The sequence below is a fragment of the Rhizomicrobium sp. genome (assembly GCA_037200385.1).
GTDB lineage: Bacteria > Pseudomonadota > Alphaproteobacteria > Micropepsales > Micropepsaceae > Rhizomicrobium.
Genome location: JBBCGL010000001.1, coordinates 3,445,650 through 3,555,118, shown reverse-complemented (window position 1 = coordinate 3,555,118; position 109,469 = coordinate 3,445,650). Strand labels below are relative to the sequence as shown.

Genomic DNA, 109,469 nt, shown 5'->3' with positions numbered 1-109,469 from the left:
GACGGGGCTGAAGATCGTGATCTCCTGCCTGGTCGACAACGGCACGGGCGGCGGCAAGGTCACCTGGAGCGACGCGCAGAACGCCACGGCGCGCACCGTCGGTTCGAATGTCAGCGTGCCGACCGGGGTGATCACCAGCGGCGGCAGCGTGGTCCTGGTGGAGGTGACCTATCCGTACAATTCGCCGGTCACCGACTACCTGACCGGCACGACCAACATGACGTCGAATTTCTACGCGCGGCCGCGGCGGAGCACGACGATCACCCGCAGCGCAACCTGATCAGGATTTCTTTTCCCGCACGCGCATCAGGCCTTCCTGCACCACGCTGGCGACGAGCTTGCCGTCGCGCGTGAACAGCGAGCCGCGGTTGAAGCCGCGCGCGCCGGCGGCGCTGGGCGAATCCTGCGCATAGAGCAGCCAATCGTCCATCCGGAACGGATGGTGGAACCACATGGCGTGATCGAGGCTCGCCATCTGCATCGGCGAATGCCACGAACGACCATGCGGCAGAAGCGCGGTGTCGAGCAGCGACATGTCGGAGGCATAAGCCAGGACCGATTGCTGGACGATCACGTCGTCGGGCACCGGGCCGGTGGCGCGGATCCAGACATTGTCGAGAGGCGGGCGCGGCGCGCGGTTCATCCAGTCATCGAGCACGACGGGGCGCATCTCTATGGGGCGCGGCCGGCTCATCCAGGCCTTCTGCTCCTCCGGCATCTTGTCCATCCACCGCTTGCGCGCTTCGTGCTCGTCGAGGAGTTCGTCGGGGCCGGGGACCTTCGGCATGTCGAGCTGGTGTTCGAGCCCCTTCTCGGGCACCTGGAACGACGCGGACATGTTGAAGATCTGCTTGCCGTGCTGGATGGCGACGACGCGGCGCGAGGTGAAGCTTGCCCCGTCGCGGGCGCGATCGACTTCATAGAGGATCGGGACCTTGGGATCGCCGGCGCGCAGGAAGTAGGCGTGGAAGGAATGGCAGACCCGGCCTTCCACGGTGCGGCTGGCCGCGACCAGGGCCTGGCCCAGCACCTGGCCGCCGAAGACGCGCTGCATCCGGTCCTCCGGGCTTTGGCCGCGGAAGATGTTCTCCTCGATCTTTTCGAGGTCGAGCAGGTCGAGGACGTCCTCGATGGGTGTCTTGCCGGATGCTGTCTTGGTCATGCGCCGTCCTTAAGCGGGCTCCTTCGCGGGTGCAAGATCGCCGGCAGGAGGAGCGGACGCGGGAAATTCTTTGCCAGCATCCGTCATTCCGTCATAAAACTTTGCCATTCCCTACATGCACGGCGAAAAAGAAGGTTTTTCAAAGGACTGTCATGGCCAATCAGCTCCTCGACAAGGCGGCGCATCAAAAGCCTGCCAACACGAAGCGGGGCGCGTTGGAGCGCCTTTTTACCCTTATGTTCCAAGGGTTTGTCTATAACCAGATCTGGGAAGACCCGGTCGTGGATCTGGCCGCGCTGGCCTTGGCGCCGCAGCACCGGCTGATCACCATCGCGTCGGGCGGCTGCAACGTCCTCAACTATCTCGCGGCCGATCCGGCGAAAATCGTGGCGGTGGATCTCAATCCCAACCACATCGCCCTGACCAAGCTGAAGCTGTCGGCGCTCGAGCATCTGCCGAACTATGAGACCTTCTTCCGCTTCTTCGGCCACGCCAACGACAAGGCGAATCGCGGCGCCTATGACAGGTACCTGCGCAAGCATCTCGACGAGGAGACGCGCGAGTACTGGGAAGAGCGACGGCCGCTGCGCGGCAAGCGCATCAACATGTTCGGCAAGAACCTCTATCGCTACGGTCTTCTCGGCCGCTTCATCGGCATCCTGCATACCGTCGCCAAGCTGCACGGCAAGAAGCTCGAGCCGATCCTTTCGGCCCGCACCCCGGAAGAGCAGCGCCGCCTGTTCGAGCGCGACATCGCACCGCTGTTCGAGTTCAAGTCGATCAAACTGCTCTCGAAGAGCCCGGTCTCGCTCTATGCGCTCGGCATCCCGCCGGCGCAGTACGACGAACTGGTCGCCGCCGGCGACCCGGTCGCGGTGCTGCGCGAGCGCGTCGAGCGGCTGGCCTGCGACTTCCCGATCAACGAGAACTATTTCGCCTGGCAGGCCTTCGGGCGCGGCTACGACGTCGAGCACAAGGAAGCCGTGCCGGACTATCTGCGGCAGGACGTCTACGACGTCATCCGCAAGCGGACCGGCAAGGTCGAGGTGCATCACGCCTCGCTGACCGATTTCCTCGAAGCCCAGGCGCCGCAATCGCTGCATCGCTATGTGCTGCTCGACGCACAGGACTGGATGAACAACGACCAGATCACGGCGTTGTGGCGCGAGATCGACCGTACGGCCGACGCCCGCGACGCACGGGTGATCTTCCGGACCGCAGGCCCCGACTCGCCGCTGCCGCGCAAGCTGCCGCCCGAAGTGCTGGCGCCCTGGACCTATCTCGAGCAGGAAAGCCGTGCCTGGCACGGCAAGGACCGCTCCTCGATCTATGGCGGTTTCCACGTCTATGCCCGCCGTCCGCTGTCGTGAGCGCCGCCGATCACGCCGCGTTGATGGACAAGGTCTATCGGCGGCAGCGCTATATCTATGATTTGACACGGAAATATTATCTTTTTGGCCGCGACAGGCTAATCCGGGATTTGCGCCTGAAGCCGGGTGCGCGGGTGATCGAGATCGGCTGCGGCACCTCACGCAACCTGGTCAAGATCGGACAGGCCTATCCCGATGCCAGGCTGTTCGGCCTCGATGCCTCCCAGGAAATGCTGATCAGCTCGCATGCCTCGGTCGCGCGGGCCGGGATGGCGGATCGCGTCAAGCTGGTGCAGGCCTATGCCGAGGATCTCAGCCCGTCCCTGTTCGGCGAGAGCGACCCGTTCGATGCCGCCGTGTTCTCCTATTCGCTGTCGATGATCCCGGACTGGAAGAAGGCCTTGCATGCGGCACAGGGCGCGCTGGCGCCCGGGGGAACGGTCCATGTCGTAGATTTCGGCGACCTGAAGGGCCTGGGCCCCGTCGCCGAACATGTGCTGCGGGCATGGCTGTCGCTCTTCCACGTCGCGCCGCGCGAGGAATTGCTGCGCACGATCGAGGCGGGTGACGGGCATAAACATTGGGGCGCGCTGACGCTTTTGCCCGCGCGCTATGCGTTTGTCTGGACTGCGCGGCGCGAGGCGGCGTTCTGGAGCGGGGCCTTCCTCTGACAAAGCCCTGGCGGCGAAGCGCGTCGTCGTGAATCGGGCCGAGGAGCATCGATCAACTGCGCCCGAAGGGTCAAGGGCAGGCGGACGACCGGCGCGGTGAGACAAAGCCGCGCAACGGCGCCCGGCCGCCGGGTAGAAGCGCCTGCAATGGGATTAATTGTGCGCGCCGTTCATGCCGCGCGTCGCGCTTATGTCGCACAATGCTTTGAAATGCCGTCCAAAAACCGCCGGGCTGTTGCAGTGCAGTCACAGGGCATGTGTAAATCGGCGTGGCGGTAGCCAAAAGCTATGAATCCCAAAACGGGCAGGGGAGACATCTGCATTCGGCGCCGTTATAAGACCACTGTCGTCCGAACGTTTAGGTGGGGGGGTCCCTGCCCGTCGGTATTTGAAGCGAGGATAGAAATGAAACTTCGTTCGATCGCCTTGACGGGCGTCGCACTGGCGGCGCTCAGCGCCTCCCCTGCACTGGCCAATGATACCCAGGGCTGGTATCTCGGCCTCGGTGTCGGTTACGACCATATGGAGCCGATCTCCGCTGTCACCGCGCCGCCGGGCTCCGTTCATGCCGATCTCGGCCAGGCCGATACGGCTTTGGTGACCGGCTCGTTCGGTTACAAGTGGGCCAGCAATCTGCGCCTGGAATTCGAAGTCGGTTACGACTCGCACGACCAGCATAAGGACAATCCTCCCTTCGTTGGTACGCTCAGCGGCCAGAACGCGCTCAAATCCGCGCTGGTCAACTTCATCTATGACTGGAATCTCGGCGATCGCTGGAGCCTGTCGTTCGGCGGCGGCATCGGCGCCGGCGCGCTCGACCTGTCGGTCAAGGACTCGCTCTTCGGGCCCCTCAAGGTCCTCCGCGGCCAGCACACCGAGTTCATGTGGCAGGGCATCCTCGGCCTGAACTATGAGATCGACCCGACGGTCGAGCTGTTCGCCGACTACCGCTATCGTTCGGCGGAAGTCGACCACAACTACGTGTCGGACTTCGCGGCGATCGAGCCGATCCACATCTCGCAGGCGCAAGAGCATGTCGCGATGATCGGCATCCGCTGGTACATGGAGGAAGCTGCTCCGCCGCCGCCTCCCCCGCCGCCGCCGCCCCCGCCGCCTCCCCCGCCGCCGCCGCCCCCGCCGGTGAAGACGTTCATCGTCTTCTTCGACTTCGACAAGTCGAACCTGACCGACAAGGCGCAGGAAGTGGTTGCCGAAGCGGTTCGCACCGCCAAGGCGAACGGCTTCGTGAAGGTGCTGGTCACCGGCCATACCGACACGGTCGGCTCGGACAGCTACAACCAGGCGCTGTCGATCCGTCGCGCCCAGTCGGTCAAGGACGAGATGGTCCGCGAAGGTCTGGACGGCGGTGGCATCGACATCGTCGGCAAGTCGTTCCACGACCCGCTGGTCCCGACCGGTCCGGGCGTCCGCGAGCCGCAGAACCGCCGCGCGGTCATCGACCTCGGCGGCTAAGCAGCACCTCGCTTCAAGCATACGGAAAGGGCGGGCCTCACGGTCCGCCCTTTTTGTTTGGAGCCGGCTTTGTCTCGAATGGATTCACGAAACCCGTCATCGCCCGGCTTGTCCGGGCGATCGGTTGCGCCAAGACAAACTGGGGTCGCCCGCATGAGGCGGGCGACACGGGTTGGGGGCGAGGTTTCTCAAACCGAAACCGCTCTCGGGTCTGTCCTCAATTGGAGCCTTGCTCCCCTACCGTCATGGGCGCCCTTGAGGCGTCCATCCATCGCGCCCGCGTCTGCCGGCGCACAAGAGTCTTTTCGGCACGTAGACCCGCGCCGGATGGATGGGCGGTTAAACCCGCCCATGACGACCTTTCTTGCAATGCAATTGTCCAGACCCTAGGGCCGGCGCAGATCGGCGTCGTGTGGCGTTCCGTCAATCCGACGGAGGCGCGAACCGCATTGGAGCCGTCCGGATACAAACCGCCATGCCTGCCGGAGCGCGGCGTGCGCAGCGCTCCGGCAGGGTGGTGGCCGCCTTCAAGGCTGGTATTTCAGCGTGATCACGCCGATGCCGGCGGCGATGTTGAGGCCGGTGTTGCCCTGGACGCTGACCGGCTGCAGCGCGATCGACTTGTCGAGGCCGCCGATCAGGACATTGGCCCCGAGGCCCACGACCACCGTCGCGCCCGCCGTGGCGCCGGCGTAGTCCCCTTCCAGCGAGCCGGCCCGGACGTCGGAGGTCGGCGCGACCACGCCCCATACCAGCACGGCCGAATCGGCGTATCCGATATCGACTCCGTACTTGGAGAAGGTGCCCGTGTAGTGCTCGCCGCTGCCGCTATTGGGCGCATAGGTGCATTTGAGCTCCTTGGAGGAGCCGAAGATCAATCCGAACCCGCTGGAGACATTGCAGGTCAGGCTGCCGACCTTGATGCCGGCGGGAGCCGGCGGCGCGACCGCGGCGACGACCTCCGGCGGATCGTCGGGCTGCGGCGGCCGCGGCTTCGGCATGACCACGGGCGCGGCCTGCACGCCCTTGAAGTTGACGTCGACCTTGACCGAGCAGCTGTTCACCGGAGTCTCGGACTCCGCCACCGGCACGCCGGAGACGAAATCCTTCAGGCTCGGCTTCTCCGTACCATTGGCCGCGGCCAGGACGAGATCGGCCGACTGGCAGAAGGCCCGCGCGTCCTTGACCCGGCGGAGCTCGGCCTTGGACGCCATGTCGGTCTTGAACAGATTGTACGCCGCATCGCCCTTGGTGCCGCCATAGACGCGCTTGAACATCGTGAGCAGGGCCCTGTCGCTGCCGCGCAGTTCCGCGGCAAAGGCGGTGCGATAGGCATTGAAGCCGTTGCGGGTCGCGTCGCCGCAGGTCAGCGCCGCATCGACCAGCTGCTGATCGATCACGGTGGTCTGGATGGCCGCAACCTCGGCGGGCTGGGCGCATTTCAGCACCGGACGGCGGGCGGCCTCAGCCTGCCCGGCCAGAAGGACGGCGATGGCGGATACGCAAACGCCCGCCTTCCATGCGTTTCCCATGTTTTTCGTGCTCATTGTCTGGCTGCGGCGGGCACCATAGCATCGGGTTTTCGGCACCGCTAATGCGTCTTGCACGCCATAGTTAAGGTTCCGATGGCCAAGCCGCGACGCGGAAACGCATTGCGATCTCTATGCGCGAGCCGAGAAGCCTGTCGACCTGGAATACCGCTTCCATCTCCGGCGCTTCAGCCGCATGAAGACGGTGGAGCGCATCATCGGCAACAAGATGGACACGGGCGGCAGGTCGGACATGAGCGACCCGAAGAAGGCACCGGATCTGAGCTTCTGTTCCGAGCTATAGGCGGTCCGCAGCGAGATATGAGGCGGTTAACCATGCTGCGTCGGAGGATTGTCACAATTCGGTACAGGTCCTAGGGTTTCGCCGGGGCTTACATAACGGTGGGAGAAACCTCATGAAGACCAAAACATTTGCTGCCATTGCCTTCGCGACAGCCTTGAGCGCGTGCACCACGCATCATCCGCCGCCGCCGCCACCCCCTCCTCCGCCTCCACCGCCGGTCGTGCATTATCAGTCGGTCACGGTGTTCTTCGATTATCAGAAGGCCAATCTCACCAGCGCGGCCGCCGACCAGGTGGCGAACTTCGTCTCGCAAGGTCATCACGTGCCGCATCATGCGGTGGTGACGGGCTATTGCGACACCGCCGAGCATCACTGCAAGGAGCTGTCGCTGCGGCGCGCCGAGGCGGTGAAGGATGAGCTCGTCCGCCGCGGCCTGGATCCGGCCACCGTCGAGACAGCGGGTTCGGACGATCTTCTGGTGAAGACGCCGGACCATGTCCGCGAACCGCAGAACCGTCGCGCCGTCATCGATCCGCGCTAAGGAAGGACATGGGGGCCCTTTCGCATCTTCGGGTCCTCGACCTTTCACGCGTATTGGCGGCACCTTGGGCGACCCAGATCCTCGGGGATCTGGGCGCCGAGGTCATCAAGATCGAGAAGCCGGGCGAAGGCGACGAGACCCGGCGTTTCGGACCGCCCTTCCTGACCAATCCCGACGGATCGCGGGGCGACGCGACCTATTTCCTGACCGCCAACCGCAACAAGAAGTCGGTCACGGTCGACATCGCCAAGCCGGACGGCCAGGCCCTGATCCGGCGGCTGGCGCGGCGGGCCCATATCGTCGTCGAGAACTTCAAGACCGGCGCGCTGGCGCGGTATGGGCTCGACTACGAGAGCCTGAAGGCCGAGAATCCCGCGCTGATCTATTGCTCGCTGACCGGCTTCGGGCATGACGGGCCCTACAAGGACAAGGCCGGCTACGACTATGTCATCCAGGGCATGGGCGGGCTGATGAGCATCACCGGGCAGAAGGACGGCGAGCCCGGCGCCGAGCCGATGAAGGTCGGCGTCGCGGTCAGCGACCTGGTCACCGGGCTCTATTCCGCCATCGCGATCCTGGCGGCGGTGATCCACCAGGCGCGGACCGGCGAAGGCCAGTCGATCGACATGGCGCTGTTCGATTCCCAGGCGGCGGCGCTCGCCAACCAGGCGACCAATTATCTCTCCGGCGGCATGGTTCCCGAGCGCCTCGGCAATGCCCATCCCAATATCGTGCCGTACCAAGTGTTCGCGACGGCCAACGGGCACCTGATCCTCGCAACCTCGAACGACCAGCAGTTCCGCCGCTTCGCCGCCGCGGCGGGAATCGGCGACGTCGCGCGCGACCCGCGCTATGCGGCCAATGCCGAACGCGTCGCGAACCGGGAGGCGTTGATCGATCTGCTGAAGCCCGTCTTCGCGACGCGCACCACCGCGCAATGGATCGCGGACCTCGAAACGGCGAACGTGCCTTGCGGCCCGATCCATCGCGTCGACCAGGTGTTCGCCGATCCGCAAGCCGTTGCGCGGCAATTGATCGTCACCATGCGCCACGCCACCGGTCCGATGCCGCTTGTCGCCAGCCCGCTGCGACTGTCGGCCACTCCGCCCGAATATCGCAATGCGCCGCCGCTCCTGGGCGAGCACACGGACGAGATCTTGAGCGGCGTGCTGGGCCTGTCGCCAGCCGATATCGAAAAATTGCGCGGCGAGCATATCATTTGAGCCGCCACCCACTTGACAAATCGCAACCAAGCATTCGACCCGCGCGTTAATGGTCGACACGACGAAGCGCTACAGGGCGACGTGCGATGCGGTTTGTTTCGATCCTATTGCCGGGCCTGATCGCAGCCTGCACGGCGGCGGGGCCGGCAGCGGCGATGCATCTGATCATGCCGGACGACAGGCCGCAGCGTTACGACGGCTATGAATCCCCAATGATCGCGCAGCCCTGGGTCAACCGGCAGAACAACCTCGCACCGACCGAGCGGCCGATCGGCGAAATCATCGCCACCCGGCTGGGCCTGGTGAACGGCAGCGCCGAGCTGTTCCGCTTCCGCGTGGAAGGCGCGCCCTCCAACAAGACCATGCTGGACGGCATGGTCGATGGCGGCGGCATAAAGCTCAAGCTGAGCTGGTAGCTTTCCTCGCCCGGCCGATTGGCGTATGGGGACGCCGGTTTTGCGGCGGAAATCCCTGATGTCTTACAAAGTGGCTGTGGTCGGTGCGACGGGCAATGTCGGTCGCGAGATGCTCAATGTCCTCGACGAGCGCGTCTTTCCGGCGAGCGACGTCGTGGCGCTGGCCTCGACCAGCTCGGTCGGCACCGAAGTGTCGTTCGGCGACCGGACGCTGAAGGTCAAGGCGCTCGACTATTACGACTTCAAGGGCACCGACATCGTCCTGATGAGCGCGGGCAGCGCGGTCTCGAAGACCTGGGCGCCGAAGATCGCGGCCCAGGGCGCCATCGTGATCGACAATTCGAGCGCCTGGCGGATGGACCGCGACGTGCCGCTGGTGGTGCCCGAGGTGAACGCCGACGCGCTGAGCGGGATCAAGAAGGGCATCGTCGCCAACCCGAACTGTTCGACCATCCAGCTCGTGGTCGTGCTCAAGCCCCTGCACGACGCGGCGAAGATCAAGCGCGTCGTTGTCTCGACCTATCAATCCGTCTCCGGCGCCGGCAAGGACGCGATGGACGAGCTGTTCCGCCAGACCCGTGCGGTGTTCGTCGCCGATCCGGTCGAGGTCGAGCACTTCACCAAGCAGATCGCCTATAACGTCATCCCGCATATCGACGACTTCCTGGATTCCGGCCTGACCAAGGAAGAGTGGAAGATGATGGTCGAGACCCAGAAGATCCTCGATCCCGACATCCAGCTCACCGCGACCTGCGTCCGCGTGCCGGTGTTCATCGGCCATTCCGAAGCCGTCACCATCGAGTTCGAGACGGCGATCACCGCCGACAAGGCGCGCCAGATCCTGCGTGCCGCGCCGGGCATCCTGGTCGTCGACAAGCGCGAGGACGGCGGCTATGTCACGCCGATCGAGACCGCCGGCGAGGACGCGACCTATGTCAGCCGCATCCGCAAGGACCCGACCGTCGAGCACGGCCTGTCGCTGTGGATCGTGGCGGACAACCTGCGCAAGGGCGCGGCGCTCAACGCGGTGCAGATCGCCGAGAGCCTGATCAACCGCAAGCTGCTGAGGGCCGCGTGATGCCGAAGGGGTACTGGATCGCCCGCGTCGATGTGACGGATCCGGACGCCTACAAGAAATATGTCGACGGCACCGCAGAGGCCTTCGCAAAATACGGTGCGAAATTCCTCGCCCGCGGCGGGCGCGTCCAGGTGCTGGAGGGCAAGGCGCGGGCCCGCAACGTGGTGACGGAATTCGAGAGCCTCGAGCAGGCCGTGGCCTGCTACAACTCGGTGGAATACCAGCGCGCCAAGGCTTTCCGCGATGGCGCCGCCGAGGCCGAGATCATCGTCGTGGAAGGCGTCGCGTGACGCCGGCCGATTTCGCCGCGCTGGTCGCGCGCTTCGCCGCGGCCGCGACGGCCGGCGACGGCAAGGCGCTAGCGGCCTGCTTCACCCCCGACGGCGTCTATTACGACTATATCTACGGCCCGCATGCCGGGCGCGACAGCATCGCCGACATGCTGGAGACCCTCTTCCACCGCGACGCCGCCGAATATGACTGGACGTTCTACGAACCGGTGGTGAGCGGCGAACTCGGCTATGCCCATTCGCTCTCGACCTTCATCTCCAAAGTGCCGGACTATCTGGGGCGCGAGGTGGCGATCGACGGGATCAGCCGCTTCGTCCTGAAGGATGGGCTGATCGCGGAATATCATGAGAGCGTGAACGGCGGCGTGGCGCACGCCCAGCTCGGGATCGCGCCCGAGCGCATGGCCAAGGTGATGGCGCGCTGGGCCAAGCGATTCCGCGACCGCCCGGACGTGCAATCTTACGTCGCAGCGGTTCGGGCCCGCCACGCCAAGGGCTGACTTTGGCGCCGGGCGCTCCGGCGCTACTGTCCGCCCAGCCAACAACCAAGGGAATGCCATGACGACGATACGGCCGCGCCGCTCGGTGCTGTACATGCCGGGCTCGAACGCCCGCGCTTTGGAGAAGGCGCGCAGCCTGCCCGCCGATGCCCTGATCCTCGACCTCGAAGACGCGGTCGCGCCGGACGCCAAGGACGTCGCGCGGCAGCAGGTCTGCGCCGCGGTCAAGGCGGGCGGCTTCGGCAAGCGCGAGATCGTCATCCGGGTGAACGGCCTGGGCACGCCTTGGGGCGAGGCGGACCTCGCCGCGGCCGCGGCGGCGAAGCCCGACGCCATCCTGGTGCCCAAGGTATCGAGCGCCGCCGACCTGCATGCCATCGACGGCAAGCTGATGGCGGCGGACAAGGCGATCGCGGTCTGGGCGATGATCGAGACGCCGGTGGCGATCCTGAACGTCGCCGCCATCGCGGCGGGCGGCGGGCGGCTCGCCTGCTTCGTGATGGGGACCAACGACCTGATCAAGGAAATCCGCGGCATCCATACGCCGGACCGGCTGAACCTCAGTGCCGCGCTCGGCCTGTCGGTGCTCGCGGCGCGGGCCAACGGGCTGGCCGTGATCGACGGCGTCTACAACGACATCCAGAACGCCGACGGCTTCAAAGCCGCCTGCGAACAGGCGCGCGCCTTCGGCTTCGACGGCAAGACGCTGATCCATCCGACCCAGGTCGAGCCGTGCAACGCGGTGTTCGCCCCTGCGGCCGAAGAGGTCGAAGCGGCACGCAAGATCATCGCGGCGTTCGATCTGCCGGAGAACCGCGGCAAGGGCGCGATCAAGCTTGACGGCCGGATGGTCGAGCTGCTGCATGCCGAGATCGCGCGCGGCACGGTCGCGATGGCGGACGCGATCGCGGCGCTGGAAAGTGCGTGACGTGAAAACCAATCCGGGAAACTATTTCGAAGACTTCCAGGTCGGGCAGAAGATCGCGCATGCCACGCCGCGGACCTTGAGCCGTGGCGATGCGGCGCTGTACCAGGCGCTCTACGGCTCGCGCTTCGCGCTGCAATCATCCGACAGCTTCGCGCAGTTCTGCGGCCTGCCGCGCAGCCCGCTGGACGACCTTCTGGTGTTCCACACCGTGTTCGGCAAGACGGTGCCGGACATCTCCCTGAATGCCGTCGCCAATCTCGGTTACGCCGAGGGGCGCTTCCTGCGGCCGGTCTATCCCGGCGAGACGCTGACGGCGCATTCCGAGGTCATCGGCCTCAAGGAGAATTCCAATCGCCACACCGGCGTCGTCTATGTCCGGACCCATGGGATGAACGAGAAGGACGAGCAGGTCCTCAGCTATGTCCGCTGGGTGATGGTGCGCAAGCGCGATCCGGACGCGGCGGTGGCGCCGGCCGTGGTGCCCAAGCTGGCCGGTGCGGTCGCGGTGGCCGATCTGCATGTGCCGGCGGCGCTGAAATTCGACACCCTGTTCGAGACCACGCAATCGGGTTCCCGGCATCTGTGGGACGATTATGCGGTCGGCGAGAAGATCGACCATGCCGACGGCATCACGGTCGAGGAAGCCGAGCACATGATGGCGACGCGGCTCTACCAGAACACCGCGCGGGTGCACTTCAACCAGTTCGCCGAGGCGCAGGGCCGCTTCGGCCGGCGCCTGATCTATGGCGGGCACGTCATCAGCCTGGCGCGGGCGATCTCGTTCAACGGCCTGGGCAACGCCTTCACCATCGCCGGGATCAATGGCGGGCGGCATGTCAATCCGCTGTTCGCCGGCGGCACCGTGTTCGCGTGGAGCGAGGTGCTGGACAAGCAGCCGCTCGGCCATCGCAAGGATGCGGGCGTGCTGCGCCTGCGGCTGGTGGCGACCAAGGACCTGCCTTGCGCCGGCTTTCCCGACAAGGACGCGGCCGGCGCCTATCCCGAGAACGTCATCCTCGATTTCGACTACTGGGCCGTGTTGCCGCGCGGATGAGCTTGCTCGAGCGTTACCGCGCCGCCGTGTCGAAGGGCGAATTGAAGGCCGATGCGGCACAGGAACGCGCCGCGGCGAAACTGTCCGTGCTGGCCAAGGCGCTGAAATCCTACCGGCCGGGACGGCGGCTGTTCTTCGGGACGCGGACGCCGCCCCGCGGCGCCTATCTGTGGGGCGATGTCGGGCGCGGCAAGTCGATGCTGATGGACCTGTTCTTCGAGCACGCCGCCGTGGCGCGCAAGGTCCGGGTGCACTTCAACGAGTTCATGGTCGACACCCATGCGCAGATCCATGCCGAGCGGCAGCGCGCCGGCGCCGCCGACCCGATCCCGCCGGTGGCGCGGGCGATCGCGGCGCGCGCGACGCTGCTGTGCTTCGACGAGTTCCAGGTCACCGACGTCGCCGATGCGATGATCCTGGGCCGGCTGTTCGAGCAGCTGTTCGCGCTGGGCGTGGTGATCGTCGCGACCTCCAACACGCCGCCCGAGCGCTTGTATGAGGGCGGCCTCAACCGCCAGCTCTTCCTGCCCTTCATCGCCGCGTTCCAGGCGCGGCTGGACGTCGTCGCGCTGGATGGCGACGTCGATTACCGGCTGCACCGGATCTCGGGCTTGCCGGTCTATCTGCAGCCGCTGGGACCGGCGGCCGACGCCGCGATGGACACGGCCTGGCGCAAGCTGACCGGCCAGGCCGGCGGCGCGCCGATGAATCTGACAGTCCTCGGCCGCAGCGTGCGGGTGCCGCGGGCGGCGCGCGGCGTGGCGCGCTTCGCATTCGGCGATCTGTGCGCCCAGCCGCTGGCGGCGGCGGACTATCTGGCGGTGGCGCACACCTTCCACACAGTGCTGATCGACCACATCCCGCGCCTGACCGCCGATCAGCGCAACGAGGCGCGGCGGTTCGTGCTGCTGGTCGACACGCTGTACGACCAGAGCGTCAAGCTGATCTGTTCGGCCGCGGCGGCGCCCGAGGAGCTCTATGCGGCCGGCGATGGCGCCGAGGCCTTCCGCCGCACCGTGTCGCGCCTGCATGAGATGCAGAGCGACGACTATCTGCGGCGCGGCCACGGCGTCCGCGAGATGGTATAAGCGGCGACGATGCTGAGACAACTCCTCACAACGGCCCTCGCGATCTTCGCCGTGCTGCTGGTTTATGGCTTCCGGCACCGCATCCTGGCGCGGCTGCGGCGCTTCGATGCCGCCAATGCGCAGCGCATCGCCGACGAGCAGCGCGACCGCAGCGACCCGGTCGCCCATTTCCGCCACACGCTGCGCGTCGCCGAAGAACAGGTCGAGGCGGTCGGCGAGATCGTCGAGACCGATGAGCGGCTGGGGACGCCCGTGACGCGCTTCCTGTTCGAAGGCGAGCGTTTCGCAAGTCGCGACGCGGCGGAGCGCGCCCGTGCCGAGAAGATCCGCGCCATCGCGCGCGGCTATTACGCCGACCTGCCCGTGGCGCTGGCGGAGCGGCGCAAGGACAAGCTGAACTGAAGCGGCACAGCCGGTCTAGAGTCTGTTGCAATCAGAAGGAGTCAGCCAAAAACCTGTCATGGCCCGCGAATGCGGGCCACCCGGGTGACGTCTGCTCCTGCCGTTGAAGTAGGAGTGGCTGTTTACCGTTGATGTCGTGCAGAGCCAAACTGGGTGGCCCGCATTCGCGGGCCATGACACCGGATTGGGTTGCATCAACTTGAAAACAACGGACTTTACGCCGCCTCGCCCTTCAGCAATCGCGGCAGCTTGCCGACATCGCCGCCGGCGTGGCGCATGAAGAAGCGGCGGGCCGGGCCGATCGCATCGACGAGCCCCATGCCCAAGTCGCGCAAGGCGCGGACCGGCGCCAGATCGTTCGAGAACAGGCGATTCAGGCCGTCGGTGGCGACCGAAAGCGCGAAGGCGTCGAAGCGGCGCCAGCGCTCGTATTTCTGCAGCACGTCGAGCGCGCCGATGTCGCGGCCCAGCCGGGCTGCGTCGAGCACGATCTCGGCCAATGCGGCGGCATCCTTCAGGCCGAGATTGAGACCCTGTCCCGCGATCGGATGGATGCCATGCGCCGCATCGCCGGCCAGCGCGAAACGCGGCTTCACGAAGCCGCGGGCCAGATGGAATCGAAGCGGATAGGACCAGCGCGGTCCGGCGGCCTTGGTCGCGCCCAGGTGATCGCCGAAGCGCCGCGCGATCTCGGCGTCGAAGCCTTCCGCATCGAGCGCCATCATCTGCGGCGCAAGCGATTCCCGTTCCGTCCACACCAGCGAAGACCGGTTGCCGGTCATCGGCAGGATCGCGAACGGGCCCGACGGCAGGAAATGCTCGTAAGCGACGCCGTCATGCGGCTTCTCATGCGCGACGGTCGCGACGATGCCCGACTGCGCATAGGACCAGGCGATCACCGGCAGTCCCATCAGCTCGCGCATGGGCGAATCGCGGCCGTCGGCGGCGACGGCCAGCGCCGCCTCGATGCTTTCGCCATTGGCGAGCGTGGCACGGATGGCGTGGGCATCCGGCTGCAGATCGGTGAGCGCGGCCGGCGCGACAAGGCGCAGATTGGGCAAGGTCGCAGCGACGGCATAGAGGCCGGCGCGGGTGTGGCGGTTCTCCACGATATGGCCGAGCGAGGCAGTGCCGATCTCGGCGGCATCGAAATGCAGCGAGAAGGGCGAGGCTTCGCCATTCAGCCGGGCGTCGGTGACAAGGATGTCGTTGATCGGCTGGGCGTCGGGCGCCAGATGCTCCCAGATGCCCAGCGCCGCGAACATGCGGACCGTGGCATAGCTGAGGGCGCTGACGCGGCCGTCGAACTTTGCCTCCAGCGCCGCGGCCTGGGGCACGGGGTCGGCCACCACCACATCGAGGCCGCCCTTGGCGAGGGCGATGGCGAGCGGGAGCCCGACCATGCCGCCGCCGCCGATGATCACATCACAGCGTTTCATGGCCCGAGCCTAGGACGGGCGCGGCGGAAAAGCGCCGCGGAAATTGTCCTGCCCAATTGAACCCGAGATTCCGGTCCCCCTCCCTTAAGTTTCAAAATTTGAATTCAATTCCGGAAATTCCGCTGCATGTCTTTGGGAATACACCGATTTCGCGCCATTTCGGCTGGCCGCAAACCATGCGCTGCCGCCTTCCCGCAGAATCCGGCCGTACAGGAATTTGGTCCTTCCTTCGGCGGACTTCAAGATGTGCACATAATTTAATCGACGGAATTTCATATGCCTGAGAAATAGGCGTTTGGAATGATTTCTATCGCGCCGACTCCGGCAGCGGACAGAAAATTCCCTTTTGAATCAACGAACGGTCATATCCCTGCATCGCGGCACGGTTCTTGATGAAGTGTTAACGGCCTAGGGGCGCCAAGGGGGCGTCGAAAGGCGGTTTAACCATGGAAGGACGGCAGATGAAGCTCATCACGGCGATCATCAAACCCTTCAAGCTCGACGAGGTCCGGGAGTCCCTGTCCGCGCTGGGCGTACAGGGCATGACGGTCACGGAGGTCAAGGGGTACGGACGGCAGAAGGGCCACACGGAAATCTACCGCGGGGCGGAATACGCGGTGAGCTTCCTGCCGAAGCTGAAAATCGAAGTCGCCGTCAAAAGCGAGATGGCGGAGGCGGTGATCGAGGCGATCACCTCCAAGGCCAAGACCGGCCAGATCGGCGACGGAAAGATCTTCGTCACGCCGCTCGAGCAGGTCGTGCGCATCCGCACCGGCGAAACGGACGGCGACGCGCTGTAAGGGGCGCAGCCATACGGCCACGCGCGGCGCGGCCATCAACGAGTTTGGGATCCATCAAGGGGAGCTTGAAATGAGTTTTGCGAAGTTGAAGCGAATGGGGCTTGGCGTCGGTGCCGGGCTTGGCGCGTTGGCGCTGACGGTGGCACCGGCCTTGGCCGCGCCGCCGAAGATCGATTCGGGCGATACCGCCTGGATGCTGACGTCGTCGGCACTGGTGCTGATGATGACGATACCGGGCCTGGCGCTGTTCTATGGCGGCATGGTGCGCAAGAAGAACGTACTGGCGACGCTGGCGCAAAGCTTCGGCGCGACCTGCATCATCACCGTGCTGTGGATGGTGATCGGCTATTCCATCGCCTTCACGCCCAATCCCGATCCGACGCTGAACAAGTATATCGGCAGCTTCACCTATGCCTTCCTGCATCCGATGACGCTGAATGCGGTGAACCCGCTCGCGGGCACGATCCCCGAGTCGGTCTACATGTTCTTCCAGATGACCTTCGCGATCATCACGCCGGCCCTGATCGCCGGCGCGCTGGCGGACCGCATGAAGTTCTCGGCTTTCATGTGGTTCATGTCGCTGTGGCTGCTGCTGGTCTATTGCCCGATCGCCCATTGGGTGTGGGGCGGCGGCTGGCTGGGCAGCGCCGGTGCGCTCGACTATGCGGGCGGCACCGTCGTTCACCTGAACGCCGGCACCGCGGCGCTCGTCACCTGCCTCGTCCTGGGCAAGCGCATCGGCCTGGGCAGCGAGAACATGGCGCCGCACAATCTCGTGCTCAGCGTCATCGGCGCCTCGCTGCTGTGGGTCGGCTGGTTCGGCTTCAACGCCGGTTCGGCGGTCACGGCCAACGTCAATGCCGGCATGGCGGCGGCGGCGACGCAGATCGCCACCGCGGCGGCCTCGCTGGCCTGGATGTTCGCCGAATGGATCATCGCGCGTAAGCCTTCGGTACTCGGCATGATCTCCGGCGCGGTTGCCGGTCTCGTGGCGATCACCCCGGCTTCGGGCTTCGTCGATCCGGTGGGCGCGCTCATCATCGGCCTCGCGGCCGGCGTGGTCTGCTACATCTCGGCCGTCTGGGTGAAGAAGCTGTTCGGCTATGACGACAGCCTCGACGCCTGGGGCGTGCACGGCGTGGGCGGCGCGCTCGGCGCCATGCTCACCGGAGTGTTCGCCTCCAACGCGATCAACCCGGCCGGCAAGGGCTGGCTGATCGACGGCAATATCGGCCAGCTCTGGCTGCAGTTCGAGGACGTCGCCGCGACGTTCCTCTACTGCGCGATCGTGACCTTCATCATCCTGAAGGTGATCGACATGATCGTGGGCCTGCGCGTCTCCGCCGAGGTCGAGGTCGAAGGTCTCGACATCAACCTCCATGGAGAAACCGTGCACGGCTGATCCCCCGTGTGACGTCTTCCTCCTCAACTGGGGCGCCGGGAAACCGGCGCCCTTTTTGTTTGGGGGCGGCGCTGTTCGGGTGGGCGAGCCCGCAGCACCCCCACCCGACACGCTTCGCGTGTCGACCTCCCCCTTTGGGGGAGGTGGATCGACCCCCTTCGTAACAACAGGGAGGAAAACGACGGCGCGCGATGCTAACAATGCGCCATGCTCTTTCCCGGCCGCCTCTCCGAACTTCCGCCCTCCGCCTTCGTCAAGCTCGCGGCGCTGCTCGATCCGCATCCGCCGGGGCTGGACCCGATCAGCCTGGCGATCGGCGATCCCCATGGCACAGTGCCGCCCTTCGTCGCCGAGGAGCTGACGCGGCATGCGGCGCAGTTCGGCTCCTATCCGCCGATCAACGGCTCGAAGGACTGGCGCATGGCGGCAGGCGCCTGGCTGACGCGGCGCTTCAGGCTGGCGGAGGGCTCGATCGATCCGGAGGCGAACCTGCTGCCGCTCAACGGCACGCGCGAGGGGCTGTTCCTCGCCCTGTTCACGGTGATGCCGGAGAAGAAGGCGGGGCAGCGGCCGGCGGTGCTGATCCCCAACCCGTTCTATCAATGCTATGCCGCGGCGGCGCTGAGCGCGGGCGGCGAGCCGGTGTTCGTGCCGGCGACGGCCGCGACCGGCTTCCTGCCCGACTACGCGGCGCTGCCCAAGGCGCTGCTGGAGCGCACCGCGGCGGTCTATATCTGCTCGCCGTCCAATCCGGAGGGCGCCTGCGCTTCCGAACAGTATTGGCGAACGCTGTTCGCGCTCGCGGACCAGTATGATTTCGCGGTGTTTGCCGACGAGTGCTATGCCGACATCTATCTCCAGCATGAGCCCAAGAGCGCGCTGCCGATGCGCGGCGCGCCTTATGAAAGGCTGCTGACCTTCCATTCGCTGTCGAAGCGTTCGGGCCTGCCGGGCCTGCGGTCCGGCATCGTCGCGGGCGATACGGCAATGATCGAGCGCTTCCGCCAGTTCCGCAATTATGCCGGGCCGCAGGTCGCGCTGCCGATCCTCGCGGCGTCGGCCGCGGCGTGGCGCGACGAAGGCCATGTGATGGCCAATCGCGCGGGCTATCAGCAGAAATTCCGCGCCGCGCAGCGCATGCTGGGCAATCGCGCGGGCTTCCGCGTGCCGGAGGCGGGCTTCTTCCTCTGGCTCGATGTCGGCAATGGCGAGGAGACCGCGCTGCGGCTATGGCGCGAGGCGGGGGTGCGGACGCTGCCCGGCGCCTATATGGGGCGCGAGACCGTGCCGGGCGAAAGCCACAGCAATCCCGGCTTTTCCTATATCCGGGTGGCGCTCGTTAACGACCTGTCAACCATTATGGCTGCACTCGAAAGGATGGCGCAGACGACGCTCCGCTCCGATTGAATTGGAGCGTGGTCTGACTCATTAATGGTCGCGCGATCCGGCCGCACCGCCGGAGCGCTGACCTGTTGGAGCGGGCATGGGCCAGGCGACGCGTCGGATCATGGCAGGCGGCGTATATCAGCCGCGCTCGAAAGGCGCGGCGATGGCGGACGCACTGGCCGATGCGCGGCGCTCGGTGGCGCGGCTGCTCTCCATCCTCATCATGCGCGGCGCGGGCGCGCTGCTGTTCCTCGGCGCGGCCGCCGCGCTGATCGCGCTGCTGAGCCACGACGCCAGCGATCCGAGTTGGAACAACGCGACCGGCAACAGCGCGGCCAACCTGCTGGGCGGGCCGGGCGCGATGGCGGCGGACATGCTGCTGCAGGCCTTCGGCATCGCCGCCGTCGCGGCGCTCGGCCCGCCGCTGGTGTGGGGCGCGCGCGCCCTGATGGGACTGCATCTGAGCCACACGATGTGGCGCGCCTTCGCCTGGCCGCTGGGCACGCTGCTGCTGGCGGCAGGGCTGGGCGTGGTTCCCGCCCTGCTGACGCTGCCGGCGGGCAATGGCGGCGTGATCGGGCTTGCGGCCGCCTCGCTTTCGGTCAAGACCGCCGCAGCGTTTCACCAAGGCTGGATCGCGGCCGCGATGCCGGTGCTGTTGCTGCTGGCGGGCCTGCCGCTCTCCTTCCTCGCGACCGGCTTGCGGCTGCAGCCGATCCTGCGCAGCGTGGCGAACGTGCCGGCCGCGTTTGTGTGGATCGGTGCGCATCTCAAGATGCCGAACCTCCGCAAGGCACACGACTATGACGAAGAGGAATCGGAGCCCGAGCTCGACGAGGCGCAGGAGGAAGACGCCTATGCGCTGGACGTCGCGCCCGAGCCGATCGCGGCGACAAGGCTGGCGGAGCGGCGCGAGAACCGCGTGCGGCGCGAAGAGGCCAAGAAGACCGCGACCACCAACATCAAGCGCGCCAAGCAGCCGGCACTGGACCTGGTCTCGGGCGAATACCAGCTGCCGGCCCTGAGCCTGTTGGCGGAGCCCGTCGTGGTGCATGACGCGACCGCGCTGTCCGACGAGGCGCTGGAAGAGAATGCCCGCATGCTGGAGGCGGTGCTGACCGATTTCGGGGTCAAGGGCCGTATCATGGCGGTGCGGCCGGGCCCGGTCGTGACGCTCTACGAGTTCGAGCCGGCGGCGGGCGTGAAGTCGTCGCGCGTCATCAGCCTGGCCGACGACGTGGCGCGCTCGATGAGCGCGGTGGCGGCGCGCATCGCGGTGATCCCCGGCCGCAACGTGATCGGCATCGAGCTGCCGAACCAGACGCGCGAGACCGTCTATCTGCGCGAGCAGCTGGCGAGCGCGGAATACGACAAGGCGCGGGCGCCGCTGACGCTGGCGCTGGGCAAGACCATCGGCGGCGAGCCGGTGATGGCCGACCTCGCCAAGATGCCCCATCTGCTGGTCGCGGGCACCACCGGCTCGGGCAAGTCGGTCGGCCTCAACACCATGATCCTGTCGCTGCTCTACCGGATGACGCCGCAGCAATGCCGCCTGATCATGATCGATCCCAAGATGCTGGAACTGTCCGTGTACGACGGAATCCCGCACCTGCTCTCGCCGGTCGTGACGGACCCGAAGAAGGCGGTCGTGGCGCTCAAATGGGCGGTGCGCGAGATGGAAGACCGCTACCGCAAGATGTCCAAGCTGGGCGTGCGCGGCGTCGAGGCGTTCAACGACCGCGTGCGCAAGGCCAAGGAGAAGGGCGAGAGCCTGAAACGCACGGTGCAGACCGGCTTCGACCGCGAGACCGGCAAGCCGGTCTATGAGGACGAGACGCTCGAGCTCGAACCGATGCCGTTCATCGTGGTGGTGGTCGACGAGGTCGCCGACCTGATGATGATCAGCGGCAAGGAGATCGAGGGCGCGGTGCAGCGCCTGGCGCAGATGGCGCGCGCCGCGGGCATCCACCTGATCGCGGCGACGCAGCGCCCTTCGGTCGACGTGATCACCGGCACGATCAAGGCGAACTTCCCGACCCGCATCTCGTTCCAGGTGACCAGCAAGATCGACAGCCGCACCATCCTGGGCGAGCAGGGCGCCGAGCAGCTGCTGGGCCAGGGCGACATGCTCTACATGATGGCGGGCGGCCGCATCAAACGCATCCACGGCCCGTTCGTGACCGACCACGAGGTCGAGGACGTCGTGCGCTTCCTCAAGACCCAGGGCACGCCGGAGTATCTCGACGCGGTGACGGAAGAGCCGGACGAAGACGGCGAGGATCCTTACGCCCTTGCCGGCGGCGCGGGCGGCGGCAATGCGGAGAGCGGCGACGATCTCTACGACAAGGCGCTCGCCATCGTGGCGCGCGAGCGCAAGGCGACGACCAGCTATCTGCAGCGCCGGCTGCAGATCGGCTACAACAAGGCGGCCAGCCTGATCGAGCGCATGGAGCATGACGGCGTGGTCTCGCGGCCCAACCACAAGGGCCTGCGCGAAGTGCTGCTGCCCGATCACGACGAGAGCTGAACGGCGGCCAGAGTCCGTCGTTTTCAAGTTGATGCAACCCAATCCGGTGTCATGGCCCGCACGTCATCCCGAGCGACGCCGCAGGCGGCGTCGAAGGGCGCGGGCCATGACAAGTTTTTGGATGACTCCTTCCGATCACAATAGACTCTAGCCCCACAGGGTCTCGATCCTGCGCGCCACTACGACGAGATCGACGTCCGTCGTCGTATCGATTTCCAGCACCGCACCGATGCCGATGGGCCTGGCGAAGCGGCGGGCGATTTCCTCCACGGACAGCTCCGGCAGCGCGGCGTGGGCGTCATGGCGCACGGGCGATCGGGCGCGCTCGGCATAGCGGCGCGCGACCTCTTCCGGCGGGCAGCGGCAATAGACTTCGACGATCCGGGCATCGAGCGACAGCAGCTGCCGGCGCTCATAGGCGCTTTCCGGATCGAAATTGGCTTCCAGCACCGCGTGCGGCTGGCGCCGCGCCAGCGACCACAGTACTTCCCAGGACGCGGCACCGATCCGGTGCGAGAATTCGAGATCGCCCTTCACGCCGCCCAGCGCATCGAAAATAGGCTCCTTGATGTCGTCCTTCGCGATCAGGCCGAAGCCCAGTGCCGCCGCCAGCGGCCGCGCCAGCGAGGTCTTGCCGGAGGCCGGCGGACCGGAAACGAGGACGATGCGGGCGCTCATGCGGGCGATGATAGAGGCGTCCGCGCCGCGATCTACCGTCCGCGGGCCGAACACCGAAAAATATCGGTTGCGGCTGCCGACGGATTGTTCTTTCCGCGCCATTGCAGGCTAGAGTTCCGCGTCGTTTGCGGAGTGACCCATGTCGTACATCGAGCAATCCCTGGGCCAGGGCGAGAGACTGGTGGCGCGGGCGCATTTCCACTGGTGGTACAGCTTCAAGGCGATCCTCGCGCTGATCTTCCTGTCGGTGTTCCTGGGCCTGGGAATCTACATCTTCGTGGCGATGATGGTGCGCAAATGGACCACCGAGATCGGCGTCACCACGCATCGCTTCGTGGAGAAGAAGGGGCTGTTCACGCTCAAGACCTTCGAGGTCGCGCTGCCCAATATCGAGGGCGTGCGGGTGACGCAGAATTTCTGGGGCCAGATCCTCGGCTATGGCAGCCTGCGGATCGAGGGCACGGGTGTCGACCATGTCGACCTGCCCGACATCGCCGATCCGCTCGCCTTCCGCGCCGCGATCGAGACCGCGAAATCAGGCCTGGGGCGCTGAGCGCGGCCGCAGCGCCAGGTGCAGCAGGAGCCCGGCACCGGCGCTCCCCGCCATGACCGCCGCCAGCGGCACCGGCGACGCCGCGTTGAACGCGCCCATGACGAGCGACGTCGCAAACCCCGCAGCGAATTGCAGCGAGCCCAGCAGCGCGCTCGCCATCCCCGCATTGGCGCCATAGGGCCGCATCGCGGCGCCGGTCGACATCGGGCCGATGGCGCCGTTCATCGACATGAACAGGAAGAGCGCCGCGCCGATCCCATAGACCCCGCCGAGGCCGCTGAGCGCGACGGCGACGAGCACGCCGCCCGCCAGCAGATGCAGGCCCTGGGCGCGCAGCAGCACAAGCTCCGGCAGCCTTCCGCGCACCAGGCGGGCCGCGATCTGCGCCGTGCCGATGAGGCCGATCGCATTCGTCGCGAAGAAGAAGCCGAAATGCTGGGGCGGAATGCGGTAGATGTCGATGAAGACATGCGCCGCGCCGGTGAGATAGGCATAGAGCGACGCGTTGCTCACCGCGCCCGACAGCGCATAGGCGATGAATTCGCGGTCGCGCGCGATGCGGGCGTAGTCGGCGAGCAGGATCGCCGGATGCAGCGGCCGGTGCGCCCCGCCATGGGTCTCGGGCAGGCGGATCGCGATGGCGATGGCGACCACGCTGCCGACCGCGAACTGGAACCAGAAGATCGCGCGCCAGCTCGCCCACACCAGGAAGTAGCCGCCGAGGAACGGCGCGACGAGCGGCGCGACCGACAAGACCAGCATCATGTAGGCGAAGACGCGCGGCGTCTCTTCCGGCCCGAAGATGTCGCGCACGCAGGCGCGCGCGATCACGCCGCCGGCGCAGGCGCCGACCGCCTGGAAGACGCGCGCGAACATCAGCATGTCGACGCTGGTGGAGAGCGCGCAGAACAGGCACATGGCCGCATAGAGCGCCAGCCCGGCATAGAGCGGCGGCTTGCGGCCGAAACGGTCGGCCAGCGGCCCGAACAGGGCCTGCCCGCCGGCGAAGCCGAGGAAGAACGAGGTCAGCGTGTGCTCGGCCGCGCCGATCGGCACGCCGAACTCGCGCGCGATGGTGGGCAGCGCCGGCAGATACATGTCGATGGAGAGCGCGCCGAAGGCGGTCAGCGCGCCGAGCAGGACGATCAGCTCGACGCGGCGCACGCCGGTGAGGGAGGGCTTTGGGGAGGTCATGGCCCACCCTATCGCGCGCCGCCGGCTTTGCGCTAAATACGCGGCGGACAAATTCGCGTGGGGATATCGATGCGCTTTGGACTCTTCGCCGCAGCCCTGATGCTTGTCGCCGCAACCCCGGCGCTTGCCGCCGATGCCAATAACGGCAAGGCGATCTTCAGCCGCTGCGCCGCCTGTCATGTCGTGGCCAAGGGCGGCGGCAACGGGCTGGGGCCGAACCTGTTCGGCGTGGCGGGCCGCAAGGCCGCATCGCTGGCCGACTATTCCTATTCGAGTGCGCTCAAGGGCTCGGGCATCAAATGGACCAACGACAAGCTCAAGGCCTGGATCGGCGGTCCGTCGCGGCTGGTGCCGGGGACCAAGATGGCGTTCGGCGGGATCTCCAATCCGGCGCAGGCGGACGACGTGGTCGCCTATCTCGATACGCTGAAGTGAGGTGCCGCGCGTTGGCGCAGCCGGTCGTTCCCGTTTAGGCGGGACTGCCAGACGCTATCTCGGTTTGCGCAGCGTGTCCGCCAGGCGTTCCACATCGCCTTTCAGTGCGATCGCGCCCCAGGCGGCAAGCTCGTCGGCGAAGGGGGCATAGACATCCGCCAGCAGGTAGATCGCCTTGCGGGCATCGAAGGCGATCGCGATCTCCGCGAAGGTGTTGGGGCCGATGTAGTTCTTCCGCCCGCGCTTCGGCCGGTTGGCGACCAGGATGGCAACGACGTCGTCGCGGCGGATGCGGCGGAAATAGGCGCGCGACACGCGGCGCTTGAACCGCCTGCGCGCCTCGAGCGTGGCCATGCCGCGGTTGCGCTCATCGGCCGGCGCGACTGCCTTGATGCCGTGCGCGCGCAGCGCCGCACGGAGCCCGCGCATCGCGGTCTGGTGTGCCATGCTTCCGCAAATGACGACGGTGCGCGGCGCCGGCCGCCCGGGTGGAAACGTCATGACGCGATGTGAGCCGAGGACAGGCCCGCAGGAAACGCCGGCGCTTTGCCTGCCATTGCGGCGGAATGACGCGGGAATGGGCATTTGCTGCGATGCAACCAAAAAAGAGCAGGGATTCATTGGGGTTGTTTCGCCAAGGAAACCGGAACGACGCTTCGTTGACACGGGGCAGGACGCAGTCCTAGTTTTTGCGCCGCACAAGAGGGGGCGGTCAAAAAGAAACGCGGCGCGCGCATCGCCTGCCGGCGCTAAACCAACCGCCATCGTTCAGGGAATTTCGAGCTCATGAAGGTACTGGTGCCCGTCAAGCGGGTGATCGATTACAACGTCAAGGTCCGCGTGAAAGCCGATCAAACCGGCGTGGACCTGGCCAACGTCAAGATGTCCATGAACCCGTTCGACGAGATCAGCGTCGAAGAGGCCGTGCGCTTGAAGGAAAAGGGCAAGGCCACCGAGGTCATCGCCGTCTCCATCGGGCCGCAGCAGGCCTCCGAGACCATCCGCACCGCGCTGGCCATGGGCGCCGACCGCGGCATCCTGGTGAAGACCGATGCCGAGGTCGAGCCGCTGGCGGTCGCCAAGATCCTCAAGGCGATCTGCGAGGCCGAGCAGCCCAAGCTGGTGATCACCGGCAAGCAGGCGATCGACGACGACAGCAACCAGACCGGCCAGATGCTGGCGGCGCTGCTGGGCTGGGCCCAGGGCACCTTCGCGCACAAGCTGGAGCTCGGCGACGCCGACGCCAAGATCGAGCGCGAGATCGACGGCGGCCTCCAGACCGTGGACGTGAAGCTGCCGGCGGTGATGACCGTCGACCTGCGCCTCAACGAGCCGCGCTATGCCTCGCTGCCCAACATCATGAAGGCGAAGAAGAAGCCGATCGACGAGAAGTCGCCGGCCGATTACGGCGTCGACGTCACGCCCAAGCTGAAGACGCTGAAAGTGACCGAGCCGCCCAAGCGCCAGGCCGGCATCAAGGTGAAGACGGTTGCCGAGCTGCTCGACAAGCTCAAGAACGAAGCGGGAGTGATCTGATCATGGCAACTCTCGTCATCGCCGAACACGACAACAAGACCCTGAAGGAAGCCACCGCCAAGACGGTGAGCGCCGCGACCCAGATCGGCGGCCCGGTGCATGTGCTGGTGGCCGGCGCCGATGCCGGCGCGGCGGCGGACGCCGCCGCCAAGATCGCCGGCGTCGAGAAGGTGCTGCTGGCCGACGATCCGCTCTACGGCAAGATGGTCGCCGAGACGATGGAGACGCTGATCCTCTCCCTCGCCGACCAATATGACGCGATCCTCGCGCCCGCGACGACCAACGGCAAGAACTACATGCCGCGCGTCGCCGCCAAGCTCGACGTCGCGCAGATCAGCGAGATCATCAAGGTCGTGAGCGCCGACACGTTCGAGCGGCCGATCTATGCCGGCAACGCCATCGCCACCGTGCAGGCGGGCGCCGGCAAGAAGGTGATCACCGTGCGCACCACGACCTTCAAGGCGGCGGGCGAAGGCGGCACGGCCACGATCGAGAAGATCGCCGCCGCGGCCGATCCGGGACTGTCCAAGTTCGCCGGCGAGGAATTGTCCAAATCCGAGCGGCCCGAGCTGACCGCCGCCAAGATCGTGATCTCGGGCGGCCGCGGCATGCAGTCGGGCGAGAACTTCCACATGCTCGACAAGATCGCCGACAAGCTGCACGCCGCCGTGGGCGCGAGCCGCGCCGCGGTCGATGCCGGCTTCGTGCCCAACGACTACCAGGTCGGCCAGACCGGCAAGGTGGTGGCGCCCGATCTCTACATCGCGGTCGGCATCTCCGGCGCGATCCAGCATCTGGCGGGCATGAAGGATTCCAAGGTCATCGCCGCGATCAACAAGGACGAAGAGGCGCCGATCTTCCAGGTGGCCGATTACGGACTTGTGGCGGACCTGTTCAAGGCCGTTCCGGAAATGGAAGAAGAGCTCACCAAACTCGGCTACTAGCCGAGGAGGACCAGTCACATGGCTATCGAACGCATCGGCGTAATCGGCGCGGGGCAGATGGGCAACGGCATCGCGCATGTGCTTGCCCTTGCGGGCTATGACGTGGTGCTCGACGACGTCAACAAGGAGCAGCTCTCCAAGGCGATCGAGCGCATCGGCAAGAACATGCGGCGCCAGGCGGCGCGCGGCCTGATCCAGGACGACCAGATCGAGCCGGCATTGGCCCGCATCCGCACCACGACGGCGCTGGACGAGCTCAAGGACCGCGACCTGGTGATCGAGGCGGCGACCGAGGACGAGGCGGTCAAGAAGAAGATCTTCCAGGAGCTCACGCCGCGGCTGAGCGACAAGACGCTGCTGGCGACCAACACTTCCTCGATCTCGGTGACGCGGCTTGCGACGGCGACCGACCGGCCGGAGCGCTTCATCGGCATCCATTTCATGAATCCGGTGCCGGTGATGCAGCTCGTGGAGGTAATCCGCGGCATCGCGACGGACGACGCGACATTCCAGGCGGCGCTGGAGATCGTCAGACGCACCGGCAAGACCGCGGCCTATGCCGAAGACTTCCCGGCCTTCATCGTCAACCGCATCCTGCAGCCGATGATCAACGAGGCGGTCTACACGCTCTATGAGGGCGTTGGGAACGTCGAGGCGATCGACACCTCGATGCGGCTGGGCGCCAACCATCCGATGGGACCGCTGCAGCTCGCCGATTTCATCGGGCTCGATACCTGCCTGTCGATCATGCAGGTGCTGTATGAGGGCCTGGCGGATTCGAAATACCGCCCCTGCCCGCTGCTGGTGAAGTACGTCGAGGCCGGCTGGCTGGGCCAGAAGACCGGCCGCGGCTTCTACGACTATCGCGGCGACCACCCGGTTCCGACGCGGTAAGAGCGCGCACTACCAGCACCACTTGTCATCCCCGGCTGAGCGATGCGCGAGCATCGCGAAGGGAAGGGGACCCAGGTGGGAAACACCGTCACGGTATCTCCGACCTGGGTCCCCTTCCCCTCACGCTCGCTATCGCTCGCGTTCGGCCGGGGATGACAGGGGTGCGTGCGGCCATCATCGCACCAGCGCCGCCATGAACTCCGCCGGCGGGGCGCCTTCGGGCCAGCTTGGGACTCCGGCGGGGATGTCGATGCCCTTGAGTTTCCGCTTGGTCCAGATATGCGCGACGATCTCCAGCGCATCGCTGCGGTCCAGCGTGCCGGCGCGGATCACCGCCATGCCGGGACGTCCGGTGTTGGTGTTGTAGATCCGGGTGAGACAGGTGGCGCAGCCATACTGGTACGAGGTGCGCCGGCCGTCATCCGACAGGCGCGTATAGAGCAGCGGCGTGCCCTTCACCGTCAGCGCATCCTGCGGCACGATGCACTGGACGCTGAAGGCGCTGCCCGACCAGGTCTGGCAATAGAGGCAGTGGCAGGCATAGACGTTCGGCAGCGCGTCCAGCGCAAGCCGGTAGCGGATCGCGCCGCAGCGGCAGCCGCCTTCGATGGGATCGCTCATGTCAGTCCTCGCGGTCGAGAAAGCGCTTTAGCACATTGCGCGTGATGCGCGTCACGAACGGATCGCGTGCCGCCAGCCCATAGGCCCATTCGGTGGTGCCGGCATTGAAGACCTCGCCCTTGCCGCGGCGGAACGCGGCCATCACGGCATGGCCGCGGCTCACCCGCGCGATCGTCGCGGGGCTGTCGTCGCCATAGGCGGCGCGGGCGACGACCGCCATCTGCTCGGGCGGGATCAGCGGGCGATAGGGATTGTCCGGCGGCTCGGCGAAGGCCGCGGGCACCAGGGCGATGATCTCCAGATCCGCCGGCACGCCGACGCCGCCGTCGGGCGCGGGCAGGCCGTCGGCGCCGAAACGGAGGGGGCAGCCGTCATTCTCATAGCCGACCAGCGGCACGGCGCCGCCGATCACGTCGCCGTAATAGAGATCGGTCCCCGCCAGCGCCCAATGCCTGTCGCGATAGATCGTGTAGCCGCCGGCGCCGCGCGCGGCGCACAGGCCGAGCCGGTGATAGCCGCCATAGAGGAAGCTGAGGCCGGTGATCGCGGCTTCGGGGCGCGCGAACATCGGATGCGACCACAGATGGGTCTTGTCGGCGTCGGCGACGGCCTCGTCCTCGCCCTTCCATTTGCGGCAGACCAGCGTCTTGCCGCCGTCCTCCCAGCGCACCTTCCAGAAGGCCGTGTTGCCGGAGAAGATCGCGAGACGGCCGCCGCGGTCGACGAAGGCCTCGAGCGCATCGCGCTCCGGGCCGGACCAGTACTCGCTATGGCCGACCAGCAGCACGACGCCGTAGCCGTCCAGCGCTGCCGGATCGCGGTCGAGGTCGTAATCGGTGAGATAGTCGAACGTCAGGCCCTCGTCGCCTTCGGCCCAGCGCACGAAGGCATGCTCCCATTTGTGGAGATAGCCGGCAGAGCCGTCATAGGGCGACTGGCCATGGGCGCGCGACCACCCGGGATCGGCGCCGGCCCAGCTCCGCTCCGCGAAATCGCGCGGCCGCAGATTGACGAGACGCGGCATGTCGGGCGGCGGAGCGAGCAGGAGCGGCGGGAAAGGCCGCTGCGTCGACAGCACGCCGATGGCGCCGGCCATCGCTTCGGCCAGCGGCTTCTCGCGCCGCATCAGCGATTCGACATCGCAATAGGCGCTGGCGCCGCCCCAGTAATTGTAGGCGTGCAGCGTGTTGGTGGCGAGGACCAACACCATGCGGGCGCGTGTCGCGCCGGCGGTGACGCAGACGAAGTGATGCGCTTCGGCGCCCGTCGTGTCGGTCAGCACGATGTCGTAATAGCCGCTGCGCCAATCGGCGCCGGCCGTGAGGGTGTCGGCGACCGGCCAGGCGCAACCCTTGGCGTCGGCATCGGGCGGCGCGGGATGGGCGCCGGGGTCGAGGGTCGTGGTGTGCACAATCTCGCGCACCGCACCGACGCGCGCGATCTCGAGCGTACACGGGCCGGCATCGCTGCTGGCGTGAAGGGCAAAGGTCTCGCCCGGCTTGACGCTGAGGCGGTCGGTATAGAGCGCGGTCATGCGGGGAAGCTTAGAGATGCTCCCTCTCCTCGTCATCGCCCGCTTCATGCGGGCGACCCAGTTTCTTTGCGTGGAGGGAAAATTGGGTTGCGAATTTTTCCGGGCGTCATGACCCTGGACAGCGGCGGGTTTCCTGTCACGGTTGTGCAAGACGAACGGGCCTGGCGGACATGAAAAAATACCGTATCGGCGTCATCGGGCTGGGTCAGCGCATCGCGCATGTGCTGGGAGCGATGGCGGAGGTGGGCTGGAGGCTCGACATCGCGGGCCATGTCGATCCGCGGCCGGTGGGGCTTCCCATCCTGGCGGAGCGGGACATCCCGCCCGGGAAATCCTATGCCAGCGCCGCGGCGCTGCTGAAGGACGGGCCGTTCGACCTCGTCATGATCGGCTCGCCCAACCACCTGCATTACGAGCATCTTCTGGCCGCGTTCGAGGCCGGCTATCCGATCTTCGCCGAGAAGCCGATCGTGCGCACGGCGGCGGAGACCTTCGCGCTGGCGCGGCACCTGGCGGACGTGAAGACGCCGCCGCTGTTCATCGGGCTCGTCATGCGCTCCATGCCGATCGTGCGCGAGACGATAAGGCGGGTCGATGCCGGCGAGCTCGGGATGCTGGTCTCGATGGACGCGACCGAACACCTGCCGCCGGAGCATGGCGGCTATCTCGCGCGCAACTGGCGGCGCAAGCAGGAATGGGGCGGTTCGTTCTATCTCGACAAGGTATGCCACGATTTCGATATCTTCGGGCGGCTGGCGCGGGCGCGGCCGGGCCGTGTCGCGAGCTTCGGCGGCAGGCGGATCTTCGACTCCAGCCGGGAGAACGTCGAGCGGACCTATTCCGACGGCTCGCCCGCCTACGCGATGCGCGACGCGGGCTGGGCGGGGGCGAACGACGCGTTCCATTCCGACATGGACGTGACCGATCACCAGACCGCGCTGGTGGAATATGACAGCGGCTTCCAGCTCTCCTTCCATTCCAACAGCCATGTGAGCCTGGGCGAGCGGCGCTGGTACATCGCGGGCACCGAAGGCACGCTGCTGGCCGACCTGGTGCGCAACAAGCTGATGGTGCGGCGCGCGATGAGCAAGGCCAAGCCGGAACGCATCGACTATGCCGAGCGCACCGACGACAACCACAACGGCGCCGACCAGGCGATGGCGCGCGATCTCCTGGCGACGCTGGAGACCGGCGCGGCGTTCCCGGTGACGCCGTATGAGTCGATGGAGGCGGGGCTCACCGTCATGGCGATCGACAAGGCGCTGGCCGAGCGGCAGGTGATCGATTGCGAGCCGATGTGGACGGCGTATGACGCGGCGCGGGGTGGGACGTAACGCGCACACCCACTGTCATCCCCGGCTGAGCGATGCGTCAGCATCGCGAAGGGAAGGGGACCCAGGTGGCTAGATTGGCTCTCGTGCCCACGGTTTTGTGTCGGCGCGCATCTTTCAGCGCTTCCCAGACGTAGACGCCTGGGTCCCCTTCCCTTCGCATCGCTTCGCGATGCTCAGCCGGGGATGACAAGCGGAGTGCTTTAAGGTTTTGCGGCCAAGCCCTTGAACCAGGCAATCGCCTCCGGCGAATCCCACGCCGCCGGCCCCAGGGCGCGGCCGATCTCGCGTCCCTTGGGGTCGATCAGGATGGTCAGCGGCAGGCCATAGGTCGCGAAGGCCCGCAGCAGCGCGCTGTTCGAATCCACATAGGTGTCGAGCGCCCTGGCGTCGTGGTCGTCGAGGAAGCTGCGCGCATCGGCCGCCGTGCCGCGGCCGACATCGACCGCGATCACCGCGAGGCGCGGGCCCGCGGCGGCGACCTTGAGCTTGGCGAGCGCCGGAAGCTCCCGCACGCAAGGTGCGCACCAGGGCGCCCAGAGATTGAGCAGGACATAACGGCCCTTGAACGCGGCCAGCGACAATCTGGCGCCCGACGCGTCGCCGATGGCGACCTGGGGCACCGGCACAGGCGCCTTGGCTGCGGCGAAAGGGGCCAGCGTGGCGGGCGGGGCGGCACCGTCCGCGTGGACAGGCTTGGCCGACATCCCATATAGAACCCCTGCGATCGCCAAGGCCGCCACGGCGAGGCCGGCTGCGATATAGTGCCAACGGGAAAGCGTCACGGGCGTCTCATGGTTGCGAACAAGATGTGGGGCGGCCGGTTCGAGGGCGGTCCCGCTTCCATCATGGAGGTCATAACGCCCTCCATCGATTTCGACAAACGGCTGGCGCAGCAGGACATCGCCGGAAGCCGGGCGCATGCCCGGATGCTGGCGCTGCAACAGATCATTTCCCAGTTCGACTGCGAGGCGATCCTCAAAGGGCTCGACACCATCGAGGCGGAGATCGCGGACGGGACCTTCGCCTATAGCCGGCAGCTCGAGGACATCCACCTCAACATCGAGTCGCGGCTCAAGGAGCTGATCGGCGATGCGGCCGGCCGGCTGCACACGGCACGCTCGCGCAACGACCAGGTGGTCACCGATTTCCGCCTCTGGATACGCGACGCCTGCGCCCGCGCCGATGCGGCGCTCGCAGGGCTGCAGCGTGCGCTGCTGGTCCAGGCCGAAGCCAACCACGCCACCATCATGCCGGGCTACACGCATATGCAGCCGGCCCAGCCGGTGACGTTCGGGCATCACTGCATGGCCTATGTCGAGATGTTCGGGCGCGACCGCGGCCGCTTCGCCGATTGCAGCAAGCGCCTGAACGAATGCCCGCTGGGCGCCGCGGCGCTGGCGGGGACACCCTATCCCATCGACCGCGATGTGACGGCCAAGGCGTTGGGCTTCGCGCGGCCGATGCGCAATTCGCTCGACGCGGTGTCGGCGCGCGACTTCGCGCTGGAATATCTCGGCGCCGCCACCATCGCGGCGACGCATCTGTCGCGGCTGGCGGGCGAGATCGTGCAGTGGTCGACGCCGGCCTTCGGCTTCGTCCGGCTGTCGGACGCGTTCACCACCGGCTCCTCCATCATGCCGCAGAAGCGCAATCCCGACGCGGCCGAGCTGGTGCGCGGCAAGACCGGACGTGTGCTGGGCGATTTCGTGGCGCTGGCCACTGTGGTGAAGGGGCTCGCCCTCGCCTATGGCACCGACCTGCAGGAAGACAAGGAACGGGTGTTCGACGCCGCCGACACGATCGAGGTCTGCATCGCGGCGATGGCGGCGATGATCGCCGACCTGAGCGTGAAGCCCGAGGCGATGCGCGCGGCGGCGGAGGCCGGCTATCCGACGGCGACCGATCTCGCCGACTGGATCGTGCGCGAGCTCAAGAAGCCGTTCCGCGACGCGCATCACATCGCGGGCTCCATCGTGCGGCGGGCCGAGGCGCTCGGCCTGTCGCTCGAGAAATTGCCGCTGGCGGAGATGCAGGCGGTCGAGCCGGGGATCACCGACGCGGTGTTCGCCGTGCTGTCGCTCGAAGCCTCGGTCAAGGCGCGGATGAGCTATGGCGGCACGGCGCCGGACCGGGTGCGCGAGCAACTGCGCGTCTGGAAGGAGAAGCTGAGATGACCTTCACAGCAGGCGTCGGGAAGAAGGCGCTTCTTGCAGCGCTGGCATTTTCGCTCGCCCTCGGCGTCGCGGGTTGCGGCGTGAAGAACGACCTCGTCATGCCGGACGGCAAGCCGACCCCGAAGGGCGAGAAGGACCCGTCCAAGCCGCCGACGCCGCAACAGCAGGGTCTATGAATTATTTCGGCTATCGCGACGGCGTGCTGCATGCCGAAGACGTCGACCTGAACGCGCTGGCGGCCGAGGTGGGCACGCCGTTCTATTGCTATTCGAGCGCGACGCTGGAGCGGCATTACCGGGTCTTCGCGCAGGCGCTCCCGAAGGACGCGCTGGTCGCGTTCTCGGTCAAGGCGCTGGGCAATGTCGCGGTGCTGAAGACGCTGGCGGCGCTCGGCGCCGGCGCCGACGTCGTGTCGGGTGGCGAACTCAAGAAGGCGTTGCGCGCGGGCATTCCGGGCGAACGCATCGTGTTCTCCGGCGTCGGCAAGACACGGGCCGAGATGAAGCTCGCCCTGGAGGCCGGCATCCACCAGTTCAACGTCGAGAGCGAACCGGAGCTCAAGGCGCTGAGCGAGGTCGCTGGCGCGCTGGGCCTCACCGCGCCGATCGCCATCCGGGTCAATCCGGATGTCGACGCCCGGACGCATGCCAAGATCACGACCGGCACCTCGGAGACCAAGTTCGGCATCCCATGGTCGCAGGCGCGCGCGGCCTATGCGCTGGCGGCGACGCTGAAAGGCATCCGGGTCGTCGGGATCGACGTGCATATCGGCAGCCAGATCGTCGCGCTGGAGCCGTTCGAGCTCGCCTTCAAGAAGGTCGTCGAGCTGGCGCAGGTGCTGCGCGCCGATGGCCACGACATTGCGCGCCTCGACCTCGGCGGCGGGCTGGGCGTGCCTTATGTCACCGACAACGCGCCGCCGCCCGATCCGTCGGCCTATGGCGCGCTGGCGACCCGGATCACCAAGGCTCTCGACTGCCGGCTGATCCTCGAGCCGGGGCGGCTGATCGCGGCCAATGCCGGCATCCTGGTGAGCCGGGTGCTCTACGTCAAAAAAGGCGAGGCCAAGACCTTCGCCATCGTCGATGCGGGGATGAACGACCTGATCCGGCCGGCGCTCTACGAGTCCCATCACGAGATCGTGCGCGTCAACGAAGCGGGACCGGACACGCCACGGCAGCGCTACGACGTCGTCGGCCCGGTGTGCGAAACCTCGGACATCTTTGCCGCCGAGCGCGAGCTGCCGGAACTCGGCGAGGACGATTTGATCGCGATCCTGACGGCCGGCGCCTATGGCGCGGTGATGTCTTCGGCTTACAATGCGCGTCCGCCCGCGCCCGAAGTGCTCGTGAAGGGCTCCCGCTGGAGCGTGGTGCGGCCAAGACTGGACGATGACGCGTTATTCGGATCCGAACGAATTCCGGACTGGCTCTAGAGCCGACAAGGCGACGGAGAACGCGGTCTCGTGGTCGCGTGCCGCGCTGGCGTGGGAACGCGTCTGGCCGGCATTGTGGCCGGCGAGCGGCATCGCGGGACTGTTCGCGGCGGCGGCGCTGTTCGACCTGTTCGCGCCCCTGCCCTGGAGCCTGCACGCGCTGATCCTGAGCGCGGCGCTGACCGGCATCGGCCTGTCGCTCTATTTCGGATTCCGCGCCGTGCGCCTGCCCGGCTGGAGCGACGGGGCGCGGCGGCTCGAGATCACCAGCGGCCTCAGCCACCGGCCGATCTCCGAGGCGGGCGACCGGATGGCGGTCGGGACAGGCGACGCCTGGGCCGAGGAATTGTGGGCACTGCACCTGCGCCGGCTGCTGGCCGGGGTGAAAAACCTCAAAGTCGGCTGGCCGCATCCCGGACTGGCGCGCCGCGATCCGCGCGCGCTGCGGTTCGTCGTGGTGCTGCTGTTCCTCGGTGGATTGGCGCTGGCGGGCGGCGATGCGGGGCGGCGGCTGTGGGCCGGGCTCAACGACGACAGCGCGGCGGGCCGCGCGACACTGGACGCCTGGATCGATCCGCCGGCTTATACGGGAATGCCGCCGGTCTATCTGACGCCGGGCATGACGCTGGCGGTGCCGGCCGGGTCGGTGCTGAATTTGCGCGCCCATGGTGCGGGACACGCGCCGGGCCTGTCGCTCGACTCCGCGTCGGACGGCGGTGACGGATTCACCGGCGGGCGCGGCGAGTATGCCGCGAATTATCGCATCATTGCCGATGCGCGGGTGCGGGTGCGCAGCGCGGGGCGCGCCATCGGCGACTGGCGCATCACGGCGATCCCGGACCATCCGCCGTCCATCGCCTTCGCCGGCGCGCCGGGCAAGACCGAGCATGCGGCGCTCAAGCTGTCCTACAAGGCCATCGACGATTACGGCGTGACGGCGGTTCGCGCGATCATCACGCCGCACCAGCGCCACGGCGCGGCGCTGGTCGTCGACCTGTCGCTGGCGACGGCGGCGAAAATCGTGAACGAGACGTCGTACCAGGACCTGACGGCGCATCCCTATGCCGGGCTCGACGTCGACATCGCGCTGCAGGCGGTGGACGGCGCGGGCCAGGTCGCGACGACGATGCCGGTGACCTATCGCCTGCCGGCGCGGGTGTTCACCAATTCCCTGTCACGGGCGCTGATCGAGCAGCGGCAGGCGCTGGCGACCAGCACGACGCCGGGCGAGCGGATGCACATCGTGCGGGTGCTCGACGCGCTGACCCTCGCGCCGCAGGTGTTCTATCAGAACCAGTCGGGACCTTATCTCGCGATCCGCGCGGCGCGCTGGGCGCTGGCCGATGCGGCGCATGTCGAGGACATCGAGCATGTCGAACAGCTCCTGTGGGAGACCGCGGTGGGGCTGGAGCGCGGCGGCCTGCTGTCGGCAGCCGAGGAATTGCGGCGGCTGCAGGCGATGCTGGCGCAGGCGCTCGCCCAGGGCGCGCCGCAGGAGGTGATCGACGAATTGCTGCAGCGCTACCAGGACGCGATGCAGCGCTACATGCAGGCGTTGGCCGCCAATCCGCAGGAGAACAATGGCGCGCCGCCGCCCGGCACCAAGATGCTGAGCGAGCAGGACCTGCAGACCCTGCTCAAGACCATCCAGCAGCTGGCGCAGGGCGGTGCACGCGGCCAGGCACAGCAGATGCTGGCGCTGCTGCAGAATCTTCTGGAGAACCTGCGGCTGAGCAATGGCGCGGGCGGCAGCGCGGACAGCAACCCGCAAAACAAGGCGCTGAGCGACGCGATCAAGGGCCTGGGCGAATTGATGGGGCGGCAGCGCGGCCTGCTCGACAAGACCTTCAAGGGCCGCCAGGGCGAGCCCGTCGATCCCAAGGCGCTGCAGCAGGAACAGGGCGACATCCAGAAGCAGCTCGGGCAGGTCCTCAAGGGCATGGGCGACCAGAAGATCCCGGCGCCCGGCGATCTGGGCCGCGCCGGCACTTCAATGGGCCAATCGGGACGGGAGCTCGGCTCCAGCGACTATAACGGCTCGAGCATCGACCAGAAGAATGCGCTGGACGCGATGCGCGGCGCGGCGAACGACCTCGCCAACAAGCTGATGAAGCAATCGGGCCAGGACCAGGACAACGGTCAGAACGAAGATCCGCTGGGGCGGCGGCAGAGCGGCCACGGCGCGGGCACGGGCGTGAAAGTGCCCGATGCCTCGCAGCTGCAGCGGGCGCGCGACATCCTGATGGAGCTGCGCCGCCGCGCCGCCGAACGCGGCCGGCCGCAACAGGAGCTGGATTACATCGACCGGCTGCTGAAGGAGTTTTGAGGGTTTTCCTCCCCCGTGGTTACGGGGGAGGAAAGGAGAGGCGCGGGGCGCCGCCTTATCTAGAACAAGGTGCGATCCGTCTTGCGCGAAATGTCATCCCGGCCGACCCCGGCCTTGAGCCGGGGGGAGAGCCGGAATCCATCGAGACGCTTGCGCAATGGGTCCGTCCATACGCTGTCGCTATGGACCAGCGCGATGCTGACGCATCGCTTGGCCGGGATGACAGTCGTGATTCAAACGGATCACGACAGACTCTATTCGCCCGCCTGCGCGAAGCGGATCTCGAGATCGTGGGTGCCGGCGGGCGGGCTCGAGAGGCGGGTGCGGAACTTGGCGACCTGGCCGGGCTTCAGGGTCGAGACGCCGGGCACGAAGGTCCAGTGATAGAGCTCGTGCCGGTCGGCATCGAACAGCGCGACCCGCACCAGCGGCACGGTCAACTCGTGATTGGAGCGGTTGACGATCTTGCCGGTGACGGCGAGGACCTGCTGGCCATCCTCGGTCTCGATGGCGCGGCCGACATCGGTGAAGTCGATGCCGCGGGCATTCACCGGCAGGCCGGCTGCGGCATAGAAGGACGAGGTCTGCGGCAGCCAGGTCGCGATGCTGTCGCGGAAGCTGACCGCGGCCCAGCCGATCACCACGACGAGCCCGACCAGCAGCACCCAGCCGCCGGCCAGCGCGACGCCGCTGAGCCAGCGGCGGGGCGCGCGAGGCGCCGGTCCGTCCTCCACCGCGATGGCTGGAGCCGAAACGCTGGGCGCGGGCGCAAAGGCGGCGACGCGCGGCTGGGCCGCGATGCTGACGGGCTCGGGCGCGGGCGGCGGCGGGGCCGCCGGCTCCTGTACGAAGATCTCGGCTTCCGGATCGGGTTCGGGTTCCGGACCGATCTGATGCCACACCGTGCCGCATCTGGCGCAGCGTACGCTGCGGCCGGCAGCCGGAAACTTGGACGCGTCCGCGTTGTAGCGCGTCTCGCATTGTGGGCAGGTCAGGATCATCCGGGGAGTGTCTCCGCTTAAGGCAAAAATACCTTTAAGGACACGGCCCTCGCAAGGCGCGCGGGCGTCCTCGATTTGTCACGCAATCGGCGCCCCAGCCGGATTCCACTCGGGATGATCGCACTCTATGGTCCAATCCCATGGTTCGCTTCGAAAATGTCGGCATGCGCTACGGCGCCGGGCCGGAAGTGCTGCGCGACGTCACCTTCCTGCTGGAAGCCGGCTCGTTCACCTTCCTGACCGGGTTGTCCGGCGCGGGCAAGACGACGCTGCTCAAGCTCATCTATCTGGCCGAGCCGCCTTCGCGCGGGCTGATCACCCTGTTCGGCAACGACATGGCGACCGCGCGGCGGCGCGACTTTCCCGCCATGCGGCGGCGGATCGGCGTGGTGTTCCAGGACTTCCGCCTGCTGTCGCACCTCTCCGCCTTCGACAACGTCGCCCTGCCGCTGCGCCTGGCGGGCCGGCACGACTATGAGCATGACGTCGAGGAGCTCCTCTCCTGGGTCGGGCTGGGCGACCGGATGCAGGCCAAGCCCGCGACGCTGTCGGGCGGCGAGCAGCAGCGCATCGCGATCGCGCGTGCCGTGGTGGCGCGGCCGGACCTGCTGATCGCCGACGAGCCGACCGGCAATGTCGATCCCGAGATCGGAGCGCGGCTGATCCGCCTGTTCGGCGAGCTCAACCGGCTGGGCACGACGGTGCTGATCGCGACCCATGACCGGGCCCTGATCGAGAGCACCAAGGCGCATGAGATGCGGCTGGTGGATGGACGGCTGGTGCAGCTGCGCGGGGTGCGGACATGACGCGGTCGGGCCGCCTGTTGCCGCGCGAGAAGGGCGCAGCGCCGCTGGACGTGGTGATCGGCGTGATGGCCTTCCTCGCCGCCCTGGCGCTCGGCGCCTCGCTGGTCGCGGAGCGCGCTTCGGCGGGCTGGCGCGAAGGCTTGTCGGACCGGCTGACGGTGCAGATCCTGGTGCCGGCGCAGGGCGATGCGAACGCCACCATGGGGCGCGAGGCCGATGCCGCCCTCGCCGTGCTGCGCGCCGCGCCCGGCATCGCGCATGCCGCGCCGCTGTCGGAGGACGAGATGCAGAGCCTGGTCGAGCCCTGGCTCGGCAAGGGCGCGCTGGTCGCCGAACTGCCGCTGCCCCGGCTGATCGACGCGACCATCGTGCCGGGCGCGCGGGTCGACCTCGCAGCGCTGGGCGCGCAGCTGAGGGCGGTGGCGCCGGACGCGCAGCTCGACGATCACGGGCACTGGATCGCGCGGCTCAAGAGCCTCGCCGACACCATCGTGTTCAGCGCCTATGGCATCCTGTTTCTGATCGCGATCGCCACCGCCTCCATCGTCGCCTTCGCGACGCGCGCTGGGCTGGAGGCGCAGCACGACATGGTCGCGCTGCTGCACCAGATGGGCGCGCATGCCTGGTTCATTTCCCGCGCCTTCGAACGGCATTACGCGCTGGCCGCATTCGGCGCCAGTGCGGTGGGGGCGCTGGCCGCGGCCGCGCTGTTCCTCGCCGCGGGCGGATTGGAGTTCGCGGGACTGGAGGCGGTGCCGTTCCTGCCGCCGATCGCATTAAAACTTACCGAAGCCGCCTGGCTCGCCGCGGTGCCGGCGATCGCGACGCTGATCGCCTGGGCGACGGCGCGGCTCTCGGTTCTGGCGGCGGTGCGGGAGATATATTGAGACGACCGCCCGCTTTTTGCCCGGATTCCCGGCTAACGCTATCCTGAGCCCGAGGAGCTGGAATCGCGCGCATGCGGAAAGTGTTGCTGATCGTCGTGGCGCTCGTCGTGCTCTATGTCGCGGGCTTCGCGCTGTTCGTCGGGACCTTGCCGACGCGGCCGACGCAGGCCCTGAAGGCCGACGCCATCGTGGCGTTGACCGGCGGCGATGCGCGGCTGGATGCGGCGGTGGCGCTGCTCGAGGGCGGGACGGGCAAGCGCCTGCTGATCTCGGGCGTCAACAAGGCCTCGACCAAGGACGAACTCAAGCGGCGCTCCGACGGCGGCCGGCGCTTCGCGTGCTGCGCCGATATCGGCTATGCCGCGGAAGACACCTATGGCAATGCCGAGGAGGCCGCGGCATGGATCGCGGCGCACCATTACAAGAGCCTGATCCTGGTGACCGCGAGCTATCACATGCCACGCAGCCTGCGCCTGTTCCGCTCGCTGATGCCGGGCGTGCGGCTGATCGCCTATCCGGTCGAGCCGGCAGGCGTGGACATGGCGCAGTGGTACCGGCCCGGCACGCTGCATCTGCTGCACAACGAGTACCTGAAATATGTCGCGAGCTTCGTGATGACCGCCGTTGACCACAAGAGCGACGGCGGCAAGTCTGCCGCGACGTCCTAGTGTCTGGACTTAATTGGCGTCCGCCTCATAACGGCTTGTCATGGCCCGCGAATGCGGACCACCCGGTTGGGCTCTGCGGGACGCAATTTGTTTATGAGGTCTGCGTGAACGTCGCCGGATTTCGCAGGGTTTCACCTGGGTGGCCCGCATTCGCGGGCCATGACACGCATTTTTTGTCGTCTACGAACCCGAGGCGCGATTCTCCCGCATGACGATCCTTCGCTCCGCGATCTTCATCGTCTGGTTCTCCCTCGTGACGGCGGTGCTGGCGGTGACGTTCCTGCCCGCCCTGCTGCTGCCGCGCGGCGTCACCATGTGGATGGCGCGCCAATGGGTGGGACTGAACTTCTGGGGCCTTCGGGTCTTCGCCGGGCTGAGTTTCGAGGTCCGCGGGCCGCTGCCGCCGCGCGGCGTGCTGATCGCGCTCAAGCATATGAGCATGTGGGAGACCATGGCGATCTACTATGTGCTCCAGGATCCCTCGATCGTGCTCAAGAAGAGCCTGCTGAACGTGCCGTTCTACGGCTGGTATCTGCGCAAGGCGCGGATGATCGCGATCGACCGCGAGGGCGGGGCGCACGCCTTGCGCGCGATGGCCGCCGCGGCGCGGGCGCAGCTCGCGCAGGGCCGCAGCATCGCGATCTTTCCCGAGGGCACGCGGGTCAAGCCCGATGCGCCGCCCGACTACAAGCCCGGCGTGGCGGCGCTCTACATGCAGCTGAACGTGCCTTGCGTGCCGGTGGCGCTGAACTCCGGGCTGTTCTGGACGGGACCGGTCGGCTTTCTCAAGAAACGCGGCAGGATCGTGCTCGAATTCCTCCCGGCGATCCCGCCGGGCCTGCCGCGGCGCGAGTTCATGACGCGGCTGCAGAGCGCGATCGAGGACACGACGGCGAAGCTGGTGGCGGAAGGCCGCGACCTGCTGGAGCGGCGCAACAGCGGTTGAAGGCGACAGCTTTGGTTTCGATCGATCTGTCATGCCCGCGAAGGCGGGCATCCAGACCGCTTTCGCACACTAGGCTGGATGCCCGCCTTCGCGGGCATGACAGCAGTCTCTTCCGGAGAAACCGAACCCTATTCCTCGTCCGCCGCCGGTCCTTCGAGCGACAGCGCACCCTGATCGGCTTCGCGGGTTGCACGGCGCGGGAGCTTGAACGTCGTGCCGCTGGGACGGATCGGCGGACAGCTGAAGGTCGCACCGTCCAGCAGCGCCTCGGCCGTCAGGATCTGGAGACGGCCGTGCTGGCCCCAGGGCGAAACGTAGAAGCCCGCATCGGCCGCTTCGGCGCGCATGGGCCGGGACGGCTCCTCCAGCGTGATGAGCCAGCCCATCGCCGCGTTCTCGCGCTCCACCACGCCGCGCAAGTCGCGGATGTCGCCGGCCTTCACGCCGCCGGACTTGACGGAGATGAAGACACGCTTGTGTTCGCTGCCCGTACCGCCCTCCTGGAAGGAGAGCTGGCCGTCGATCCCGCGATCCGCTCCCTTGCCCTTGGCGGACGCGCGCGCGCCGACGAGGCCGAGCGCCCAATGCTCGAACTGGTGCCGGTCGTCCTCGGCGAGCTGCTTGGCGCCGTCGATCGTGGTCGGCTCGCCGATGACGGCGTAGTCCTTCTTCGCGTGCAGCCCGAAGGCGTGCAGCAGGCGATGCTTGATCAGGCCCACCGCCAGATGGGTGACGTCGATGCCGATCCAGTGCCGGTTCATCTGCTGCGCCACCGCGATGGCGGTGCCGCAGCCGCAGAACGGATCGAGGACCGTGTCGCCCGCATTGCTGCTCGCCTCGACGACGCGGGCCAGCAGGGCTTCGGGCTTTTGCGTCGGATAGCCCATGCGCTGCGTGCGGTCGGCCGGCTGGATGCAGGGGATGCGCCAGACATTGTCGATCGTGCGGTCTTCCTTCAGGCGGTAGATCACATGGCCGTCTTCGTCCCTGGCGTTGACCATGCGGCCGCCCAGCTTCTTGCGCGCGAGCTGGCGGACGGGCTTTTCGCGCTGCTCCTTGAGTTGGCGATAGGTGAAGGGCGCGTGGACGTCCTTGACATAGAACAGCAGCGTGTCGGTGGCGCGCGGGAACAGGCGCTTCCGGCTGTCATGCATCTTGTTGTAGTAGTACCAGACGATCTCGTTGCGGAAATTGCGCGGCCCGAACACCGCGTCCATCAGCAGCCGCAGATGCGCGCTGGCCGTGACGTCGCAATGCAGGTAGATCGAGCCGGTCGGCCGCAGCACCCGCCTGAGCTCGACCAGGCGCGGCGCCATCATCGACAGATAGGCGAGCATCGGCGTGCCGCCGAGCAATTGCCGGAATGCCTCCAGCGCGTTGGCGACGGCGCCGCCGGCGCGCACCACATCATCATAAGCGGCCGCGGCGCGCAGGTCCCACTCCCAGGAATCCTCGAAAGCCTGGATCTGCGCCGCGGCCTTGGTGCCGTCCTGTTCCTCGAACAGGATGTTGTAGTCGCGGCCGCTCTGGAAGGGCGGGTCGAGATAGATCAGGTCGACCGAGTCCGCCGCCACATGGCGCCGCAGGACGTCGAGATTGTCGCCGTAGTAGAGCGTGTTCACATGCAGCCTTGCTGTCCGGCGCGGCGATTCGCGGGCTGCATCATGCCATGGTCCGGATCATGCCGTTTGCGGCCGTGCCCGGGAACATTCGGGGAACAAAACTTGACTTTAACCTCCGCAAGCGTTACCTGATGCACCCGCTTTGTGGGCGCGTCGGACGAGGCCATGAGCGATATTTCCCGCCAGATCTGGGACATGAAATACCGGCTGAAACAGCCGGACGGCACGCCCGTGGACGGCGAGGTGGCCGATACCTGGGCGCGCGTGGCGCTGGCCGCCGCCCAGGCCGAAGCGCCGGAGAAACGCGGCACCGTGGCGCTGGATTTCGCCCAGGCGCTGGCCGGACACCGTTTCCTCCCCGCCGGACGCATCCTGGCCGGCGCGGGCACGGCGCGCAGCGTGACCCTGTTCAACTGCTTCGTGATGGGGACCATCGACGATTCGATGGACGGCATCTTCTCCGCCCTCCGCGAAGCGGCGCTGACGCTGCAGCAGGGCGGCGGCATCGGCTATGATTTCTCGACGCTGCGGCCCAGGGGCGCGGCGGTACATGGCGTGGCGGCCGACGCCTCGGGCCCCGTTTCCTTCATGGATGTGTGGGACGCGATGTGCCGCACCATCATGAGCGCGGGCAGCCGGCGCGGCGCGATGATGGCGACGCTCGCCATCGACCATCCCGACATCGAGACCTTCATCGACGCCAAGCGCGAACGCGGAAGGCTGTCGAACTTCAACCTCTCCGTGCTGGTGAGCGACGCGTTCATGGACGCGGTGAAGGCGGACGGCGACTGGGCGCTGACCTTCGGCGGCGTCGTCCATCGCACGGTGAAGGCGCGCGACCTGTGGGACCGCATCATGCGCGCCACCTACGAGACCGCCGAGCCCGGCGTGATCTTCATCGACCGCATCAACCAGGAGAACAATCTCGGCTATTGCGAGACGATCAGCGCGACGAATCCCTGCGTGACGGCCGAGACCTGGATCGCGACGGCGGGCGGGCCGCGCCAGGTGCACGAATTGATCGGCACGCCGTTCACGGCGCTGGCGGAGGGCCGCGGCTGGCCGAGCGACGGGCGCGGATTCTTTTCCAGCGGCGTGAAGCCGGTCGTCGAACTCAGGACGCGCGCGGGCCACGCCCTGCGGCTGACCGCCGATCACCGCGTGCGCAAGGTGACGCGGCGGACCCACTGGCGCAGCGACTGGACCTGGACGGAAGCGGGCACGCTGCGGCCGGGCGACGAGGTCCTGCTGCACGATCACCGCGCCATCGCCGGCTGGGGCGACGCGGCCGTTGCGCAACGCGACGGCGACGAGGGCTATCTGCTCGGCCTCCTGGTCGGCGACGGAACGTTGAAGGACGACAAGGCGGTGCTGTCGGTCTGGCCACGCGCCCAGGCCGCCAATGGCGAGGCGCCGGCGGACGGTGTGCGCGGCGTGATGGACGCGGCCTTCGATGCCGCGTCGCGCCTGCCACATCGCAGCGACTTTGCCGGCTGGATGGAGGTGCCGGGGCGGGGCGAATTCCGGATGGCGACCGGCGCGCTCGCGGCGCTGGCGCTGGCACATGGCATGACGCCGGGCGACCAGGCGATTTCGCCGGCGATCGAGCGGCGCTCGAGCGCCTTCCAGGCGGCGTTCCTGCGCGGCTTCTTCGATGCCGATGGCAGCGTCCAGGTCGCGCAGGACAAGGGCGTGAGCGTAAGACTCAGCCAGAGCGACCTGCCACGGCTCGAAGCGGTGCAGCGCATACTGCTGCGGCTGGGCATCGCGAGCACGCTCTATCGCGACCGGCGCGCAACGGGAACGCGGCTTCTGCCGGACGGCAAGGGCGGTTCGAAGGCCTATGCCGTCGCGGCGCAGCACGAGTTGGTAGTTTCCGGTGACAATCTGCCGGTGTTCGCCGAGCGCGTCGGGTTTTCCGATACGGACAAGACGTTGCGGCTCACGCTGGCCCTGAAGAATTACCGGCGCTCCCTCAACCGCGAGCAGTTCTGCGCCACGGTCGAATCGGTGCGCCCGGCGGGCGAGGCGGAGGTGTTCGATGCGGCGATCCCCGGCCTCAACGCTTTCGACGCCAACGGATTGTGGGCGCACAATTGCGGCGAGCAGCCGCTGCCGCCTTACGGCGCGTGCCTGCTGGGCTCGATCAATCTCGCCAAGCTGGTGAAGCGGCCGTTCGAGGCGGACGCGCATCTCGACATCGCGGAATTGACGCGGCTGACGCGCAGCGCGGTGCGGCTGCTCGACGACGTCATCGACGTGTCGCGCTTTCCCTTGCCGCAGCAGCAGGCCGAGGCCAAGGCCAAGCGGCGCATCGGGCTGGGCGTCACCGGGCTCGCCGACGCGCTGATCTTCTGCCGCACGCGCTACGGCTCGCCGCAAAGCGTGGCGCTGATCGATGCCTGGCTGTCGGCGCTGAGCGACGCGGCCTATCTCGCCTCGGCGGAACTGGCGGCGGAGAAGGGCCCGTTCCCGCTGTTCGATGCGCATGAATTCCTCTCGCGGCCCTTCACCCTGCGCCTGCCGCAGGAGATCCGGACCGCGATCGCGAAACACGGGATCCGCAACGGCCTCATCACCTCCATCGCGCCGACCGGCACGATCTCGCTGTTCGCCGGCAATGTGTCGAGCGGCGTCGAGCCGGTGTTCGCCTACACCTATACCCGCAAGGTCCTGCAGCCCGACGGGTCGAGCACGACTGAGACAGTCGAGGACTATGCCTATCGCGCCTTCCGCGCGCGGTTCGGCGAAGAGGCGGCGCTGCCGGACTATTTCGTCACGGCCCAGACCCTGGCGCCCGAGGATCATCTCGCGGTGCAGGCGGCGGCGCAGCGCCACATCGACAGCTCGATCTCCAAGACCATCAACGTGCCGGTGGAGATCTCCTTCGCGGCGTTCAAGGACGTCTATCTGCAGGCCTATGAGATGGGCTGCAAGGGCTGCACCACCTACCGGCCGAACGACGTGACGGGATCGGTGCTGCAGGCCGAGACGACGCCGGCGGCCGATGCGCGCGGAGAGCCGGCGCCCGCAGCCCGGCCGCGCGAGGTCTCGCCGGGCGGGGTCGTCTACATGACGCGGCCGCTCGACCGGCCCGACGTGCTGATCGGCCAGACCTACAAGATCAAATGGCTGGACAGCGACCACGCCTTCTACATCACGATCAACGACATCGAGAAGGACGGGCGGCGGCGGCCCTTCGAGGTCTTCATCAACTCCAAGAACATGGAGGCCTATGCCTGGGCGCTGGCGCTGACGCGGATGATCTCCGCGGTGTTCCGGCGCGGCGGCGACGTCTCCTTCGTGGTGGAGGAGCTGAAGGCGATCTTCGATCCGCGCGGCGGGCAGTGGAGCGGGACGCGCTACGTCCCCTCGCTGATGGCGGCGATCGGCGAGGTGATCGAGACGCATATGATCGACACGGGCTTCCTCGCGTCTCGCGACGCGCCGCTGGACGCGCCCGAGCGCCGCGCCGTCGCGGTGGCGGCGGAGGGCGCACCGGCGCGCTTCTGTCCGCGCTGCGGTTCGCCCAGCCTGGTCAAGCTCGAAGGCTGCGAGTCCTGCATCTCCTGCGGCTATTCGCGGTGCGGGTAGACGTTCATGCGATGACGTGGCCGCTTTCGCCATGAGCACGCCCTTCCATATTTCCAACGCGCAAGCCCGCGCCCTGATCCTCGCCAGGCACGGCCTGAGCGGCGAGCGGCAGGCGGGCGGCGCCGCGGCGATCGCGCCGCTGATCCGCAAGCTCGGCTATGTCCAGCTCGACTCGATCAAGATCATCGAGCGGGCGCATCACCACATCCTCCATTCGCGGCATGGCGGCTACCGGCCGCGCCATCTCGAGCGGCTGCAGGCCCGGACGCCGGCGCTGTTCGAGCACTGGACGCATGATTCCTCGCTGATCCCGCTCGAGCATTATCCGCATTGGCGTCACCGCTTCGCGAAGTCCAAGGCGAATGTCGCGGCGTGGCGCGAGCGCTTCGGCGACGACCGGGTGCTGAAGACCGTGCGCGACCATGTCGAAGCGCACGGCCCGTCGCTGGCGCGCGACTTCGCGCATCTGGGCGGACGGACCGGGCCGTGGTGGGGCTGGGGCCCGGCCAAGGCGGCGCTCGAATATCTCTGGCGCATCGGCGAGCTCGCGGTGCTGGAGCGCAACGGCTTCGAGAAGGTCTACGACCTGGCGGAGCGCGCGATCCCCAAATCCCTGCGCGACGGCAGGCCGACGCGGCTGCAGACGCTGGACTGGGCGCACAATGCGGCGCTCGACCGGCTGGGCGCGGGGACGGCGCGGATGATCGCGGATTTCTGGGGCCACGCCTCCATCCCGGAAGCGGCCAAATGGATCGAAGGCGAGCGGCGCGCCGGGCGGCTGATCGACGTGACGCTGGAGGGCGCGCCCGGCAAGCGCGGCTTCCAGGCGGTGGCGCGGCCCGACATCGCGGCGGAGACGGCGCGCCTGCCGGTCCCGACCTCGCGGCTGCGCGTGCTGTCGCCCTTCGATCCGGTGCTGCGCGACCGGGCGCGGGCCGAGCGCATCTTCGGCTTCGACTATACGATCGAGATCTTCGTGCCCGGCCCGAAGCGGACATATGGATATTACGTGTTCCCGCTGCTGGAGGGCGCGCGGTTCGTAGGGCGCATCGACATGAAGGCGGAGCGGGCGGCGGACCGCTTGGCGGTCAAGGCGCTGTGGCTGGAGCCGCGGCTGTCGCTGAGCGCGGCGCGGCGGGCCAAGCTGGAGCGCGCGCTGGAGCGGCAGGCCCGGCTGGGCGGCGTGCGCGACATCCTGTTCCCGCCCGGCGCGGTGAAAAGCGGCTAGGTTCGGCCCCGCTCACCCTTCGACAAGCTCAGGGTGAGGATTCAGCCGAAAAAACCTCATCCTGAGCTTGTCGAAGGATGCGGAGCACCGAGACCAGACCGCAGCATGAAATATTCCAGCCGCTTCTTCCTCTATGCGCCGCTGGCGCTGTTCCTGCTGCTCGCGCTGGGCGTCAGCGTGGTGTGGTGGCGCGAGGCCGATGCACTGTCGGACCGGCTGGACGCGCTCAACGGGCATGCGGCGGTGCCGGGCGCGACACTGGCCTTCCGCTCGAAAAGCATCAGCGGCTTTCCCTTCAATCTCGACGTGGTGTTCGACGGGTTGCGCGTGACGGTGAAGACGCCGCATGGGCCGGCGTCCTGGACGGCCGGGAAGTTCGCGCTGCACGCGCTGACCTATGGCCGCGAGCAGATGATCTTCGAGGCGACGGGCGACCAGGCGCTCACCTGGACGGACCTCGCGGGCAAGCCGCATGCGATGCCGTTCGCGGCGGGCGCCCTGCATGCCAGCGCCATCCTGGGCGCGCAGGGCCTGTCGCGCTTCGATCTCGACGGCATCGGCTTCGTCGCGCCGGCGCTGAGCGCGGCGCGGGTGCAGCTGCATCTGCGGGTGGCGCCGAACGGCGGCACGGTGGACGTCTTCGCGATCGCGGACGGGGTGCATCTGTCGCCGGCCCTGACCGGGCTGTTCGGGCCGGACATCGTGCAGGTCAAGCTGAACGCGGCGGCGACGCCGGCGCGTGCCTTCGACGGGCCGCGGGCGGGGCGCACGGATTGGGTGCGCACGTTCGAGACCTTCCGCGCGGCGAACGGCATGCTGGACGTGCGCGACCTGGAGATCGCCTGGCCGCGGCTGAGCGCGGTGGGCAAGGGCGCGCTGTCGCTGGATGCGGCGCATGCGGTGCAGGGCCTGCTCGATTTCAAGGTGGCGGGAATCCAGACATTGCTCGGCGCCGCGCAGAGACATCGTGTGCAGGGCGGCGCCGACAGCGGGATCGCGGCGGCGCTGCTCGCGCGCGCCGCGAAGGCGGGAAACAACGATGCCGGGCTGCTGGGCGCGGTCGTCGCCTTCCACGGCGGCATGGTGAGCGTCGGAGACACGCCGGCGACGACGGAAGAGCCGCTGTATTAGAGTCCGTTGCTTTCAAGTTGATGCAACCCAACCATGACAAGTTTTTGGTGACTCCATCTGATCAACAGACTCTAGCCATCCTCCCAGCGCGGCGAGGCGGACAGGAATTCAGCGCTTGGTTTTCTTCTTCGCCGCCGCGGGCGCGTTGCGGCCGAAATTCACCGCGGCACTGTCCTGGCCGGCATCGACGATGCCGCGGCGCAGGGCGCGGGTGCGGGTGAAGAGCTTGAACAGCGCGTCGCCGTCGCCCCAGCGGATCTGCCGCTGCAAGGCACTGAGATCCTCGCTGAAACGGCCCAGGACTTCGAGCACCGCCTCCTTGTTGTTGAGGAAGACGTCGCGCCACATCGTGGGATCGGAGGCCGCGATGCGGGTGAAGTCGCGGAAGCCGCCGGCGGAGTATTTGATCACTTCGCCCTGGGTGACCGACCGAAGGTCGTCGGCCGTGCCGACGATGTTGTAGGCGATGAGATGCGGTACATGGCTGGTGACCGCGAGCACGAGGTCGTGATGGCGGACGTCCATCGTCTCGACCTTGCTGCCGAGCCGTTCCCAGAAGCCGCGCAGCGCCTTCACCGCGCGCTTGTCGGCGCCCTTGGGCGGGGTGAGGATGCACCAGCGGCCGTCGAACAGCTCCGCGAAGCCCGCTTCGGGGCCGGAACGCTCGGTGCCGGCGATCGGATGCGCCGGGATGAAATGCACGCCCTTGGGCAGGAACGGGCCGACATCGGCGACCACCGCGCCTTTCACGGACCCGACATCGCTGACGATCGCGCCGGGCTTGAGATGCGGCGCGATGGCCTTGGCGAGCGCGCCGAAGGCGCCCACCGGCGTCGCGAGGATCACCAGGTCCGCATCCCGGACCGCGGCGGCGGCGGACGCGGCATAGCTGTCGGCGAGCTTGAGACGCCGCGCGGTCTTGAGCGCCTCCTTGCGGTCATGCGCCACGACATGGCCAGCGAGGCTCGCGCGGCGCATGGCATGCGCCAGCGACGCGCCGATCAGGCCGACGCCCAGAAGCGCGACACGGGCAAAGGCCGGCTTGCTCATCCGGCCTTCGCGAAATCGGCGAGGGCGGCGACGACGGCGCGGTTGGCCGCCTCCGTCCCGACGGTGAGGCGCAGGCAGTCGGGCAGGCCGTAACTGCCCACGCCGCGCAGGATCAGGCCGCGCTGCGAGAGGAAATGGTCCGCGTCCTTGGCGGTGCGGCCCTTCTCCCTGCCGAAATGGATCAGCACGAAATTGCCGACGCTGTCGTCGACCGGGAAGCCCAGCTTGCGGATCTCTGCGGTGAGCCAGTCGCGCCATTTTTCGTTGTGCGCGAAACTGGCCTCGACATGCGCCCGGTCGGCGAGCGCGGCGGCGGCGGCGCGCTGCGCCGGGACCGAGACGTTGAACGGGCCGCGGATACGGTTGAGCACGTCGGCGATCGCGGCGGGGCAATAGGCCCAGCCGACCCGCAGGCCCGCAAGGCCGTAGATCTTCGAGAAGGTGCGGGTCATCACGACGTTGTCGAAGCTCGAGACCATCTCGAGGCCCGCCTCGTAATCGTTGCGCCGGACATATTCGGCATAGGCTGCGTCGATCACCAGCAGCGTGTCCCTGGGCAGGCCGGCGTGCAGGCGGCGGACCTCGTCATGCGGCAGATAGGAGCCGGTGGGATTGTTCGGATTGGCGAGATAGACGAGCCGCGTCCGCGGCGTCACCGCCGCGAGCATCGCGTCGACATCGGCGCGAAGGTCCTTCTCCGGCACGATGACGGGCGTCGCGCTGTTGGCGAGGGTGGCGATCTTGTAGACGAGGAAGCCATGCTCGGTGAACATCACCTCGTCGCCGGGGTTGAGATAGGCGCCCGCCAGCAGGGTGAGAAGCTCGTCCGAACCGTTGCCGCAGACGATGCGGCTGGCGTCGAGCCCGTATGTCTTGGCGAGCGCGTCGCGCAGGATCTGGGCGCTGCCTTCGGGGTAGACGTCGAGACCGCCTGCCGCGCCCTGGAACGCCTCGATCGCGCGCGGGCTGGCGCCCAGCGCCGATTCGTTGGACGACAGCTTGATCGTCTTGGCGACGCCTTCGACATGACCGCGGCCGCCGACATAGGGCGCGATGTCGAGGATGCCGGGACGGGGCTTGGGACTCATGACACGGATTTTCCAGGGAAGGGATTGGCGTAGCAGCCGACGCAGGCGACCCGCTGGATGGCATCGCCGGCCTGCTCGGTCAGCATGCCGAAGCGCGCGTCGTCCGCGGGCACGAAGCCGGCGATCTCCAGCAGGTGATGCCGCAGCGGGCTTTTCGCCGAATCGCGGCTGACCGCGAGCAGGCGCGAATCCAGCCCGCCCTGCTTCAGGAGGCTTTGCAGCTTGGTGAGGCTGAGCGTGTCGCCGGCCTCCAGCAGGATCAGCGTGGTGTCGTCGCCGCTCGGCTGCGGCTCCAGCGTGCCGATGACATAGGCGGCGGGCTGCTCGGCGCCAGTGAGCGGCAGGGTCGCGACGATGCGCGGGCCGGGCTGGCCGGACGGCGTGAGCTGGGCCCACCAGGCGCGCGTGCTCTCGTCGCTTTCGGGCGGCGGCACGACGCCGAAAGCGGCCGGATCGCCGCCGCATTCCTGCACGATGGCGGTGGCGGACAGATGCCCCTTCATCGCCACCAGCGAGCCGAACAGGTCGCGCGCCAGATCGCGGAACGGGCCGGCGCGATCGGCGGCATAGACATGCACGGTGCGGCCGGCCGGTGCCGCGGCGGCCATCATCTCCCGCCAGATGCGGACCAGCGCGGCCAGCGGCAGGTTGCCCTTATGGCGGGCGGCGAGGCGGCGCAGGCGGATCGCCTGTTCGGCGGGCGAGATGGCGGTCGCGATCTGCGCCCGCTTGATCAGCAATTCGTGCAGCTTGTCGTCCAGCGCATCGAGCCTGGCAGGAAGATCGGCGGGCGGTGTCTTGCGCGGCGGCATATCGGAACTTCTGAAATCTTCTCGAGGAGCAAGGATTAAGTCCCCGGCCCGGCCGAGGGGGCGGTATTGATAAGGGCGGGAGGCGGCAAAATCAAAGCGCCGAGGCCCCCATGTTTGACACTACAGCCTTGTGCCCTTAGCAAAACCGCCCTCAAGTGCTGCAAAAGGCAAGAAAGCCGCGGAATGGCCGGTAATCCCAAATTCCTGCGCCCGGTGACGCAGGCGGACGCCGATATCGGCCATGCGATCACCTTCGACGCGCCGCTGGTGCTGGACTGCGGCAAGACGCTCGCGCCGCTGACCGTGGCTTACATGACCTATGGCGCGCTGAACGCGGCGCGCAGCAATGCCGTGCTGATCTGCCACGCGCTGACCCTGGACCAGTTCGTGGCGTCGCCCAATCCGGTGACCGGCAAGCCGGGCTGGTGGGACGCGATGGTCGGGCCGGGCCGGCCGGTCGACACCGACCGCTTCTTCGTGATCTGCGCCAATGTCGTGGGCGGCTGCATGGGCACGACCGGCCCGGCGGAGACCAACCCGGCGACGGGGCGGCCCTATGGCCTCGACTTCCCGCTGGTCACCATCCGCGACATGGTGCGGGCCCAGGCCATGCTGCTCGATGCGCTGGGCATCGAAAAGGTGCTGAGCGTGATCGGCGGCTCGATGGGCGGGATGCAGGTGCTGCAATGGGCCGCGACCTTTCCGGACCGCATCCTCTCCGCCGTGCCGATGGCGTGCGCGGCGCGGCACTCGGCGCAGAACATCGCGTTCCACGAGGTCGGGCGCCAGGCGATCATGGCCGATCCGGACTGGAAGGGCGGGACCTACCAGCTGCACGGCACCCAGCCCTCGAAGGGCCTCGCCGTGGCGCGCATGGCGGCACATATCACCTATCTCTCCGAGACGGCGCTGCAGCGAAAATTCGGCCGCAACCTGCAGGCGCGCGAGCAGATTTCGTTCGGCTTCGGGCCGGACTTCCAGATCGAATCCTATCTGCATCACCAGGGCATGAGCTTCGTCGACCGCTTCGACGCCAATTCCTATCTCTACATCACGCGCGCGATGGACTATTTCGATCTCGCGGCGGAGCATGACGGCGTGCTGGCCCAGGCGTTCGCCGGCGCCAAGGCGCGCTTCCTGATCGTCGCCTTCACCAGCGACTGGCTGTTCCCGACGGCGGAGAACAAGCACGTCGCGCACGCCCTGAACGCCAGCGCGGCGATCGTGAGCTTCGTCGAGATCGCGACGGATCGCGGGCACGACGCCTTCCTGCTCGACGAGCCGGAGATGTATTCGACGGTGCGCGGCTTCCTCAACTCCGTCGCCGCCGCGGCGGGCGCATGACGGCGCTGCGCCCCGACCTCGCGGCGATCGCGGAGATGATCCCGGACGGCGCGCGGGTGCTGGATGTCGGTTGCGGCGACGGTGCGCTGCTCGAACACCTGGCCGCGACGAAGCGAGTCGACGGACGCGGGATCGAGCTGTCGCAGCAGAACGTGAATGCCTGCGTGGCGCGCGGGCTGCCCGTCATGCAGGGCGACGCCGACACCGACCTGGGCGAATATCCCAGCGCGGCGTTCGACGTCGCGATCCTCAGCCAGACCATCCAGGCGACGCGCAGCCCGCGCGACGTGCTGGGCCATCTGCTGCGCATCGGGCGGCGGACCGTGATCTCGCTGCCGAATTTCGGCCATTGGAAGGTGCGCACCTCGCTGGTGCTGCGCGGGCGCATGCCGCGGACGCAGGCGCTGAACTACCAGTGGTACGACACGCCCAACATCCATCTGTGCACCATCGCGGACTTCGTCGCCCTGGCGCGCGAGACGGAATCGGTGATCGAGCGGGCGCTGGCGCTGGATGGACAAGGCCGCACGCGCGAGATGCGCGCGGAATCCTGGGGCCCGAACATCCTGGCCGACGGCGCGATCTTCCTGCTGCGCGGAAAATAGAGAGGGCGGCGGGCGGACCGAAGCCGCCCGCCGCGAGATCTCTAGTTCGACGCGAGCATCTCGAGCGCCTTGGCGTAGCTCGTCAGGCCGGTCTTGTAGAGGCCATGCGTGCAATAGCCCTGGGCGCCCTGCGCCTGCGCGCGCGCGGCGGACGCATTCGGCGACGACGGATTCGCGTCGAGCGCGGCGTTGACCTTCTTCTGCATGTGCAGGCAGCCGATCACGCTCGCCGGCTCGTCCGACTGTGCGGAAGCGGAGACGCCCAGCATCAACGACAGCGCCGCGACCGAGACGGCAGATTTCACGAAACTCATCACATCCTCCTATTTGCACCGGCGATACCGGCAGGGTGCATTTGGGGGAGAAGCCCGTGGATTGAAAGGGGCGCGCGATCACGGCGGCGTGCGCTTCATAACAATTGCGCGACGGAAGCCGCGCAAGGCCCACCGCGGCAAGGAAGAAGGCTGCATTGCGTTTGCCGCACAGGCGTGCAGCGGCCCTGGGGGAGGCATGAACTGTTGCAGATTTAAACTAGCGGCGATGCTCGGCGTCGCGGCTGGGCGACTTGCTGAGCGTCGCGTCGCGCACCGGCGCCCATTGCGGCTGTGTCTTCGCGACGCGGATGGGTGCCGCGCCGTACAGCGTCTTGCCCGCTTCCACCAGGTGCACGCCGGAGAGCGCCGGGAACAGCCGACCCAGGAGGCGATCCCAGCCGGCGCCGGTGCGGACCAGGCGGCGGCCGCGGAAGGGCGGCACATAGAGCGCGCGGTCCCAGGCCAGCGGCTCGAACAGGGCACTGCGCAACAGACGGTCGAGCTCGCCGCGGCTGAAGGGGCGGCCGGTCGCGAAGGGCGAGCGTTCGAGCTGGGTCCACGGGCTGGTGCGGTTGGGCGCGACGAGCAGCAGGCGGCCCTCCGGCGCCAGGACGCGCCAAAGCTGCCGCAGCAGCGGCCGCGTCGCATCGGCGCCCTCGAGCCCATGGACGACCAGGATGCGGTCGAAGAAGGCATCGGGGAAGGGTAGCGCGGTCTCGTCGCACAACGCGGTGAGCGAACGCCCGGCGGGCCAGGCCACGACGCCCTGCTGCGCCGGCATCAAGGCCACCACGCGCTCCGCCTCGCCCTGGAATTGCCGCAAATACGGAACCGCGAAGCCATAGCCGAGCAGGCAGGCGCCTTTGGTCGAGGGCCACAGCGCGCGCAGCTGGCGTGCGATGATGCGCCGCGTCAAAAGGCCCAGGGGCGCCTCGTAAAAATCCGCGAGATCGGCGGCGTCGAGCTGCATGCTCTTGCGTAGCGCGACGCCGCGTCCGGTTCAACGCGCGGTTGACGGCTGATAGGTTAACCCGATGAGCGCGCTCGACATCGAAATCGTCCCCTGCCTGACGGACAATTACGCCTATCTGGTGCATGACGCCGCGGCGGGACTGACCGCCGTGGTCGATCCCTCCGAGCCCGATCCGGTGAAAACGGCGCTGGCGCGGCGCGGCTGGCGGCTGACGCATATCCTGAACACGCATCATCACTTCGATCACACGGGCGGCAACCTGCCGCTCAAGGAACAATTCGGCGCCAAGGTCGTGGGGCCGGAGAAGGACCGCGAGCGCATCCCCGGCATCGACGAAGGGGTGAGCGCGGCGACGCCGTGGCGCTTCGGGGCGCGGTCCGTGCCGGTGCTGGAGATCCCGGCGCATACGCGGGCGCATATCGCGTTCGTGTTCGACGACGCGGTGTTCACCGGCGACACGCTGTTCGCGATGGGTTGCGGCCGGCTGTTCGAGGGCACGCCCGCGATGATGTGGGCCAGCCTGTCGAAGCTGGCGGCCCTGCCCGACGCGACCCGGGTCTATTGCGGCCACGAATACACCCAGAGCAACGGGCGCTTCGCCCTGACCCTGGAGCCGGGCAATGCGGCGCTGGTGAAGCGGACGCGCGAGGTCGATGCGTTGCGCGCCAAGGGGCAGGCGACGATCCCGTCGAGCATCGGGCTCGAGAAGGCGACCAATCCGTTCCTGCGGCCGGGCTCGGCGGAGATCCGCCGGACGCTCGGGCTGAGCCACGTCGACGACGTCGAGGTGTTCGCCGAGATGCGCAAGCGCAAGGACAATTTCTGATTTTCCCTGCCGCGGCGCGGCAGAGAATTATTTGTCGTCGTCGCTCTTGCGATGGTCCTTGTCGGAATCGCGATCCTCGTCGTCGCTGCCGCTCACCGTATCGGCGGCGCCGCGCACGACGCTGGAGGTGACATGGACCGTGGTGGAGACCACCGTGGTCGCGACGTCGACGCCCGCCCCCGCGACCTCGGCGACGACGCAGCCCGACAGGGCCATGGCCAGCAGACTCACGGCGGCAAGCGGCAGCAGAGCGCGCATCGGATTTTCCCTTCGACGACGGCGTATCCTGGCATGGCGGACGTCAACGAAAAACTAACTTTACGCGCAGCCGTCCGGGAACTTCGGGCCGGGACGGGCATGGAGTGGCGCCGCGCGGCGCGATAGGGTCCACCCAACCGAGGGGGCTCGCATGTCTGTCACGCACAATCTGCCGGTCTATGCTTTTTCGCTCGGCGGGATGACGCCGGAATTCACGATGCTGGCGCTGGCCGCGGCGCTGGGCCTGTTCCAGCTTCTGATCGCGGCGCGCGCCGGCAACGGCCAGCGCGGCCTCAAATGGAACGTCGGCGCCCGCGACGAGGCCGCGCCGCCCGTCGGCAAGGTCGCGGCGCGGCTGGAGCGTGCCGCGCGCAATTTCATGGAAACGTTTCCGTTCTTCGCGGTGGCGGTGATCCTGTGCGCGCTGAACGGCCGGCATAGCTGGGCGACCGTCTGGGGCGCGCAAATCTATGTCGTTGCGCGGCTGATCTATCTGCCGCTCTACGGCTTCGGCGTACCGGCGCTGCGCACGCTGGTCTGGCTGGTGGCGACGCTGGCGATCATCCTGTTGCTGGTCGCGCTGTTCTACCCGGCGCTGTGACCTTGGCGCGGACGCTTTCCTTTTTCGCGACACAGATCCACCAGGCACGGCTTCGGCCGGTGGCGGGGCTGGAGAAGGCGTGCCTTGCCATCGCGCGCGAGGATCGCGCGGGGCGGCGCTGGGCCAAGGAACATGGCTATCGCGGCTACACCTCCTATGCCTCGCTCGACGACCTGCCGCGGCGGGCGCCAGAGTTCGCCGAGCTGCAGGGGCAGATCGACGCGCAGGTGCGGGCTTTCGCGCGCGTCCTGCACTTCGCGCGCAGCGCGCTGACGCTGGACAGCCTGTGGATCAACGTCATGGCGCCGGGCGGCGTGCATGGCGCACACATCCATCCGCATTCGGCGATCAGTGGCACCTATTACGTGGCGCTGCCGGATGGCGCGAGCGCGATCCGCTTCGAGGACCCGCGACTGGGCCTGATGATGGCGGCGCCGCGGAAAAAGGAACGGGCGCGGGACAAGCCGTTCGTCACCATCGCGCCCAAGCCCGGCATGCTGCTCCTGTGGGAGAGCTGGCTGCGCCATGACGTGCCGCAGAATGCCGCGCGCGGTCCGCGGGTGTCGGTGAGCTTCAACTACAGCTGAGCGCCTACAGCGCCGCGAACAGCGCCTGCGCTTCCGCCCAGTCCGCCACGATGCGCTCTGCGCCTGCCTGCGTGAGATGGGCGGCGAGGCGGTCGGTCATGTGGCCGCCGCCGCGGAAGCCCCAGACACGCATGCCGGCGGCGCGGGCGGCGGTGACGCCGTTCACCGTGTCCTCGATGACCAGGCACTGCGCCGGGGCGATGCCGAGCGAATGCGCCGCCAGCAGGAACAGGTCCGGCGCCGGCTTGGAATGGATCACGTGCTCGGCGGAATAGACATGCGGCGCGAAATGCGCCCAATGGCCGACCTTCCGGAGCTTGGTTTCGAGCGCCTGCGCGGCGCTGGAGCTGGCAACCGCCTTGGGCAGGCGCAGGGCCTGGATCGCGGCGCGCGCCCCCGGCACCTCGGCCAATCGTTCCGCGATCGCCTTGCCGTAGCGCGCCTTGATCGGACCGCGGATCTCCGCGACGATCGAGCGGCCGAGCCTTGCGCGGCCGTCGGCCTCGAGCAGCTCGAAAAACGCCGTGTCGCTGCGGCCCATGAAGCGGATGATGAAGTCGTGCGGGTCGTAGGTCAGGCCGATCTCGGCCAGGACCGCGATCTCGACCTCATGGGCGATGATCTCGCTGTCGACCAGCACGCCGTCGCAATCGAAGATCACCGCGCAAATCATGGTGCGTGGTTAGGCGATCGCGCGGCGTGGCGCCACTCACGAAAGCTTGCCGAATCTAACTGGCGAATTCGAAGGCAATGGCGGAGAAGTGCAGCACCGCGGCGACCAGCACGAAGGCATGCCAGATCGCCTTGTGATACGGGATGCGCTCGATCACGTAGAACGCGACGCCGGCGGAGTAGACGAGGCCGCCGCCCACCAGCAGCCAGAAATCGGTGGCGCTCATCGCCGCGTGCAGCGGCTGGATCACGGTGACGATCAGCCAGCCCATGGCGAGATAGAGGCCCAGGCTCAGCCATTCGAAGCGGCGGGGATAGAGCACCTTGAGCGCGACGCCGGCACTGGCGCTGAGCCAGATCGTGGCGAGGATGATGCTGCCATAGGGCGCCCCCAGCCGGTTGACCGCGAAGGGCGTGTAGGTCGCCGCGATCATGATGAAGATGGCGGCATGGTCGAGGCGGCGCAGGATCTGCTTCGAGGGGCCGTGCGGCGCCAGATTGTAGGCGGCGGAGAAGCAGATCATCGCCAGCAGGCCGGCGCAGTAGACCAGCACGCTGATCCCGACCGACATGCCGGTGACGTGCCAGAGCAGCCACAGGCTGGCGTTGATCGCGAACAGGATGCCGAGGATGTGGATGGTCGCGTCGGCCCGGTGCTCGACCTCGGAATAGATGCGCTCGGCTTTCGCGATGATGGTCATGGCTCAATCCCCATATGGCGTGCCAGGGCCCGTCGGTCCATTCCGGCTAACGTCGCATGCCGCGGTTTGGATGCCGTTAACGTCTTGGACGGATGCAGCCGCAGCCACCGCCTTTGCCAGGGGTTGCACCCCGGTGTTAGAGCGGAAGGCCACCATCGGGATGGGATCGGATGCGCCGGATTGCGGGATTGCTGAGCCTGGCCCTGCTGGCTGTGCCGACAGTGGCGGCGGCCGGCACCTATGGCGCACCCCCGCCGGATCTGGCGACGGTGCTGGACCGGCTGGTCGCCGCCTATCCCGCGTTCCTGGTGCGGCATGACGGAACCTGGCTGTGGCTGAAGGATGGGCGGCGGCTGGCGGTCTCCGACGGGCGTGCGGACAAGGACTTCACGGCCCTGCTCGAACAGCCCGACATCGACGACATGTTCTATGCCGCCTATCCGGCGGGCGCCGCCGCGACCGCGCCGCCGGCGGATGTCGATCCAGGCCGGGTGCGCTATGCGCCGCTGTTCGACGCGATGTATGGCGATTGCCGCAAAGGCGAGGTTGCGCCCAGGCTGCGGCCGGTCGCCTGGCTGCCCCGGCACCGGGGCGGGCAGGTCCGGATCACCATGGTGAACGGCGTGGACAAGGCGTTGGAGGCGGTGAGCACGGAACTGGACGCCCTGCCCGAATCCGACATCCGGTACCTGATCCCGGATTCCGGGACCTACAATTGCCGCGCCGTCGCGGGCTCGACCGCCCGCTCGATGCATGGCTGGGGCGCGGCCATCGACATCGACAGCACGATGTCGGACTACTGGCGCTGGTCGCCTGCCGGCTGGCACAACCGCATCCCGCTCGCGATCGTGCGGGTGTTCGAGCGTCACGGCTTCATCTGGGGCGGGCGCTGGTCACACTACGACACGATGCATTTCGAATACCGGCCCGAGCTTTTCCGATAGGATCCCCGCATGGACGAAGATGACCTGCCGCCGAAGCCCTATGACAGCGAAGGCGGATTTTCGGGCGAGCTGGGACGCACCGTGGCAGGCTTCGTCTGGGTCGCGGTATTCGTCGCCATTGTCGGGGTCGGGCTCTACCTTGTGACGCACTGGCACTGAGCCGTCGTATCCGCGAGGTTGCCGCGGCGCAGCATAAGCCGCCCGTGGCGCCGGCCCCGCTTCGCGCCTAGCATCCCCGCCGTCGACGCAGCGGGAGGGCGGGGCATGACTCCGGGGACATTCGGTTCGGTCGAAATGGAGATGTTGTGGCTGAGCATCGTGCTGGGCCTGCTCCAGCTGATCCTCGCCGTGCTGTTCAGCGTGAGCGGGCGCGGCCTGCCCTGGGGCGCGGGGCCGCGCGACGAGCCGACGCCGCCGCTCGGCAGGGTCGGCGGACGGGTCGAGCGGGCATTCCGCAATTTCCTCGAGACCTTCGTGTTCTTCCTGGGCGCGGTGCTGCTCGCCAATGCACTGGGCAAGCACACCGCAACGGGCGCGCTGGGGGCGCAGCTCTATTTCTGGAGCCGGGTCGCCTATGTGCCGGCCTATATCTTTGCCGTGCCGTTCCTGCGGACCCTGCTGTGGACCGCCTCGCTCATCGGGATCGGGATGGTGATGCGCGGCGTCTGGCCGGGGATGTAGCGCCGCACCAAATCGGCTGCCGCGCGTTTTCTGACCGATGACAGTCAGGCACAAGACGGACGAGCCCGACCTGTTCGCTGCGCCGGCGGAGGACGTGCCGAAACAGGCGCTCGGCACACTGCGGCGCGAGGCGAAGGCCTGCACGCGCTGCGACCTCTATCGCCACGCCACCCAGACCGTGTTCGGCGAAGGGCCGGCGGAGGCGCGGATCGTGCTGGTGGGCGAGCAGCCCGGCGACCAGGAAGACCTGGCGGGCAAGCCGTTCGTGGGACCGGCGGGCCAGCTGCTCGACCGCGCGCTGGCGGAGGCGGGGATCGACCGCGACAAGGTCTATGTCACCAATGCGGTGAAGCATTTCAAGTTCGAGCCGCGCGGCAAGCGGCGCATCCACGCCAAGCCCAACGCCGGCGAGATCCAGGCGTGCAAATGGTGGCTGGAGCGCGAGTTCGCGGCGCTGGCGCCGGACTTCGTCGTCGCGCTGGGCGCCACGGCGGCGCAGGCGCTGAGCGGCCACGCGGTGGCGGTGACCAAGATGCGCGGGCGCGAGACGCAGCTGATGGGGTCACGCGGGATGATCACGGTGCATCCGAGCTACCTGCTGCGGATTCCGGACGCGGCGAGCAAGGCGGCTGAGTACGGCAAGTTCGTCGCGGATTTGCGGCTGGCCGCGAAGCTGGCGCAGGCGGGATGAGGACGCCTGGAGCGCGGCAGGCCACCCGCCACGGTGCGGCTACGGCAGGGCCTCGTCGCCGGAGAGAAGGGCCGGCAGGTGCGCGCCCGAGGACGGTCGCCTGCGCGACCGGCTGACAGCCATACTTTGATATGGTAGTCTGTCCGTATGGCCGACGCGAGCTTCGAATGGGATGACGACAAGGATCGCGTCAACCAGGTCAAGCACGGTGTGTCGTTCGAACCGGCGCAGCGCGCCTTTCTCGACTCGCGGCGCGTGATGTGCCCGACCTCGGCCATAGCGGCGAAGAGCAGCGCTATTTCTGCTTTGGAAGCGTGGAAGGCGGCGTGATGACGGTTCGTTTCACCTGGCGCGAGCAACGCATCCGCATCATCGGCGCCGGCTATTGGCGCAAAGGCAGGAAGATCTATGAAGAAGACCGTTAAATACACCAAGGGCGAAATCGGCAAGATCGGCCCGGTGCTGAAGGATTTCCTCCCGCCGCCGGAGAAGCTGGTGCTGCGCGAGGCGAATGTGAAGGTGACGCTGTCGCTCAGCCAGCGCAGCGTGGACTTCTTCAAGCGCGCCGCGAAGAAGGAGCGCGTGCCGTATCAAAGGATGATCCGGGCGCTGGTGGATGCTTATGCGGAGCGGGAAGATGCATAAGGTGCGTGAAGCGAAACTTCACGAGTTGAAGCGGCGGAACGCGGCCTCGACGTCGGCGACGGAGGCGTATTGTCCGGCCTTCGCCTGAGCCAGCCCTTCATGCACTGTCGGCAGATGCGCGGGATCGATCTGCTCCGGCTCGGAGTCCGCCGGAAGCTTCAACATGGCGCGCGTGGTTTCGTGTTGGCTATCGGAGGGGAGCTTGGTCACGGGGGCGAAGGCTTTGTCGAGGAGCTTGGCCATTAGGCAATACTACGGCAATTGGAACTCGCTCAAAAGTCGTCGAGAGCTTGGATTTGTATGTACTGCCAATCGACCTGCGGCACTCTGATAGCCAACCCGAAGTTGAGAAATATTCTAACACATTATTCTAAAAGGTATATTTAATCTTCCTCGCGGAATTAAATCAGAAAATAGCAAAACGTGCTTGCTTATCTAGCAAGCACGTTTAAAGTAATGATGGACAGATCGAGGACGGAATCACAATGCTCGAAACAAAACAAAGCAAAGGCGGCAGGGCTCGCGCAGCTAGCCTTAGCGACGAAAAAAAACGCGAAATTGCCTCGAAGGGTGGCACGGCACGTCAGGCGACAGCGCGTGCTCTCGCCGTTAGCGGCGACCTGCCGAAGGCCACACATCAGGGAAAGATGCTCGTCGGCGACCTGGATCTTGACTGCTACGTTCTGGAAGACGGTCGTCGCGTATTTCACAAGCGCGGTATGGCGAAGGCGCTGGGGATGAAGTCCGCCGGCGGCAACGTATTTTTGCGCGCCGTGCAGCGTAAAGGCCTCGGATCCCAAATTAAGCCCAAGCTGCTCAAAAAAATCGAAGGCCCTATCGTTTTTAAGCCGCTAACGCAGGATCTCGCGCACGGTTACGACGCGGAGGTTCTAGTCGAAATCTGCAACGCAATTATAAGAGCGGACGAAGAAGGCGCTTTGCACTCCACACAGAGCAGCCTGGCAGCTCAAGCGAAGATCTTGTTGTCGGCGTTTGCCAAGGTGGGTGTGACTGCGCTGATCGACGAAGCGACAGGCTTTCAACAGGTCCGTTCGCCAGATGCATTGCGCGTGCTCGTTCAACAATATGTCGAGGAAGAGCGCCGCGAGTGGGAAAAGCAGTTCCCTGACGAATATTATGACGAGTTGAATCGCATCTACGGCAGCAAGAGGCTCACCACCACGGGATCGGGTGCGGTAATTCAGAATCGGCCGCAGCACTTCGCAAAATTCACAAGATCCTATGTTTATCAGCCACTCGCTAATGGTGCGGTATTAGACGAACTCGACCGTTTGAATCCCAAGATCGATAAAAAGGGCAATCGCAAAGCTCGGTTTCATCAACATCTGAAGGAGGGATACGGCATCGAGAAGCTGAAGCGCCAAGTAGGCGAGATCCTCACACTTATTAAGGTGTCTGATAGCGTGTTGCAGTTCAAGAAGCTCTTCGTGCGTCGCTTCGGTCAGAGCGAACGCCAACTGAGCTTTCTGGACGAGTAGGGTCTCGAGAATCGAAACGAACGACTGCTACCGATTAACCGGCGCGAAACACACAGGAAGCTCGCGATAGCTACTTATAACTGTTCTCATCGCAGCGCCTGGATCCCCGCATTCGCGGGGATGACAGGGAGTGGCTGAGAGAATATTCCCCCGAAAGTCGCTTCGTGATTCCGACTTTCCGAATTGGCGAAGTCAGAACGCCGAGAGCGGAGCGCGCAACCGCCCCCTCCACCGCCTTCGGCGGTCCCCCTCCCCCGCTACGCGGTAGAGGAGCCCATGGGGCTAGTTGTCGAGGAAGCTCCGCAGCTTCCTGCTCCGGCTCGGGTGCTTCAGCTTGCGCAGGGCCTTCGCCTCGATCTGCCGGATGCGTTCGCGCGTCACGCTGAACTGCTGGCCGACTTCTTCCAGCGTGTGGTCCGTGTTCATGCCGATGCCGAAGCGCATGCGCAGAACTCGTTCCTCGCGCGGGGTCAGCGTCGCCAGGACGCGCGTCGTCGTCTCGCGCAGGTTGGCCTGGATCGCGGCGTCGATCGGGAGGATCGCGTTCTTGTCCTCGATGAAGTCGCCCAGATGGCTGTCTTCCTCGTCGCCGATCGGCGTTTCGAGAGAGATCGGCTCCTTGGCGATCTTCAGAACCTTGCGGACCTTCTCGAGCGGCATGGCGAGACGCTCGGCCAGCTCTTCGGGCGTCGGCTCGCGGCCGATCTCGTGCAGCATCTGGCGGCTGGTGCGCACCAGCTTGTTGATCGTCTCGATCATGTGGACCGGGATGCGGATGGTGCGCGCCTGGTCGGCGATCGAGCGGGTGATCGCCTGGCGGATCCACCACGTCGCATAGGTCGAGAACTTGTAGCCGCGGCGGTATTCGAACTTATCGACCGCCTTCATCAGGCCGATATTGCCTTCCTGGATCAGGTCGAGGAACTGCAGGCCGCGGTTGGTGTATTTCTTGGCGATGGAGATCACCAGGCGCAGGTTCGCCTCGATCATCTCCTTCTTGGCGACGCCGCTTTCGCGCTCGCCCTTCTGCACGGTCTGGACGTTGCGGCGGAATTCGCTGACCGACTGGCGCGTCTCGGTCGCCAGGGCCTGCATGTCGTCGCGCAGCGTGTTGATCTTGTCGCGCTCGTCCTGGACGAAATCCTTCCAGCCGATGCGGGAGAGCCGGCCGACGCGGCGCGCCCAATGCGGGTCGAGCTCGTTGCCGAAATGCTCCTTGAGGAAATCCTCGCGCGCCACGCCATGCGCCTCGGCGAGGCGGAGCAGGCGGCCCTCCAGCGACACCAGCCGCTTGTTGATGCCGTACATCTGGTCGACGAGGGCTTCGATGCGATTGTTGTTGAGCTTGAGGCCCTTGACGAGATCCATGGTCTCGTTGCGCAGCTTCTTGAAGCGGCGTTCCTGCCCGGTCGACAATTCGTCGCTCGCGAGCGCAGCCTCGACCGAGGCGTCCTGCAAGCGGCCGAGCTTCTTGTAGAGATTGGCGATGGCGTCGAGCGCTTCGAGCACCTGCGGCTTGAGCGAGGCTTCCATCGCGCTGAGCGGCAGGTTGCCCTCGTCGTCGAAATCGTCGGCTTCCTGCGAGTCGGCGGCGGCCGCGGCCTCGGCGGGATCGGCCTCTTCGCCATTCTCATTGGCGGAGGGGGCCTTGGGCACCGGGGCGGGCTTGGGCGGCGCCGGCGGCTTGGGCGGCGCGGGCTGGCCGTTGATCGCCGCGACATGCGCGGCGCTGGCGGCGGCCTGGGCGGCGGCGGCGGCCTGGCCTTCGGGGCCGACCGCGTACATCGCTTCCAGATCGATGATGTCGCGCAGCAGGACCTTGCCCTCGTTGAGCTCGTCGCGCCACACGGTGAGCGCCTCGAAGGTCAGCGGGGATTCGCACAGCGCGCCGATCATCAGCTCACGGCCGGCCTCGATGCGCTTGGCGATGGCGATCTCGCCCTCGCGGCTGAGGAGCTCGACCGAGCCCATCTCGCGCAGATACATGCGCACCGGGTCGTCGGTGCGGTCGTATTGCTCGGCGGCGGTGCCGGTCTTGGCGACGACTTCCTTGCCGCCCTCGGCGACGGCGGGGAGGTTCTCGTCGGCGCCCTCCTCGCTCTCTTCGCTCTCGATGACGTTGATGCCCATCTCGTTGAGCATCGACATCGTGTCTTCGATCTGCTCCGACGAGACCTTGTCGGAGGGCAGGACCTTGTTCAGCTCGTCATAGGTGACGTAGCCGCGGGTCTTGGCCTTGGCGATCATCTTGCGGACGCCAACATCCGACATGTCGAGCAGCGGCGAATCGGCGTCGCCGGGGGTCTCTTCTCCCGGCTTGGCGGCTTTGGCGCCGGCCTTCACGGGAAGCTTGGCATTGGCCTTGGCGGTCGGCTGGAGCACGGGGGCTGCTTTCTGGCCGGCCTTCGCGGGCGCGGATGCGGCCTTCGCGGCCGATCGGGGATCCGGTTTGGTCTTGGCCGCAGGCGTCGCCTTGGCGGCAGGCTTGGCAGCGGCGGCGGTCTTGGCGGCAGGCTTCGGCGCCGGCCTGGCGGGCACCGCCTTCTTCGCGGCCGCCGGCTTGGCCGGAGCGGTCTTCTTTGCGGGTTTCGCCTGTTTCTTGTTTGCCGTCTTGGTCGCCACGCTGCATTCCGTCAGAAAAGGGCCCCTATATAGAGGCCGGTGAATCGCCTTTTTCGCTGAGGCCACGCGCCTCAGGACCCGCCGTCATGCCGGCCCAACAGCCTTTCGGCCTCGTTCCAGCTTTCCTCCGTGCCCTCGGTCTTGAAACGCTCCATGGCGCGGGCACGCTCCGGGGCGTGTTCGGCCATTTCGCGAAGATCGCTGGCTGCCTGGAGAAAGCGGGCTTCGAGGTCCTCGGCATCGCCGTCCGTCAAGTCCGCGGGTTCCGTTCCTGCCCGTCCCTTGAGGCGCGCGACGAGATCGGAGTGACCCAGACGATGCAGATGGTTCTCAAACCCCTGTTTTTCAAGGCTGGAGCCGGAGGCGGCGAGGTTTAGAAGCTCCTGCCGCAATGAGTCAAGTTGCGCGTCGGAAAAGGGCAGTTCGGCAAGCAATTCCCCGTGCCGCTGCCCCAGATCGGGTAGGGCTAGGATCAGGCGGGCGATCTCGGCCTCTTTCATGCGGCGGGCGCCGGACCGGCCCGACCGGGCCAGCAGGCTGGCCTTCACCGCCGGCGAGACCGTCTCGCCGAGGCCGGACGGCAGGCGCGGACGGTCGCCCGGGCGCCAAGGCTTGCCGCCGCGCGGGTTCGGCTGCCATTCGCGTTTGGGGGACGCAGGGCGGCGCTTGAAGGCGTCGAACACCTTCTGGTCGAAGTCACGGCGGTAATAGTCGGCGATCTTGCCGTCGTCGATCGCCGCCACGATCTCGCCCAAGGCGCGTTCCAGACCGGCGCGGCGTTCGGGGGTGGAGAAGTCCTTGCCCTCGGTCTCCACCCGCCACAGCACCTGGGAGAGCGGCAGCGCCTCGTCGAGGACCTTGCGCAGCGCGGCGGGGCCGTTGCTGCGCAGGAAACTGTCGGGATCCTCGCCGGTCGGCAGGAAGGCGAAGCGCAGCGAAAAGCCGGCCTTCAGATGCGGCAGGGCCAGCCGCGCGGCGCGCTGGGCGGCGCGCAGCCCGGCATCGTCGCCGTCGAACGCCAGGATCGGTTCCGGCGCGGTGCGCCAGAGAAGATGGAGCTGATCCTCGGTCAGGGCGGTGCCGAGCGGTGCCACGGCGTGGTCGAACCCCGCGCGCACCAGCGCGATGACGTCCATATAGCCTTCGGCGACGACGATGCTCTGCGCCTTCATCGCGGCCGGGCGGGCGGCGGCGAAATTGTAGAGCTCCTGTCCCTTGGAGAAGAGCGAGGTCTCGCCGGTGTTGATGTATTTCGGCTTGGCGTCGGGTTTGAGGCCACGGCCGCCGAACGCGATGATGCGGCCGCGGCTGTCGCCGATGGGGAACATCAGCCGGTCGTAGAAGAAATCGCGCGGGCTGCGGCCGTCCGCCGCCGGACGCACCACGCCGGCGGCGACCATGTCGTCCACCGTGATATTCTTCGTCTTCAGATGCTCGATCAGCGCATTGCTGCCGTTCGGGGCGTAGCCGAGGCGGAATCTCTTCGCGACGTCGCCATTGAGACCGCGGCCGCGCAGATAGTCGCGCGCCTCGGCGCCGGCGGGGCCGCGCAACTGGTCCTCGAAGAAGACGCAGGCCGCGTCGATCACGTCGTAGAGCGATTTCTTCTTGTCCTCGCGCGCCTCTTCTTCCGGCGTCCATTTGGGCAGCTCGACGCCCGCCTCGCCGGCGAGACGCTCGACGGCCTCGGGGAAGGAGAGGCCCTCGGTCTCGATCAGCCATTGGAAGGCGTTGCCGCCCTTGCCGCAACCGAAGCATTTGTAGGTCCGCCGCTCGTTCTCGACCTTGAAGCTCGGCGATTTCTCGGCATGGAAAGGACAGCAGCCCCACATGGTGCGGCCCTTGCGGGTCAGCTTCACCCGGCGGCCGACGAGCTGCACGATATCGGTGCGGCGCAGGATCTCTTCGAGCAGGTGGGGGCCGAAACGCATGGGGGGAGTGTACGCGGAGACGTACGAATTCCGTACCTCTTTGAGCGGAGGTCGCCGAGAATCCCCAGCTGTCATTCCCGGCCGAGCCGTGCGCAGCGCGGCGAGGGGAAGGGAACCCAGGCGGTTGGATCGAGTCCGGCCGATCCACCTGGGTCCCCTTCCCGAACGCACGGCTTTCGCCGCACGTTCGCCGGGGATGACAAGCTAGTGCTTACTTCGGCGTCAGCGCGTCTTTCACCGCGCCGCTGGCGCGGCCGAAATCCATCTGGCCGGCGTAACGCTCCTTGAGCGCCGCCATCACCTTGCCCATGTCCTTGATCGAGGCGGCGCCGATCTCGCCGATGACGGCGGCGATCGCCGCCTTGGCCTCTTCGGGATTCATCTGCTTGGGCATGAATTCGCGGATCACCGCGATCTCGTCGCGCTCGCCTTGCGCCAGCTCGGGCCGATTGCCGGCGTCATAGGCGGCGATCGAATCCTCGCGCTGCTTGATCATCTTGGCCATGAGCGAAAGGATCTCGTCGTCGCCCAGCAATTCGCGGCTGTCCGCGGTGCGGGCGGCGATGTCGCGGTCCTTCAGCGCGGCGTTGATCAGGCGCAGCGTGCCGACCCGCTTGCTGTCCTTCGCCTTCATCGCGTCTTTCAGCGAATCGTTGATCTGCTCGCGCAAGCCCATGGGTTCCGTCCCGAGGTGGAGAGCGCCAATCTAGTCAAATCGCGGCACTTTGCCAACCGATTGAAACTCCAAGACAAAATAGCCGTCGCAAAAGCTTGACCCTCGCGGACCCCATCCCTATTTTCCGGCAAATCGAACCGGACCTCCCCATGCCCGATGCCAGCCCCGCTCTCGCCGCCCGACCGGCGGTGGAAATTTCGCGCGGCCGGCTGGTATTGGCCGACGGCACGGTGTTCGAGGGCCAGGCCTTCGGCGCGGCGGCGGACGGGATCGGCGAGGTCTGCTTCAACACCGCGATGACCGGCTATCAGGAGATCCTCACCGATCCATCCTATGCCGGGCAGATCGTCTGCTTCACCTTTCCTCATATCGGGATCGTCGGCACCAATCTCGAAGACATCGAGTCGCTCAATCCGGTGGTGCGCGGCGTCATCGTGCGCGCCGACGCGGAGCAGCCTTCCAATTACCGCGCGCTCAGCCAGCTCGATGCCTGGCTGAAGAAGAACAACATCCCGGGCCTCGCCGGCATCGATACGCGGGCGCTGACCAATCGGATCCGCGAGAAGGGCATGCCGCACGGCGCGATCACGCGCGGCGACAGGGCGGCGGGACTGGCGGCAGCGCAAGGATTTCCCGGACTGGTCGGGCTCGACCTCGCCAAGGATGTCTCGTCGCGGCAGACCTACAAGTGGCGCGAGATGCCGTGGGCGTGGAATGCGGGCTATGGCGAGCTGCCGGCGCCGAGCTGGCGCGTCACGGTGGTCGATTTCGGGGTGAAGCGGAACATGCTGCGCATCCTGGCCGGCCTCGGCGCCGACATCACGGTGGTGCCGGCGCAGGCCGATCTCGCCGAGGTCCTGCGCCACCAACCGGACGGCGTGCTGCTCTCCAACGGGCCGGGCGATCCGGCCGCGACGGGGACGTACGCGATCTCCACCATCCAGGGCGTGATCGCCGCCGGCGTGCCGACCTTCGGCATCTGTCTCGGGCACCAGATGCTCGGCCTCGCGCTGGGCGGGCAGACGCGCAAGATGGGCCAGGGCCATCACGGCGCCAACCATCCGGTGAAGGACCTGGAGACCGGCAAGGTCGAGATCGTCTCGATGAACCACGGCTTCACGGTCGACCGCGACAGCCTGCCCGAGGGCGTGAAGGAGACGCATGTCTCGCTGTTCGACGGCAGCAATTGCGGCATCGCGCTCGAGAGCCGGCCGGTGTTCGGCGTACAGTATCATCCCGAGGCGTCGCCGGGACCGATGGACAGCCACTACCTGTTCGAGCGCTTCGCCGCCGCGGCGAAGGCAGGGAAGAAATAGGCCATGAGCAATCCGCCGCTGAAGATCGATCTCGTCGCTTCGGCGAGCAAACTGGCCGCCTCGGGCCAGGCCTCGGTGGCGCTGTTCCAGCATGGCGATGCGAACCTGCTGCTGTTCGTGCCGCAGGACCAGGACAGCCAGGCGGCGCACAAGCGCGACGAGCTCTATGTCGTCCAGGCCGGGCAAGGCATCTTCAAGCGCGGTGGCGAGACGGTGCGCTTCGACGCGGGCGACGTGCTGTTCGTGCCGGCCGGCGTGCCGCACCGCTTCGCGAGCTTCTCCGCCGACTTCAAGGCCTGGGTGCTGTTCTTCGGGCCCGAGGGCGGGACGGCGGCGTAAGACCGCGACTGCAAGGCCGCCTGGGTCCGGACTCAATAACGAAAATAGGTGTCATGGTCAGGTGACGCCAATCGCGCACAGATCTATCCCACCCGCCAAGGCGGATAGCGTCGGGCTTCGCCGGCTTTGTAGAGACAGAGCTTCACGCCCGCCGGATCGGTGAACCACGCTTCACGCCACAGCCAGCTCTGATCGACGGGATCGCTGTCGAACACGACGCCTTTGGCCTTCAGCGCGGCAACGCGGGCGTCGAGATCCTCGCATTCGAAATAGATGCCGGCGCCCTCCGCGGCGCGGCCGGCATCCGTGACCAGATGGATCGAGAAGGTGGCTTCGCCGTCCGGCAGCTCGAAGCGGGCATAGTGCGGCGACTCCACGATCAGGCGCAGGCCGAGCGTCCTGTAGAACGCGATCGACGCGGCGACATCGAGCGCCGGGACGGTCACCTGGTTGAGACGCATGTCATCCTCCCTGTTCGGCGAGTTGCTCCGCGATCGCGTCGCCGGTGATCCACGCCGCCTCGCCCTTGCGCGCGACGGCGCGGACGAAGCCGTAGAGCTTGTCTGTATCGGCCTCCAGCATAGCGATTCCGTCGGCGGATGACTTGGCATGGAAGCCTTGCAGATATGGCAAGGCGGCACGGTACCAATCGAGCCACAGCGCGTGGCCATCCTCCATCCAATCGGCGTGCTCGACCGTCACGAGGCCGGTCCTGGCCCAGTGGTGGCGCCACCAGGCCGGCGAATGGAAGCAGCAGAAATCCCACTCCCACCACGGCTTCAGATGCGCCGGCACCGCGTCGATCTCATGCCGCAGGCCCGGCACGACGATGCCCAGGCGGCCGCCCGGCTTGAGGAATTGCGCGATGGTGCCGAGATAGAGATCGTCGGTGCCGAAATACTGATAGGCGTCGAGACTGACGATGGCGTCGAACTGGCCGGGCGCGAAAGGCAGCGCATGCGCTTCGGCATGCACCGGCAAGATGCGACCGGCGAGCCCCGCCGCTTCGATGCGGACGAGATTCTCGGCGGGCTTGATCCACAGGTCGGCGGCGGTGACCTGCGCCCCGAACTCCTTCGCCAGGAAGATGGAGCTCAGCGCCTTGCCGCAGCCCAGGTCGAGCACGCGCATGCCGGGCGCCAGCGGCATCGCCTGCGCGAGATATTCGGCGAGCCACAGCACATTCGGCCCCATGACGCAGTCGAGGACGAGCGCGAGGTCATAGTGCGCCGCGCGCGGAAAGCGCGGCTTGGCGAGGCGGGTCTTGAGAGCTTCGAATGTCATGGGTTGCTCCTAGCGGTTGTCGAGTTGGGCGCGGACGGAGGCGAGCCCCAATCGCGAGATGCGATAGGGCGCGCCGCCATGGCTGTAGATCAGGCCGCGCCGCTTCAGCTTCTTGAAGAGATCGAGCGTGCAGTCCGCGAGGCGGTGGCCGTCGCGGTTCCAGCAATCGACGTCGACGATGCGGTTTTCAGACCAGGTGTGTTGAATGCGGCCGCCCTGCGCGAGGCAGTGCAGCACGCGCTGCTCCAGTTTCGAGATGTTCAAGGGATAAGTCTCTCATCGCGCGATACTCCACGTGCCGCGGCGTACAGGCGAACGCCTGCCCTCGCGGAACGCGTGTCTCATGCCCGCAACGGATGCGGGCGATCAGGCGATGGTGACAATCTCTTGCATAAACCCTCTGATGGGGCGGTGCGACGGCTGCGATTTAAGCAGCGCCGCCGCGGCTGTCAACGCGCGCGCCAGTCCGGCTTGGCGAGCGACATGCTGACGGACCGGGCGTCGCCGCCCGGCTCCTGCGCGACTTCGACGAACCCCAGCGATGTGTAGACATGGCGGGCGCGCAGATTGGTCTTGTGGACGTGGAGCCGGACGCGCGCCACATTGCCGTTCGCGAAGGCCCAGTCAATGAGGGCGGACAGGAAGGGACGGCCGAAGCCCTGCCCGGCATGCACCACCGCGATGCGGCGCAAGAATTCGCTGCCGTCGCCGCTGTTGCGGTCCTGGAGGATGGCGAAGCCTTGGTCCGTGCCGGCGTCGTCGAGGCCGATGAAATAGAGCCAGTTGTCGTCGGCGAGATTGGCGCGATGCTCCGCTTCTTCGAACCGGCCGACGAGCGCCTCGTAGCCCTCGCCGCGCTCGGTCGCCAGGATGAACGGGACGTCGTCCGGCGTCGCGACGCGCAATCGAACCATGCTCAGCGCTTGAGCTCGATCACGTCGAAGGTGGATTCCTGCACGGGGAACGGCATCTCGAGGCGCAGATGATTGGCGCCGATCGCGGTCAGGATGCCGATCTGGTCGTCGGGTGTCGCACCCGCCCCGGCGCTGGCACCATTGCCCGAATAGGCATGCGGCGGCTCGCCGATCACCGAGGAAGCCCCGAGATAAACCAGTCCGCCATCGGCCGGATAGAGGAAGCCGTTGGTGTGCTGGCTGCCGCTGGTCTTCTCGAAGAACAGGGCGCCGCCACGGTTCGCGATGCGGCAGTTGAACCAGGAATAGACGACATAGGGCGTGATGCCGCCGAGCTTGATGGTGCGGCAGCGCCATGCGCCGGTGATCGCGCCGGGCGACGGCGCATGGCTGGCGGGGCCGAGCGCGGAGTCGATGGCGGAGGCGTCGCCCGAGCCGGTGCCGGCATGCGCCTCGGCAAGACCCTTCTGCTTGGCGTCGGCCAGTTGCGCGAGACGCTGCTGGTCGGCCTGGCTGGCGACGTCCTGCCAGCCGGCGGCGGCGGCGGTCGCGCAGAGCGCGAAGGCAGCCGCGGCGAGAATGAGTTTAGACGGGTTCGCGCGCATCGTTTTTGCTTCCTTCGCCCGCGTCGATCTCCGACGGAGTCCAGCCCTTGAGGTCGGCCGTCGGCGGCATGCCGACGACGTTGAACCCGGCGTCGACGAAATGCACCTCGCCGGTGACGCCGCCCGACAATTCGCTCAGCAGATAGAGCGCGGCACCGCCGACATGGTCGAGCTCGACGCTCTTCTTGAGCGGCGCATGGCTGCGGTTCCACTTGAACACCATGCGCGCGTCGCCCACCGCGGAGCCGGCCAGGGTGCGCATCGGGCCGGCGCTGATCGCGTTGACGCGGATCGCATCGCGGCCGAGATCGGCGGCGAGATAGCGGACCGAGGCCTCGAGCGCGGCCTTGGCGACGCCCATCACGTTGTAGTTGGGCATGACGCGGCTGGCGCCCAGATAGGTCAGCGTCACCATCGCGCCGCCCTTGTTCATCATCCGCGCGGCGCGCTGCGCCACCGCGGTGAAGGAATAGCAGGAGATCGACAGCGTCTTGCAGAAATTGGCGCGCGAGGTGTCGACATAGCGGCCCTTGAGCTCGTCGCGGTCGGAGAAGGCGACGGCATGGACCACGAAATCGAGGCTGCCCCAATGGGTCTTGAGGCGGTCGAACACCGCGTCGAGCTCTGCGTCGTTCTCGACGTCGGCGGCCATCACGATCTGCGAGCCGATCGATTGGGCGAGGGGACGCAGCCGCTTGGCCTGGGCGTCGCCCTGATAGGTGAAGGCGATCTCCGCCCCCTGGGCGGCGAGCACGCGCGCGATCCCCCAGGCGATGGAGTGGTCGTTGGCGACCCCCATCACCAGGCCGCGCTTGCCTTGCATCAATTTGCCGTCCGCCATTTTTATCCCTGCCCTTTGCTGGGTCTGTTCCGTATCGGGACAGCCGGCATGGGGCCGGTTGTCCGATGCAAGTCCTGTACTCGCTTGCCCCTATGCGTCACGCCGAAGGGCTCCGCGCAGCGAAGCCCCGAAGCATCAAACCCGCTGGAACACCAGCGAGGCGTTGGTGCCGCCGAAGCCGAACGAATTGGAGAGCGCCGTTTCGATCCTGGCGTCGTCGATCCGCGCGCGCACGATGTTCGCGCCCGCCACGGCCGGATCGATCTCCTCGATATTGGCGCTTTCGCAGATGAAGCCCGACTGCATCATCAGCAGGGTGTAGATCGCCTCGTGCACGCCGGCGGCGCCCTGGCTGTGGCCGGTGAGCGACTTGGTGGCGCTGATCGGAGGCATCTTGTCGCCGAAGACCTCGCGGATCGCGTTGATCTCCGGGATGTCGCCGACCGGCGTCGAGGTGGCATGCGGGTTGATGTAGTCGATCGGCGCCCTCACATTCTCGATCGCCATCTGCATGCAGCGCACCGCGCCTTCGCCGCTGGGCGCCACCATGTCGGCGCCGTCGGCGGTGGCGCCATAGCCGACCATCTCGGCATAGATATTGGCGCCGCGCGCCTTGGCGTGCTCGAGCTCTTCGAGGATCAGGATGCCGCCGCCGCCGGAGATGACAAAGCCGTCGCGGTTCTTGTCATAGGCGCGGCTGGCCTTTTGCGGCGTCGCGTTGAACTTGGACGACATCGCGCCCATCGCGTCGAACAATTCGGAGAGCGTCCAGTCGAGCTCCTCGCCGCCGCCGGCGAACATCACGTCCTGCTTGCCCCACTGGATCATCTCATAGGCGTTGCCGATGCAGTTCGCCGAGGTGGAGCAGGCCGAGGAGATCGAGTAGTTCACGCCCTTGGTCTTGAACCAGGTCGAGAGATTGGCGGAAGCGGTCGACGACATCGCCTTGGGCACCGCGAACGGCCCGATGCGCTTGGGGCTGTTGTTCGCGCGGGTGATGTCGGCGGCGGCGACGATGGCCTTGGTCGAAGGGCCGCCCGTGCCGACGATCAAGCCGGTGCGCGGGTTGGAGACGTCTTTCTCCTCCAGCCCGGCATCGGCGATGGCCTGGGTCATCGCGACCCAGCAATAGCCGGCGCCGTCGCCCTGGAAGCGGCGGGCGCGGCGGTCGACCGCCGCGTCGAGATCGATCTTGAGGCTGCCATGGACCTGCGAGCGGAAGCCGAGGCGGATATAGTCGTCCGCCGCGACGATGCCGGACCTAGCCTCGCGCAGCGAGGCGACGACCTCCTGGGTGTTGTTGCCGATGGATGAGACGATGCCCATCCCCGTGACGACGACTCTTCTCATGATTGCCGCTCTGCTGTGCCGCCCGTCGCCACGCTGTCGCTATCGACCCCGCAGCAGGGCGGCAATTGGAAGATGTCCGCCCATGCGGGCGTGACAGAGTCGTTCAGGCCGTGACGGTCTGCGCGCCGGCGCCTTGCAGCGCCGCGACCGCGTCGCTGAACAGCCCGACCTTCATGTCCTTCACTTCATACACGACCTTGCCGTCGACCTTCATGATGCCGTCCGCGACGCCCATCACCAGCTTGCGCATGATCACGCGCTTGAGCTCGACATAATAGGTGATCTTCTTGGCGGTGGGCAGCACCATGCCGGTGAACTTCACCTCGCCCACGCCGAGGGCGCGGCCCTTGCCGATGCCGCCCATCCAGCCGAGGAAGAAGCCCACCATCTGCCACAGCGCGTCCAGCCCGAGGCAGCCCGGCATCACCGGATCGTCCTGGAAATGGCATTTGAAGAACCAGAGGTTCGGATTGACGTCGAGCTCGGCCTCGACTTCGCCCTTGCCCGTCGCGCCGCCATTGTCGGTGATCCTGGTGATGCGGTCGAACATCAGCATCGGCGGCAGCGGCAGACGCGCATTGCCCGGTCCGAACAATTCGCCACGGGCGCAGGCCAGGAGGCCGGCCATGTCGAAGGAAGATTTGCGTGCGGGATTGGGCTTGTCCACGTCCTGGTCCTTTTGGGCCGGCCCTTGACAGAGAGGGGGCTTTCGGCCGATTTGTATGTTAGAAACGTTCTAACGAATGTTCCATCGGAATTAGAATAGCAAAGTTGCCGCCCGAGTGTCAGCGGTCTGGAGTCGATAACCCGTTATGGGAAAAAAGGTTCGCGAAACGGGAGATGAAGCGGTGGAGCGCTTGCGCGCCGCCGGATTGCGCCCGACGCGGCAGCGGGTGGAGCTGGTCGGCCTGCTCTTCGCGGAGGGCCACCGGCACATGACCGCCGAATCGCTCCATGGCGACGCCACGGCCGCCGGGGTCCAGGTTTCGCTGGCCACTGTCTACAACACGCTGCATCAATTCACCGAAGCCGGACTGCTGCGCGAGGTCGTGGTCGATGCCGCGCGGTCCTATTTCGACACCAATACCGGCGATCACCAGCATTTCTTCGTCGAGGACGACGGCACGCTGATCGATATCCCCGGCGAGCACATCGCGGTCGCGGGCGTTCCCGAGCCGCCCCCCGGCATGGCGGTGGACCGGATCGATGTCGTGGTGCGCGTTAAGCGCGCCTGAAGCACGGCTTCCTGCGAACGACTCTCAAACTCTTTAGAACCGTTCTAATCTATTGACAGGCCACGCTTAACGCTGTCTTCTCCGGCGCGGAAAAGATGTTTTTCCAGTGCAAGGAGAAGACGCATGGCCGACCTCAAAGGCTCCAAGACTGCCCAGAATCTGCGTGACGCGTTCGCCGGCGAAAGCCAGGCCAACCGCCGCTACCTCTATTTCGCCCAGAAGGCCGATGTCGAAGGCTTCAACGACGTCTCCGCCGTGTTCCGCTCGACCGCGGAAGGCGAGACCGGCCACGCGCACGGCCATCTCGAATATCTCGAAGCCGTCGGCGATCCGGCGACCGGCGAGCCGATCGGCGCCACCGACCTGAACCTCAAGGCCTCGATCGCGGGCGAGACGCACGAATACACCGACATGTATCCGGGCATGGCCAAGACCGCGCGCGGCGAAGGCTTCGACGAGATCGCCGACTGGTTCGAGACCCTGGCCAAGGCCGAGAAGAGCCATGCGGGCCGCTTCCAGAAGGCGCTCGACTCGCTGGGGAAGTAAGCAAAGCTGTCATCCCCGGCCGAGCGGCGCACCAGCGCCGCGAGGGGAAGGGGACCCAGGCCGGGATGACGGATTCGATTGCGGAGAGGTTCGCGCCCCTTATGCGAACCCCTTCATACCTTGCCTGTTTCACCACCTGGGTCCCCTTCCCTCGCCGCGCTGCGCGCGGCTCGCCGGGGATGACAAGGGTTTGTAATGTCCCGCGAAGGCAGCCTCGAAGCGCCCACCCGTCATCCCATCGCCTGGCGCGACGAGGCGTTCTACGACGCGCAGGCGCTCGACAAGGAGATGCGCCGCGTCTTCGACATCTGTCACGGCTGCCGGCGCTGCTTCAACCTGTGCGATTCCTTTCCGCGGCTGTTCGACCTGATCGACAACAGCCCGACCGAAGAGCTCGAAGCCGTGGCGTCGGAGGACTTCGCGGGCGTCGTGGAGGCCTGCACGCTGTGCGACATGTGCTTCATGACGAAGTGCCCCTATGTGCCGCCGCATGAATTCCAGCTCGATTTCCCGCACCTGATCCTGCGCGCCCGCGCGGTCGAGCAGCGCCAGGGCAAGACGAGCTTCACCCAGAAGCAGCTCGCGGAAATGGACCGCAACGGCACCGCGGCGCGCTTCGCCGCGCCGGTGGTCAACTGGGCCTCGGCCAAGGGCAATGGCTTGACGCGGCCGGCGATGGAGGCGGTGGCGGGCATCGACCGCACCGCGGAACTGCCAAAATTCCACAGCCGCACCTTCGTGGCGGCGGATCGCCGCGATCCGGTGCAGGCGAACGGCGCAGCGCCGGCCTATGGCAGACGCAAGGCGGCGCTCTATGCCACCTGCTTCGTGAACTACAACAAGCCCGCCACCGGACTGGCGGCGCGCGCGGTGCTCAACCATCTGGGCGTCGAGACCAGGGTGGCCTATCCCGGCTGCTGCGGCATGCCGTTCCTGGAGCAGGCCGAGCTGGCGCGCGTCGCAAGCAATGCGGCCAAGGTCTCCAAGGAATTGGTCAAGCTGATCGACGAGGGCTACGACATCGTCGCGCTCACCGCCTCCTGCGGGCTGATGCTGAAATTCGAATGGCCATTGATCGTTCCTGAAAACGAAGATGTGCAGCGCGTGGCGAAAGCGACCTTCGACATCGACGAATATGTCGTCGACATCGCGAAGAAGGAGGGCCTCCCCGAAGGGATGACCGGCCTGCCCGAAGGCGTGACGGTGCACCTGGCCTGCCATGCGCGGGCGCAGAACATGGGGCCGAAGGCGGCGGAGATGCTGCGGCTGATCCCCAACACGCCGGTCGACGTGATCGAGCGCTGTTCCGGCCATGGCGGGACCTTCGGCGTGGTCAAGCCGACGCACGAGCTGGCGGTGAAGGTGGGCCGGCCGGTGTTCCGCACCGCGAGCAGCCAAGGGCGCGGCCATATCGTCAGCGACTGCCCGCTGGCGGCGCAGCATATCGTGCAGCAGGTGGGCGAAATGGCGGAGCGGGACGGAAAGCCGGCGAAGGTGCGCGAGCCCGAACATCCGATCCAGATCCTCGCACGCGCCTATGGATTGGAGTCCGCCTGATGTCGCTCGCCGAACGCAAGATCACCGCCGCCGATATCCTGCCCGACGCCCAGTACAATGCGCAGCGCACGGAACTGCGCGCCGCGTCCATCGCGGCGAAGAAGAACCGGCGCATCGAGGTCGGGCCCTATGCGACGCTCTATTTCGAGAACTACCAGTCGATGTGGCTGCAGGTGCAGGAGATGCTGCGCATCGAGAAGGGCGGCGCCGAGCAGATCGCGGGCGAGCTCGAAGCCTATAATCCGCTGATCCCGCAAGGCTCGGAGCTGATCGCGACCATGATGATCGAGATCGAGGATGCCGACCGCCGCGACCGCGAGCTCAAGAAGCTCGGCCATGTCGAGGACAGCGTCTTTCTCGACGTCGGCAAGGAACGGATCAAGGGCACGCCGACCGATTATGAAGACCGCACCACGGCGGACGGCAAGACCTCCTCGGTGCACTGGCTGCGCTTCGTCTTCACGCCGGCGCAGGTCGCCGCGTTCCGCGCCGGGCACGAGCCGGTGGTGATCGGGATGAGCCATCCCAATTACGGCCACATGGCGGTGATGCCGGCCGCGGTGCGCGACGCGCTGGCGGACGATTTTTCTTAGTCATCGTCTTCCCCGCAGCGGATGAGGTGGAAGCGCTATGCCGCGCCCATGAAGTCGCGCTTGCCGATCTCCAGGCCGAGGCTGCGCAGGATGTCGTAGGCCGTCGTGTGGTGGAAGAAGAAGTTCGGCAGGGTGAAGCCGAGCAGGAATTGCTCGCCCTTGAACGGCATCTCGCGGCTGCCGAATTTGAGCACGATGTCCTTGTCGTCGGTGCCGTCGATCTGTGCCGGCGTCGCGCTCTTCACGAAATCGAGCGTCTTCGTCACCCGCTCCTTCAGCGCGGCGATGGTGGTCTCGGCCGCGCCGAATTCGGGCTGCGGCAGGCCGGCAAGCTGGGCGACGCCCCGCGCCGCATGGGCGCAGACCTGGCCGACCTGGACCGCGAGCGGAAACATGTCGGGATAGAGCCGCGTGCCGAGCAGCACGGCCTGGTCGAACTTCTTCGCCTCCGCGAACGCGGCGGCCTTGTCGAGCACGGCGGCGAGCGCCGTGAGATGGCGTGTAAAGACCGGGACCGATACCCGATACATCGAAATGGTCATTGGCGCTTCCTGTCGTGTTTGCGATGGCAGCGTTGCGCGAGATTGGCGGCTGCCGCGTGCAGCGTCATGCTATGCTTCGCGCCGGATCGCAACAGGAGGACAGCATGCTTGAACTCTATTATTGGCCGACGCCGAACGGGAAGAAGGTCACCATCCTGCTCGAAGAGCTCGGCGTGGCGCACACGATCAAGCCGGTCAATATCGGACGCGGCGACCAGTTCGATTCCGAATTCCTCAAATTCTCGCCGAACAACCGCATGCCGGCGCTGGTCGATACCGCGCCGAAGGGCGGCGGCGCGCCGATCCGCATCTTCGAATCGGGCGCGATCATGATGTATGTCGCCGAGCGCGAAGGCCGCTTCTTCCCGCAGGACACGGCGAAGAAATACGACGTCATCCAATGGGTGATGTGGCAGATGGGAAACCAGGGCCCGAAATTCGGCGAGCAGGGGCATTTCGCCCGCGCCTCGCAGAACGCGGCGAACGGCGACCTGACCTATGCCGTCACGCGGTTCTCCGACGAGGTGCATCGGCTCTACGGCGTGATGAATCTGGGGCTGCACAACAAGGAGTGGCTGGCGGCCGGCGAATACACGATCGCCGACATGATCTGCTATCCCTGGGCGTCGGGCTACAAGCTGCGCAAGATCGACCTCGACGAATTCCCCAATGTGAAGCGCTGGATGGAGCGCGTGGAGGCGCGCCCGGCGGTGAAGGCGGCGATGGAAGCCGCGTTGCCGCCCGACGCCGCCGAGGACCCCAACACGCTGTCGGATGAGGAAAAGGCGCGCCGGGCGAAGCTGCTGACCAACCAGCGCGCGACGAAGATACCGGCGGCCTGGGGTAGGGCGCTTGCATGAATTGACCGCCCGGCATCCGGCCAAGCGATACATCGGCATCGCGCATCGGATGTGAGCACCACTTGTCATCCCCGGCCGAGCAACGCGATAGCGTTGCGAGGGGAAGGGGACCCAGGTGCCGGTCGCCGCGACGGGACTTCCCGCCTGGGTCCCCGTACGCTGTCGCTACGGGGTCCCTTCGCGATGCTGCGCATCGCTCAGCCGGGGATGACAGTGGTGCTTGAGTTAAGAAAGTTTCAGCCCCGTCGCCGCTTCGAGCTCCGCAATGGCCTGGGCGCCGCTTTCGACCTTGATCGTCGTCATGCCCATGGCGCGGGCGGGCTTGAGGTTGCCGCCGAGGTCGTCGAGGAAGACGCAGGCGGCGGGCTTCACGCCGAGCTGCTCGCACATCAGCTCGTAGATCCTGGGGTTCGGCTTGCGGATGCCGAGCTTGGCGCTTTCGATCACCACGTCGAACATCTCCATGATCTCGCGGGCATAGAGGGTGCGGCCCGCCGCGGTTCCGCCGGTCGCGTTGTGCGGCATGTTGTTGGTGATGCAGCCGGTCTTGAGGCCCGCGGCGCGGACGCGGCGCAACGCTTCGATCACCTCCGGCCGAAAGTCCCCCGCCAGCAGCGGAAGGACGTCGCGGCCGGGAATGGTGTGGCCGAGCACCGCCGCCTCCGCAGCGAAAAGCTTGTCGAAGCCGTCGATATCGACCTTGGACTGCTCGAACTGGGCCCAGGCATTGGTTTCGTGGTTGGCCGAGTTGATCTTGCGGATCGTGCCGACCGGGATGCCGCGTTCCGCTTCGTAACGTGCGAAGGCCTCGAAGGGCGAGGTCGTGAAGACGCCGCCGAAATCCCAGATCACCGCTTCGATCATGTCCGTCCTCAATTCGCTTGCTTCAAAAAGCAGGCCGCGCCCTAATCGGTCAAGCTCCGGCAGCAGACCGCGACAATAGGTGAGGGATGGCGCTTCAATTCCGCAAGGCCTCGTACGAGCCCGGCGTCGCCGGCTTCGGCAATGGCTGTTTCGCTTACCTGCAGCCGGACGGCGGCTGGGGCTTCTCCAATGCCGGACTGGTGACGGATGGCGGCGAGGCGCTGCTGATCGACACGATGTTCGACGATGCGCATACCCGCGCCATGCTGGACGGCTTCGCGCGCGTCAGCGACGCGAAGATCGGCACGCTGGTCAACACACATCACAATGGCGATCACTGCTACGGCAATGGCTGCGTCGGCGACTGCGAGATCATCGCGACCGTCGGCGCGGCGGAGGCGATGAAGCACGAGACGCCCAAGGGTCTCGCGCAGTTCATGACGGCGGCGCCGGGGCTGGGCGTGACCGGCGAATATCTCGTCCATTGCTTCGGCGATTTCGATTTCGAGCGGTGTTCGGTGCGGGCGCCGGACACGACCTTCACCGGCCGCCTGTCGCGGATGGTCGGCGCCAAGCGCGTCGAGCTGATCGAGGTGGGGCCGGCGCATACCGGCGGCGACGCGCTGGTCCATGTGCCGGACGACAGGACGCTGTTCACCGGCGACATCCTGTTCATCGGCGGCCATCCGATCCTGTGGGCCGGGCCGGTGGGGAACTGGATCGCGGCCTGCGAAACGATCGCGGCGATGGACGTCGAGACCATCGTGCCGGGCCATGGGCCGGTGACCGACCAGCGCGGCGTCGCACGCGTGAAGGACTATCTCGTGCACGTCCGCGACGCGGCGCGGGCGCGCTACGACGCGGGGCTGGGCGCGCTGGAGGCGGCGCGCTCCATCGCGCTCGACGATTTCGCCGGCTGGGGCGATGCCGAGCGCATCGCGGTCAATACCGCCACGCTCTATCGCGAATTCGGCGCCAAGGACGTGCCGTCCGACGCCGCCACGCTGTTCGGCTGGATGGCGCAATTGTGGAAGGACAAGAGATGACCGTCATCGTCTACGAGCATCCGCTGAGCCCTTACGCCCAGAAGGTCAAGATCGCGCTCGACGAGAAGGGCGTGCCCTACGACGCCAAGATGCCCAGCGCGATCGGCAGCGGCCAGCCTGACACCGAATTCCTCAAGGCCAATCCGCGCGGCGAGGTGCCGGCGCTGATCGACGGCGAGACGCGGATCTTCGATTCCACCATCATCCTCGAATATATCGAGGACAAATGGCCGACGCCCGCGCTGCTGCCCCGGACGCCGGCGGCGCGCGCCACCGCGCGCACCATCGAAGACGTGATGGACACGCATTTCGAGCCGATCAACTGGGGCATGGGCGAGATCCGCTGGTTCAAGCGGGCCGAGGGCGAGCGGGCGCGGACCATCGAGGCCAAGGCCGCGATGCAGGCGCGCGGCATCTATGCCTGGCTGTCGCGCCATCTGGACGGCAAGACCTGGTTCAACGGCGAGAGCTTCGGCTGGGCCGATCTGTCGGTCGTGCCCTATCTGAACGGCGCGCTGGGCAGCGGCTTCGCGCCCGACAAGGGCTCCGCGCTCAGCCAGTGGCTGGAGCGCGCCAATGGCCGGCCGTCGGTGCAGAAAGCCTCCAAGGCGGCGGCGGAGGTGATCGCGAACATGGCGCTGGTCGCCGGCGCGGTGCAGAGCGGGATGTTCAAGCGCGAATATCGCGACCATCGCCTGGAATGGATGATCCGCTCGGGCGGCATCGACGTGGTGCTGGAAGGGATGAAGAAGAACAACATCCGGTTCTCGAATGAACTCTCCTAGTCCTTAGCCGTCATCACCCGCACATGCGGTGATCCAATTCGGATCGCGGAAAATGGATCGCCCGGACAAGCCGGGCGGTGACGGGTTTCGGTGAAAAGGAATATTGAATGACCGACGAGATCATCCTGCACAACTATCCCAACTCGCCGTTCTCCGAGAAGGTGCGCGTCGCGTTCGGGATCAAGGGGCTGTCCTGGCGCTCGGTGATCCAGCCGGTGATCATGCCCAAGCCCGATCTCATCCCGCTGACCGGCGGCTATCGCCGGATCCCGGTGATGCAGATCGGCGCGGACGTGTTCTGCGACAGCCAGATCATCCTGCGCGAGCTCGAGCGGCGCTTCCCCGCGCCCAGCCTGTCGCCGCAGAACAAGGGCGCGCCTTACGGGCTCGGCTTCTGGGCCGACCGGCAGGTGTTCCAGGCGGCGGTCGCGATCATCTTCGGCGAGATCGGCGACAGGGTGCCGGAGGATTTCAAGAAGGACCGCGTCGCGCTGAGCGGCGGCGGCTTCTCGTCGGAGGCGCTCAAGCGCGCCGTGCCGTTCATGCGCGACCAATACCGGGCGCATCTGCGCTTCCTCGAAGACCAGCTCTCCGACGGGCGGCCGTTCTGGGGCGGGGCGCAGGCCGGGCTGGCCGACATCCACGCCTTCATGAATCCGTGGTTCGTCGCCAACGCCCTGCCGCACAAGGCGCAGGAGACCGTCGCCGAGTTCGCGCAGGTGCAGGCATGGTACGCACGCATGCGCGCCATCGGGCACGGCCCCTCCAGCGCCATGATGCCGGGCGAGGCGCTGGCGGTGGCGAAGGCCGCGACCGCGACGGCGCAGGACGCGGCCGATCCGCACGATCCGAACGGCCGCAGGCCGGGCGACAGGGTGACGGTGGCGGCGGACGATTACGGCCGCGATCCGGTCGCCGGCACGCTGGTGTTCGCCGATGCGCATGAGATCGCGGTCCGGCGCAGCGACCCGGCCGTCGGCGAGGTCGTGGTGCACTTTCCGCGCGCGGGCTTCGTGGTGATGAGCGCCTAGAGTCTGTTGTGATCAGATGGAGTCACCAAAAGCTTGTCATGGCTTGCATCAACTTGAAAGCAACGGACTCTAGTGTCCTGATTCAGAAGTTCTAGCGTTTTTGGCTTGGTAGTTGGCGATCTTCAGGGTTGCGAGACAGAAGCGCTTGATGGAGGCCAGGATGTCGTCTGCGGTCTTTGTCCACCGGAAGGGCTTTGGGTCGTCGTTGACGCATTTGATGTAGTCGCGGATCGCGGCTTCGAGCTGGCGCGTCGAGCGGTGGGCGCCACGGCGGATTTTGCGTTCGCTCAGATCGGCGAAGAAGCGTTCGACCTGATTGATCCAAGAGGCGGAAGTGGGCGTGAAGTGGACATGCCAGCGCACACGCTTGGCCAGCCAGCGGCGGATCGCCGGCGTCTTGTGCGTGGCGTAGTTGTCCATCACCAGGTGGATGTCGAGATCGTCCGGGACATTGGCCTCGATCTCGCGCAGGAACTTCAAGAACTCGCTGCCGCGATGGCGCGCGAAGCATTTGCCGATCACCGTTCCGCTTGCCGTATCGAGGGCCGCGAACAGCGACAAGGTTCCGTGGCGGGTATAGTCGTGACTGCGCCGCTCGGCTTGTCCGGGCCGCATCGGCAGCAAGGGTTGCGTGCGATCCAGCGCCTGGATTTGGCTCTTCTCGTCGACGCACAGAACCAGCGCCCGCTCCGGCGGAGCGAGATAAAGGCCGACGATGTCGCGAACCTTCTCCACAAACAGCGGGTCGCCGGAGAGCTTGAAGGTCTCGCTGCGGTGCGGCTGAAGACCGAAGGCCTGCCAGATGCGGTGGATCGTCGAGGGCGCATGACCAACCGCCCGCGCCATCGAGCGCAAGCTCCAATGGGTCGCGTTCGCCGGTGCCGCCTCCAGCGTCAGACGGATCGTCTCGGCAATCTCGTCGTCACCGATCTGGCGCGGTGCGCCCGGACGCGGCTCGTCGTAAAGCCCCTCCAGGCGCTTGGCCGCATAGCGCCGACGCCACGATCCCACCGTGTTCTGGCTCGCCCCAAGCCGCTCCGCGATGACTTGGTTCTCAACTCCGTCCGCCGCCATCAGGACAATTTGCGCACGACGCGCCAGTCCCTGTCCCGTCTTGCGCCGCCGCGCCAATCCCTCAAGCTCTCGCCGTTCCGGCGCGCTCAACTCAATCGCGGGTGCAGGCTTGCCCATCCATCATGCCCTCCGAATCACTCAGACATGATCTCAGAAACTTCTCGATCAGGACACTAGGCGCTCTGTGCCACGGCGAGCGCCGGCTTGGGCGTGAAATAGGTGCAGGCGAGGATCGTGTTCGGCTTGCGCCCGCCATTCGAGAGCGGGGCCGAGAAGCTTTCGCCGTTGAGGTAGGAGACCCGGGGAATGGTGAAATAGCTCAGCATGCGCATCGGCGCGCCGGCGTCGAGCACCGCGTCATAGGCCGCGATCCAGCGCGGCATGCGGTCGGGTGGGATCGACATCTCGAGGAACTGGCCGGTCTGCTCGCCGAAGCGCTGGGCCAGCGCGCTGCCGTAGAAGCGGAAGCGATAGCTCGGCCGGCCGATGGCGTTGGTGGCGCGCTCCACGATCGAGACATGGCGCAGGAAGGGCTTGAGCGCCCGCGCATCGAAGTCCGCGCGGGCTGGAAGCCCGCCCGCCGCCTTCGCCTTCTCTTCCCAGATCGTCCGCAGTGCACTGAGTTCGGGTTGACGGAAATCGAGGTCCATGTCCGCTCGCATGGACCAGCCTTCTCGTTCGGACATCGCGTTGAGCCGCTTCGCTACATCATTCATGGCCGGCCCAGGTTGTACCCACCCCTCTCGCCAAACCATTAACGAATTGGAAGGAACTTTAACGGTCGTCGAGTTCCCTGCGCGGCTCGGCATAGGTGACGGACAGGATCAACGGCTCGGCCGCGCCCGGCAATTCCAAGGGCGCCAGGAAGCTTTCGCCGATCAGATAGGCGATTTCCGGGGCCTGATAGTGGGTCACCACGCGCAATGGCCGGCGGATCGCGAGCAGCAGATCGTAAACCGCGACGAAGCCGGCCAGGCGATCGGGATGGACCCGTTCGTCGAGAAATTTCCCCGAGCTGTCGCCGCCGTAGCGCGCCAGCGCCGTGCCATGCAGGCGCACGCGATAGCGGCGGTGGTCGGCCGATTCGGTCACCCGCTCGAGCAACGTCATATGGGTCATCCAGGGTTTCATCGCACGGGCGGTCAGGTCGGCGCGGCAGGGCATGGCGCGGGCCTGCGCCTTGTCCCGCCATAGCTGGCATACGGCATCGAGTTCGGGATGCGCGAAATCCTGCGCCGGGGCGCAGACAAAAGGCCAGCCGCGGACTTTCGCCCGCTGGTTGAAGGCGCCGATCGCGGCAGCGGCGGAGGGCATCGCCGGACTATCGGATTTTTCGGTCAACATCCGGTTAAGCCGGGCGGGCTTGCGCGCAACCGCCCGCTCCGCAAGGCTGCGGAAAACGCTCGAGGGCAAGACGATGGACCAGGCCGTTTCCGCAGAGGTCGAGATCGCGCAAGGCAGGCTGAAAGGCACCGCCCGGGACGGGGTGCTGCGCTTCAATGGGATTCCCTATGCCAAGCCGCCGGTCGGGCCGCTGCGCTGGCGGATGGCGGCGGCGCCGGAGCCCTGGGCAGGCGTGCGGGACGCCGCCCTGTTCGGCCCGATCGCGCCGCAAGTCGGCGCCGCCGCCGGCGCGGTGCTGGGCGGCACGCCGGGGACGCGCTCGGAGGACTGCCTCCATCTCAACATCCAGACGCCGGGCTGCGACGACGCGAAGCGTGCGGTGATGGTGTGGATCCATGGCGGTGCCTTCAACACCGGCGCGGGCAGCGTGGGGACCTATAACGGCAAGTTCCTCGTGCCGCGCGGCGACATCGTGCTGGTGACGATCAACTACCGGCTCGGCGCGTTCGGCTTCCTGAACCTGCACGACGCGACCGGCGGCAAGCTGCCCGGGACCGGCGCCGAAGGCCTGGGCGACCAGATCGCAGCGCTGCGCTGGGTGAAGGACAACATCGCGGCGTTCGGCGGCGATCCGGACAACGTCACGATCTTCGGCGAGAGCGCCGGCGGCATGAGCGTCGGCGCGCTGCTGGCCGCGCCCGGCGCGCGCGGCCTTTACCACAAGGCGATCCCGCAATCGGGGGCAAGCGACATCGGCTATCGCCGCGAGGCCTCGGCGAAGATCGCGAAGATGGTGCTGGACAGGCTCGGCACGGACGATCCGACACAGCTTCCCTGGGAAGCGATCCTCGAAGTGCAGAAGGCGATGCTGGAGGCGCCGCGCGAGGTCGGCGTCGGCATGCCCTTCGCGCCGACGATCGACGGGACCGTGCTGCCCCAGCGCGCCATCGCCTGCGTCGCGGCGGGCTCGGCCGCGGGCGTGCCCCTGCTCACCGGCACGACACGCGACGAGTGGAAGCTGTTCACCATCGCGGCCGAGAACCTCAAGACGCTGGACGAGACGGGGCTGCGAAAGCTGACGACACGGCTGGTCGGCGAGGCGCATGCCGATGACGTGGTCGGCGCCTATGAGAGCGGCACACCGTTCGACCGCTGGAACGACATCATGACGGATCACAGCTTCTTCGTGCCCGCGACGCGGCTGTTGGATGCGCAGGGCGCGCACGGGCCGACCTATGCCTATCGCTTCGACTGGCCGTCGCCGTTCCTGGGCGGCGCGCTGGGCGCCTGCCATGCGCTGGAGCTGGGCTTCACCTTCGGGACCTATCAGATGAAGGGCGCGGCGCCCTTCTTCGGCGCCGGCCCCAAGGCCGATGCGCTGGCCGCGGAGATGATGGACAGCTGGATCGCCTTTGCGAAGAACGGCAATCCCTCGAACGACACCTCGGGCGCCTGGATGCGCTATGACGCCGCCAGGCGCGCGACGACGATCTTCGGCGACGGCATGCCCCATGTGACGGCGCGGCCCAACGAAGTACGGCGCAAGGCGTGGGAGGCCGTGCCGGCCGACCGCATCGGACCTTGACGCTTCGCGCGCATGGCGCGGCGGGTTTTCGACCGGAACCCTCTATCGCTGCGCAAGCTGTTCGAGATCCGCCTCCAGCAGATTTCGATCGTGCATGTCCTCGACCAAGACGAGCAGCCGGTGCGCCGCCGTCAGATGGCGCTCCGTCTCCGCCCGGTCGCCCATCAGCTTGTGCGCCCGCGCGAGCGCTTCATGCGCGTAGGCCACGAAGAAGGGCGGCAGGCCGTTACTATAGGACAGGCAAATCCCGCCCAGCCTGACCGCCGTGTGAGGATCGCCGATCAGCGCATGGACCCGCGAGGCCTGCCAATAGCCGACCGACAGCTTTTGGTTGTCGCAATCGGGACGGTTCGCCCAATGAAAGATCGACGCGTAGCTCAAGGCGACCATCATGCGGTCGTCTTCCTCGGTCCGTGTTTCCTTCTCGATCAAATCCCAGGCGCGATTGAAGCAGTTTGCCGCGAAATATCGGTGTGCGGCGGCGAGATCGAAATCAGCAGGGCTGGGCATGGGCTTCCTATTGAATCCACATCGAGACGTCTTCTTCCGGAAATTGCCCGGAATTCCTTTGGTCGGCGAGGGGTACCCTCGGCACTGGCGCCGCACGCCATGCCTCGCCTTGTGTCCTTGCTCTTGGTGCTTTGTCCCAGGCTTCATGCTACGCCGCGCCATGATTTCCCGAAAAACCATCCGCCTCAAGCCCAAGGAAGGCCGCCGCGCCCGTGCCGGCGCGCCCTGGATCTTCTCCAACGAAGTGCAGATGGACGGGGCCGCGAAGGCGCTGGCGCCGGGCAGCGCAGTGAATGTCGCGTTCGACGACGGCCAGCCGGTCGGCACGGGATATTTCAATCCGAAGAGCCTGATCGCGGTGCGCCTGCTCGACAAGGCGCCGGACGTCGTCCTGGGAACCGGCTTTTTCGTGCGGCATCTGGAGCGCGCCTTGAAACTGCGCGATGCGGTCTATGCGCGGCCGTTCTACCGGCTGGTGCATGCGGAGGGCGATGGGCTGCCGGGACTGACGCTCGACCGTTTCGGCGACACGCTGGTGGCGCAGATCACCACGGCGGGCATGGAGGCGCTGACCGAGCCGCTGCTCAAGGCGCTCGACAAGGTGCTGGAGCCCACGACCGTCATCCTGCGCAACGACGCGCCGGCACGCGCCCTCGAAGGCTTGGACGAAACGGTCCGCGCAGCGAAGGGCGAGGCGGGTCGCATCGCGGTGGAGGAGAACGGCGCGCGCTATTTCGCCGATCTCACCGGCGGGCAGAAGACCGGCTGGTATTACGACCAGCGCGACAACCGCGCCTTCATGGCGGGCCTGGCGAAGGGCAAGAGCGTGCTCGACGCCTATTCCTATACCGGCGGCTTCGGCATTGTGGCCGCGAAGGCGGGCGCGACGGAGACGGTGTGCCTCGACTCGTCGGCGCCGGCGCTCGCGCTGGCGGAAGAATCGGCGGCGGCGAACGGCGTCGCGATCAAGGCCGTGAAGGCCGATGTGTTCGAGGAGATGGCGCGGCTGGCGGCCGCGAAGGAGACCTTCGACCTCGTGATCGCCGATCCGCCGCCCTTCGTGCGAGCGCGCAAGGATCTCGAGCCCGGCGCCAAGGCCTATCGCAAACTGGCGCGGCTGGCGGCCGAAGTCACCGCGCCGGGCGGGTTCCTGCTGCTCGCATCGTGCTCGCACAACATTCCAGTGGAACGCTTCGCGTCGGAATGCGCGGCCGGCATCGCAAAGACCGGACGGCGCGCGTCGCTGATCCGCCAGTCCGGCGCAGGACCGGATCATCCGGTGCACCCGATGCTGCCGGAGACGGCGTATCTGAAGGCGCTGGTCTACGCGCTGGACTGATCTCGCCGTGTCAGCTTATGGCGATGCCGCGCCCGTCTTGTCCGGCCACGCCGTCATCACCGCGTCGAACTGGGCCTTGCGGAAATCCGGGACCGCCCTGGTCTCGTCGCCGAAGACCAGCGTCGCGGGCGCCGCGCCGCCGAATTTCGGCCAGAGCGGCAGACCCGGCGCATTGGGATCGCCGGTCCTGGCGAAATTGGTCCAGTAGGACTGCACCAGGTCGACCATCGCCGTGTCCTGCGGCGGCGCGAAGACCGTGAGATCGCCGAGACCGAAAACGAAGGCCAATTCCCCGCCATGGCGTACGCCCTGCTCGCCGCGACGGCGCAGCAGGTCGGCGACGAAGCCGAAGCTGTAGAGATAGGTCGGCGTGGCGGCCGCGGCGTAGCCGGCGATATAGCGCGCGCTGCCCGCGAAGAAGCGGTCGCTGAAGAGCTGGCGATGGAATTCGGCATCGGTGGCGGGATAGAGCGCGCGCAGGGCCGGCAGGCGATCGCCGAAGGGCTTGGTCAGCCAGCCGGCGTCGTTGGCGTCGCCCAGCATGGCGCCTTCGTTCGAATTGGCGCCGATCAGCAGCGGCACCGGCGTGAAATGGCCGTGCGCGAAGGCGTCCGGCGCGTCTTCTTTCAAGAACGTGCCGTCGACGATCGGACCGGACGTGTCGTCGCCGGCGGCAAGGAGCGCGGCCACGCCGGCGGCGCGCAGCGATCTGGCGTCGGTCGCACCGAGCTTGGCCGCGACGGCAGCGGCGTCCTTGCGGGCGTGGTCGAGGGTGGTGGCGCCGAACAGGACCGAGGCGGATTCGCTGATCGCCCTGGCGAACAGGCCCTTCGCCTGCGGCAAGATCATCAGCAAGGCGACGCTGTCGCCGCCGGCGCTTTCGCCGAAGATCGTGACATTGCCGGCATCGCCGCCGAAGGCCGCGATGTTCCTGCGGACCCAGCGCAGCGCCGCGAGCTGATCCTCGAGACCGAAATCCGGCCCTTCGGTCAGCGCGGGATGGGCGAAGAAGCCGAGGCGGCCGAGACGGTAGTTGAAGCTGACGACCACGACGCCGCGATGCGCCAACCGGCTGCCGTCATAGCGCGGGATCGCGGCGCTGCCCGCGGTGAAGCCGCCGCCATGGATCCACACCATGACCGGCAGCTTCGCGGCGTGCTGCGCCGGCGCCCAGACATTGAGCGTCAGGCAGTCTTCGCTTTGCGGCAGGTTGGCGCGCTTCATCAGGCCGTCGGTCACGTTCTGCGGACAGGCGGGACCGAATGCGGATGCGTCGCGCGCGGCATGCCAATGCGGCGGCGCCTGCGGACTGCGCCAGCGCAGATCGCCGACCGGCGGCGCGGCATAGGGAATGGCCTTGTAGGAGTCGACGCCATCGGCGGATGTGCCGGTGAGCGGGCCCTGGCCGATGATGACGGTGGATGCAGCGGCAGGTGTGGCGAGGAGAATGGCAGCAAGGAGAAGCGCGCGCATCATGGCCGAACGCTAGGACGCGAGAACGCCGTCGCGCAAGGCGCGCGCGCAAATGTCATCAGATCGTGATCTGCGTGCCCAATTCCACCACCCGGCCGGGCGGGAGCTGGAAGAAGCGCGCGGGCGACAGCGCGTTGGTCGCGAGCCAGGTGTAGAGCGCGATGCGCCAGCTCTTGATGTCGGGATGCTCGCCGGCCACCAGCGTCTCGCGGCCGAGGAAGAAGGTCGAGGTGTCGGCGTCCAGCGCCAGGCCGTATTGCCGGCAGCGCTCCAGCGCCTTGGGCACGTCGGGGAATTCGAAGAAGCCGAAGCGGATCTTGACCTCGAAGAAGCCCTTGCCGAGCTTCTTCACCTCGACGCGCCGCGCTTCGCTGACGAAGGGCACGTCGTCCACCGTGATGCTGGTGAGCACCACGCGCTCATGCAGCACGTGATAATGCTTCAGGCTGTGCAGCATCGGGCCGGGCGTCACATCGGTGCGGGCCGCCAGGAAGATCGCGGTGCCGGCGACGCGCTCGGCCGGGGCGCGGGCGAGGAACAGGTCGAGCGGCAGCGTGCCGTCGCGCAGATGATCCATATGCACGCGGCGGCCGACGCGCCAGGTGTCGATCAGGACGAACACCATCGCCGCCATGGCGAGCGGCAGCCAGCCGCCCTGGATGACCTTCAGCGTGTTGGACGACAGGAAGGCAAGATCGACGAGGCCGAGCAGGCCGAACACCGCGAAGACGACCGGGCGGCGCCAATGCCACTGGCGGATCGCGACGACCGCCACCAGGAAGGTGCTGATCACCATCACGCCGGTGACCGCGATGCCATAGGCAGCGGCCAGCGCGTCGGAGGTCTTGAAGATCAGCACGATCAGCACGACGCCGATCGCGAGCATCGCGTTGATGCGCGGCACGTAGATCTGGCCGACCTCGGTCGCCGAGGTGTGGCGGATCTCCATGCGCGGCACCTGGCCGAGCTGGATCGCCTGGCGGGTGATCGAGAAGACGCCGGAGATCACCGCCTGGCTGGCGATGATGGTCGCGAAGGTGGCGAGGATCACGACGGGATAGTGCGCCCAGTGCGGCGCCAGCGCGTAGAAGGTGTTGCTGGCGGCCCGCGGGTCGGCAAGGACGATGGCGCCCTGGCCGAAATAGTTCAGCAGCAGCGCGGGCAGCGCGAAATACAGCCAGGCGTTGCGGATCGGGCCGCGCCCGAAATGGCCCATATCGGCGTAGAGCGCCTCGCACCCGGTCACCGCCAGCACGACGGAGCCGAGCGCGACGAATGCCGTCCAGGGCTCGTGCACGAACAGCGCGACGCCGTAGCTGGGCAGCGCGGCCCACAGGATTTCGGGATCGCGGGCGATGGCGGCGGCGCCCAGCACCGCCGTGACGACGAACCAGAGCACCATGACGGGCCCGAACAGCTTGCCGATGCGCTCCGTGCCGTAGCGCTGCAGCAGGAACAGGCCGACCAGGATCGCCAGGGTGAGCGGCAGGATCAGCGCCTTCAGGCTGTCGCTCTCGACGCCCAGGCCTTCGACCGCCGAGAGCACCGAGATCGCCGGCGTGAGCATGCCGTCGCCGTAGAACAGCGCGAGGCCGGCCAGCGACACCAGCGCGATGGCGGTCTTGAGCCGGCGGCCCAGACCGCTCGAACGGTGCGCCAGCGCCGCCAGCGCCATGACGCCGCCTTCGCCGTTGTTGTCGGCGCGCATGATGAAGACCACGTATTTGACCGTCACCACGATCAGCAGGGCCCAGAAGATCAGCGAGATCGCGCCCAGAACCGCGGCATGGCCCGGCAAGGCGCCGCCCGCGGCCACGACCGAGTTCTTCACCGCATAGAGCGGGCTGGTGCCGATGTCGCCGAACACGACGCCCAGCGCACCGAGCGTCAGCCCCGCCTCGCGCCGCCAGCCGCCGGCTCCCCTCGCTGTCATCGTCAGATCGTTACCTGTGTGCCCAGCTCGACGACGCGATTGGGCGGCAAATGATAGAAACGGGCCGGCGACAACGCGTTCGACGCCAGCTGCATATAGAGCCAAGTGCGCCAGCGGCCAAGCACCGGATGCTCGGCCGGCACCAGCGTCTCATGGCCGATGAAGAAGGTCGCGGTGTCGACATCCACGACGATCCCGAAGGGGCGCGCCTCGCTGAGGGCGCGCGGCACGTCGGGCGTTTCGAAGAAGCCGTGATGGATGCGCACGCTGTAGAAGCCTTTGCCGAGCTTTTCGACCTCCAGGCGCTTGTCGGCCGGGACCAGCGGCTTGTCCTCGACCACCACGTTGCAGAGGATCACGCGCTCATGCAGCACCTTGTTGTGCTTGAGGTTGTGCAGCAGCGCGCCGGGCATCACGTCGTTGCGGGCGCTCATGAACACCGCGGTGCCCGCGACGCGGGTGGTGAACTTGTCGGCGCGCGCGAGGAACAGGCTGAGCGGCATCGACTCGCTGCGGATGCGGTCCTGATGCGCGCGGCGGCCGATGCGCCAGGTCTCCATCACCACGAACACGCCGGCCGCGATGGCGAGCGGCAGCCAGCCGCCCTGTGGGATCTTCAACATGTTGGACAGCAGCATGGTCACGTCGATCAGGCCGAGCAGGCCGAACACGCCGAAGGCCAGCTTGATGCCCCAATGCCATTGCCGCGCCGCCACCAGGCTGACATGGAAGGTGTCGATCACCATCACGCCGGTCACCGCGATGCCGTAAGCGGCCGCGAGATTGGTGGAGCTGCGGAAGATCAGGACGATCAGGACGACGCCGATCAGCAGCAGGGCATTCATCCGCGGCACGTAGATCTGGCCGTAATCGGTCATCGAGGTGTGGCGGATCTCCATGCGCGGCAGCTGGCCCAGCTGCACCGCCTGGCGGGTGATGGAGAAGACACCGGAGATCACCGCCTGGCTGGCGATGATCGTCGCCAGCGTCGCCAGCGCCACCAGCGGGAAATGCGCCCAATGCGGCGCCATGGAATAGAACGCGGTGGCGGCGTGATGCGGATTGAGCAGCAGCGAGGCGCCCTGGCCGAAATAGTTCAGCATCAGCGCGGGCAGCGCGAGGGCGAACCAGGCGAAGCGGATCGGATGGCGGCCGAAATGGCCCATATCGGCATAGAGCGCCTCGCAGCCCGTCACCGCCAGCACGACGGAGCCGAGCGCGACGAACGCCGTCCAGGGCTCGCGGAAGAAGAGCTCGACGCCGTAATAGGGATTGAGCGCGGCGAGGATCTGCGGCGCGCGGACGATCCAGCTCACGCCCAGCACGGCGAGGACGATGAACCACACGATCATCACCGGCCCGAACAGCCGTCCGATGCGCGCCGTGCCGCGGCTCTGGATCAGGAACAGGCCGATCAGGATGATCAGCGAGAGCGGCATCACCAGCGGCTCGAGCGAATGGCGGCCGACGGTCAGGCCCTCGACGGCGGAGAGCACGGAGATCGCGGGCGTCAACATGCCGTCGCCGTAGAACAGGGCGAGACCGAGGATCGCGCCGAAGCCGATCATCATCTTGACGCGGCGGCCGAGCCGGGCCGAGCGGTGCGCCAGCGTCGCGAGCGCGAGCACGCCGCCCTCGCCATTGTTGTCGGCCCGCATGATGAGGACGACGTATTTGAGCGTCACGATGATGACGAGGGCCCAGAGGATCAGCGACAGGGCGCCGAAGATCGCCGCCTGGTTGGGCATGGCGCCGCCGGTGGCCAGAACGGTCTCGCGCATCGCATAGAGCGGGCTGGTGCCGATATCGCCGAACACCACGCCGAGCGCGCCGAGCGTCAACATCGCGTCGCGCTTCCACGAGCGCGGGCCGTCCGCCGCCGCGGGCGGATGCGCCGCGGGCACCTCTAGGCCGGCAAGCGGGTCGTTCGGCGCCACGGGGGACGCGAGGCTGTCTGGAGGGCTCACGGTTTTGTTTTGGGGCTCATCCGGCGGGGCGGTAACGCGAAGCTGGCCTTGTTGGTTTGCGACGCTCTCGCCCCCTTCCGGGCGGGACTCTCGATACGGCCGGTCGGCGGGCCGCTCGCGAAGGCGGGGAAAATAGGCCTATGCGGGGAACACGCAAAGAGGGGCGAGGCGGAATGGCGCACAATTCCGCTATCTCTTTGGGTTCGCTGATGAACTGGCTGGCCCGCTGTGCCCAAGAACGACACGCCGAGGACGACCGTGCCGTGCGATCCGCAATCGCTTGATCGCTTCACGGGTCTTCGGCGACTTCGCGTTCCGCTAGCGGGCGTCGTCGGCGGCGTCGGAGGCGGCGATCTGGCGGGCGATCGGATCGTCGCCTTGCGGCGCCCGGTAGGACGCCACCACGGGGTTGCCGTTGGCGGGGCCGGGTCCGATGAAGCCCTGGACATGGTAGGTTCGCGTGCCCCAGGAACCGCCCCGGATATTCCACACCTTGACCTGGGTCCAGTCATTGTCCGGGCTGACATCCACCACCGGATCGTTGACGTAGATCGCGCCATCGTCGAGCCAGTTGGCGTGGTCGATGCGGATCTCGCGCGGCGAGACGATGCGGCGGACCACCGCGACATGGGCGCGGCGCTTACCGTAGCCGTTCAGCACCAGGATCGAACCCAGCACCGGATCGCTGCCTCTTGCATACTGGCCGGCGGCCTGATCCCACCAGGTATAGGCGTTGCCGTGCAGGTTGACCTGCGAGTGGTCGCGGGCATAGGGCACGCATTGCAGATGGGCGCCTTCGACCGTACCCGGCGCCGTGCTGGCGTCGTCATCGTCGGGGAAGAGGGTCGGATCGGCCAGCGGGCCGGCCGGGGTGGTCCCACGGTCGGCATGGGCATAGCCGAGATCCGCTGCCGACGATTCCGTATCCGCCATCGCGCCGCAGCCGCCCAGGAGAGCGCAAAGGCACGCAGCCGCAAGGACACGAAGAGTCGGGACAGACGTCATGCAATTTTCCCCTCAAGGGCCGAAGCAGCGGCCCAGGGGCCACGCTACCAGCAGCGGTTCAAATCGCAGTTAAAGCCTTGGCCTGCATTTGAAAAGGTCAAAATTCGCTTGACCTTTCAACTATTCTCCGGGCCGATTTTGCGCTGCGGCATGGCCGCGCCCGATCCGGACAGCCCCATCGCCCCGATCGAGACCAGGCCGGTGACCGCGAAGAAGAAGAACGGCGCGCTCCAGGCCTGCTCGGCGAAAGCGAAAATCGGCAGCAAAAGGCCGATCACCAGCTCCGGTCCGCCGCGCCAGCCGCCGGCATAGCGCTCCCCCGGACGCAGCGTCCGATGGAAGGTCATCTGGGAGCTGAAGAAGGCCTCATAGGTCGCGCGGGTGTTGGCGAGGATGAGGCCGGAGGGGAAGATCACCGCCAGGGCGATGGAGCGGGCGATGCAGGGCAGGCCCTCGCGCCCCAGCATGCGCTGGCCGAGATAGAGATAGCCGGTCGAGGCGATGAGGCCGAGGGCGGAGACCGTGAGACCCAGCGTCGAGACCGAGGCGATATAGACCACGCCCAGATACATCAGCGTCAGGCTGATCACGGCGCTGAAGAAGGCCAGGGTGTAGAACGCGAACTGGCACATCTGGAGCGACATCGCGGTCTTCTTCCAGACGGGCATGTCGCTGGCCCAGATCAGCGGCATCAGCTTCACGGCCGTCTGGGCGTGGCCCTTGGTCCAGCGCGCCTGCTGCGCCCGCCAGGCCGCGGCGGTCTCCGGCAGTTCGCCCGGCACTTCGATGTCGGAGAGCATGGCGGTGCGCCAGCCCTTCATCGCGCAGCGCATCGAGAGGTCGAGGTCTTCGGTCAGCGTGTCGCCGGTCCAGCCGCCGCCATTGTCGATCGCCGCCCGGCTCCAGACGCCCGCAGTGCCGTTGAACGACATGGGCAGGCCGGCACGGAAGCGGCCCTCCTGCTCCACCGCGAAATGGGCGTCCAGAAGCATGCCCTGGGCGCGGGTCAGCCAGTTCTTGGTGCGGTTGGCATGGCCCCAGCGCGCCTGGACATAGGCCAGGCCCTGGTCGGCGACCAATGCCGGCACGGTGCGGCGCAGATAATCGGTCGGCGGCACGAAATCGGCGTCGAAGATCGCGACATAGGGCGCGTCCGAATGGGTGAGGCCGAAGGCCAGGTTGCCGGCCTTGAAGCCCGAGCGCTCGCCGCGGCGCAGCACCTTCAGGTTCACGCCTTCGGGCACCACGCTCATGATCGCGCGGATCAGCTCTTCGGGATTGCCGGTGCGGCCGTCGTCGAGGACCTGGATCTCGAGCTTGTCGCGCGGCCAGTCCAGCCTGGCGGCGGCGGCGGCGACGCGGACCGCCAGCGGGCCCTCGTCGCAGACCGGAAGCTGCACCAGGACGCGCGGCAGCGCCGCGTCCGGCAGCAGCGGCATGCGCACCCGCGGGGCAGGCTTGAAGAGGCGGAAATAGGCCAGCGCGACGAGCTGGAGCGACAGCACCGCAATGAGGCACAGCACACCGGCCAGCATGCATTGCAGGAGGATCGATAGACCGGTCATGCGAAGCGTTCGGACCCCACTCAAATTTCCGAAGAAAACGCCCCGTTGCACCGGGGGGTGTCATTTGGCCGGAATCTGTAACGGCCGGTTAGCTTTAGCAAGCTTGGGGCAAAGCCTCAATCGAGGGTCCGGCGGAAGCGCAGCAGGGCGATGGTTCCCACCGCAACCAGAAAGAGGAGAAGCGGCCAGACATCCGGCCAGATTTCAGCCGGTCCGTTGCCCTTGAGCAATATGCCGCGGACCACCCGGAGGAAATGTGTCACGGGCAGGACCTCGCCGATCCACTGTGCCCAGACCGGCATGCCGCGGAACGGAAAGGCAAAACCGGACAGCAGGATGGCGGGGAGCAGGAAGAAGACCATCATCTGCATGGCCTGGAGCTGGTTCTGCGCGATGGTAGAGAACGTATAGCCGACGGCGAGATTGGCCGCGATGAAGACGATCAGCACGGCGCCCAGCAGGGTCAGCGAGCCGAGCATCGGCACGCCGAAGACCAGCCAGGCCGCGAGCAGGACGAGCGCGGCCTGGACCAGCCCGACCACGATGTTCGGGGCGATCTTGCCGATCATGATCTCGACCGGCGTGACGGGCATGGCGAGCAGGTTCTCATAGGTGCCGCGCTCGCGCTCGCGGGTCAGCGCCATGGAGGTCATCAGCACCATGGTCATGGTGAGGATGATGCCGAGCAGGCCGGGCACGATGTTGTACTGGGTGATGATCTCGGGATTGTAGAGGCGATGGATCACCGCGGTGAAGGCGGGCGCCGGCGACGCGCGGATCGCCAGTGCGCCTGTGAGATCGTCGCGCAAGGCGTCGGTCGCGAGCTCGCCCAGCGCGCTCACCGCATTGGAGGACGAGGCGGGATCGGTGGCATCGGCCCGGATCAGGAGTTCGGGCTGCGCCCCGCGCACCAGGTCGCGCGAGAAATTGGTCGGGATCTCCACGACGAACGAGACCTTGCCCTGCGCCAGGAGGCGGTCGGCCTCCCGCGGATCGTTGGTCGCTTTCAGGACGTCGAAATAGCCGGAATTGTTGAGCGCCGCGACGATGGAGTTCGCGAAGGTGCCCGGATCGGAGATCGAGACCGCGGTCGGCAGGTGCTTGGGATCGTTGTTGATCGCGAAGCCGAACAGCACGAGCTGCATCAGCGGCACGCCGAGGATGAGCCCGAGGGTCAGCCGGTCGCGCCGCATCTGGATGAACTCCTTGTCGAGCACGGCAAGGATGCGGCGGAAGGAGAAGCGGTGAGATCTGGTTGGGGGCGACGCAGCACTCATGCGGCGGACCTGTCGGGGCCCGTTGCGGGCGCCGCGATCCCATCTCCGTTGTCATCCCCGGCGAGCTTCGGGCGCGCCAGCGTCCGAAGCGAGGGAAGGGGACCCAGACGGAGACGCTTCTGCGCAGCGGAGAGACCTGGGCCCCCTTCCCGCACCGCGCACGCGTCGCGTGCGCGGTCCGCCGGGGATGACACGGAGGGATTTGCCGCGATGCCTTTTCGGAGTCGCACAGCCAGCCAATCGAACCTCGCCGGTCCGCGGGCGGTCATGCGTATTCCCCCGTACCCTGCCCCTGGAGCTGGATGAAGACGTCTTCCAGGCTGGGCGGCGCCTGGTGGATCGCCAGGCCCGGCTCGGTGCGGAACGGCGCCAGCGCGCGCTCGAGCGCCGCCTTGTCCTTGCCGCTGACATGCAGCGCGGCGCCGAAGAAGGCGACGAATTCGACGCCCGGCAGGCCGTGCAGCCGGCCCGCCAGGGCGCGGGCGCCTTCGCCTTCCACGATGAAGGTGGTGAGAGCGGATTTCGCGATCACCTCCGCCACCGTGCCGCGCGCGACGATGGTCCCGAGATTGATGTAGACGATGCGGTCGCAGCGCTCCGCTTCGTCCATGTAATGCGTGCTGACGAGGACGGTGAGCCCCTCGGCGCTCAGCCGGTGGATCTCGTCCCAGAAATCGCGCCGCGCCTTGGGGTCGACGCCGGCGGTCGGCTCGTCGAGCAGCAGCATCTTGGGCCGGTGCAGCATGCAGGCGGCGAGCGCGAGGCGCTGCTTCCAGCCGCCCGACAGCGCCCCGGCCAGCTGGTTCTGGCGCTGGATCAGACCCAGGCGCTCCAGCGCCTGGGTTACCGCGGCGCGCGCGTTGGGCAGGCCATAGACCCGGGCGACGAAGTCCAGATTCTCGCGGATCGAGAGATCCTCCCAGAAGCTGAACTTCTGGGTCATGTAGCCGACCTCGCGCTTGATCTGTTCCGACTGGGTGCGGAAATCGTAGCCCAGCACCGTGCCCTCGCCTGCGCTGGCGTGGAGCAGGCCGCAGAGCATGCGGATGGTCGTCGTCTTGCCCGAGCCATTGGGGCCGAGGAAGCCCCAGACCTCGCCGCTGGGCACCGCGATGTCGATCTTGTTGACCGCGACCTTGCTGCCGAAGCGCTTGGTCAGGCCATGGACGTCGATGGCGCGTTCAGCCGTCATAACGGCCGCACGTCCACCGGCTGGCCCGGATTGAGCTTGAGGCCGTGCGGGGCGCGGGCCTCGATCTTGAACACCAGCTTCTCGCGGCTGCCGATGGAGAAGATCACCGGCGGGGTGAACTCCTCCTGGCTCGCGATGAAGGTCACCGTGGCGGTGAGGCCCGCCGGGCAGCCGTCGCAGCCGATCGCGACACGTTGGCCGAGCTTGACGCGCGCGAACTGCGCCTCCGGCACGAAGAAGCGGACATAGATGTTCTCCGGCGGCAGGACGGAGACCACCGGCGTCATCGCGGGCGCATATTCGCCGGTGCGGAAGAAGACGTCCTGCACCTGCCCGGTGGTGCGCGAGACCACGTCGCGTTCGGAGAGCTGATAGGCCGCGCCCGACAGCGACGCACGCGCCTGCGCGATCTGCGCATCGATCTGGCCGACCTGCGCGACGGCAGAGTCGTAATTCGCCTTGGCGACGTCGTAGGCCTGTTTGGTACCGGCCTTCGCGGCGAGGAGATTGGCCTGGCGCGTCAGCTCTTTCTGCGTCAGCGTGCGCGTCGCCTCGGCCGCGACACGCTGGCTTTGCGCCAGCGCGATCGCGGCATCGGCCTGGTCGCGCGCGGCGGCCTGGCTGGTGTCGTCGAGGGTGAAGAGCAGGTCGCCGGTCTTCACCGCGTCGCCGCGCCGGACCGCGACCCGCGCCATCCAGCCGGCCTGCGGCGCGGCGATGAAGGCGCTCTCGCCTTCGACATAGCCCAGCCAGCGTTGGTCGTCGGGCTGGCCGCAGCCGACAAGCAGAAGGACCAGCAGCAGCAGCACGGCGCGCGTCATGGCGCGGCGCCTTCGGGTGCCAGGCCGCGGAACAGGACATCGAGATGGGTGTCGATCAGGCCGCGATAGTCGTAGGGCGCCTCGTCGAACTGCGCGAAGGTGGCGTGCCAGATCGCCCCCAGCAGCACAGGCGCGATGCACAGGCGCACGACATGCTCGACCGGCAGCGGGCGGAATTCGCCCTGCTCGATGCCATAGGCGATCACCGCGCTGAAGGCATCGAGGCCGCGTGCGATGATCTCGAAGCGGTAGAAGCGGGCGAGCTCGGGAAAATTGCCGCTTTCGGCGATGATGATCTTGGGCAGCACGACGCGGTCGCTGTTCACCAGCAGCGACGCCATGGCCCCGAGCGCGAAGCGCATCAGCTCGCGCACCGGCCCCTTGAAGTTGCGCAGATGCTCCGTCACCGCGGTCACGGTCGTGCCGATGGATTCACGCACCAACGATTTGAAGACCGCTTCCTTGTTCTCGAAGTAGAGATAGATCGTGCCCTTGGTCACGCCGGCTTCGCGCGCGATGTCCTCCATCCGGGCGGCGGCGTAGCCCTTGGCGGCGAAGATCTTCAGCGCGGCATCGAGGATCTCGCCCGGACGGGCCTGTTTGCGACGGGTCCAGCGATGATCGGTGGCGCTCTCAAGGCTGGAGGTGGGTGGTTCCATCGCTTATATTAGTAACTGACCGGTCAGTTATAAAGTGAAACTTTTGCAACTCCGGTCCGCGGAACTTGCAGGCTATATAGTTGTTATTAACGCTAGGCAGGAGAAACGACATGCTTTTCAAACACCTAGCTTTGTCGGCTGCGATCGTGGTCCTGGCGGGCTGCGTCAGCCCGTCGACCTATCATCCCGCGCAGAGCGACCGCGGCACCGGCTATTCCGACCAGCGCCTGGCGGAGAATCGCTATCGCGTGACCTTCACCGGCAATTCGCAGACCCGCCGCGACGTGGTGGAGAATTACCTGCTGTTGCGGGCGGCCGAGGTGACCCGCGACGCGGGCTATGGCTGGTTCGCCTTCGATAATCGCGATACCGAGGCCAAGACCACCTATCACACCGACTTCGCCGGCTATCCCGGCTGGGGTCCGGGATGGGGCCCGGGCTTCGGCTGGTACCGCCACAGCTGGCGCTACGATCCCTGGGATCCGTTCTGGCAGAACACCACTTTCCCCACGACGCGCTATGAAGCCTATGCCGAGATCGTGCTGCTGACGCCCGAACAGGCGCATCAGGATCCGCATGCCCTGCAGGCGTCGGATGTGATCGCACGGCTGGGTCCGGCGGCCGTACCGCCGCCGCCAGCGCCTTAACGGCGAAGCGTGAGACGTGTAAGGGCGCCGTCGCGGGTCACATCCACGACGGCATAGCCTTCCCGATGGCACATATGCGGAATGTCGACCGCGGCCAGCGGATCGTCGGCGACGACCGCGATCTCCGTGCCGGGCAAGGCGCGCGCCAAGGCGCGACGTGCGAGCAGCGCAGGCAGCGGACACTTCAGGCCACGCAGGTAGAGCGGTTCGGACATGGTCTCGCGATCGGTAACCGGCTAAGCCTTAGATTCGAAACCTTAGGTCAAAGCTGTCACGGGCGGCATGGGACTGTTGAGCGCGCTGTCGCGCGAGGCCATCTATATCTCGGCCATCGGCCGCACCCTGTTTTCGCTGCGCGGCGTGACGCCGGACAGCCCGCACACCATTGTGGATATCGTCGAGGCGCAGGCGCGCGCCACGCCGGACAATGCCGCCTTCCATTTCCTCGAACGCCGGATGAGCTATGCGGCGCTCGATGCGCATGCCGACCGCGTGGCGCATTGGGCCCGGCAGGTCGGCATCGGCCGCGGCGACGCGGTCGCGCTGCTGATGGAGAACCGCCCGGAATATGTCGCGACCTGGCTCGGCCTGCTCAAGGTCGGCGCGGTCGTCGCCCTGATCAACAGCAACCTGCGCGGCATCCCCCTGGCCCACTCCATCGCCATCGCCGGCGCCCGGCACGCGATCGTCGGCGCCGAGCTCTGCGAGACCTATGCCGAAGCGGCGCCGCAGATCGTGCCGCGGCCGGTCGGCTGGAGCGCCGGCGGCACGATGCCCGGGCTCGAGGATTTCGATGCCGCGCTCGCCCGCCAGCCGGCCGCGAAGGCCGATCCCGCCTGGCGCGCCGGCGTGACGGTCAAGGACAAGGCCTTCTACATCTACACCTCAGGCACGACCGGTTTGCCCAAGGCGTCGAACTTCACGCATCTGCGCATGCTGTTCATGATGCACGGCTTCGCCAGCGGGCTGAACGCGCGGGCCGAGGACCGGATGTACAACGTGCTGCCGCTCTATCATTCGGCGGGCGGGGTGTGCGCCATCGGGCCGGCGTTGCTCACCGGCGGATCGGTGATCCTCAAGCGCAAGCTGTCGGTCAGCGAGTTCTGGGACGACGTGCACCGCCATGACGCGACGCTGTTCCAGTATATCGGCGAGCTCTGCCGCTACCTGCTGAACGCGCCGCCGGCGCCGCACGAACGCGACCACAAGATCCGCGCCATCACCGGCAACGGGCTGCGGCCGGAGATCTGGAAGAGCTTCCAGACGCGCTTCGCGATTCCGAGGATCATCGAGTTCTACGGCGCCACCGAGGGCAATGTCTCGATGCTCAACTATGACGGCACGGTCGGCGCGGTCGGGCGGGTGCCGTCCTATATGCGGCGGATCGTGACCACGCGGATCGTGAAGTTCGACGTCGAGCGCGAGCTGCCGGTGCGCGGCCCGGACGGTTTCTGCATCGAATGCGCCGACAACGAGGTGGGCGAGACGATCGGCCAGATCGGCGGCGAGCCGGGCAAGACCTTCGACGGCTATACCAAGGCGGCCGACACGCAGAAGAAGGTGCTGCACGACGTCTTCGCGACGGGCGATGCCTGGTTCCGCACCGGCGACCTGATGCGGCGCGACCGGCTGGGCTACTTCTATTTCGTCGACCGGATCGGCGACACCTTCCGCTGGAAGGGCGAGAACGTCGCGACCAGCGAAGTCGCCGAGGCGCTGGGCGTCGTGCCCGGGATCCGGGAAGCCAATGTCTACGGCGTCGCGGTCCCGGGGATGGACGGGCGGGCCGGCATGGCGGCGCTGGTGATCGGGCCGGCCTTCGATCTTGCCAAGCTCGCGGGCGCGCTGGCGGACAACCTGCCGAGCTACGCGCGGCCGATCTTCCTGCGCCTGCTGCCGGAGCTCGAGATCACCGGCACGTTCAAGCAGCGCAAGGTCGAGCTGGTGCAGGACGGCTTCGATCCCGGCACGATCCGCGACCCGCTCTACTGGCTGAACCATGCGAGCGGCGCGTATGAGCGGCTGACGCCGGAGGTGTATGCGGCGATCGCAGGCGGTGCGGTCAAGTTGTGACTGTCATCCCCGGCTGAGCGATGCGTCAGCATCGCGAAGGGAAGGGGACCCAGGCGTCAACGACATGCACCGGTGATGTAGAACCACCTGGGTCCCCTTCCCTCGCGCTCGCTTCGCTCGCACTCGCCGGGGATGACAGCGGAGCTAAAATACGACGCCCGCCGCCGGGATCACCTCCGCGAAGATGCGGCCCAGCGTGTCGTTCTGGATCGCGATGATATCCTTCGCCTTCGCCACCCTGGTGTCGCCGGTCGAATGCGCATCGGAGACCAGCGTGACCTGGTAGCCGCGCTCATAGGCGCCGCGCACCGCGGAGCCGACGCAGAACTCCGACTGCATCCCGGTGATCACCAGATGATCGACGCCGGCCGCCTTCAGCTTCGCGTCGAAATCGGTGCCGTGGAAGGCGCTGGATTTGTGCTTGACCGTGATGTCGTCGCCGGGCTGCGGCGTCAGCTTGTCGACGAAGGGAAAGCCGGGCGCGCCGGGCTGCATCGCCGTCTCGCCCAGCGCGTGATGCTGGACGAAGAACACCGGCGTGCCGGCGGCACGGGCCTGGGCGACCAGGCCGGCGATGCGGTCGACCACGGCGTCGCCGTCATAGGGCGCCCAGGCGGGGACCGAGAACATGATCTTCTGCACGTCGATGACGACGAGGGCTTTGCGCATGACGGACTCCGTAGCCGCGATGGATCAAGGGTGGGAAGATAGCGCAAATTCGTGCCGGCGCGCATGACCGGCCTTCGGGATTTGCACGCGGAGCCGCGGAAGGGCGTACCTCTGCCGATCGTCATGGCCGCCTTGTGCCGGCCACCCATGAACACCCATGCGACACGGGTGTTCATGGGTCCCCGGGACAAGCCCGGGGATGACGGTTTGAACGTTTGGGGAAGAACCTCCGCGGCGGCGCGTGAAACCTTACTCGGCCGCCTTGGTGTTCTTCTTGGCTTCCGCCTCGTGGTGCTTCTGGATGGTCTGCATCGCCGCGGTCATCGCCGCGCCGATGAACTTTTCCTTGTTGTCGCGCGCCCAGTTGAAGGCTTCCTCGCGCTTGGCGTTGGCGCCGTTGATCACCGGCGTCACATGGCGCTGCCACAGCTCATAGGACGTCTTGGTCGCGTCGAAATTCGCCCAATTGTGCGCGAGCTGGAGGAACACGCCGAACTCGCCCTGCTTGGCCTGGAGCCGGCGGATCTGGGCGATGGCGTCGTCCGGCGTGCCGATGACGAGCTGGCCGTCCTTGACCAGGTCTTCCACCGAGCGCGCCTCGGTCGCCTCGCGGCCGGCGACGGCGCTGATGCCGCCGAAATAGCTCTGCCATTTGGCGAGGCCGAACTTCACGTTCTCGAATGCCTGCTCGCGGGTCTCGGCGATGTGGACGGGGCCGACGAGGCGAAGCTTCTCCGGATTCATCTTCGTGCCGTTCTCGGCGGCGACGTCGTTGGCGACCTTCCAGTTGATGGAGAGCGCGTCATAGCCGCCGGCCTGGGTGGCGGCGACGCAGAGCATGCCGAAGCCGTGCTTGCCCGCGAGCTTGCCGCCCGAGGGCGTGACGGACGAGGCGACCGCGATCTCGGGATGCGGCCAGGTGTAGGGCTTCAGCTGCAGCGTCGCGTCGACGAGGGTGAACCAGTCGGATTTGTGCGTCACGCGCTCGCCCTTGAAGAGGCGCAGGATCACCTCGATCGCCTCGACCATGCGGTCGCGCTGGGTCGACGGCTCGATGCCCATCGCGAACGCGTCGGAGGGCAGAAGGCCCGGCCCGACGCCGAACATGAAGCGGCCGCGCGTCTGGTGATCGAGCTGGATCACGCGGTTCGCCGCCATCAAGGGGTTGTGATAGGGCAGCGAGATCACGCCCGAGCCGAGCATGATGCGCTTGGTGCGCTCGGCCGCGGCGGCGATGAACACTTCCGGGCTGGAGATGATCTCGTAGCCGGCGGAGTGATGCTCGCCGATCCAGGCCTCGTCATAGCCGAGCTTGTCGAGATGCTCGATCAGTTCGAGATCGCGCTGGATGCACAGCGTGGGATCTTCGTCGACGGGGTGGAATGGTGCGAGGAAGATGCCGTTCTTGAGCTTGATCGTCATGTGCGTTTCCCTTCGGATGTTCTGAGGCGATGTATGCCACAGGCGGGAAGAAGAGTCCTCGGTTACGCGGCGTCAAAGCTCGTCGTTACCGTTGCGGCAGCGGGCTCACGCGGAAGCCGACCTCCGGTCGCGTTGGTTCGAGCCAAGACTGTCATCCCCGGCGGAGCGGCGTGAGGGGAAAGGACCCAGGTCGGAGACACCATCACGGTGGCTGGCGCCTGGGTCCCCTTCCCCTCGCACTCGCTTCGCTCGCGCTCGGCCGGGGATGACAGTGAGATTTCAACTAGAGCGCCGGCGGCCTGAAGCCGAACTTGTCCTCCACCGCCGCGGCGAAATCGAACAGGCGGTCTTCGCCGTTCCAGGGGCCGACGATCTGTACGCCGATGGGGAGGCCGGCGGCGTTCCGGCCCGCCTGCACCGCCAGCGCGGGCGCGTGCAGCGCGGTGGCGGGCGAGATCCAGTTGAGGATGCTGGGATACGGTACGGGCACGCCGTCGACGTCGAGGATGCGATCGTTGAACGCCGGCGTCTGCTGGTGCGGGAAGGGCGGCACCATCGAGATCGGCATCACGATCACGTCGTAGCGCGCGAAGAACGCGGCCAGCTTGTCCTTGTGTTGCTGCTGCCGGACATTGGCGGCGTGCACGTCGCGGAAGGTGGCGGTGGCGCGCAGGCGGTAATCGGCGGCCCGGTCGCCGTTCTTGGCGAGCAGCTTGTCGTCCGGGCGCATCGCCTCCCAGCTTTCGAGCAGCGTGGGCGGCAGGCCGGTCGCGACGATGGCGGTGAGGATGGTGAGGTAGAAATCCATCAGCGCTGCGCCGTCGATGCCGGGCTTGGCGTGCTCGACATGCGCGCCGGCAGCGGCGAGCGCCTCGCCCGCGCGCTCCACGCCGTCGCGCACCTCACGCGCCAGCGGCCAGGCGGCCTCCTCGTCCCACAGCGCGACACGGGTGCCCTTCACGCCCTGCCGCGCCTGTTCCGGCATGCCGCGCAGGATGCTCCAGAGGAGCTTCAGATCGTCGACATTGCGCGCCATCGGTCCGACCACGCCGAGATCGCCCTCGTGATAGTGATCGGGGCCGGGCGGAACATGGCCGCGCTGCGACAGCACATGCAGCGTTGGCTTGAGCGCGGTCACGCCGCAGAAATTGGCCGGATGGCGCAGCGAGCCGCCGATGTCGGAGCCGATCTCGAGCGGCGTCACGCCGCTCGCCAGCGCCGCGGCGGCGCCGCCCGACGAGCCGCCGGGCACTTTCGTCGGGTCGTAGGGATTGTTCGTGGTGCCGTGCATCGCATTGAAGGTCTGCAGGTCGCCGAGCATGAAGGGCACGTTGGTCTTGCCCCAGATCACCGCGCCCTCGCCGCGCACGCGCGCGACCATCGCCGCGTCGGCGCAATCCTTGGCGCGGTCCTTGTAGGCCGGGTTGCCGGCGGTCGCGGGCATGTGCTCGACGTCGAAGCCGTCCTTGATCGTCATCGGCAGGCCGGCGAGTCGGCCGAGGGCCGCGCCCCTGGCACGGGCGTCGTCGATCGCGGCGGCGTCGTTTTGCGCGCGCGCGATGTCGGTCTCGACGACCGCGTTGATCGTCGCCGCGACCTGCGCGTTGCGCGCCAGATGCGCGGCGAGCAATTCGCGCGCCGAGACTTTCTTCGCCGTCAGATCGGCGAGCATCGTCCGTGCCGTAGCGTAAGTGCCGGTCATGCCGCTCTCCCGTTTGCCTTGGGCCGAGGATGGCATAACGTCCCGCCGGGTCGAAACGGGGAAGAGCCATGCGTGCCGCCGTGTTCAAGGAATTGTCGAAGCCGCTGGCGATCGAAGTGCTCGCCGATCCGGTGCCCGGCGCGCAGGACATCATCCTGCGGGTGCGCAATTGCGGCATCTGCGGCTCCGACCTGCACATGACCGAAGCGGGCACGATCATGCCGCTGCCCGGCGGCTCTGTGATGGGTCATGAATTCGCCGGCGAGGTGATGGAGGTCGGCAAGGCCGTCACCCATCTGTGGAAGGCGGGCGACCGGGTCGCGGGCTTTCCTGTGATCTGCTGCGGCGACGCCACGCCGTGCCTGAATTTCTCCGGCCGCGGGACCTGCGCCAAGATGTTGCCGGTCGGGCTGGGGCAAAGCCACGGCGCCTATGCCGAATATGTCCGCATCGGTTCGGGCAGCGGCTACCGCCTGCCCGACAGCGTCTCGTTCCGCGAAGGCGCGATGGTCGAGCCGCTCGCGGTCGGCCTGCATGCGGTCGACATGGCGAAGATGGCGCGCGGCGCCACCGTGCTGGTGATCGGGGCGGGGCCGGTCGGGCTCAGCGTGATGCTCTGGGCCAGATTCCTCGGCGCCCGTCACGTGATCGTGAGCGAGAAGGCGGAGAACCGCAAAGCCATGGCGGCGCGCTTCGGCGCGACCGACGCGATCGATCCGGGCCAGCCCCTCGCCGGCCAGGTCGAGAAGATCGCGGGCAAGGCGCCCGACATCATCTTCGAATGCGTCGGCGTCCCCGGCCTCCTGATGCAGACCATGGCGGAGGCGCCGCGCGGCGGCCGCATCGTGGTCGCCGGCGTC

Annotated in this window: 113 protein-coding genes (2 of these 113 cut by a window edge); 63 read left to right on the top strand and 50 right to left on the bottom strand. The window is 67.1% G+C overall.

Annotated features, from left to right (window positions below; all coding sequences use genetic code 11):
- Nucleotides 1-280: the 3' portion of a TadE/TadG family type IV pilus assembly protein gene (locus tag WDM91_17015; protein MEI9996301.1), read on the top strand. The gene continues 254 nt to the left of window position 1, outside the view; the window shows 280 of its 534 coding nt (coding positions 255-534); its start codon lies off the left edge, out of view; the stop codon is at nucleotides 278-280.
- Here WDM91_17015 and tesB read toward each other — a convergent pair whose 3' ends face one another.
- The gene (gene tesB, locus WDM91_17010) at nucleotides 281-1,162 is read right to left on the bottom strand and encodes an acyl-CoA thioesterase II (GenBank protein MEI9996300.1); all 882 of its coding nucleotides are present in this window, start codon (nucleotides 1,160-1,162) and stop codon (nucleotides 281-283) included. It lies immediately after the preceding gene.
- Nucleotides 1,163-1,314: 152 nt separating this feature from the next.
- Here tesB and WDM91_17005 point away from each other — a divergent pair, with 152 nt between their 5' ends.
- The 3 genes from WDM91_17005 (at nucleotide 1,315) to WDM91_16995 (ending at nucleotide 4,676) form a co-directional block, all read left to right on the top strand.
- Entirely contained in the window at nucleotides 1,315-2,532 is a 1,218-nt protein-coding gene (locus WDM91_17005; protein ID MEI9996299.1) for a DUF3419 family protein, read from the top strand.
- The gene (locus tag WDM91_17000; protein MEI9996298.1) at nucleotides 2,529-3,203 is read left to right on the top strand and encodes a class I SAM-dependent methyltransferase; all 675 of its coding nucleotides are present in this window, start codon (nucleotides 2,529-2,531) and stop codon (nucleotides 3,201-3,203) included. Before WDM91_17005 ends, WDM91_17000 begins: the two co-directional genes overlap by 4 nt.
- A gap of 405 nt (nucleotides 3,204-3,608) precedes the next feature.
- Nucleotides 3,609-4,676, top strand: coding sequence for an OmpA family protein (locus WDM91_16995; GenBank protein ID MEI9996297.1), 1,068 nt, complete (start codon nucleotides 3,609-3,611; stop codon nucleotides 4,674-4,676).
- Between the two features lie 527 nt (nucleotides 4,677-5,203).
- On the opposite strand, the gene WDM91_16990 is transcribed toward WDM91_16995, so the two are convergent.
- Entirely contained in the window at nucleotides 5,204-6,208 is a 1,005-nt protein-coding gene (locus tag WDM91_16990) for a DUF992 domain-containing protein (protein MEI9996296.1), read from the bottom strand.
- Between the two features lie 413 nt (nucleotides 6,209-6,621).
- Between WDM91_16990 and WDM91_16985 the strand changes: the two genes are divergently transcribed.
- The 10 genes from WDM91_16985 to WDM91_16940 all read left to right on the top strand — a co-directional run bounded on the left by WDM91_16985 (nucleotide 6,622) and on the right by WDM91_16940 (nucleotide 14,029).
- A complete protein-coding gene (locus tag WDM91_16985; GenBank protein MEI9996295.1) occupies nucleotides 6,622-7,050 on the top strand; it encodes an OmpA family protein in 429 nt (142 codons plus the stop codon).
- An 8-nt stretch (nucleotides 7,051-7,058) separates the two neighbouring features.
- The gene (locus WDM91_16980; GenBank protein ID MEI9996294.1) at nucleotides 7,059-8,273 is read left to right on the top strand and encodes a CaiB/BaiF CoA-transferase family protein; all 1,215 of its coding nucleotides are present in this window, start codon (nucleotides 7,059-7,061) and stop codon (nucleotides 8,271-8,273) included.
- A gap of 86 nt (nucleotides 8,274-8,359) precedes the next feature.
- The gene (locus WDM91_16975) at nucleotides 8,360-8,689 is read left to right on the top strand and encodes a hypothetical protein (GenBank protein MEI9996293.1); all 330 of its coding nucleotides are present in this window, start codon (nucleotides 8,360-8,362) and stop codon (nucleotides 8,687-8,689) included.
- A gap of 58 nt (nucleotides 8,690-8,747) precedes the next feature.
- The gene (locus WDM91_16970; protein MEI9996292.1) at nucleotides 8,748-9,767 is read left to right on the top strand and encodes an aspartate-semialdehyde dehydrogenase; all 1,020 of its coding nucleotides are present in this window, start codon (nucleotides 8,748-8,750) and stop codon (nucleotides 9,765-9,767) included.
- Nucleotides 9,767-10,057, top strand: a complete 291-nt coding sequence (locus WDM91_16965; protein ID MEI9996291.1) for a DUF1330 domain-containing protein — start codon at nucleotides 9,767-9,769, stop codon at nucleotides 10,055-10,057. The genes WDM91_16970 and WDM91_16965 overlap by 1 nt, the downstream gene beginning before the upstream one ends.
- Nucleotides 10,054-10,557, top strand: coding sequence for a nuclear transport factor 2 family protein (locus WDM91_16960; GenBank protein ID MEI9996290.1), 504 nt, complete (start codon nucleotides 10,054-10,056; stop codon nucleotides 10,555-10,557). The genes WDM91_16965 and WDM91_16960 overlap by 4 nt, the downstream gene beginning before the upstream one ends.
- Nucleotides 10,558-10,615: 58 nt before the next feature.
- Nucleotides 10,616-11,485, top strand: a complete 870-nt coding sequence (locus tag WDM91_16955) for a CoA ester lyase (GenBank protein ID MEI9996289.1) — start codon at nucleotides 10,616-10,618, stop codon at nucleotides 11,483-11,485.
- Nucleotides 11,478-12,539: a MaoC family dehydratase gene (locus WDM91_16950; protein ID MEI9996288.1), complete on the top strand. Its 1,062-nt coding sequence runs from the start codon at nucleotides 11,478-11,480 to the stop codon at nucleotides 12,537-12,539. Before WDM91_16955 ends, WDM91_16950 begins: the two co-directional genes overlap by 8 nt.
- A 2-nt stretch (nucleotides 12,540-12,541) precedes the next feature.
- A complete protein-coding gene (gene zapE / locus WDM91_16945; protein ID MEI9996287.1) occupies nucleotides 12,542-13,627 on the top strand; it encodes a cell division protein ZapE in 1,086 nt (361 codons plus the stop codon).
- 9 nt (nucleotides 13,628-13,636) lie between these two features.
- Complete coding sequence (locus tag WDM91_16940) at nucleotides 13,637-14,029, top strand: hypothetical protein (protein MEI9996286.1); 393 nt, start codon at nucleotides 13,637-13,639, stop codon at nucleotides 14,027-14,029.
- A gap of 215 nt (nucleotides 14,030-14,244) precedes the next feature.
- Here WDM91_16940 and WDM91_16935 read toward each other — a convergent pair whose 3' ends face one another.
- Complete coding sequence (locus WDM91_16935; GenBank protein MEI9996285.1) at nucleotides 14,245-15,468, bottom strand: FAD-dependent monooxygenase; 1,224 nt, start codon at nucleotides 15,466-15,468, stop codon at nucleotides 14,245-14,247.
- A 461-nt stretch (nucleotides 15,469-15,929) separates the two neighbouring features.
- Here WDM91_16935 and WDM91_16930 point away from each other — a divergent pair, with 461 nt between their 5' ends.
- The 4 genes from WDM91_16930 (at nucleotide 15,930) to WDM91_16915 (ending at nucleotide 21,583) form a co-directional block, all read left to right on the top strand.
- Nucleotides 15,930-16,268 (top strand): P-II family nitrogen regulator, encoded by a 339-nt coding sequence (locus WDM91_16930; GenBank protein MEI9996284.1) that lies wholly within the window; start codon nucleotides 15,930-15,932, stop codon nucleotides 16,266-16,268.
- Nucleotides 16,269-16,338: 70 nt separating this feature from the next.
- A complete protein-coding gene (locus tag WDM91_16925; GenBank protein ID MEI9996283.1) occupies nucleotides 16,339-17,670 on the top strand; it encodes an ammonium transporter in 1,332 nt (443 codons plus the stop codon).
- Between the two features lie 207 nt (nucleotides 17,671-17,877).
- Nucleotides 17,878-19,077 carry an aminotransferase class I/II-fold pyridoxal phosphate-dependent enzyme gene (locus WDM91_16920; GenBank protein MEI9996282.1) on the top strand — a complete coding sequence of 400 codons (1,200 nt, stop codon included), beginning with the start codon at nucleotides 17,878-17,880 and terminating at the stop codon, nucleotides 19,075-19,077.
- Between the two features lie 100 nt (nucleotides 19,078-19,177).
- Nucleotides 19,178-21,583, top strand: coding sequence for a DNA translocase FtsK 4TM domain-containing protein (locus WDM91_16915; protein MEI9996281.1), 2,406 nt, complete (start codon nucleotides 19,178-19,180; stop codon nucleotides 21,581-21,583).
- A gap of 147 nt (nucleotides 21,584-21,730) precedes the next feature.
- On the opposite strand, the gene WDM91_16910 is transcribed toward WDM91_16915, so the two are convergent.
- Nucleotides 21,731-22,261 carry an AAA family ATPase gene (locus tag WDM91_16910; protein MEI9996280.1) on the bottom strand — a complete coding sequence of 177 codons (531 nt, stop codon included), beginning with the start codon at nucleotides 22,259-22,261 and terminating at the stop codon, nucleotides 21,731-21,733.
- Nucleotides 22,262-22,400: 139 nt separating this feature from the next.
- Here WDM91_16910 and WDM91_16905 point away from each other — a divergent pair, with 139 nt between their 5' ends.
- Nucleotides 22,401-22,814, top strand: coding sequence for a PH domain-containing protein (locus WDM91_16905; protein ID MEI9996279.1), 414 nt, complete (start codon nucleotides 22,401-22,403; stop codon nucleotides 22,812-22,814).
- Here the strand turns inward: WDM91_16905 and WDM91_16900 are convergent.
- Nucleotides 22,797-24,008 carry a multidrug effflux MFS transporter gene (locus WDM91_16900; GenBank protein MEI9996278.1) on the bottom strand — a complete coding sequence of 404 codons (1,212 nt, stop codon included), beginning with the start codon at nucleotides 24,006-24,008 and terminating at the stop codon, nucleotides 22,797-22,799. The two genes, WDM91_16905 and WDM91_16900, sit on opposite strands and share 18 nt — an antisense overlap.
- Before the next feature lie 69 nt (nucleotides 24,009-24,077).
- Here WDM91_16900 and WDM91_16895 point away from each other — a divergent pair, with 69 nt between their 5' ends.
- Nucleotides 24,078-24,443, top strand: coding sequence for a c-type cytochrome (locus WDM91_16895; GenBank protein MEI9996277.1), 366 nt, complete (start codon nucleotides 24,078-24,080; stop codon nucleotides 24,441-24,443).
- 54 nt (nucleotides 24,444-24,497) lie between these two features.
- On the opposite strand, the gene WDM91_16890 is transcribed toward WDM91_16895, so the two are convergent.
- Nucleotides 24,498-24,890 (bottom strand): hypothetical protein, encoded by a 393-nt coding sequence (locus tag WDM91_16890; GenBank protein ID MEI9996276.1) that lies wholly within the window; start codon nucleotides 24,888-24,890, stop codon nucleotides 24,498-24,500.
- A gap of 339 nt (nucleotides 24,891-25,229) precedes the next feature.
- Between WDM91_16890 and WDM91_16885 the strand changes: the two genes are divergently transcribed.
- The 3 genes from WDM91_16885 to WDM91_16875 are packed head-to-tail and all read left to right on the top strand — an operon-like array spanning nucleotide 25,230 to nucleotide 27,817.
- A complete protein-coding gene (locus tag WDM91_16885; GenBank protein MEI9996275.1) occupies nucleotides 25,230-25,979 on the top strand; it encodes an electron transfer flavoprotein subunit beta/FixA family protein in 750 nt (249 codons plus the stop codon).
- A gap of 2 nt (nucleotides 25,980-25,981) precedes the next feature.
- Nucleotides 25,982-26,923 carry an FAD-binding protein gene (locus WDM91_16880; GenBank protein ID MEI9996274.1) on the top strand — a complete coding sequence of 314 codons (942 nt, stop codon included), beginning with the start codon at nucleotides 25,982-25,984 and terminating at the stop codon, nucleotides 26,921-26,923.
- Nucleotides 26,924-26,941: 18 nt separating this feature from the next.
- Complete coding sequence (locus WDM91_16875; protein ID MEI9996273.1) at nucleotides 26,942-27,817, top strand: 3-hydroxybutyryl-CoA dehydrogenase; 876 nt, start codon at nucleotides 26,942-26,944, stop codon at nucleotides 27,815-27,817.
- Nucleotides 27,818-27,991: 174 nt separating this feature from the next.
- Here WDM91_16875 and WDM91_16870 read toward each other — a convergent pair whose 3' ends face one another.
- Nucleotides 27,992-28,438, bottom strand: coding sequence for a GFA family protein (locus WDM91_16870; GenBank protein ID MEI9996272.1), 447 nt, complete (start codon nucleotides 28,436-28,438; stop codon nucleotides 27,992-27,994).
- Between the two features lies 1 nt (nucleotide 28,439).
- Complete coding sequence (locus WDM91_16865; protein ID MEI9996271.1) at nucleotides 28,440-29,972, bottom strand: N,N-dimethylformamidase beta subunit family domain-containing protein; 1,533 nt, start codon at nucleotides 29,970-29,972, stop codon at nucleotides 28,440-28,442.
- Between the two features lie 170 nt (nucleotides 29,973-30,142).
- On the opposite strand from WDM91_16865, the gene WDM91_16860 reads away from it, so the two are divergent.
- Entirely contained in the window at nucleotides 30,143-31,306 is a 1,164-nt protein-coding gene (locus tag WDM91_16860; protein ID MEI9996270.1) for a Gfo/Idh/MocA family oxidoreductase, read from the top strand.
- Between the two features lie 200 nt (nucleotides 31,307-31,506).
- Here WDM91_16860 and WDM91_16855 read toward each other — a convergent pair whose 3' ends face one another.
- Complete coding sequence (locus WDM91_16855) at nucleotides 31,507-32,088, bottom strand: TlpA disulfide reductase family protein (protein MEI9996269.1); 582 nt, start codon at nucleotides 32,086-32,088, stop codon at nucleotides 31,507-31,509.
- 9 nt (nucleotides 32,089-32,097) lie between these two features.
- Here WDM91_16855 and argH point away from each other — a divergent pair, with 9 nt between their 5' ends.
- Genes argH through WDM91_16835 form a run of 4 tightly spaced genes read left to right on the top strand, consistent with a single transcriptional unit; the run spans nucleotide 32,098 to nucleotide 37,241 of the window.
- Nucleotides 32,098-33,480, top strand: a complete 1,383-nt coding sequence (gene argH / locus WDM91_16850; GenBank protein ID MEI9996268.1) for an argininosuccinate lyase — start codon at nucleotides 32,098-32,100, stop codon at nucleotides 33,478-33,480.
- Nucleotides 33,477-33,656 (top strand): lipoprotein, encoded by a 180-nt coding sequence (locus WDM91_16845; GenBank protein ID MEI9996267.1) that lies wholly within the window; start codon nucleotides 33,477-33,479, stop codon nucleotides 33,654-33,656. Before argH ends, WDM91_16845 begins: the two co-directional genes overlap by 4 nt.
- Nucleotides 33,653-34,915 (top strand): diaminopimelate decarboxylase, encoded by a 1,263-nt coding sequence (gene lysA / locus WDM91_16840; protein MEI9996266.1) that lies wholly within the window; start codon nucleotides 33,653-33,655, stop codon nucleotides 34,913-34,915. Before WDM91_16845 ends, lysA begins: the two co-directional genes overlap by 4 nt.
- Nucleotides 34,872-37,241 carry a DUF4175 family protein gene (locus WDM91_16835; protein ID MEI9996265.1) on the top strand — a complete coding sequence of 790 codons (2,370 nt, stop codon included), beginning with the start codon at nucleotides 34,872-34,874 and terminating at the stop codon, nucleotides 37,239-37,241. Before lysA ends, WDM91_16835 begins: the two co-directional genes overlap by 44 nt.
- A 254-nt stretch (nucleotides 37,242-37,495) precedes the next feature.
- Here the strand turns inward: WDM91_16835 and WDM91_16830 are convergent, their stop codons facing one another.
- Complete coding sequence (locus tag WDM91_16830) at nucleotides 37,496-38,242, bottom strand: DUF3426 domain-containing protein (protein ID MEI9996264.1); 747 nt, start codon at nucleotides 38,240-38,242, stop codon at nucleotides 37,496-37,498.
- A 140-nt stretch (nucleotides 38,243-38,382) separates the two neighbouring features.
- Between WDM91_16830 and ftsE the strand changes: the two genes are divergently transcribed.
- The 4 genes from ftsE (at nucleotide 38,383) to WDM91_16810 (ending at nucleotide 41,549) form a co-directional block, all read left to right on the top strand.
- On the top strand, nucleotides 38,383-39,048 hold the full coding sequence (gene ftsE / locus WDM91_16825; GenBank protein ID MEI9996263.1) for a cell division ATP-binding protein FtsE: 666 nt from the start codon (nucleotides 38,383-38,385) through the stop codon (nucleotides 39,046-39,048).
- Nucleotides 39,045-39,935 (top strand): hypothetical protein, encoded by an 891-nt coding sequence (locus WDM91_16820; GenBank protein ID MEI9996262.1) that lies wholly within the window; start codon nucleotides 39,045-39,047, stop codon nucleotides 39,933-39,935. Before ftsE ends, WDM91_16820 begins: the two co-directional genes overlap by 4 nt.
- 71 nt (nucleotides 39,936-40,006) lie before the next feature.
- A complete protein-coding gene (locus tag WDM91_16815) occupies nucleotides 40,007-40,603 on the top strand; it encodes a YdcF family protein (protein ID MEI9996261.1) in 597 nt (198 codons plus the stop codon).
- Nucleotides 40,604-40,811: 208 nt separating this feature from the next.
- Entirely contained in the window at nucleotides 40,812-41,549 is a 738-nt protein-coding gene (locus WDM91_16810) for a lysophospholipid acyltransferase family protein (GenBank protein MEI9996260.1), read from the top strand.
- A 128-nt stretch (nucleotides 41,550-41,677) separates the two neighbouring features.
- On the opposite strand, the gene WDM91_16805 is transcribed toward WDM91_16810, so the two are convergent.
- Nucleotides 41,678-43,171 (bottom strand): DNA methyltransferase, encoded by a 1,494-nt coding sequence (locus WDM91_16805; protein ID MEI9996259.1) that lies wholly within the window; start codon nucleotides 43,169-43,171, stop codon nucleotides 41,678-41,680.
- Between the two features lie 165 nt (nucleotides 43,172-43,336).
- Between WDM91_16805 and WDM91_16800 the strand changes: the two genes are divergently transcribed.
- From WDM91_16800 to WDM91_16790, 3 genes are all read left to right on the top strand, one after another.
- Nucleotides 43,337-46,765 (top strand): LAGLIDADG family homing endonuclease, encoded by a 3,429-nt coding sequence (locus tag WDM91_16800; GenBank protein ID MEI9996258.1) that lies wholly within the window; start codon nucleotides 43,337-43,339, stop codon nucleotides 46,763-46,765.
- Between the two features lie 31 nt (nucleotides 46,766-46,796).
- Nucleotides 46,797-47,993 (top strand): crosslink repair DNA glycosylase YcaQ family protein, encoded by a 1,197-nt coding sequence (locus WDM91_16795; protein ID MEI9996257.1) that lies wholly within the window; start codon nucleotides 46,797-46,799, stop codon nucleotides 47,991-47,993.
- A 105-nt stretch (nucleotides 47,994-48,098) separates the two neighbouring features.
- Complete coding sequence (locus WDM91_16790; protein MEI9996256.1) at nucleotides 48,099-49,124, top strand: DUF2125 domain-containing protein; 1,026 nt, start codon at nucleotides 48,099-48,101, stop codon at nucleotides 49,122-49,124.
- Nucleotides 49,125-49,232: 108 nt separating this feature from the next.
- Here WDM91_16790 and WDM91_16785 read toward each other — a convergent pair whose 3' ends face one another.
- Genes WDM91_16785 through WDM91_16775 form a run of 3 tightly spaced genes read right to left on the bottom strand, consistent with a single transcriptional unit; the run spans nucleotide 49,233 to nucleotide 52,074 of the window.
- Nucleotides 49,233-50,174, bottom strand: coding sequence for a prephenate/arogenate dehydrogenase family protein (locus WDM91_16785; GenBank protein ID MEI9996255.1), 942 nt, complete (start codon nucleotides 50,172-50,174; stop codon nucleotides 49,233-49,235).
- The gene (gene hisC / locus WDM91_16780) at nucleotides 50,171-51,262 is read right to left on the bottom strand and encodes a histidinol-phosphate transaminase (protein ID MEI9996254.1); all 1,092 of its coding nucleotides are present in this window, start codon (nucleotides 51,260-51,262) and stop codon (nucleotides 50,171-50,173) included. Before hisC ends, WDM91_16785 begins: the two co-directional genes overlap by 4 nt.
- Entirely contained in the window at nucleotides 51,259-52,074 is an 816-nt protein-coding gene (locus tag WDM91_16775) for a hypothetical protein (protein ID MEI9996253.1), read from the bottom strand. The genes hisC and WDM91_16775 overlap by 4 nt, the downstream gene beginning before the upstream one ends.
- A gap of 183 nt (nucleotides 52,075-52,257) precedes the next feature.
- Between WDM91_16775 and WDM91_16770 the strand changes: the two genes are divergently transcribed.
- Complete coding sequence (locus WDM91_16770) at nucleotides 52,258-53,418, top strand: homoserine O-acetyltransferase (protein MEI9996252.1); 1,161 nt, start codon at nucleotides 52,258-52,260, stop codon at nucleotides 53,416-53,418.
- Complete coding sequence (gene metW, locus WDM91_16765) at nucleotides 53,415-54,023, top strand: methionine biosynthesis protein MetW (GenBank protein MEI9996251.1); 609 nt, start codon at nucleotides 53,415-53,417, stop codon at nucleotides 54,021-54,023. Before WDM91_16770 ends, metW begins: the two co-directional genes overlap by 4 nt.
- Before the next feature lie 41 nt (nucleotides 54,024-54,064).
- Here the strand turns inward: metW and WDM91_16760 are convergent, their stop codons facing one another.
- Together WDM91_16760 and WDM91_16755 are read right to left on the bottom strand one after the other, a co-directional pair.
- Entirely contained in the window at nucleotides 54,065-54,337 is a 273-nt protein-coding gene (locus WDM91_16760) for a hypothetical protein (GenBank protein MEI9996250.1), read from the bottom strand.
- A 217-nt stretch (nucleotides 54,338-54,554) separates the two neighbouring features.
- Nucleotides 54,555-55,307, bottom strand: coding sequence for a methyltransferase domain-containing protein (locus WDM91_16755; protein ID MEI9996249.1), 753 nt, complete (start codon nucleotides 55,305-55,307; stop codon nucleotides 54,555-54,557).
- A 64-nt stretch (nucleotides 55,308-55,371) separates the two neighbouring features.
- On the opposite strand from WDM91_16755, the gene gloB reads away from it, so the two are divergent.
- On the top strand, nucleotides 55,372-56,136 hold the full coding sequence (gene gloB / locus WDM91_16750) for a hydroxyacylglutathione hydrolase (GenBank protein ID MEI9996248.1): 765 nt from the start codon (nucleotides 55,372-55,374) through the stop codon (nucleotides 56,134-56,136).
- A 27-nt stretch (nucleotides 56,137-56,163) separates the two neighbouring features.
- Here gloB and WDM91_16745 read toward each other — a convergent pair whose 3' ends face one another.
- Nucleotides 56,164-56,394, bottom strand: a complete 231-nt coding sequence (locus tag WDM91_16745; GenBank protein MEI9996247.1) for a hypothetical protein — start codon at nucleotides 56,392-56,394, stop codon at nucleotides 56,164-56,166.
- A 151-nt stretch (nucleotides 56,395-56,545) separates the two neighbouring features.
- On the opposite strand from WDM91_16745, the gene WDM91_16740 reads away from it, so the two are divergent.
- Nucleotides 56,546-56,995 carry an MAPEG family protein gene (locus WDM91_16740; GenBank protein ID MEI9996246.1) on the top strand — a complete coding sequence of 150 codons (450 nt, stop codon included), beginning with the start codon at nucleotides 56,546-56,548 and terminating at the stop codon, nucleotides 56,993-56,995.
- A 2-nt stretch (nucleotides 56,996-56,997) separates the two neighbouring features.
- Nucleotides 56,998-57,582: a TIGR02466 family protein gene (locus WDM91_16735; protein MEI9996245.1), complete on the top strand. Its 585-nt coding sequence runs from the start codon at nucleotides 56,998-57,000 to the stop codon at nucleotides 57,580-57,582.
- A 4-nt stretch (nucleotides 57,583-57,586) separates the two neighbouring features.
- On the opposite strand, the gene WDM91_16730 is transcribed toward WDM91_16735, so the two are convergent.
- Together WDM91_16730 and WDM91_16725 are read right to left on the bottom strand one after the other, a co-directional pair.
- Nucleotides 57,587-58,243, bottom strand: coding sequence for an HAD-IA family hydrolase (locus WDM91_16730; protein MEI9996244.1), 657 nt, complete (start codon nucleotides 58,241-58,243; stop codon nucleotides 57,587-57,589).
- Nucleotides 58,244-58,310: 67 nt separating this feature from the next.
- Entirely contained in the window at nucleotides 58,311-58,955 is a 645-nt protein-coding gene (locus WDM91_16725; protein MEI9996243.1) for a hemolysin III family protein, read from the bottom strand.
- Between the two features lie 170 nt (nucleotides 58,956-59,125).
- Here WDM91_16725 and WDM91_16720 point away from each other — a divergent pair, with 170 nt between their 5' ends.
- The 7 genes from WDM91_16720 (at nucleotide 59,126) to WDM91_16690 (ending at nucleotide 61,916) form a co-directional block, all read left to right on the top strand.
- A complete protein-coding gene (locus WDM91_16720) occupies nucleotides 59,126-59,899 on the top strand; it encodes a M15 family metallopeptidase (protein ID MEI9996242.1) in 774 nt (257 codons plus the stop codon).
- Between the two features lie 9 nt (nucleotides 59,900-59,908).
- On the top strand, nucleotides 59,909-60,058 hold the full coding sequence (locus WDM91_16715; GenBank protein ID MEI9996241.1) for a hypothetical protein: 150 nt from the start codon (nucleotides 59,909-59,911) through the stop codon (nucleotides 60,056-60,058).
- A gap of 105 nt (nucleotides 60,059-60,163) precedes the next feature.
- Nucleotides 60,164-60,580 (top strand): MAPEG family protein, encoded by a 417-nt coding sequence (locus WDM91_16710; GenBank protein MEI9996240.1) that lies wholly within the window; start codon nucleotides 60,164-60,166, stop codon nucleotides 60,578-60,580.
- A 37-nt stretch (nucleotides 60,581-60,617) separates the two neighbouring features.
- Nucleotides 60,618-61,271: a UdgX family uracil-DNA binding protein gene (locus WDM91_16705; GenBank protein ID MEI9996239.1), complete on the top strand. Its 654-nt coding sequence runs from the start codon at nucleotides 60,618-60,620 to the stop codon at nucleotides 61,269-61,271.
- Nucleotides 61,272-61,418: 147 nt separating this feature from the next.
- On the top strand, nucleotides 61,419-61,601 hold the full coding sequence (locus tag WDM91_16700; GenBank protein ID MEI9996238.1) for a BrnT family toxin: 183 nt from the start codon (nucleotides 61,419-61,421) through the stop codon (nucleotides 61,599-61,601).
- Nucleotides 61,532-61,696 (top strand): BrnT family toxin, encoded by a 165-nt coding sequence (locus WDM91_16695; GenBank protein MEI9996237.1) that lies wholly within the window; start codon nucleotides 61,532-61,534, stop codon nucleotides 61,694-61,696. The genes WDM91_16700 and WDM91_16695 overlap by 70 nt, the downstream gene beginning before the upstream one ends.
- Nucleotides 61,680-61,916, top strand: coding sequence for a hypothetical protein (locus tag WDM91_16690; GenBank protein ID MEI9996236.1), 237 nt, complete (start codon nucleotides 61,680-61,682; stop codon nucleotides 61,914-61,916). Before WDM91_16695 ends, WDM91_16690 begins: the two co-directional genes overlap by 17 nt.
- A gap of 18 nt (nucleotides 61,917-61,934) precedes the next feature.
- Here WDM91_16690 and WDM91_16685 read toward each other — a convergent pair whose 3' ends face one another.
- The gene (locus tag WDM91_16685; protein MEI9996235.1) at nucleotides 61,935-62,159 is read right to left on the bottom strand and encodes a hypothetical protein; all 225 of its coding nucleotides are present in this window, start codon (nucleotides 62,157-62,159) and stop codon (nucleotides 61,935-61,937) included.
- Nucleotides 62,160-62,401: 242 nt separating this feature from the next.
- On the opposite strand from WDM91_16685, the gene WDM91_16680 reads away from it, so the two are divergent.
- Nucleotides 62,402-63,415, top strand: a complete 1,014-nt coding sequence (locus WDM91_16680) for a P63C domain-containing protein (GenBank protein MEI9996234.1) — start codon at nucleotides 62,402-62,404, stop codon at nucleotides 63,413-63,415.
- 282 nt (nucleotides 63,416-63,697) lie between these two features.
- Here the strand turns inward: WDM91_16680 and rpoD are convergent, their stop codons facing one another.
- The 3 genes from rpoD to WDM91_16665 form a co-directional block, all read right to left on the bottom strand.
- Nucleotides 63,698-66,037: an RNA polymerase sigma factor RpoD gene (rpoD, locus tag WDM91_16675; GenBank protein ID MEI9996233.1), complete on the bottom strand. Its 2,340-nt coding sequence runs from the start codon at nucleotides 66,035-66,037 to the stop codon at nucleotides 63,698-63,700.
- Between the two features lie 71 nt (nucleotides 66,038-66,108).
- Nucleotides 66,109-67,968, bottom strand: a complete 1,860-nt coding sequence (dnaG, locus tag WDM91_16670) for a DNA primase (protein ID MEI9996232.1) — start codon at nucleotides 67,966-67,968, stop codon at nucleotides 66,109-66,111.
- Between the two features lie 211 nt (nucleotides 67,969-68,179).
- The gene (locus tag WDM91_16665; protein MEI9996231.1) at nucleotides 68,180-68,644 is read right to left on the bottom strand and encodes a GatB/YqeY domain-containing protein; all 465 of its coding nucleotides are present in this window, start codon (nucleotides 68,642-68,644) and stop codon (nucleotides 68,180-68,182) included.
- A 149-nt stretch (nucleotides 68,645-68,793) separates the two neighbouring features.
- Between WDM91_16665 and carA the strand changes: the two genes are divergently transcribed.
- Nucleotides 68,794-69,960, top strand: a complete 1,167-nt coding sequence (carA, locus tag WDM91_16660; GenBank protein MEI9996230.1) for a glutamine-hydrolyzing carbamoyl-phosphate synthase small subunit — start codon at nucleotides 68,794-68,796, stop codon at nucleotides 69,958-69,960.
- Between the two features lie 3 nt (nucleotides 69,961-69,963).
- Entirely contained in the window at nucleotides 69,964-70,299 is a 336-nt protein-coding gene (locus WDM91_16655; GenBank protein MEI9996229.1) for a cupin domain-containing protein, read from the top strand.
- 83 nt (nucleotides 70,300-70,382) lie between these two features.
- Here the strand turns inward: WDM91_16655 and WDM91_16650 are convergent, their stop codons facing one another.
- The 8 genes from WDM91_16650 to fabA form a co-directional block, all read right to left on the bottom strand.
- A complete protein-coding gene (locus WDM91_16650) occupies nucleotides 70,383-70,760 on the bottom strand; it encodes a VOC family protein (GenBank protein ID MEI9996228.1) in 378 nt (125 codons plus the stop codon).
- Nucleotide 70,761: 1 nt separating this feature from the next.
- On the bottom strand, nucleotides 70,762-71,583 hold the full coding sequence (locus WDM91_16645; GenBank protein MEI9996227.1) for a methyltransferase domain-containing protein: 822 nt from the start codon (nucleotides 71,581-71,583) through the stop codon (nucleotides 70,762-70,764).
- A 9-nt stretch (nucleotides 71,584-71,592) separates the two neighbouring features.
- A complete protein-coding gene (locus WDM91_16640; GenBank protein MEI9996226.1) occupies nucleotides 71,593-71,847 on the bottom strand; it encodes a YjhX family toxin in 255 nt (84 codons plus the stop codon).
- Nucleotides 71,848-72,032: 185 nt separating this feature from the next.
- Nucleotides 72,033-72,497, bottom strand: coding sequence for a GNAT family protein (locus tag WDM91_16635; protein ID MEI9996225.1), 465 nt, complete (start codon nucleotides 72,495-72,497; stop codon nucleotides 72,033-72,035).
- A gap of 2 nt (nucleotides 72,498-72,499) precedes the next feature.
- Nucleotides 72,500-73,102: a DUF4893 domain-containing protein gene (locus tag WDM91_16630; protein MEI9996224.1), complete on the bottom strand. Its 603-nt coding sequence runs from the start codon at nucleotides 73,100-73,102 to the stop codon at nucleotides 72,500-72,502.
- Nucleotides 73,083-73,943 (bottom strand): enoyl-ACP reductase FabI, encoded by an 861-nt coding sequence (gene fabI / locus WDM91_16625; protein ID MEI9996223.1) that lies wholly within the window; start codon nucleotides 73,941-73,943, stop codon nucleotides 73,083-73,085. The genes WDM91_16630 and fabI overlap by 20 nt, the downstream gene beginning before the upstream one ends.
- Before the next feature lie 135 nt (nucleotides 73,944-74,078).
- The gene (gene fabB / locus WDM91_16620; protein MEI9996222.1) at nucleotides 74,079-75,293 is read right to left on the bottom strand and encodes a beta-ketoacyl-ACP synthase I; all 1,215 of its coding nucleotides are present in this window, start codon (nucleotides 75,291-75,293) and stop codon (nucleotides 74,079-74,081) included.
- A gap of 103 nt (nucleotides 75,294-75,396) precedes the next feature.
- Nucleotides 75,397-75,960 (bottom strand): 3-hydroxyacyl-[acyl-carrier-protein] dehydratase FabA, encoded by a 564-nt coding sequence (fabA, locus tag WDM91_16615; GenBank protein ID MEI9996221.1) that lies wholly within the window; start codon nucleotides 75,958-75,960, stop codon nucleotides 75,397-75,399.
- 181 nt (nucleotides 75,961-76,141) lie between these two features.
- Between fabA and irrA the strand changes: the two genes are divergently transcribed.
- The 4 genes from irrA (at nucleotide 76,142) to WDM91_16595 (ending at nucleotide 79,224) form a co-directional block, all read left to right on the top strand.
- Nucleotides 76,142-76,528, top strand: a complete 387-nt coding sequence (gene irrA / locus WDM91_16610) for an iron response transcriptional regulator IrrA (GenBank protein MEI9996220.1) — start codon at nucleotides 76,142-76,144, stop codon at nucleotides 76,526-76,528.
- Nucleotides 76,529-76,651: 123 nt separating this feature from the next.
- Complete coding sequence (locus WDM91_16605; protein MEI9996219.1) at nucleotides 76,652-77,074, top strand: rubrerythrin family protein; 423 nt, start codon at nucleotides 76,652-76,654, stop codon at nucleotides 77,072-77,074.
- Between the two features lie 195 nt (nucleotides 77,075-77,269).
- Nucleotides 77,270-78,631 (top strand): heterodisulfide reductase-related iron-sulfur binding cluster, encoded by a 1,362-nt coding sequence (locus WDM91_16600; protein ID MEI9996218.1) that lies wholly within the window; start codon nucleotides 77,270-77,272, stop codon nucleotides 78,629-78,631.
- Nucleotides 78,631-79,224 (top strand): DUF3501 family protein, encoded by a 594-nt coding sequence (locus WDM91_16595; protein MEI9996217.1) that lies wholly within the window; start codon nucleotides 78,631-78,633, stop codon nucleotides 79,222-79,224. Before WDM91_16600 ends, WDM91_16595 begins: the two co-directional genes overlap by 1 nt.
- A 35-nt stretch (nucleotides 79,225-79,259) precedes the next feature.
- Here the strand turns inward: WDM91_16595 and WDM91_16590 are convergent, their stop codons facing one another.
- A complete protein-coding gene (locus WDM91_16590; GenBank protein MEI9996216.1) occupies nucleotides 79,260-79,766 on the bottom strand; it encodes a DUF1993 domain-containing protein in 507 nt (168 codons plus the stop codon).
- 104 nt (nucleotides 79,767-79,870) lie between these two features.
- On the opposite strand from WDM91_16590, the gene WDM91_16585 reads away from it, so the two are divergent.
- Complete coding sequence (locus WDM91_16585; GenBank protein MEI9996215.1) at nucleotides 79,871-80,626, top strand: glutathione binding-like protein; 756 nt, start codon at nucleotides 79,871-79,873, stop codon at nucleotides 80,624-80,626.
- Nucleotides 80,627-80,851: 225 nt separating this feature from the next.
- Here WDM91_16585 and WDM91_16580 read toward each other — a convergent pair whose 3' ends face one another.
- Nucleotides 80,852-81,490, bottom strand: a complete 639-nt coding sequence (locus WDM91_16580) for an HAD-IA family hydrolase (GenBank protein ID MEI9996214.1) — start codon at nucleotides 81,488-81,490, stop codon at nucleotides 80,852-80,854.
- 86 nt (nucleotides 81,491-81,576) lie between these two features.
- Here WDM91_16580 and WDM91_16575 point away from each other — a divergent pair, with 86 nt between their 5' ends.
- The 3 genes from WDM91_16575 to WDM91_16565 all read left to right on the top strand — a co-directional run bounded on the left by WDM91_16575 (nucleotide 81,577) and on the right by WDM91_16565 (nucleotide 84,352).
- Nucleotides 81,577-82,536 (top strand): MBL fold metallo-hydrolase, encoded by a 960-nt coding sequence (locus WDM91_16575; protein ID MEI9996213.1) that lies wholly within the window; start codon nucleotides 81,577-81,579, stop codon nucleotides 82,534-82,536.
- Nucleotides 82,533-83,321 (top strand): glutathione S-transferase family protein, encoded by a 789-nt coding sequence (locus tag WDM91_16570; GenBank protein ID MEI9996212.1) that lies wholly within the window; start codon nucleotides 82,533-82,535, stop codon nucleotides 83,319-83,321. Before WDM91_16575 ends, WDM91_16570 begins: the two co-directional genes overlap by 4 nt.
- A 107-nt stretch (nucleotides 83,322-83,428) precedes the next feature.
- Complete coding sequence (locus tag WDM91_16565; protein MEI9996211.1) at nucleotides 83,429-84,352, top strand: glutathione S-transferase family protein; 924 nt, start codon at nucleotides 83,429-83,431, stop codon at nucleotides 84,350-84,352.
- Nucleotides 84,353-84,421: 69 nt separating this feature from the next.
- On the opposite strand, the gene WDM91_16560 is transcribed toward WDM91_16565, so the two are convergent.
- The 3 genes from WDM91_16560 to WDM91_16550 form a co-directional block, all read right to left on the bottom strand.
- Nucleotides 84,422-85,543: an IS630 family transposase gene (locus WDM91_16560; protein ID MEI9996210.1), complete on the bottom strand. Its 1,122-nt coding sequence runs from the start codon at nucleotides 85,541-85,543 to the stop codon at nucleotides 84,422-84,424.
- 56 nt (nucleotides 85,544-85,599) lie between these two features.
- Nucleotides 85,600-86,088, bottom strand: a complete 489-nt coding sequence (locus WDM91_16555) for a PAS domain-containing protein (protein MEI9996209.1) — start codon at nucleotides 86,086-86,088, stop codon at nucleotides 85,600-85,602.
- A 112-nt stretch (nucleotides 86,089-86,200) separates the two neighbouring features.
- Complete coding sequence (locus WDM91_16550) at nucleotides 86,201-86,770, bottom strand: hypothetical protein (GenBank protein ID MEI9996208.1); 570 nt, start codon at nucleotides 86,768-86,770, stop codon at nucleotides 86,201-86,203.
- A gap of 73 nt (nucleotides 86,771-86,843) precedes the next feature.
- Between WDM91_16550 and WDM91_16545 the strand changes: the two genes are divergently transcribed.
- Nucleotides 86,844-88,355 (top strand): carboxylesterase/lipase family protein, encoded by a 1,512-nt coding sequence (locus WDM91_16545; GenBank protein MEI9996207.1) that lies wholly within the window; start codon nucleotides 86,844-86,846, stop codon nucleotides 88,353-88,355.
- A 42-nt stretch (nucleotides 88,356-88,397) separates the two neighbouring features.
- Here WDM91_16545 and WDM91_16540 read toward each other — a convergent pair whose 3' ends face one another.
- Entirely contained in the window at nucleotides 88,398-88,865 is a 468-nt protein-coding gene (locus WDM91_16540; GenBank protein ID MEI9996206.1) for a hypothetical protein, read from the bottom strand.
- Nucleotides 88,866-89,025: 160 nt separating this feature from the next.
- Here WDM91_16540 and WDM91_16535 point away from each other — a divergent pair, with 160 nt between their 5' ends.
- Nucleotides 89,026-90,204 (top strand): class I SAM-dependent rRNA methyltransferase, encoded by a 1,179-nt coding sequence (locus tag WDM91_16535; GenBank protein ID MEI9996205.1) that lies wholly within the window; start codon nucleotides 89,026-89,028, stop codon nucleotides 90,202-90,204.
- 15 nt (nucleotides 90,205-90,219) lie between these two features.
- On the opposite strand, the gene WDM91_16530 is transcribed toward WDM91_16535, so the two are convergent.
- The 9 genes from WDM91_16530 to WDM91_16490 form a co-directional block, all read right to left on the bottom strand.
- Complete coding sequence (locus WDM91_16530) at nucleotides 90,220-91,680, bottom strand: carboxylesterase family protein (protein MEI9996204.1); 1,461 nt, start codon at nucleotides 91,678-91,680, stop codon at nucleotides 90,220-90,222.
- A gap of 55 nt (nucleotides 91,681-91,735) precedes the next feature.
- Complete coding sequence (locus tag WDM91_16525; protein MEI9996203.1) at nucleotides 91,736-93,610, bottom strand: potassium transporter Kup; 1,875 nt, start codon at nucleotides 93,608-93,610, stop codon at nucleotides 91,736-91,738.
- Between the two features lie 2 nt (nucleotides 93,611-93,612).
- Entirely contained in the window at nucleotides 93,613-95,577 is a 1,965-nt protein-coding gene (locus WDM91_16520) for a potassium transporter Kup (protein ID MEI9996202.1), read from the bottom strand.
- A gap of 318 nt (nucleotides 95,578-95,895) precedes the next feature.
- Nucleotides 95,896-96,510 carry a CHAP domain-containing protein gene (locus WDM91_16515; protein ID MEI9996201.1) on the bottom strand — a complete coding sequence of 205 codons (615 nt, stop codon included), beginning with the start codon at nucleotides 96,508-96,510 and terminating at the stop codon, nucleotides 95,896-95,898.
- A 188-nt stretch (nucleotides 96,511-96,698) separates the two neighbouring features.
- Complete coding sequence (locus tag WDM91_16510; protein ID MEI9996200.1) at nucleotides 96,699-98,147, bottom strand: glycosyltransferase family 2 protein; 1,449 nt, start codon at nucleotides 98,145-98,147, stop codon at nucleotides 96,699-96,701.
- 116 nt (nucleotides 98,148-98,263) lie between these two features.
- Complete coding sequence (locus tag WDM91_16505) at nucleotides 98,264-99,424, bottom strand: ABC transporter permease (protein MEI9996199.1); 1,161 nt, start codon at nucleotides 99,422-99,424, stop codon at nucleotides 98,264-98,266.
- Nucleotides 99,425-99,689: 265 nt separating this feature from the next.
- Nucleotides 99,690-100,616: an ABC transporter ATP-binding protein gene (locus WDM91_16500; GenBank protein ID MEI9996198.1), complete on the bottom strand. Its 927-nt coding sequence runs from the start codon at nucleotides 100,614-100,616 to the stop codon at nucleotides 99,690-99,692.
- A complete protein-coding gene (locus WDM91_16495; GenBank protein MEI9996197.1) occupies nucleotides 100,613-101,437 on the bottom strand; it encodes an HlyD family efflux transporter periplasmic adaptor subunit in 825 nt (274 codons plus the stop codon). The genes WDM91_16500 and WDM91_16495 overlap by 4 nt, the downstream gene beginning before the upstream one ends.
- On the bottom strand, nucleotides 101,434-102,096 hold the full coding sequence (locus WDM91_16490) for a TetR/AcrR family transcriptional regulator (protein MEI9996196.1): 663 nt from the start codon (nucleotides 102,094-102,096) through the stop codon (nucleotides 101,434-101,436). Before WDM91_16490 ends, WDM91_16495 begins: the two co-directional genes overlap by 4 nt.
- Nucleotides 102,097-102,206: 110 nt before the next feature.
- On the opposite strand from WDM91_16490, the gene WDM91_16485 reads away from it, so the two are divergent.
- The gene (locus WDM91_16485; protein ID MEI9996195.1) at nucleotides 102,207-102,743 is read left to right on the top strand and encodes a hypothetical protein; all 537 of its coding nucleotides are present in this window, start codon (nucleotides 102,207-102,209) and stop codon (nucleotides 102,741-102,743) included.
- Here WDM91_16485 and WDM91_16480 read toward each other — a convergent pair.
- Nucleotides 102,740-102,958: a sulfurtransferase TusA family protein gene (locus tag WDM91_16480; protein ID MEI9996194.1), complete on the bottom strand. Its 219-nt coding sequence runs from the start codon at nucleotides 102,956-102,958 to the stop codon at nucleotides 102,740-102,742. The two genes, WDM91_16485 and WDM91_16480, sit on opposite strands and share 4 nt — an antisense overlap.
- A 67-nt stretch (nucleotides 102,959-103,025) precedes the next feature.
- Between WDM91_16480 and WDM91_16475 the strand changes: the two genes are divergently transcribed.
- Nucleotides 103,026-104,816, top strand: coding sequence for a long-chain-acyl-CoA synthetase (locus WDM91_16475; protein MEI9996193.1), 1,791 nt, complete (start codon nucleotides 103,026-103,028; stop codon nucleotides 104,814-104,816).
- Nucleotides 104,817-104,960: 144 nt separating this feature from the next.
- On the opposite strand, the gene WDM91_16470 is transcribed toward WDM91_16475, so the two are convergent.
- From WDM91_16470 to WDM91_16460, 3 genes are all read right to left on the bottom strand, one after another.
- Complete coding sequence (locus WDM91_16470; GenBank protein MEI9996192.1) at nucleotides 104,961-105,485, bottom strand: cysteine hydrolase family protein; 525 nt, start codon at nucleotides 105,483-105,485, stop codon at nucleotides 104,961-104,963.
- 249 nt (nucleotides 105,486-105,734) lie between these two features.
- Entirely contained in the window at nucleotides 105,735-106,907 is a 1,173-nt protein-coding gene (locus tag WDM91_16465; GenBank protein ID MEI9996191.1) for an LLM class flavin-dependent oxidoreductase, read from the bottom strand.
- Nucleotides 106,908-107,190: 283 nt separating this feature from the next.
- Nucleotides 107,191-108,609, bottom strand: a complete 1,419-nt coding sequence (locus WDM91_16460) for an amidase family protein (GenBank protein MEI9996190.1) — start codon at nucleotides 108,607-108,609, stop codon at nucleotides 107,191-107,193.
- Between the two features lie 68 nt (nucleotides 108,610-108,677).
- On the opposite strand from WDM91_16460, the gene WDM91_16455 reads away from it, so the two are divergent.
- Nucleotides 108,678-109,469, top strand: the 5' portion of a protein-coding gene (locus tag WDM91_16455; protein ID MEI9996189.1) for an alcohol dehydrogenase catalytic domain-containing protein. 234 nt of this gene lie beyond the right edge of the window; only the first 792 of its 1,026 coding nucleotides appear in the window; its start codon is at nucleotides 108,678-108,680; its stop codon lies beyond the right edge, outside the window.

What these genes read in the sequence shown, in the direction of transcription:
- WDM91_16710 (MEI9996240.1), top strand. Translation starts at nt 60,164, where the DNA reads ATGACTCCGGGGACATTCGGTTCGGTCGAAATGGAGATGTTGTGGCTG.
- WDM91_16480 (MEI9996194.1), bottom strand. Translation starts at nt 102,958, where the DNA reads ATGTCCGAACCGCTCTACCTGCGTGGCCTGAAGTGTCCGCTGCCTGCG.
- WDM91_16740 (MEI9996246.1), top strand. Translation starts at nt 56,546, where the DNA reads ATGTCTGTCACGCACAATCTGCCGGTCTATGCTTTTTCGCTCGGCGGG.
- WDM91_16865 (MEI9996271.1), bottom strand. Translation starts at nt 29,972, where the DNA reads ATGACCGCGCTCTATACCGACCGCCTCAGCGTCAAGCCGGGCGAGACC.
- WDM91_16995 (MEI9996297.1), top strand. Translation starts at nt 3,609, where the DNA reads ATGAAACTTCGTTCGATCGCCTTGACGGGCGTCGCACTGGCGGCGCTC.
- WDM91_16835 (MEI9996265.1), top strand. Translation starts at nt 34,872, where the DNA reads ATGACGCGTTATTCGGATCCGAACGAATTCCGGACTGGCTCTAGAGCC.
- argH (MEI9996268.1), top strand. Translation starts at nt 32,098, where the DNA reads ATGGTTGCGAACAAGATGTGGGGCGGCCGGTTCGAGGGCGGTCCCGCT.
- WDM91_16875 (MEI9996273.1), top strand. Translation starts at nt 26,942, where the DNA reads ATGGCTATCGAACGCATCGGCGTAATCGGCGCGGGGCAGATGGGCAAC.
- WDM91_16890 (MEI9996276.1), bottom strand. Translation starts at nt 24,890, where the DNA reads ATGGCACACCAGACCGCGATGCGCGGGCTCCGTGCGGCGCTGCGCGCG.
- WDM91_16745 (MEI9996247.1), bottom strand. Translation starts at nt 56,394, where the DNA reads ATGCGCGCTCTGCTGCCGCTTGCCGCCGTGAGTCTGCTGGCCATGGCC.
- WDM91_16715 (MEI9996241.1), top strand. Translation starts at nt 59,909, where the DNA reads ATGGACGAAGATGACCTGCCGCCGAAGCCCTATGACAGCGAAGGCGGA.
- WDM91_16830 (MEI9996264.1), bottom strand. Translation starts at nt 38,242, where the DNA reads ATGATCCTGACCTGCCCACAATGCGAGACGCGCTACAACGCGGACGCG.
- WDM91_16550 (MEI9996208.1), bottom strand. Translation starts at nt 86,770, where the DNA reads ATGTTGACCGAAAAATCCGATAGTCCGGCGATGCCCTCCGCCGCTGCC.
- WDM91_16595 (MEI9996217.1), top strand. Translation starts at nt 78,631, where the DNA reads ATGTCGCTCGCCGAACGCAAGATCACCGCCGCCGATATCCTGCCCGAC.
- WDM91_16910 (MEI9996280.1), bottom strand. Translation starts at nt 22,261, where the DNA reads ATGAGCGCCCGCATCGTCCTCGTTTCCGGTCCGCCGGCCTCCGGCAAG.
- WDM91_16535 (MEI9996205.1), top strand. Translation starts at nt 89,026, where the DNA reads ATGATTTCCCGAAAAACCATCCGCCTCAAGCCCAAGGAAGGCCGCCGC.
- WDM91_16605 (MEI9996219.1), top strand. Translation starts at nt 76,652, where the DNA reads ATGGCCGACCTCAAAGGCTCCAAGACTGCCCAGAATCTGCGTGACGCG.
- WDM91_16920 (MEI9996282.1), top strand. Translation starts at nt 17,878, where the DNA reads ATGCTCTTTCCCGGCCGCCTCTCCGAACTTCCGCCCTCCGCCTTCGTC.
- WDM91_17005 (MEI9996299.1), top strand. Translation starts at nt 1,315, where the DNA reads ATGGCCAATCAGCTCCTCGACAAGGCGGCGCATCAAAAGCCTGCCAAC.
- lysA (MEI9996266.1), top strand. Translation starts at nt 33,653, where the DNA reads ATGAATTATTTCGGCTATCGCGACGGCGTGCTGCATGCCGAAGACGTC.
- gloB (MEI9996248.1), top strand. Translation starts at nt 55,372, where the DNA reads ATGAGCGCGCTCGACATCGAAATCGTCCCCTGCCTGACGGACAATTAC.
- WDM91_16630 (MEI9996224.1), bottom strand. Translation starts at nt 73,102, where the DNA reads ATGCGCGCGAACCCGTCTAAACTCATTCTCGCCGCGGCTGCCTTCGCG.
- WDM91_16795 (MEI9996257.1), top strand. Translation starts at nt 46,797, where the DNA reads ATGAGCACGCCCTTCCATATTTCCAACGCGCAAGCCCGCGCCCTGATC.
- WDM91_16645 (MEI9996227.1), bottom strand. Translation starts at nt 71,583, where the DNA reads ATGACATTCGAAGCTCTCAAGACCCGCCTCGCCAAGCCGCGCTTTCCG.
- WDM91_16915 (MEI9996281.1), top strand. Translation starts at nt 19,178, where the DNA reads ATGGCAGGCGGCGTATATCAGCCGCGCTCGAAAGGCGCGGCGATGGCG.
- WDM91_16590 (MEI9996216.1), bottom strand. Translation starts at nt 79,766, where the DNA reads ATGACCATTTCGATGTATCGGGTATCGGTCCCGGTCTTTACACGCCAT.
- WDM91_16545 (MEI9996207.1), top strand. Translation starts at nt 86,844, where the DNA reads ATGGACCAGGCCGTTTCCGCAGAGGTCGAGATCGCGCAAGGCAGGCTG.
- WDM91_16635 (MEI9996225.1), bottom strand. Translation starts at nt 72,497, where the DNA reads ATGGTTCGATTGCGCGTCGCGACGCCGGACGACGTCCCGTTCATCCTG.
- WDM91_16775 (MEI9996253.1), bottom strand. Translation starts at nt 52,074, where the DNA reads ATGCCGCCGCGCAAGACACCGCCCGCCGATCTTCCTGCCAGGCTCGAT.
- WDM91_16935 (MEI9996285.1), bottom strand. Translation starts at nt 15,468, where the DNA reads ATGAAACGCTGTGATGTGATCATCGGCGGCGGCGGCATGGTCGGGCTC.
- WDM91_16650 (MEI9996228.1), bottom strand. Translation starts at nt 70,760, where the DNA reads ATGCGTCTCAACCAGGTGACCGTCCCGGCGCTCGATGTCGCCGCGTCG.
- WDM91_16880 (MEI9996274.1), top strand. Translation starts at nt 25,982, where the DNA reads ATGGCAACTCTCGTCATCGCCGAACACGACAACAAGACCCTGAAGGAA.
- WDM91_16530 (MEI9996204.1), bottom strand. Translation starts at nt 91,680, where the DNA reads ATGATGCGCGCGCTTCTCCTTGCTGCCATTCTCCTCGCCACACCTGCC.
- WDM91_16680 (MEI9996234.1), top strand. Translation starts at nt 62,402, where the DNA reads ATGCTCGAAACAAAACAAAGCAAAGGCGGCAGGGCTCGCGCAGCTAGC.
- WDM91_16990 (MEI9996296.1), bottom strand. Translation starts at nt 6,208, where the DNA reads ATGGGAAACGCATGGAAGGCGGGCGTTTGCGTATCCGCCATCGCCGTC.
- WDM91_16790 (MEI9996256.1), top strand. Translation starts at nt 48,099, where the DNA reads ATGAAATATTCCAGCCGCTTCTTCCTCTATGCGCCGCTGGCGCTGTTC.
- WDM91_16500 (MEI9996198.1), bottom strand. Translation starts at nt 100,616, where the DNA reads ATGACGGCTGAACGCGCCATCGACGTCCATGGCCTGACCAAGCGCTTC.
- hisC (MEI9996254.1), bottom strand. Translation starts at nt 51,262, where the DNA reads ATGAGTCCCAAGCCCCGTCCCGGCATCCTCGACATCGCGCCCTATGTC.
- WDM91_16465 (MEI9996191.1), bottom strand. Translation starts at nt 106,907, where the DNA reads ATGACGATCAAGCTCAAGAACGGCATCTTCCTCGCACCATTCCACCCC.
- WDM91_16560 (MEI9996210.1), bottom strand. Translation starts at nt 85,543, where the DNA reads ATGGGCAAGCCTGCACCCGCGATTGAGTTGAGCGCGCCGGAACGGCGA.
- tesB (MEI9996300.1), bottom strand. Translation starts at nt 1,162, where the DNA reads ATGACCAAGACAGCATCCGGCAAGACACCCATCGAGGACGTCCTCGAC.
- WDM91_16755 (MEI9996249.1), bottom strand. Translation starts at nt 55,307, where the DNA reads ATGCAGCTCGACGCCGCCGATCTCGCGGATTTTTACGAGGCGCCCCTG.
- WDM91_16895 (MEI9996277.1), top strand. Translation starts at nt 24,078, where the DNA reads ATGCGCTTTGGACTCTTCGCCGCAGCCCTGATGCTTGTCGCCGCAACC.
- WDM91_16770 (MEI9996252.1), top strand. Translation starts at nt 52,258, where the DNA reads ATGGCCGGTAATCCCAAATTCCTGCGCCCGGTGACGCAGGCGGACGCC.
- WDM91_16600 (MEI9996218.1), top strand. Translation starts at nt 77,270, where the DNA reads ATGTCCCGCGAAGGCAGCCTCGAAGCGCCCACCCGTCATCCCATCGCC.
- WDM91_16575 (MEI9996213.1), top strand. Translation starts at nt 81,577, where the DNA reads ATGGCGCTTCAATTCCGCAAGGCCTCGTACGAGCCCGGCGTCGCCGGC.
- fabI (MEI9996223.1), bottom strand. Translation starts at nt 73,943, where the DNA reads ATGGCGGACGGCAAATTGATGCAAGGCAAGCGCGGCCTGGTGATGGGG.
- WDM91_16685 (MEI9996235.1), bottom strand. Translation starts at nt 62,159, where the DNA reads ATGGCCAAGCTCCTCGACAAAGCCTTCGCCCCCGTGACCAAGCTCCCC.
- WDM91_16570 (MEI9996212.1), top strand. Translation starts at nt 82,533, where the DNA reads ATGACCGTCATCGTCTACGAGCATCCGCTGAGCCCTTACGCCCAGAAG.
- WDM91_16510 (MEI9996200.1), bottom strand. Translation starts at nt 98,147, where the DNA reads ATGACCGGTCTATCGATCCTCCTGCAATGCATGCTGGCCGGTGTGCTG.
- dnaG (MEI9996232.1), bottom strand. Translation starts at nt 67,968, where the DNA reads ATGCGTTTCGGCCCCCACCTGCTCGAAGAGATCCTGCGCCGCACCGAT.
- WDM91_16565 (MEI9996211.1), top strand. Translation starts at nt 83,429, where the DNA reads ATGACCGACGAGATCATCCTGCACAACTATCCCAACTCGCCGTTCTCC.
- WDM91_16705 (MEI9996239.1), top strand. Translation starts at nt 60,618, where the DNA reads ATGACAGTCAGGCACAAGACGGACGAGCCCGACCTGTTCGCTGCGCCG.
- WDM91_16965 (MEI9996291.1), top strand. Translation starts at nt 9,767, where the DNA reads ATGCCGAAGGGGTACTGGATCGCCCGCGTCGATGTGACGGATCCGGAC.
- WDM91_16980 (MEI9996294.1), top strand. Translation starts at nt 7,059, where the DNA reads ATGGGGGCCCTTTCGCATCTTCGGGTCCTCGACCTTTCACGCGTATTG.
- WDM91_16905 (MEI9996279.1), top strand. Translation starts at nt 22,401, where the DNA reads ATGTCGTACATCGAGCAATCCCTGGGCCAGGGCGAGAGACTGGTGGCG.
- WDM91_16585 (MEI9996215.1), top strand. Translation starts at nt 79,871, where the DNA reads ATGCTTGAACTCTATTATTGGCCGACGCCGAACGGGAAGAAGGTCACC.
- WDM91_16460 (MEI9996190.1), bottom strand. Translation starts at nt 108,609, where the DNA reads ATGACCGGCACTTACGCTACGGCACGGACGATGCTCGCCGATCTGACG.
- WDM91_16720 (MEI9996242.1), top strand. Translation starts at nt 59,126, where the DNA reads ATGCGCCGGATTGCGGGATTGCTGAGCCTGGCCCTGCTGGCTGTGCCG.
- WDM91_16810 (MEI9996260.1), top strand. Translation starts at nt 40,812, where the DNA reads ATGACGATCCTTCGCTCCGCGATCTTCATCGTCTGGTTCTCCCTCGTG.
- WDM91_16665 (MEI9996231.1), bottom strand. Translation starts at nt 68,644, where the DNA reads ATGGGCTTGCGCGAGCAGATCAACGATTCGCTGAAAGACGCGATGAAG.
- metW (MEI9996251.1), top strand. Translation starts at nt 53,415, where the DNA reads ATGACGGCGCTGCGCCCCGACCTCGCGGCGATCGCGGAGATGATCCCG.
- WDM91_16555 (MEI9996209.1), bottom strand. Translation starts at nt 86,088, where the DNA reads ATGCGAGCGGACATGGACCTCGATTTCCGTCAACCCGAACTCAGTGCA.
- WDM91_16925 (MEI9996283.1), top strand. Translation starts at nt 16,339, where the DNA reads ATGAGTTTTGCGAAGTTGAAGCGAATGGGGCTTGGCGTCGGTGCCGGG.
- carA (MEI9996230.1), top strand. Translation starts at nt 68,794, where the DNA reads ATGCCCGATGCCAGCCCCGCTCTCGCCGCCCGACCGGCGGTGGAAATT.
- WDM91_16820 (MEI9996262.1), top strand. Translation starts at nt 39,045, where the DNA reads ATGACGCGGTCGGGCCGCCTGTTGCCGCGCGAGAAGGGCGCAGCGCCG.
- WDM91_16515 (MEI9996201.1), bottom strand. Translation starts at nt 96,510, where the DNA reads ATGGCGGATACGGAATCGTCGGCAGCGGATCTCGGCTATGCCCATGCC.
- WDM91_16725 (MEI9996243.1), bottom strand. Translation starts at nt 58,955, where the DNA reads ATGACCATCATCGCGAAAGCCGAGCGCATCTATTCCGAGGTCGAGCAC.
- WDM91_16815 (MEI9996261.1), top strand. Translation starts at nt 40,007, where the DNA reads ATGCGGAAAGTGTTGCTGATCGTCGTGGCGCTCGTCGTGCTCTATGTC.
- WDM91_16985 (MEI9996295.1), top strand. Translation starts at nt 6,622, where the DNA reads ATGAAGACCAAAACATTTGCTGCCATTGCCTTCGCGACAGCCTTGAGC.
- WDM91_16860 (MEI9996270.1), top strand. Translation starts at nt 30,143, where the DNA reads ATGAAAAAATACCGTATCGGCGTCATCGGGCTGGGTCAGCGCATCGCG.
- WDM91_16700 (MEI9996238.1), top strand. Translation starts at nt 61,419, where the DNA reads ATGGCCGACGCGAGCTTCGAATGGGATGACGACAAGGATCGCGTCAAC.
- WDM91_16475 (MEI9996193.1), top strand. Translation starts at nt 103,026, where the DNA reads ATGGGACTGTTGAGCGCGCTGTCGCGCGAGGCCATCTATATCTCGGCC.
- WDM91_16930 (MEI9996284.1), top strand. Translation starts at nt 15,930, where the DNA reads ATGAAGCTCATCACGGCGATCATCAAACCCTTCAAGCTCGACGAGGTC.
- WDM91_16470 (MEI9996192.1), bottom strand. Translation starts at nt 105,485, where the DNA reads ATGCGCAAAGCCCTCGTCGTCATCGACGTGCAGAAGATCATGTTCTCG.
- WDM91_16655 (MEI9996229.1), top strand. Translation starts at nt 69,964, where the DNA reads ATGAGCAATCCGCCGCTGAAGATCGATCTCGTCGCTTCGGCGAGCAAA.
- WDM91_16955 (MEI9996289.1), top strand. Translation starts at nt 10,616, where the DNA reads ATGACGACGATACGGCCGCGCCGCTCGGTGCTGTACATGCCGGGCTCG.
- WDM91_16690 (MEI9996236.1), top strand. Translation starts at nt 61,680, where the DNA reads ATGAAGAAGACCGTTAAATACACCAAGGGCGAAATCGGCAAGATCGGC.
- WDM91_16870 (MEI9996272.1), bottom strand. Translation starts at nt 28,438, where the DNA reads ATGAGCGATCCCATCGAAGGCGGCTGCCGCTGCGGCGCGATCCGCTAC.
- WDM91_16885 (MEI9996275.1), top strand. Translation starts at nt 25,230, where the DNA reads ATGAAGGTACTGGTGCCCGTCAAGCGGGTGATCGATTACAACGTCAAG.
- ftsE (MEI9996263.1), top strand. Translation starts at nt 38,383, where the DNA reads ATGGTTCGCTTCGAAAATGTCGGCATGCGCTACGGCGCCGGGCCGGAA.
- WDM91_16580 (MEI9996214.1), bottom strand. Translation starts at nt 81,490, where the DNA reads ATGATCGAAGCGGTGATCTGGGATTTCGGCGGCGTCTTCACGACCTCG.
- WDM91_16505 (MEI9996199.1), bottom strand. Translation starts at nt 99,424, where the DNA reads ATGAGTGCTGCGTCGCCCCCAACCAGATCTCACCGCTTCTCCTTCCGC.
- WDM91_16845 (MEI9996267.1), top strand. Translation starts at nt 33,477, where the DNA reads ATGACCTTCACAGCAGGCGTCGGGAAGAAGGCGCTTCTTGCAGCGCTG.
- WDM91_16540 (MEI9996206.1), bottom strand. Translation starts at nt 88,865, where the DNA reads ATGCCCAGCCCTGCTGATTTCGATCTCGCCGCCGCACACCGATATTTC.
- WDM91_16525 (MEI9996203.1), bottom strand. Translation starts at nt 93,610, where the DNA reads ATGACAGCGAGGGGAGCCGGCGGCTGGCGGCGCGAGGCGGGGCTGACG.
- WDM91_16760 (MEI9996250.1), bottom strand. Translation starts at nt 54,337, where the DNA reads ATGAGTTTCGTGAAATCTGCCGTCTCGGTCGCGGCGCTGTCGTTGATG.
- WDM91_16940 (MEI9996286.1), top strand. Translation starts at nt 13,637, where the DNA reads ATGCTGAGACAACTCCTCACAACGGCCCTCGCGATCTTCGCCGTGCTG.
- fabB (MEI9996222.1), bottom strand. Translation starts at nt 75,293, where the DNA reads ATGAGAAGAGTCGTCGTCACGGGGATGGGCATCGTCTCATCCATCGGC.
- WDM91_16490 (MEI9996196.1), bottom strand. Translation starts at nt 102,096, where the DNA reads ATGGAACCACCCACCTCCAGCCTTGAGAGCGCCACCGATCATCGCTGG.
- WDM91_16495 (MEI9996197.1), bottom strand. Translation starts at nt 101,437, where the DNA reads ATGACGCGCGCCGTGCTGCTGCTGCTGGTCCTTCTGCTTGTCGGCTGC.
- WDM91_16785 (MEI9996255.1), bottom strand. Translation starts at nt 50,174, where the DNA reads ATGAGCAAGCCGGCCTTTGCCCGTGTCGCGCTTCTGGGCGTCGGCCTG.
- WDM91_16485 (MEI9996195.1), top strand. Translation starts at nt 102,207, where the DNA reads ATGCTTTTCAAACACCTAGCTTTGTCGGCTGCGATCGTGGTCCTGGCG.
- WDM91_16970 (MEI9996292.1), top strand. Translation starts at nt 8,748, where the DNA reads ATGTCTTACAAAGTGGCTGTGGTCGGTGCGACGGGCAATGTCGGTCGC.
- WDM91_16900 (MEI9996278.1), bottom strand. Translation starts at nt 24,008, where the DNA reads ATGACCTCCCCAAAGCCCTCCCTCACCGGCGTGCGCCGCGTCGAGCTG.
- WDM91_16800 (MEI9996258.1), top strand. Translation starts at nt 43,337, where the DNA reads ATGAGCGATATTTCCCGCCAGATCTGGGACATGAAATACCGGCTGAAA.
- WDM91_16975 (MEI9996293.1), top strand. Translation starts at nt 8,360, where the DNA reads ATGCGGTTTGTTTCGATCCTATTGCCGGGCCTGATCGCAGCCTGCACG.